90 protein-coding genes and 1 pseudogene (2 of these 91 cut by a window edge) are annotated in these 115,343 nt (G+C 73.2%); 36 read left to right on the top strand and 55 right to left on the bottom strand.

Annotated elements, in window-relative coordinates; all coding sequences use genetic code 11:
* The 3 genes from JQX11_RS04620 to JQX11_RS04610 all read right to left on the bottom strand — a co-directional run.
* Positions 1-261, bottom strand: the beginning of a protein-coding gene (locus JQX11_RS04620; protein WP_204923755.1) for a DUF58 domain-containing protein. The gene continues 732 nt to the left of window position 1, outside the view; only the first 261 of its 993 coding nucleotides appear in the window; its start codon is at positions 259-261; its stop codon lies off the left edge, out of view.
* Positions 258-1,307, bottom strand: a complete 1,050-nt coding sequence (locus tag JQX11_RS04615; RefSeq protein ID WP_204923754.1) for an AAA family ATPase — start codon at positions 1,305-1,307, stop codon at positions 258-260. Before JQX11_RS04615 ends, JQX11_RS04620 begins: the two co-directional genes overlap by 4 nt.
* Before the next feature lie 237 nt (positions 1,308-1,544).
* A complete protein-coding gene (locus JQX11_RS04610; RefSeq protein WP_204923753.1) occupies positions 1,545-2,066 on the bottom strand; it encodes a copper resistance CopC family protein in 522 nt (173 codons plus the stop codon).
* Between the two features lie 395 nt (positions 2,067-2,461).
* On the opposite strand from JQX11_RS04610, the gene JQX11_RS04605 reads away from it, so the two are divergent.
* Positions 2,462-3,397 carry an endonuclease/exonuclease/phosphatase family protein gene (locus JQX11_RS04605; RefSeq protein WP_232377305.1) on the top strand — a complete coding sequence of 312 codons (936 nt, stop codon included), beginning with the start codon at positions 2,462-2,464 and terminating at the stop codon, positions 3,395-3,397.
* A gap of 15 nt (positions 3,398-3,412) precedes the next feature.
* Here JQX11_RS04605 and cimA read toward each other — a convergent pair whose 3' ends face one another.
* The gene (gene cimA / locus JQX11_RS04600) at positions 3,413-4,996 is read right to left on the bottom strand and encodes a citramalate synthase (protein ID WP_204923751.1); all 1,584 of its coding nucleotides are present in this window, start codon (positions 4,994-4,996) and stop codon (positions 3,413-3,415) included.
* Between the two features lie 252 nt (positions 4,997-5,248).
* On the opposite strand from cimA, the gene JQX11_RS04595 reads away from it, so the two are divergent.
* Entirely contained in the window at positions 5,249-5,707 is a 459-nt protein-coding gene (locus JQX11_RS04595; protein ID WP_204923750.1) for a PRC-barrel domain-containing protein, read from the top strand.
* Between the two features lie 71 nt (positions 5,708-5,778).
* Positions 5,779-6,534 (top strand): tyrosine-protein phosphatase, encoded by a 756-nt coding sequence (locus tag JQX11_RS04590; protein WP_204923749.1) that lies wholly within the window; start codon positions 5,779-5,781, stop codon positions 6,532-6,534.
* A gap of 69 nt (positions 6,535-6,603) precedes the next feature.
* On the opposite strand, the gene JQX11_RS04585 is transcribed toward JQX11_RS04590, so the two are convergent.
* Together JQX11_RS04585 and JQX11_RS04580 are read right to left on the bottom strand one after the other, a co-directional pair.
* Complete coding sequence (locus JQX11_RS04585; protein WP_204923748.1) at positions 6,604-7,701, bottom strand: branched-chain amino acid aminotransferase; 1,098 nt, start codon at positions 7,699-7,701, stop codon at positions 6,604-6,606.
* A 111-nt stretch (positions 7,702-7,812) separates the two neighbouring features.
* A complete protein-coding gene (locus JQX11_RS04580) occupies positions 7,813-8,844 on the bottom strand; it encodes a 3-isopropylmalate dehydrogenase (protein ID WP_204923747.1) in 1,032 nt (343 codons plus the stop codon).
* A 221-nt stretch (positions 8,845-9,065) separates the two neighbouring features.
* Between JQX11_RS04580 and JQX11_RS04575 the strand changes: the two genes are divergently transcribed.
* Together JQX11_RS04575 and JQX11_RS04570 are read left to right on the top strand one after the other, a co-directional pair.
* Complete coding sequence (locus JQX11_RS04575; RefSeq protein WP_204923746.1) at positions 9,066-9,941, top strand: FAD:protein FMN transferase; 876 nt, start codon at positions 9,066-9,068, stop codon at positions 9,939-9,941.
* Between the two features lie 358 nt (positions 9,942-10,299).
* Complete coding sequence (locus tag JQX11_RS04570) at positions 10,300-10,656, top strand: hypothetical protein (RefSeq protein ID WP_204923745.1); 357 nt, start codon at positions 10,300-10,302, stop codon at positions 10,654-10,656.
* 85 nt (positions 10,657-10,741) lie between these two features.
* Here the strand turns inward: JQX11_RS04570 and serA are convergent, their stop codons facing one another.
* The 5 genes from serA to JQX11_RS04545 all read right to left on the bottom strand — a co-directional run bounded on the left by serA (position 10,742) and on the right by JQX11_RS04545 (position 19,038).
* Positions 10,742-12,340, bottom strand: coding sequence for a phosphoglycerate dehydrogenase (serA, locus tag JQX11_RS04565; protein ID WP_204923744.1), 1,599 nt, complete (start codon positions 12,338-12,340; stop codon positions 10,742-10,744).
* Positions 12,341-12,835: 495 nt separating this feature from the next.
* Complete coding sequence (gene ilvC, locus JQX11_RS04560; RefSeq protein ID WP_204923743.1) at positions 12,836-13,849, bottom strand: ketol-acid reductoisomerase; 1,014 nt, start codon at positions 13,847-13,849, stop codon at positions 12,836-12,838.
* A gap of 69 nt (positions 13,850-13,918) precedes the next feature.
* Positions 13,919-14,434, bottom strand: a complete 516-nt coding sequence (gene ilvN / locus JQX11_RS04555; protein ID WP_204923742.1) for an acetolactate synthase small subunit — start codon at positions 14,432-14,434, stop codon at positions 13,919-13,921.
* A gap of 66 nt (positions 14,435-14,500) precedes the next feature.
* Complete coding sequence (locus JQX11_RS04550) at positions 14,501-16,384, bottom strand: acetolactate synthase large subunit (RefSeq protein WP_204923741.1); 1,884 nt, start codon at positions 16,382-16,384, stop codon at positions 14,501-14,503.
* A 239-nt stretch (positions 16,385-16,623) separates the two neighbouring features.
* The gene (locus tag JQX11_RS04545; protein ID WP_204923740.1) at positions 16,624-19,038 is read right to left on the bottom strand and encodes a putative bifunctional diguanylate cyclase/phosphodiesterase; all 2,415 of its coding nucleotides are present in this window, start codon (positions 19,036-19,038) and stop codon (positions 16,624-16,626) included.
* A gap of 110 nt (positions 19,039-19,148) precedes the next feature.
* Here JQX11_RS04545 and ilvD point away from each other — a divergent pair, with 110 nt between their 5' ends.
* Positions 19,149-20,996, top strand: a complete 1,848-nt coding sequence (gene ilvD / locus JQX11_RS04540) for a dihydroxy-acid dehydratase (RefSeq protein ID WP_204923739.1) — start codon at positions 19,149-19,151, stop codon at positions 20,994-20,996.
* 125 nt (positions 20,997-21,121) lie between these two features.
* Here the strand turns inward: ilvD and JQX11_RS04535 are convergent, their stop codons facing one another.
* The 3 genes from JQX11_RS04535 to JQX11_RS04525 all read right to left on the bottom strand — a co-directional run bounded on the left by JQX11_RS04535 (position 21,122) and on the right by JQX11_RS04525 (position 24,247).
* The gene (locus JQX11_RS04535; protein WP_204923738.1) at positions 21,122-22,786 is read right to left on the bottom strand and encodes a SulP family inorganic anion transporter; all 1,665 of its coding nucleotides are present in this window, start codon (positions 22,784-22,786) and stop codon (positions 21,122-21,124) included.
* Entirely contained in the window at positions 22,783-23,202 is a 420-nt protein-coding gene (locus tag JQX11_RS04530; protein WP_307826061.1) for an ArsR/SmtB family transcription factor, read from the bottom strand. Before JQX11_RS04530 ends, JQX11_RS04535 begins: the two co-directional genes overlap by 4 nt.
* Positions 23,203-23,347: 145 nt before the next feature.
* Positions 23,348-24,247, bottom strand: coding sequence for an acetyltransferase (locus JQX11_RS04525; protein ID WP_204923737.1), 900 nt, complete (start codon positions 24,245-24,247; stop codon positions 23,348-23,350).
* Positions 24,248-24,520: 273 nt separating this feature from the next.
* Between JQX11_RS04525 and JQX11_RS04520 the strand changes: the two genes are divergently transcribed.
* Positions 24,521-25,432, top strand: a complete 912-nt coding sequence (locus JQX11_RS04520; RefSeq protein WP_204923736.1) for a hypothetical protein — start codon at positions 24,521-24,523, stop codon at positions 25,430-25,432.
* A gap of 7 nt (positions 25,433-25,439) precedes the next feature.
* On the opposite strand, the gene JQX11_RS04515 is transcribed toward JQX11_RS04520, so the two are convergent.
* The 5 genes from JQX11_RS04515 to JQX11_RS04495 all read right to left on the bottom strand — a co-directional run bounded on the left by JQX11_RS04515 (position 25,440) and on the right by JQX11_RS04495 (position 33,307).
* Positions 25,440-27,449, bottom strand: a complete 2,010-nt coding sequence (locus JQX11_RS04515) for an FAD-dependent oxidoreductase (protein WP_204923735.1) — start codon at positions 27,447-27,449, stop codon at positions 25,440-25,442.
* A 148-nt stretch (positions 27,450-27,597) separates the two neighbouring features.
* Positions 27,598-30,069 (bottom strand): glycoside hydrolase family 2 protein, encoded by a 2,472-nt coding sequence (locus JQX11_RS04510; RefSeq protein ID WP_204923734.1) that lies wholly within the window; start codon positions 30,067-30,069, stop codon positions 27,598-27,600.
* On the bottom strand, positions 30,066-30,911 hold the full coding sequence (locus JQX11_RS04505) for a carbohydrate ABC transporter permease (protein WP_204924131.1): 846 nt from the start codon (positions 30,909-30,911) through the stop codon (positions 30,066-30,068). Before JQX11_RS04505 ends, JQX11_RS04510 begins: the two co-directional genes overlap by 4 nt.
* A gap of 56 nt (positions 30,912-30,967) precedes the next feature.
* Positions 30,968-31,981 carry a carbohydrate ABC transporter permease gene (locus JQX11_RS04500; RefSeq protein WP_372444546.1) on the bottom strand — a complete coding sequence of 338 codons (1,014 nt, stop codon included), beginning with the start codon at positions 31,979-31,981 and terminating at the stop codon, positions 30,968-30,970.
* Positions 31,982-32,029: 48 nt separating this feature from the next.
* The gene (locus JQX11_RS04495; protein ID WP_204923733.1) at positions 32,030-33,307 is read right to left on the bottom strand and encodes an ABC transporter substrate-binding protein; all 1,278 of its coding nucleotides are present in this window, start codon (positions 33,305-33,307) and stop codon (positions 32,030-32,032) included.
* A 373-nt stretch (positions 33,308-33,680) separates the two neighbouring features.
* Between JQX11_RS04495 and JQX11_RS04490 the strand changes: the two genes are divergently transcribed.
* Positions 33,681-34,700 (top strand): LacI family DNA-binding transcriptional regulator, encoded by a 1,020-nt coding sequence (locus JQX11_RS04490; protein ID WP_204923732.1) that lies wholly within the window; start codon positions 33,681-33,683, stop codon positions 34,698-34,700.
* Positions 34,701-34,728: 28 nt separating this feature from the next.
* On the opposite strand, the gene JQX11_RS04485 is transcribed toward JQX11_RS04490, so the two are convergent.
* Entirely contained in the window at positions 34,729-37,317 is a 2,589-nt protein-coding gene (locus tag JQX11_RS04485) for a putative bifunctional diguanylate cyclase/phosphodiesterase (protein ID WP_307826059.1), read from the bottom strand.
* Positions 37,318-37,494: 177 nt separating this feature from the next.
* On the opposite strand from JQX11_RS04485, the gene JQX11_RS04480 reads away from it, so the two are divergent.
* Positions 37,495-37,869: a PH domain-containing protein gene (locus tag JQX11_RS04480; RefSeq protein WP_204923731.1), complete on the top strand. Its 375-nt coding sequence runs from the start codon at positions 37,495-37,497 to the stop codon at positions 37,867-37,869.
* Positions 37,870-37,902: 33 nt separating this feature from the next.
* Here JQX11_RS04480 and JQX11_RS04475 read toward each other — a convergent pair whose 3' ends face one another.
* Positions 37,903-38,829: a 2-hydroxyacid dehydrogenase gene (locus JQX11_RS04475; RefSeq protein WP_204923730.1), complete on the bottom strand. Its 927-nt coding sequence runs from the start codon at positions 38,827-38,829 to the stop codon at positions 37,903-37,905.
* A gap of 168 nt (positions 38,830-38,997) precedes the next feature.
* On the opposite strand from JQX11_RS04475, the gene JQX11_RS04470 reads away from it, so the two are divergent.
* The 3 genes from JQX11_RS04470 (at position 38,998) to JQX11_RS04460 (ending at position 43,774) form a co-directional block, all read left to right on the top strand.
* Positions 38,998-40,803 carry a GAF domain-containing SpoIIE family protein phosphatase gene (locus tag JQX11_RS04470; RefSeq protein ID WP_204923729.1) on the top strand — a complete coding sequence of 602 codons (1,806 nt, stop codon included), beginning with the start codon at positions 38,998-39,000 and terminating at the stop codon, positions 40,801-40,803.
* Positions 40,804-40,873: 70 nt separating this feature from the next.
* Positions 40,874-42,037, top strand: coding sequence for a PQQ-dependent sugar dehydrogenase (locus JQX11_RS04465; protein WP_204923728.1), 1,164 nt, complete (start codon positions 40,874-40,876; stop codon positions 42,035-42,037).
* Between the two features lie 102 nt (positions 42,038-42,139).
* Positions 42,140-43,774 (top strand): metallophosphoesterase, encoded by a 1,635-nt coding sequence (locus JQX11_RS04460; RefSeq protein ID WP_204923727.1) that lies wholly within the window; start codon positions 42,140-42,142, stop codon positions 43,772-43,774.
* A 545-nt stretch (positions 43,775-44,319) separates the two neighbouring features.
* On the opposite strand, the gene JQX11_RS04455 is transcribed toward JQX11_RS04460, so the two are convergent.
* From JQX11_RS04455 to ligA, 6 genes are all read right to left on the bottom strand, one after another.
* Positions 44,320-46,677, bottom strand: coding sequence for a thiamine pyrophosphate-binding protein (locus tag JQX11_RS04455; protein ID WP_204923726.1), 2,358 nt, complete (start codon positions 46,675-46,677; stop codon positions 44,320-44,322).
* A 154-nt stretch (positions 46,678-46,831) separates the two neighbouring features.
* Complete coding sequence (gatB, locus tag JQX11_RS04450) at positions 46,832-48,331, bottom strand: Asp-tRNA(Asn)/Glu-tRNA(Gln) amidotransferase subunit GatB (RefSeq protein WP_204923725.1); 1,500 nt, start codon at positions 48,329-48,331, stop codon at positions 46,832-46,834.
* A gap of 13 nt (positions 48,332-48,344) precedes the next feature.
* Entirely contained in the window at positions 48,345-49,820 is a 1,476-nt protein-coding gene (gatA, locus tag JQX11_RS04445; RefSeq protein WP_204923724.1) for an Asp-tRNA(Asn)/Glu-tRNA(Gln) amidotransferase subunit GatA, read from the bottom strand.
* Positions 49,821-49,914: 94 nt separating this feature from the next.
* Positions 49,915-50,220 carry an Asp-tRNA(Asn)/Glu-tRNA(Gln) amidotransferase subunit GatC gene (gatC, locus tag JQX11_RS04440; protein ID WP_088641698.1) on the bottom strand — a complete coding sequence of 102 codons (306 nt, stop codon included), beginning with the start codon at positions 50,218-50,220 and terminating at the stop codon, positions 49,915-49,917.
* A 188-nt stretch (positions 50,221-50,408) separates the two neighbouring features.
* Positions 50,409-52,847 (bottom strand): putative bifunctional diguanylate cyclase/phosphodiesterase, encoded by a 2,439-nt coding sequence (locus tag JQX11_RS04435; protein ID WP_204923723.1) that lies wholly within the window; start codon positions 52,845-52,847, stop codon positions 50,409-50,411.
* 180 nt (positions 52,848-53,027) lie between these two features.
* A complete protein-coding gene (ligA, locus tag JQX11_RS04430) occupies positions 53,028-55,166 on the bottom strand; it encodes an NAD-dependent DNA ligase LigA (RefSeq protein ID WP_204923722.1) in 2,139 nt (712 codons plus the stop codon).
* A gap of 182 nt (positions 55,167-55,348) precedes the next feature.
* Between ligA and JQX11_RS04425 the strand changes: the two genes are divergently transcribed.
* A complete protein-coding gene (locus tag JQX11_RS04425; RefSeq protein ID WP_204923721.1) occupies positions 55,349-55,861 on the top strand; it encodes a type II toxin-antitoxin system PemK/MazF family toxin in 513 nt (170 codons plus the stop codon).
* Between the two features lie 130 nt (positions 55,862-55,991).
* Here JQX11_RS04425 and JQX11_RS04420 read toward each other — a convergent pair whose 3' ends face one another.
* From JQX11_RS04420 to JQX11_RS04390, 7 genes are all read right to left on the bottom strand, one after another.
* Positions 55,992-57,005 carry an ADP-ribosylglycohydrolase family protein gene (locus tag JQX11_RS04420; protein ID WP_204923720.1) on the bottom strand — a complete coding sequence of 338 codons (1,014 nt, stop codon included), beginning with the start codon at positions 57,003-57,005 and terminating at the stop codon, positions 55,992-55,994.
* 88 nt (positions 57,006-57,093) lie between these two features.
* Positions 57,094-57,462: a VOC family protein gene (locus JQX11_RS04415; RefSeq protein WP_204923719.1), complete on the bottom strand. Its 369-nt coding sequence runs from the start codon at positions 57,460-57,462 to the stop codon at positions 57,094-57,096.
* A gap of 36 nt (positions 57,463-57,498) precedes the next feature.
* Positions 57,499-58,506: a methionine synthase gene (locus JQX11_RS04410; RefSeq protein ID WP_204923718.1), complete on the bottom strand. Its 1,008-nt coding sequence runs from the start codon at positions 58,504-58,506 to the stop codon at positions 57,499-57,501.
* A gap of 44 nt (positions 58,507-58,550) precedes the next feature.
* Entirely contained in the window at positions 58,551-59,624 is a 1,074-nt protein-coding gene (mnmA, locus tag JQX11_RS04405) for a tRNA 2-thiouridine(34) synthase MnmA (RefSeq protein WP_204923717.1), read from the bottom strand.
* A 417-nt stretch (positions 59,625-60,041) separates the two neighbouring features.
* Complete coding sequence (locus JQX11_RS04400) at positions 60,042-61,217, bottom strand: cysteine desulfurase family protein (RefSeq protein ID WP_204923716.1); 1,176 nt, start codon at positions 61,215-61,217, stop codon at positions 60,042-60,044.
* 105 nt (positions 61,218-61,322) lie between these two features.
* The gene (locus JQX11_RS04395; protein WP_204923715.1) at positions 61,323-61,991 is read right to left on the bottom strand and encodes a class F sortase; all 669 of its coding nucleotides are present in this window, start codon (positions 61,989-61,991) and stop codon (positions 61,323-61,325) included.
* Positions 61,988-62,818: a DUF4397 domain-containing protein gene (locus JQX11_RS04390; RefSeq protein ID WP_204923714.1), complete on the bottom strand. Its 831-nt coding sequence runs from the start codon at positions 62,816-62,818 to the stop codon at positions 61,988-61,990. Before JQX11_RS04390 ends, JQX11_RS04395 begins: the two co-directional genes overlap by 4 nt.
* Before the next feature lie 250 nt (positions 62,819-63,068).
* Between JQX11_RS04390 and JQX11_RS04385 the strand changes: the two genes are divergently transcribed.
* Together JQX11_RS04385 and JQX11_RS04380 are read left to right on the top strand one after the other, a co-directional pair.
* Positions 63,069-63,671 (top strand): RNA polymerase sigma factor, encoded by a 603-nt coding sequence (locus JQX11_RS04385; RefSeq protein ID WP_204923713.1) that lies wholly within the window; start codon positions 63,069-63,071, stop codon positions 63,669-63,671.
* Positions 63,625-64,566 (top strand): anti-sigma factor, encoded by a 942-nt coding sequence (locus JQX11_RS04380; protein ID WP_204923712.1) that lies wholly within the window; start codon positions 63,625-63,627, stop codon positions 64,564-64,566. The genes JQX11_RS04385 and JQX11_RS04380 overlap by 47 nt, the downstream gene beginning before the upstream one ends.
* 163 nt (positions 64,567-64,729) lie before the next feature.
* Here the strand turns inward: JQX11_RS04380 and JQX11_RS04375 are convergent, their stop codons facing one another.
* From JQX11_RS04375 to JQX11_RS04360, 4 genes are all read right to left on the bottom strand, one after another.
* Positions 64,730-65,689, bottom strand: a complete 960-nt coding sequence (locus tag JQX11_RS04375; protein ID WP_204923711.1) for an electron transfer flavoprotein subunit alpha/FixB family protein — start codon at positions 65,687-65,689, stop codon at positions 64,730-64,732.
* An 11-nt stretch (positions 65,690-65,700) separates the two neighbouring features.
* Positions 65,701-66,480 (bottom strand): electron transfer flavoprotein subunit beta/FixA family protein, encoded by a 780-nt coding sequence (locus JQX11_RS04370; RefSeq protein ID WP_204923710.1) that lies wholly within the window; start codon positions 66,478-66,480, stop codon positions 65,701-65,703.
* A gap of 201 nt (positions 66,481-66,681) precedes the next feature.
* Complete coding sequence (locus JQX11_RS04365) at positions 66,682-67,104, bottom strand: hypothetical protein (RefSeq protein ID WP_204923709.1); 423 nt, start codon at positions 67,102-67,104, stop codon at positions 66,682-66,684.
* A complete protein-coding gene (locus JQX11_RS04360) occupies positions 67,101-67,898 on the bottom strand; it encodes a GNAT family N-acetyltransferase (RefSeq protein WP_204923708.1) in 798 nt (265 codons plus the stop codon). Before JQX11_RS04360 ends, JQX11_RS04365 begins: the two co-directional genes overlap by 4 nt.
* Before the next feature lie 11 nt (positions 67,899-67,909).
* Between JQX11_RS04360 and JQX11_RS04355 the strand changes: the two genes are divergently transcribed.
* The 3 genes and pseudogenes from JQX11_RS04355 to JQX11_RS04345 all read left to right on the top strand — a co-directional run.
* Complete coding sequence (locus JQX11_RS04355; RefSeq protein WP_232377242.1) at positions 67,910-68,332, top strand: YidH family protein; 423 nt, start codon at positions 67,910-67,912, stop codon at positions 68,330-68,332.
* The gene (locus tag JQX11_RS04350) at positions 68,329-68,649 is read left to right on the top strand and encodes a DUF202 domain-containing protein (RefSeq protein WP_204923706.1); all 321 of its coding nucleotides are present in this window, start codon (positions 68,329-68,331) and stop codon (positions 68,647-68,649) included. Before JQX11_RS04355 ends, JQX11_RS04350 begins: the two co-directional genes overlap by 4 nt.
* Positions 68,650-68,676: 27 nt before the next feature.
* Positions 68,677-69,051, top strand: a pseudogene (locus JQX11_RS04345) (PLD nuclease N-terminal domain-containing protein); the annotation flags it as partial.
* 123 nt (positions 69,052-69,174) lie between these two features.
* Here the strand turns inward: JQX11_RS04345 and JQX11_RS04340 are convergent.
* The 4 genes from JQX11_RS04340 to JQX11_RS04325 form a co-directional block, all read right to left on the bottom strand.
* Positions 69,175-69,993 carry an ABC transporter permease gene (locus JQX11_RS04340; RefSeq protein WP_204923704.1) on the bottom strand — a complete coding sequence of 273 codons (819 nt, stop codon included), beginning with the start codon at positions 69,991-69,993 and terminating at the stop codon, positions 69,175-69,177.
* The gene (locus JQX11_RS04335) at positions 69,990-70,958 is read right to left on the bottom strand and encodes an ATP-binding cassette domain-containing protein (protein WP_204923703.1); all 969 of its coding nucleotides are present in this window, start codon (positions 70,956-70,958) and stop codon (positions 69,990-69,992) included. The genes JQX11_RS04340 and JQX11_RS04335 overlap by 4 nt, the downstream gene beginning before the upstream one ends.
* Before the next feature lie 144 nt (positions 70,959-71,102).
* Positions 71,103-72,725, bottom strand: coding sequence for an acetolactate synthase (locus tag JQX11_RS04330; protein ID WP_204923702.1), 1,623 nt, complete (start codon positions 72,723-72,725; stop codon positions 71,103-71,105).
* A gap of 153 nt (positions 72,726-72,878) precedes the next feature.
* A complete protein-coding gene (locus tag JQX11_RS04325) occupies positions 72,879-73,652 on the bottom strand; it encodes an enoyl-CoA hydratase-related protein (RefSeq protein WP_204923701.1) in 774 nt (257 codons plus the stop codon).
* A 100-nt stretch (positions 73,653-73,752) separates the two neighbouring features.
* Here JQX11_RS04325 and JQX11_RS04320 point away from each other — a divergent pair, with 100 nt between their 5' ends.
* Together JQX11_RS04320 and JQX11_RS04315 are read left to right on the top strand one after the other, a co-directional pair.
* Positions 73,753-74,301: a DUF6232 family protein gene (locus tag JQX11_RS04320; protein ID WP_232377241.1), complete on the top strand. Its 549-nt coding sequence runs from the start codon at positions 73,753-73,755 to the stop codon at positions 74,299-74,301.
* Between the two features lie 128 nt (positions 74,302-74,429).
* Positions 74,430-74,912 (top strand): DUF6232 family protein, encoded by a 483-nt coding sequence (locus JQX11_RS04315; protein WP_204923700.1) that lies wholly within the window; start codon positions 74,430-74,432, stop codon positions 74,910-74,912.
* Positions 74,913-74,952: 40 nt separating this feature from the next.
* Here JQX11_RS04315 and JQX11_RS04310 read toward each other — a convergent pair whose 3' ends face one another.
* Positions 74,953-76,512 (bottom strand): dienelactone hydrolase family protein, encoded by a 1,560-nt coding sequence (locus JQX11_RS04310; RefSeq protein WP_204923699.1) that lies wholly within the window; start codon positions 76,510-76,512, stop codon positions 74,953-74,955.
* Positions 76,513-76,717: 205 nt separating this feature from the next.
* On the opposite strand from JQX11_RS04310, the gene JQX11_RS04305 reads away from it, so the two are divergent.
* A complete protein-coding gene (locus tag JQX11_RS04305; RefSeq protein WP_204923698.1) occupies positions 76,718-77,446 on the top strand; it encodes a hypothetical protein in 729 nt (242 codons plus the stop codon).
* Between the two features lie 8 nt (positions 77,447-77,454).
* Here JQX11_RS04305 and JQX11_RS04300 read toward each other — a convergent pair whose 3' ends face one another.
* Both JQX11_RS04300 and JQX11_RS04295 read right to left on the bottom strand, forming a co-directional pair.
* Positions 77,455-78,360: a ribokinase gene (locus tag JQX11_RS04300; protein ID WP_204923697.1), complete on the bottom strand. Its 906-nt coding sequence runs from the start codon at positions 78,358-78,360 to the stop codon at positions 77,455-77,457.
* An 85-nt stretch (positions 78,361-78,445) separates the two neighbouring features.
* Entirely contained in the window at positions 78,446-79,276 is an 831-nt protein-coding gene (locus JQX11_RS04295) for an ABC transporter ATP-binding protein (RefSeq protein WP_307826058.1), read from the bottom strand.
* Positions 79,277-79,404: 128 nt separating this feature from the next.
* On the opposite strand from JQX11_RS04295, the gene JQX11_RS04290 reads away from it, so the two are divergent.
* Positions 79,405-80,412: an ABC transporter ATP-binding protein gene (locus JQX11_RS04290; protein WP_204923695.1), complete on the top strand. Its 1,008-nt coding sequence runs from the start codon at positions 79,405-79,407 to the stop codon at positions 80,410-80,412.
* Positions 80,409-81,422, top strand: a complete 1,014-nt coding sequence (locus tag JQX11_RS04285) for an ABC transporter permease subunit (protein WP_204923694.1) — start codon at positions 80,409-80,411, stop codon at positions 81,420-81,422. The genes JQX11_RS04290 and JQX11_RS04285 overlap by 4 nt, the downstream gene beginning before the upstream one ends.
* 95 nt (positions 81,423-81,517) lie before the next feature.
* Here JQX11_RS04285 and JQX11_RS04280 read toward each other — a convergent pair whose 3' ends face one another.
* Positions 81,518-82,693, bottom strand: coding sequence for an ROK family transcriptional regulator (locus JQX11_RS04280; RefSeq protein ID WP_204923693.1), 1,176 nt, complete (start codon positions 82,691-82,693; stop codon positions 81,518-81,520).
* Positions 82,694-82,893: 200 nt separating this feature from the next.
* Here JQX11_RS04280 and JQX11_RS04275 point away from each other — a divergent pair, with 200 nt between their 5' ends.
* Positions 82,894-84,354, top strand: coding sequence for a glycoside hydrolase family 3 N-terminal domain-containing protein (locus JQX11_RS04275; RefSeq protein WP_204923692.1), 1,461 nt, complete (start codon positions 82,894-82,896; stop codon positions 84,352-84,354).
* A gap of 49 nt (positions 84,355-84,403) precedes the next feature.
* Here JQX11_RS04275 and JQX11_RS04270 read toward each other — a convergent pair whose 3' ends face one another.
* Positions 84,404-84,745: an STAS domain-containing protein gene (locus tag JQX11_RS04270; protein ID WP_204923691.1), complete on the bottom strand. Its 342-nt coding sequence runs from the start codon at positions 84,743-84,745 to the stop codon at positions 84,404-84,406.
* Between the two features lie 351 nt (positions 84,746-85,096).
* Positions 85,097-85,759: a GNAT family N-acetyltransferase gene (locus JQX11_RS04265; protein ID WP_204923690.1), complete on the bottom strand. Its 663-nt coding sequence runs from the start codon at positions 85,757-85,759 to the stop codon at positions 85,097-85,099.
* A gap of 196 nt (positions 85,760-85,955) precedes the next feature.
* On the opposite strand from JQX11_RS04265, the gene JQX11_RS04260 reads away from it, so the two are divergent.
* A complete protein-coding gene (locus JQX11_RS04260; RefSeq protein ID WP_204923689.1) occupies positions 85,956-86,156 on the top strand; it encodes a DNA repair protein in 201 nt (66 codons plus the stop codon).
* A 232-nt stretch (positions 86,157-86,388) separates the two neighbouring features.
* A complete protein-coding gene (locus JQX11_RS04255; protein WP_204923688.1) occupies positions 86,389-86,907 on the top strand; it encodes a hypothetical protein in 519 nt (172 codons plus the stop codon).
* A 123-nt stretch (positions 86,908-87,030) separates the two neighbouring features.
* Here the strand turns inward: JQX11_RS04255 and JQX11_RS04250 are convergent, their stop codons facing one another.
* Entirely contained in the window at positions 87,031-87,759 is a 729-nt protein-coding gene (locus JQX11_RS04250) for a Clp protease N-terminal domain-containing protein (protein WP_204923687.1), read from the bottom strand.
* 185 nt (positions 87,760-87,944) lie between these two features.
* Here JQX11_RS04250 and JQX11_RS04245 point away from each other — a divergent pair, with 185 nt between their 5' ends.
* The 4 genes from JQX11_RS04245 to JQX11_RS32940 all read left to right on the top strand — a co-directional run bounded on the left by JQX11_RS04245 (position 87,945) and on the right by JQX11_RS32940 (position 92,685).
* On the top strand, positions 87,945-88,796 hold the full coding sequence (locus JQX11_RS04245) for a DUF72 domain-containing protein (RefSeq protein WP_504739410.1): 852 nt from the start codon (positions 87,945-87,947) through the stop codon (positions 88,794-88,796).
* Between the two features lie 318 nt (positions 88,797-89,114).
* Complete coding sequence (locus JQX11_RS04240; protein ID WP_204923686.1) at positions 89,115-89,717, top strand: DUF4956 domain-containing protein; 603 nt, start codon at positions 89,115-89,117, stop codon at positions 89,715-89,717.
* Entirely contained in the window at positions 89,714-90,553 is an 840-nt protein-coding gene (locus JQX11_RS04235) for a polyphosphate polymerase domain-containing protein (RefSeq protein ID WP_204923685.1), read from the top strand. Before JQX11_RS04240 ends, JQX11_RS04235 begins: the two co-directional genes overlap by 4 nt.
* A complete protein-coding gene (locus tag JQX11_RS32940) occupies positions 90,544-92,685 on the top strand; it encodes a CotH kinase family protein (protein ID WP_204923684.1) in 2,142 nt (713 codons plus the stop codon). Before JQX11_RS04235 ends, JQX11_RS32940 begins: the two co-directional genes overlap by 10 nt.
* Before the next feature lie 58 nt (positions 92,686-92,743).
* Here the strand turns inward: JQX11_RS32940 and JQX11_RS04225 are convergent, their stop codons facing one another.
* Positions 92,744-95,143: an ATP-binding protein gene (locus JQX11_RS04225; protein ID WP_232377240.1), complete on the bottom strand. Its 2,400-nt coding sequence runs from the start codon at positions 95,141-95,143 to the stop codon at positions 92,744-92,746.
* 369 nt (positions 95,144-95,512) lie between these two features.
* On the opposite strand from JQX11_RS04225, the gene JQX11_RS04220 reads away from it, so the two are divergent.
* From JQX11_RS04220 to JQX11_RS04195, 6 genes are all read left to right on the top strand, one after another.
* The gene (locus tag JQX11_RS04220) at positions 95,513-96,805 is read left to right on the top strand and encodes a chymotrypsin family serine protease (RefSeq protein ID WP_204923682.1); all 1,293 of its coding nucleotides are present in this window, start codon (positions 95,513-95,515) and stop codon (positions 96,803-96,805) included.
* Between the two features lie 498 nt (positions 96,806-97,303).
* Positions 97,304-98,608, top strand: coding sequence for an MFS transporter (locus JQX11_RS04215; protein WP_204923681.1), 1,305 nt, complete (start codon positions 97,304-97,306; stop codon positions 98,606-98,608).
* Entirely contained in the window at positions 98,605-100,422 is a 1,818-nt protein-coding gene (locus JQX11_RS32935; RefSeq protein ID WP_204923680.1) for a prolyl oligopeptidase family serine peptidase, read from the top strand. The genes JQX11_RS04215 and JQX11_RS32935 overlap by 4 nt, the downstream gene beginning before the upstream one ends.
* Before the next feature lie 246 nt (positions 100,423-100,668).
* Complete coding sequence (locus JQX11_RS04205; protein ID WP_204923679.1) at positions 100,669-102,648, top strand: RiPP maturation radical SAM C-methyltransferase; 1,980 nt, start codon at positions 100,669-100,671, stop codon at positions 102,646-102,648.
* Positions 102,649-102,659: 11 nt separating this feature from the next.
* Positions 102,660-103,343 (top strand): DUF5825 family protein, encoded by a 684-nt coding sequence (locus JQX11_RS04200; RefSeq protein ID WP_204923678.1) that lies wholly within the window; start codon positions 102,660-102,662, stop codon positions 103,341-103,343.
* Positions 103,344-103,809: 466 nt separating this feature from the next.
* The gene (locus JQX11_RS04195; protein ID WP_204923677.1) at positions 103,810-104,841 is read left to right on the top strand and encodes a glycoside hydrolase family 11 protein; all 1,032 of its coding nucleotides are present in this window, start codon (positions 103,810-103,812) and stop codon (positions 104,839-104,841) included.
* An 84-nt stretch (positions 104,842-104,925) separates the two neighbouring features.
* Here JQX11_RS04195 and JQX11_RS04190 read toward each other — a convergent pair whose 3' ends face one another.
* From JQX11_RS04190 to JQX11_RS04170, 5 genes are all read right to left on the bottom strand, one after another.
* A complete protein-coding gene (locus JQX11_RS04190) occupies positions 104,926-107,376 on the bottom strand; it encodes a ricin-type beta-trefoil lectin domain protein (RefSeq protein ID WP_204923676.1) in 2,451 nt (816 codons plus the stop codon).
* A 326-nt stretch (positions 107,377-107,702) separates the two neighbouring features.
* Positions 107,703-108,938, bottom strand: a complete 1,236-nt coding sequence (locus JQX11_RS04185; RefSeq protein ID WP_204923675.1) for an RCC1 domain-containing protein — start codon at positions 108,936-108,938, stop codon at positions 107,703-107,705.
* 176 nt (positions 108,939-109,114) lie between these two features.
* Positions 109,115-110,500 (bottom strand): lectin, encoded by a 1,386-nt coding sequence (locus JQX11_RS04180; RefSeq protein ID WP_204923674.1) that lies wholly within the window; start codon positions 110,498-110,500, stop codon positions 109,115-109,117.
* Between the two features lie 431 nt (positions 110,501-110,931).
* Positions 110,932-113,625, bottom strand: a complete 2,694-nt coding sequence (locus JQX11_RS04175) for an RICIN domain-containing protein (RefSeq protein WP_307826057.1) — start codon at positions 113,623-113,625, stop codon at positions 110,932-110,934.
* A 377-nt stretch (positions 113,626-114,002) separates the two neighbouring features.
* On the bottom strand, positions 114,003-115,343 hold the 3' portion of the coding sequence (locus tag JQX11_RS04170; protein ID WP_204923673.1) for a glycoside hydrolase family 44 protein. It continues 318 nt past the right edge of the window; the window shows 1,341 of its 1,659 coding nt (coding positions 319-1,659); the start codon falls outside the window, past its right edge; its stop codon occupies positions 114,003-114,005.

Genomic DNA, 115,343 nt, shown 5'->3' with positions numbered 1-115,343 from the left:
CCGGTCGGCGTCGACCTCGCGGACGTGCGGGACGGTGGTGCGGGCGGTGACCGCCCAGTCCATCCGGCGTACCTCGTCCTCGCCGGGGCGGTACTCGCGGCTGCCGGCGATCTCGCTGCCGGGGCCGGGTAGCAGGCCACGCAGTTGACCGTGGAGCAGCCCGTCGAGGCGGCGGGTGACGGTCAGTTCGAGACGGCGCAGCCGCCGTTCGGGGGCGAGGTCGGCAAGCGTCGGGCCGGCCGGGGCGGCCGGGGCGCTCACGCCGCCGCCAGGTCGGGCGTGTACTCGGGGTGGCCGGTGGCGAGCACCGGGGGCGGCACCGCCTGCACCAGCCGGTGCACCACCGCCTCGGCGCTGACCCCGTCGGCGACCGCGTCGAACGAGAGCACCAGCCGGTGGGCGAGCACGTCGACCGCGAGTTCGCGGACGTCGTCGGGGAGCACGTACTCGCGGCCGCGCAGCAGCGCCTGGGCGCGGGCGGCGGCGACCAGGCCGAGGGTGGCCCGGGGGCTCGCCCCGTACGCCAACAGCGGGGCGATCTCCGGCAGCCCGAAGCGGCCCGGGTCACGGGTGGCGAGGATCAGCCGGACCACGTACTCGGCGAGTGCGTGGTGCACGAAGACCTGGGCGGCCCGGCGCTGGTGGTCGCGCAGCCGGACCGGGTCGAGCACCTGGCGGGGGCGGGGCCGGTCGCTGCTCATCCGGTAGAGGATGGCCAGTTCGTCGGCATCGCCCGGGTAGTCGACGACGATCTTCATGAGGAACCGGTCGCGTTGTGCCTCGGGGAGCTGGTAGACCCCCTCGGACTCGATCGGGTTCTGGGTGGCCAGCACCAGGAACGGCTCCGGCACCGGCCAGCTCCGCCCGCCGATGGTGACCTGCCGTTCGGCCATCGCCTCCAGCAGCGCGGACTGCACCTTGGCGGGGGCCCGGTTGATCTCGTCGGCGAGCACCAGGTTGGCCATGATCGGGCCCAGCTCGACGTCGAAGTTCTCGGTCGAGGCCCGGTAGATCCGGGTGCCGACGATGTCGGAGGGGACCAGGTCGGGGGTGAACTGGATGCGGGTGAAGGTGCCGCCGACGACGGTGGCGAGGGTCTGCGCGGCAAGCGTCTTGGCGACGCCGGGCACCCCCTCCAGGAGGCAGTGGCCGTCGGCGATCAGCGCGGTGAGCAGCCGTTCGACGAGCCGGTCCTGCCCGACGATCACGCGTTTGACCTCGAAGAGGGTCTGTTCCAACTCGGCGCCCGCCGCGTCGGCATCGACCGGGCGGGGCAGGCTGGCCAGGGTGTCCGAGATGTCCGTCACGGTGCTTGCTTCCCGGGGTCACCCGCCGGCAAACGTCGGAATTTCGGGCTCTGGCGGGCCGATTCGCCCCGGATCGGGACGACCGGCCCGGCGGGGCGGCAACGCCGTGCGGCGACGCAATGCGTGCGTCACCGGGTGATCCGCGCCCTGCCGGGCGGGCCGGGCCACGGGCGTCGGGGTCCACAGCAGACGGTGCCGACCCCCTGCCGGGGCCGGCACCGCCGACGGGTCCGCGCCTCAGTTGGCGACGAACAGGTGGAACGGCTTGCTCGACACCGATCCGCTGGAGCTGTACGTCTGGATGAAGACGCCGTTCGGTGTCTGGTTGCGTGGGGCGACCGCGATCTCGCCGGCCGGCGGCACGTTGAACTGGTCGTTGGTACCGATGGTGGCCTGGAACGCCTTCCCGACCACGCTGTAGTCGAGCAGCACCTGGTACTGGCCGGTGCCGTACCGGGTCGACGAGACGACGTTCGCCGAGTGCTGGAGCAGGGTGCCGTCGCTGGCGACGACCGCCCAGGCGACCGAACCCGAGGCCGGCGGGGCGAGCGAGGCCTTGAGCGCCGCGCGGGCCTGCTTGGCTTCGGCCGGAGTCACCGGCGGCTGACCGGTGGCACCGGACAGCCGCGCCCCGGGCTGGGCCACCTCGGCCGGAGCCTTGGTCGCCGGTTGCGCGACGGCGATCCCGCCGCCGGCCAGGGTGAGCGCCAGGACGCCGAGCGTCACCGCCGCCGCCTTACGCCTGAAGAATGTGGCCATGACAGGTCTCCCTTTTGTGACCGTGGCAATACGGCCGACCCACCGTACGGCGAGCCGGATACAGGTGGTGCGCTCGAGCCGGAATTAACGTGGGCAGAAAGCCTTCCACCCGCCGGAAATAGTGAAGAAGAAACACTTCCAACCGGCCTGAGCTGGGAAAACTACGCTCTGTTGCGGCACCTCAACGAGGAGGAACGTAGCACCGCCAAAAGCGGAGCGTCAATAGCGCACCAACCCGTTTTGCCATCCCGAAAACGATGTTGGAAATTGCGAAACATGAACTCTCGACCATTCACGGGACGGCTCCACGGCCGGCGGGAACGACCTCGGCCGCTAGGCTGACCGCCGTGCTGACGACCCCGGTGCCGACCCCCACCCGCCGTCGGGCCGCTCCGCTGATCTGCTGGCTCGCGGTGGCACCCGGCCTCGCCTGGGCCGTGGTCCGCCTCGTCGGGTTCGACCGGGGCCCGCTCGTGCAGGCGCTCGCCTTCACCCCGTACGTGGCGGCGTGGAGCCTGCCGGCCCTGATGCTGGCCCTCGCCCTGCGGTGCCGGTGGCCGGCGGTGGCCGCGGCGGTGGCGGCGCTGGCCCTCCTCGGCGCGGTGGCACCCCGCGCGCTACCCGACCGGCAGCCGGCGGCCCGGGGGCCGCAACTGCGGGTGCTCACCGCCAACCTGCTCGCGGGCAACGCCGACGCGGCCACCCTGGTCGAGCTGGTCCGCCGGAACGAGGTGGACGTGCTCACCGTGCAGGAGTTCACCCCGGCGGCGCGGGACGCCCTCGACCGGGCCGGCCTCGCCGACCTGCTCCCCCACCGCCAGCTCAACCCCGAGGTGGGCACGACCGGCTCCGGGCTCTACGCCCGGTTCCCCCTCTCCGACGGCGGTTTCCGGCGCAACGCCGGGTTCGCGTTCACCCAGGCGTACGCGACGGTGGCGGTGCCCGGCGCACCACCGTTACGGGTGGAGTCGGCCCACCCGGCGGCACCCTGGTCGGTCGGGGTGGTCGGCGAGTGGCGCACCGACCTGGCCGGCCAGCCGCGCGCCACCCCCGACGGTCAGCTCGGCATCCTCGCCGGGGACTTCAACGCCACCCTCGACCACTCCCCGCTGCGTGCCCTCCTGGCCAGCGGCTACGTCGACGCCGCCGACGCCGCCGGGGCCGGGCTGGTGGGCACGTGGGGCCCGTACGACGGCGACCCGATCCCGCCGGTCACCATCGACCACGTCCTGGTCGACCGCCGGATCGCCGTCCGTGCGGTCACCGTCCACCGGGTGCCCGGCACCGACCACCGCGCCGTGCTGGCCACCCTGCGCCTGCCCGCCCCCTGACGCCGGGGGTTCAGCTCACACCGCCGCGCGGTCGAGGCCGTAGGTGAGGGCGTCGACGAGGGCGTGCCAGGACGCCTCGACCACGTTGGGGTGCACGCCCACGGTGGTCCAGTCCCGGCCGGTGCCGTCGGCGGTCTCCACCAGCACCCGGGTCACCGCGCCGGTGCCGTGGGTGCCCTCCAGGATGCGCACCTTGTAGTCGGCCAGCTCGAAGTCGCGCAGCTCCGGGTAGTGCCGGGACAGGCCGACCCGCAGCGCCTCGTCCAGGGCGTTGACCGGGCCGTTGCCCTCGGCGGTGGCGATCACCCGCTCGCCGCGTACCCGGATCTTCACGGTCGCCTCGGAGATCACCTCGCCGTCCTCCCGGTGCTCCACCAGCACCCGGTACGACTCCAGCGCGAACGGCCGCACCGGGGCGGCGTCCGGCAGCTCGGAGCGGACCAGCAGCTCGAAGGAGGCGTCGGCGGCCTCGAACGACCAGCCGCCCGCCTCCAGCTCCTTGACCCGGGCGGTCACCTTCGACACGGCGTCCGGATGGCCGGCCAGGTCAAGACCCAGCTCGCGGCTCTTCAGCTCGATGCTGGCCCGGCCGGCCATCTCGGTCACCAGGATCCGCATGTCGTTGCCCACCACCGACGGGTCCACGTGGTTGTAGAGCAACGGGTCGACCTTGATCGCGCTCGCGTGCAGCCCCGCCTTGTGGGCGAAGGCGGCGGCCCCGGCGTACGCCTGGTGGGTGTCGGGGGCGATGTTGGCGATCTCGGCGATGGCGTGCGAGACCCGCACCATCTGTTCCAGGCAGCCGTCGGGTAGGACGGGCAGCCCGAGCTTGAGCTGGAGGTTCGCCACGACGGCGAAGAGGTCGGCGTTGCCGGGGCGCTCGCCGTACCCGTTGGCGGTGCCCTGCACGTGCCGCACCCCGGCCTCGACGGCGGCGATCGTGTTGGCCACCGCGCAGGCGGTGTCGTTCTGGGCGTGCATGCCGAGCAGTTCCGGGGCGATCCCGGTCCGGGCGGTCAGGTCGGCGATCGCGGCGGTCACCCGGGACGGCAGCATCCCCCCGTTGGTGTCGCAGAGCACGAACCGTTCGGCCCCGGCGGCGAGCGCGGTCTCGACCACCGAGGCGGTGTACGCCGGGTCGTGCCGGAACCCGTCGAAGAAGTGCTCGCCGTCGACGAAGACCCGTCGCCCCTGCGCGACCAGGTGGGCGACCGTGTCCCGGACCATCGCCAGGTTCTCCGCGCCGGTGGTGCGCAGCGCGCGTTCGACGTGTCGGATGTCGGCCTTGGCGACCAACGCGACGGCCGGGGTCTGCGCGTCGAGCAACGCGCGCACCTGCGGGTCGTCGGCGACGGCGACCCCGGCCTTGCGGGTGGCCCCGAACGCGACCAGCAGGGCGTGCCGCAGGTCCAGCTCGGTGCGGGCCCGGCGGAAGAACTCGGTGTCCTTCGGCACGGCGCCCGGCCACCCGCCCTCGATGAAACCGACGCCGAACTCGTCGAGCAGGCGGGCCACCGCCAGCTTGTCGATCACCGAGTAGCTGAGCCCCTCGCGCTGGGCGCCGTCGCGCAGCGTGGTGTCGTAGACCTGGAACGTCATCGAGAGTCCCTTCATCGGATCTTGGGGGAGCAACAAAAAGACCCCCCGCGGATGCGGGAGGTCTGCGCGCTCGGCAGAGGGGAGGCCGGCGCGCTAGCTGCCAATAATGCGGGCGGAGCTGGTCACGGTCGCCACTCTGCCACTCGATCCGGGTTCTGGGAGACAGAATCCACATCCCGGGACACGGTGTGTGCGAGGTCTCCCCGGGGGTAGCCCGGTTGACGGACACGACACTTCGAGGCAGGGGTTCCGATGGACAGGCTCGACCCGCACAGCGCGCACGCCACCACCGACCCGATGGTCGACGACGGTCAGGGCGCGATCGCCGGCGGCGCTCCCGGCGGGGCGTTCGACCCGTGGACCTACCGGGACGAGGCCGGGGTGGCCGACGCCGACCTGGTCGGCTACCGGGTCGAGGCGACCGACGGTGGGATCGGCAGGATCGACGAGGCGAGTCACGAGGTCGGCGGCAGCTACCTGGTCGTGGACACCGGGCCGTGGATCTTCGGCAGGAAGGTGATGCTGCCGGCCGGCACCGTCAACCAGGTCGACCACGACGACCGCAGGGTCCACGTCGACCGCACCAGGGACCAGATCAAGGCCGCTCCCGGGTACGACGAGAACAGCCACAGCGACACCGCCTTCCGCGACAATCTGGGCGGCTACTACGACGACACCTACGGCAACCTGCCGCCCGGCACCGCCCGGTAGCGGGCCGGCCCGCGTCGGCGGTCGACTCGGCGGGGCGGACCGCCGCCCCCGCCGGCCGTTACCGTGTCCGGGTGAACCCCACCGAGAACAGCCGCCGTATCCCGTTCTCCGCGATGTTCAACTTCCGGGACGTCGGCGGCTACCCCGGCCACGACGCCCGCGCCGTCCGCTGGGGCCGGCTCTACCGGTCGGACTCCCCGCACCGCATCGACGGCACCGACCGGGAGGCGTTCGCCGCGCTCGGCATCCGTACGGTGATCGACCTGCGCCGCCCGACCGAGGTGGAGCGGGACGGTCGGGTGCCCGACCTCGACGGCCTCGCCTACCGGCACATCCACCCCGAGCACGCCGACTGGGCGCTGAGCCGCCACGAGCCGGACTCCAGCCTGGCCCGCTACCTCGCCGACAGGTACGCCGACCTCGCCGAGACCGGCACCGCCGGGCTGGCCGAGGCGGTCGGGCTGATCGCCGACAGCGCCAACGCGCCCGTCCTGGTGCACTGCGTCGCTGGCAAGGACCGCACCGGCATCGTCTGCGCGCTGACCCTGTCGGTGCTGGGCGTCGACGACGAGCAGATCGCCGAGGACTACGCGCTGAGCACCGAGGCGTCCCAGCGGTTCAGTGCCTGGCTGGCGGAGGCCATGCCGGAGGCCGAGGCGCTGCCCGCACCCTTCCTGGGGTCCCCCGCCGAGGCGATGGCGCTCTTCCTCGCCGAGCTGCGCGAGCGGCACGGCTCGATCGAGGACTACCTGCGGCACACCGGCGTCACCGACGCCCAGCTCGCCGCCCTGCGCGACCACCTGCTGGAGCCGCCCGCGCCGCGGTGACCGCACCGCCGACCCGCCCTGCCGACCCCGGACGTCGGCGCTGGCAGGGCGGGTCGAAAGCCGGGGTGGTCAGCGGATGTGCGTGACCCAGCCGTGCGGGTCGGGGGCGTCACCCCGCTGGACCGCCACCAACTGCTCCCGCAGCGCCGAGGTGGACCGGCCCGGCTCACCGCCGCCGATCACGAACTCGCCGCCGGGGTGCCGCACCCGGGCGATCGGGGTGATCACCGCGGCGGTGCCGCAGGCGAAGACCTCGCGTAGCCGGCCGCTCTCGGCGTCGGCCTGCCACTCGGCGAAGCTGACCGGACGCTCGACGACCCGGTGCCCGGAGGCGGCGGCCAGGGCGAGCAGCGCGTCCCGGGTGATGCCGGGCAGGATGGTGCCGGTCAGCGGCGGGGTGACCAGGGTGTCGTCGTCGTAGACGAAGAACACGTTCATGCCGCCCAGTTCCTCGACGTAGCGGCGCTCGACCGCGTCGAGGAAGACCACCTGGTCGCAGCCGGCCTCGATCGCCTCGGCCTGGGCCGACAGCGACGCCGCGTAGTTGCCGCCGCACTTGGCCGCGCCGGTGCCGCCGGGTGCGGCCCGGGTGTAGTCCGGGGACACCCAGACGGTGACCGGCTTCACCCCGCCGGCGAAGTAGGAACCGGCCGGGGAGGCGATGACGCAGTAGAGGTACTCGCGGGACGGTCGGACGCCGAGGAAGACCTCGCTGGCGAACATGAACGGCCGCAGGTAGAGGCTGGCGTCGGCGGCGTCGGGGATCCAGTCCCGGTCGATCTCGACCAGCTTGCGCAACGACTCGACGAACAGTTCCGCCGGCAGCTCCGGCATGGCCAGCCGCCGGGCGGAGGCGATGAACCGGGCGGCGTTGGCCTCGGGCCGGAACATGGTGATCGAGCCGTCGGCCCTGCGGTACGCCTTCAGCCCCTCGAAGATCTCCTGCGCGTAGTGCAGGACGGCGCTGGCCGGGTCCATCGGGATCGGCGCGCGGGCCTCGACCCGGGGGTCGTACCAGCCCTTGCCGTCGGCGTACCGGATGGTCACCATGTGGTCGGTGAAGACCCGGCCGAAGCCGGGGTCGACCAGCAGGGCGGCCCGCTCGGCGGCGGATACCGGCGCGGGATTCGGACGGATCTCGAAATCGAGCATGTCACCACCGCTCATCGCGCTGACCTCCCTGCGGGTTTGACGGCGCGCGGGAACCACGCACCGGGCTGACGTCCCAGAAACCTACCCCGAACGGTCGTTCAGTGGATAGCTCCACCTCCCGAGGGGTCAGGCCACCGCCTGCGCGGCGAGCCGGTCCCCCACCTCGTCGGTGCGCAACGCCACGCCCGGCGTCCGGGCGGCCAGCTCGGCGGCGACCGCGCCGGTCACCCGGGCGGCGGCGTCGGCGTGGCCGAGCTGGTCGAGCAGGAGCGCGGCGGAGAGCACCGCGGCCACCGGGTCGGCGACCCCCTTGCCGGCGATGTCCGGCGCGGAGCCGTGCACCGGTTCGAACATCGACGGGTACGCCCCGGTGGGGTTGATGCAGCCGCTGGCGGCCAGCCCGATCCCCCCGGTGACCGCGGCGGCGATATCGGTGAGGATGTCACCGAACAGGTTGTCGGTGACCACCACGTCGTACCGCTGGGGCTGGGTGACCAGGAACATGGCGGCGGCGTCGACGTGCTGGTACTCGGTGGCGACGTCGGGGTGCTCGGCGGCGACGGCCGCGAAGGCACGGGCCCACAGCGAGCCGGCGTGGGTCAGCACGTTGGTCTTGTGCACCAGGGTGACCTTGCGCCGCTCACGGCGACCGGCGCGGGCGAAGGCGTCCCGGATGACCCGTTCCACCCCGTGCCGGGTGTTCAGGCTCTCCTCGGTGGCCACCTCGGCCGGGGTGTCCCGGTGCAGGCTGCCGCCGGCCCCGGCGTAGAGCCCCTCGGTGCCCTCCCGGACGACCACCAGGTCGACCTCGCCCGGCTTGACGGTGGCCAGCGGACCGGGAACCCCCGGCCAGAGCCGGGACGGGCGCAGGTTGACGTACTGGTCGAAGGCGAAGCGCAGCTTCAGCAGCAGGCCGCGCTCCAGCACGCCGGGCGGCACGGTGGGGTCGCCCACCGCACCGAGCAGGATGGCGTCGTGGCCGGCCAGCTCGGTCAGCACCGAGTCGGGCAGCACCTCGCCGGTGCGGTGGTACCGCGCCGCGCCGAGGTCGTACTGCGTGGCCTCGACGCCGGGAAGCACGGCGTCGAGGACCTTGAGGGCCTGCGCGACCACCTCGGGTCCGATCCCGTCCCCGGCCACCACCGCGATCCGTGCCACCTGCTGCTCCTCACCTCGTCCGCTGTGCGCAACGGTACGTCCCTGTCCCGCCTCCCGGTACGCGCCTTCCACCATCTGGGAGGGCGAAATGCTCAGCAGGCTCCCAGCCAGCATTCATGGTGCGGTCATCTCCACTGCCTAGGGTCGGTGCAGGACGGGTCGTGGGGGCCCGGGACGGACCGGCCGCGACGCCGCGGCACCGTCGGTGAAGGAGCAGCGAGATGCGGACCGAGCAGCAGCGGGGGCCAGGCCGACTGGACGAGCAACCACGCACCCGCTGGGTGGACCAGAAGGCGTTCTCCCGTCGCCGTCCCGACCTGCGCCTGGGCACCCGAAGCCACCGCCTCGACTCCGCCGGTGACCCGTCCGGCGGCCGGATCACCGTGCAGCACTCCGTCCGGACCGGCACCGCCGGATACTCGCTCCTGCTCAACGCCCCCGAGGAACTGGGCCGCCGGGCGGTCGGCGACGCGCTGCGCGACGCCGTCGCCGAACTACGGGCGATCGACCTCACCTACGGGCCGAACCGGCCGCAGAGCCTGGTCTCCCGGCTGCGGCGCGGCGAGATCAGCCCCGAGTCGTACCCGCCGCTGACCGACCTGGTCGACCGCTGCGCCGCCATGCGGGCCGCCACCGACGGCTGGTTCGACGCCTGGGCCGTCCCCGGCGGCTTCGACCCCGGCGGCCTGCTCAACGGCTGGGCGGTGGAGCGGGCCGCGGCCCGGTTGCGCGCCGCCGGCATCCACGACTACGCGGTGCTCTCCGGCGCCGACCTGACGGTACGCGGGCACGCCGCGCACGGCGGACCGTGGCGGGTGGCGGTGCACCACCCGACCGACAGCCGGCGGGCCCCGCTGGTGCTGGAGATGACGGCCGGCGCGGTGGGCACCTCCGGGGTCAGCGGCCGGCAGGGGCATGTAGTCGACCCGCACACCGGCGAACCGGCCGGACAGCTGGTCGCCGCGACCGTCGTCGGCCCGGACCTGGCGGTGGCCGACGCCTACGCGACCGCGTTGTACGCGGCCGGGCCGGTGGGACTCTCGTGGTTCCGCGCCGACTCGGCCTATCAGGCTCTCTTCGCCCACCGACGCCGCTGAGCGGTGTCGCGGCGCGTCGGCCGACCTGTGGAGGGGGTCCACGGGGTGGCGCGGTCGACGGGCCGGCGATCGGCCCCCACGGTCTCGGCAACGACCGTGGGGGCCGGTCAGCGACGAGTGCGCGTGGCTCGCGCATTCGAGGGGTGCGGACCGGCCGGCCGGATGCTCGGCCCCGTCACCCGAAGACGGGCCGACTTCCGACTTTCCCGATGACCGCTCCGGTACGCTAGCGAATCGACGCAACTCGACGCAAGAGTCTCCACAGCGGACCGTGTTCCTCCGTACACTCTCGACCACTCGCGGCGATCACGGCGGGTCAGTGTCGCTCGGGCGTCCGGGTGATGGCACGCTGTCCGCCGTGAGTTTCGATCTGAGCGTGTGGGCCATGCACGACGGGGCCACGCCCGAGGACGTCCGGGCGGCGGTGCGGCAGTGCCACGAGGGGCGGCACGGCGAGCGGTATCCGGACCCGCGGGTGGTCGCCTTCTACCGCGCCATCACCGCCTCGTACCCCGACCGGCCCGCCCACCAGGGCACCCCGTGGGAGGTGTCGCCGCTGCACGCGGCGGCCGACCACGTGGCGCTGAACCTCGTACCGACGTGTGAGGACCAGGTGCTGCTCGACATCGAGCGGCTGGCCGGCGAGTACGACCTGATGCTCTTCGACCCGCAGGACGGTTCGGTCTACCCGCCGCCGTCGCGCCTCGCCCGCTGAGGCCACCGCCCGCGACGCTCGGGCGTGGACGACGGAGGGCCCGGCCGTGCGGCCGGGCCCTCCGTGGTGAACCGTGCGGGTGCGACTACTCGTCGCGCAGGTCGGCCGCGCTCGCGGCGGTCGCCCCGATCGAGTCGGCGGCCGAGGTGAGCAGGTCCGCCCCGAGCGCCTGGTCGACGGTGAGCGTCATCAGGGTCTCGCCGCCGGCCTCCCGACGGGCCACCTGCATCGCGGCGATGTTGATGCCGGCCTCGCCGAGCAGCGTGCCGACGGTGCCGACCACGCCCGGCCGGTCGGCGTACCGCAGGAAGAGCAGGATGCCCTCCGCGCCGATCTCCACGTCGAACCCGTCCACCTCGGTCAGCTTGATGACGTCGCGGGTGCCGGTGTGGGCGACCGTGCCGGAGACGCTGACCGTACGACCGTCGGGCAGCGCGCCCCGCACGGTGACCAGGTTCGGGTGGTCGACCGTCTCGGCCTGGGTGGCGAGGGTCACCTCGACGCCCCGCTCGGCGGCCAGGTGCGGCGCGTTGACGTAGGTGACCTGATCCTCGACCACCGAGCTGAACAGACCCTTGGTGGCGGCGAGCTTGAGCACCGACACGTCGTGGTTGACGATCTCGCCGCGCACCTCGACGGTGACGCTGGCGGCCACCCCGCCGGCCACGGCGGTGAACGCCCGACCCAGCTTCTCGGCCAGCGGCAGCAGCGGCCGGACGTCCTCGGCGACGACGCCGCCGGCCTGCACGTTCACCGCGTCCGGCACGAACTCGCCCTGCAACGCCAGCTTGACGCTCTTGGCCACGGCCAGGCCGGCCTTGTCCTGCGCCTCGTGGGTGGACGCGCCCAGGTGCGGGGTGGCCACCACGTTGTCGAAGGCGAACAGCGGCGAGGAGGTGCACGGCTCCTTGGCGTACACGTCGACGCCGGCACCGGCGACCCGACCCTCGGCGATCGCGTCGGCGAGGGCCTGCTCGTCGACCAGGCCACCCCGGGCGGCGTTGACGATCCGGACGCCCGGCTTGACGATCGCCAGCTCCTTCTCGCCGATCAGGCCGACCGTCTCCGGGGTCTTCGGCAGGTGGATCGAGATGAAGTCGGCCTCCCGCAGCAGCTCCTCCAGCCCCACCAGGCGGACGCCGAGCTGGGCGGCGCGGGCCGGCTGGATGTAGGGGTCGTACGCGATCAGCCGGGTGCCGAAGGCGGCGATCCGCTGGGCGAACAGCACCCCGATACGGCCGAGGCCGACCACGCCGACGGTCTTGCCCTGCAACTCGACGCCCGTGTACTTGGACCGCTTCCACTCGCCGGCCTTGAGCGCGGCGCTGGCGCTGGCGGTGTTGCGCGCGACGGCGAGCAGCAGCGCGACGGCCTGCTCGGCGGCGGAGACGATGTTGGAGGTGGGGGCGTTGACGACCATGACGCCCCGCGCGGTGGCGGCCGGGACCTCGACGTTGTCCAGCCCGACGCCGGCCCGGGCGACCACCTTCAGGCGCGGCGCGGCGGAGATCGCCTCGGCGTCGATCTGCGTGGCACTGCGCACGATGACCGCGTCGGCCTCCGCCAGCGCGGAGAGCAGGGCCGGGCGGTCGGTGCCGTCGACGTGGCGCACGTCGAAGTCGTGCGCGAGCACCTCGATGGCGGCGGGGGCGAGTTCTTCGGCGATCAGTACGACAGGATTCATCGGTCCTCGTAGACGTCGTATTAGGTTGGCCGGGGCGTCCGGGCGCCGCGATGCGCCCTTCGCCGATCCGTGCCGTGGCCGTCAGGTGCCGGTCACGCACCTCACCAAGGATGGTAGGGGGCGCTCCGGCCGGCATGTCCCGGTCTGTGGGGTGAGGGCCCTCACACAGGGTTGTCGCACGCCTGTCATCCCCCGTTCATCCGGCCCGGGAGCGCGCAGCAGGGGCCGATCGGGGCCGATGAGGCATCGATCACCCCATCCCGCCTGGTGAACCGGCCACCGCGGACCGCGACGGCGACCGGCGGGACGGGTGACGGCGCGGCGGGGTCCGGCGGCGACAGCGGCCCGGCCCCGGCCGCTGAGGGACGTGCTCACGCAGAAAGCGGTATGACTGGCAGGCATGTTCATGCCTGCCAGTCATACCGCTTCACGTCACCAGGTCGACCGGTCCGCCACCCGCCCGAGGGCGCCGGCGGCCCGGTCAGGACCGACGGGTCAGGCGGTCTCGGTGAGCGGGCGGTCCACCCAGCTCATCATCGAGCGCAGCTTCTGCCCGGTCTCCTCGATCGGGTGCGCCGCGCCCTCGGCCCGCCACTTGGCGAAGTTCGGCCGGCCGGCCTCGTCCTCGGCCACCCACTCGCGGGCGAACTCGCCGGACTGGATCTCGCCGAGGATCTTGCGCATCTCCTCCTTGACCCGCGAGTCGACCACGCGCGGGCCCCGGGACAGGTCGCCGTACTCGGCGGTGTCGGAGATGCTGTACCGCATCCGGGCGATGCCGCCCTCGTACATCAGGTCGACGATGAGCTTCAGCTCGTGCAGGCACTCGAAGTAGGCCACCTCGGGGGCGTAGCCGGCCTCGGTGAGCACCTCGAACCCGGTCTGCACCAGGGCCGCCGCGCCACCGCAGAGCACCGCCTGCTCGCCGAAGAGGTCGGTCTCGGTCTCCTCGGTGAAGGTGGTCTTGATGGCGCCGGCCCGGGTGCCGCCGATGCCCTTGGCGTACGCCAGGGCGAGCGGGAAGGCGTTGCCGCTGGCGTCCTGCTCGACGGCGACCAGGCAGGGCACACCCTTGCCGTCGACGTACTGGCGGCGGACCAGGTGGCCGGGGCCCTTCGGGGCGACCATCGCCACGTCCACGTCGGCCGGCGGGGTGATCAGGCCGTACCGGATGTTGAAGCCGTGCCCGAAGAAGAGCGCCTTGCCGGGGGCGAGGTTGGGGGCGATCGACTCGGCGTAGATGGTCCGCTGGGCGGTGTCCGGCGCCAGGATCATGATCACGTCGGCCTCGGCCGCCGCCTCGGCCGGGGTGAGCACCCGCAGGCCCTGCTCCTCGGCCTTCGGCCGGCTCTTGGAGCCCGCCGGCAGGCCGATCACCACGTCGACACCGGAGTCGCGCAGCGACAGCGCGTGGGCGTGGCCCTGGCTGCCGTACCCGATCACGGCGACCTTGCGGCCCTGGATCAGGCCCAGGTCGGCGTCGTCGTCGTAGTACACCTCAACGCTCATTGACTTCCCTTTCGTACGGCGGTCTCGTCGACCGTCGTGGACTGTGTGCGGTGGCGGGTGGGCGCGCGGTCAGGCGGCGCGCAGCGCCGGGCCGGCGGTGATCGACCGCGAGCCGCGCCCGATCGCCACCGTGCCGGACTGGACCATCTCCTTGATCCCGAACGGCTCCAGGTCGCGCAGCAGCGCGTCGAGCTTGTCGGGGGTGCCGGTCGCCTCGACGGTGAGGGTGTCTGGCGCGACGTCGACCACCCGGGCCCGGAACAGGGCGACCGTCTCCAGCACCTGCGCGCGGGCGGCGCGGTCGGCGCGGACCTTGACCAGCAGCAGCTCCCGCGCCACCGAGACCTGCGGGTCCAACTCGACGATCTTCAGTACGTTGACCAGCTTGTTGAGCTGCTTGGTGACCTGCTCCAGCGGCGACGAGTCGGCGTTGACCACGATGGTGATCCGGGAGACGTCGGGGTTCTCGGTCTCACCGACGGCCAGGCTGTCGATGTTGAAGCCGCGCCGGGAGAACAGACCGGAGACCCGGGCCAGGACACCCGGCTTGTTCTCCACCAGCACGGACAGGGTGTGCAGGGTCATGCCACCGTCTCGCTTCGCTCGGTCGGGCCGTGCCCGCGCACGGTCCCGGGGAATCGGTCACTCATCTCAGATGTCGTCCTCGTCGAACGTCGGGCGGACGCCCCGGGCGAACATGATCTCGTCGTTACTGGTGCCGGCGGCCACCATCGGCCAGACCATCGCGTCCTTGCCGACCGTGAAGTCGATCACGACAGGTGCGTCGGTGATCGCCATCGCCGCCTCGATCGTCTTGTCGACATCCTCGGCGTTCTCGCAGCGTAGGCCGACACAGCCGAGCGCCTCGGCCAGCTTGACGAAGTCCGGGATGCGGTGCTTGTGGGTGCCCAGCTCGGTGTTGGAGTAGCGCCCCTCGTAGAACAGGGTCTGCCACTGCCGCACCATGCCCAGGTTGCCGTTGTTGATCACCGCGATCTTGACCGGGATGCCCTCCAGCGCGCAGGTGGCCAACTCCTGGTTGGTCATCTGGAAGCAGCCGTCGCCGTCCACCGCCCACACCACCGTGTCCGGCCGGCCGGCCTTCGCGCCCATCGCCGCCGGGACGGCGTACCCCATGGTGCCGAGGCCGCCGGAGTTGAGCCAGGTGCCCGGCTTCTCGTACGAGATGAACTGGCTGGCCCACATCTGGTGCTGGCCGACCCCGGCCACGTAGATCGCGTCCGGGCCGACGATCTCGCCCAGCCGCTTGATCACGTACTGCGGGGAGAGGGTGCCGTCGGCCGGCTCGTCGTAACCCAGCGGGTACCGCTCGCGCAGGTCGTCGAGCTGGTGCCACCAGTCGTGCAGGTCGGTCCGACGGCCGGCCTTCTGCTCGGTGGTCACCGCCGCGATCAGCTCGTCGATGACGTGCTTGGCGTCACCGACGATCGGGACGTCCGCGTGCCGGTTCTTGCCGATCTCGGCCGGGTCGATGTCGGCGTGCACCACCGTGGCGTCCGGGGCGAACGAGTCGAGCTTGCCGGTCACCCGGTCGTCGAACCGGGCCCCCAGCGCCACGATCAGGTCAGCCTTCTGCAGGCCGTAGACGGCGGCGACGGTGCCGTGCATGCCGGGCATGCCCAGGTGCTGACGGTGCGAGTCGGGGAACGCGCCCAGCGCCATCAGCGTGGTCACCACCGGGATGCCGGTCAGCTCGGCGAGCTGGCGCAGCGACTCGGTCGCACCGGCCTTGAGCACCCCGCCGCCGACGTAGAGCACCGGCCGGCGGGCGCCGCTCATCAGCCGCGCCGCCTCCCGGATCTGCTTGCCGTGCGGGTGCAGGGTCGGCCGGTAGCCGGGCAGGTCCAGGGTGGGCGGCCAGGAGAAGGTGGTCGCCGCCTGGAGGACGTCCTTGGGGATGTCGACCAGGACCGGGCCGGGACGCCCCGTCGCCGCCAGGTGGAACGCCTCGGCGAGCACCTGCGGGATCTCCTCGGCGTTCTGCACCAGGAAGTTGTGCTTGGTGATCGGCAGGGTGATGCCCTGGATGTCCGCCTCCTGGAAGGCGTCCGTGCCGATCATCGGTCGGGCCACCTGACCGGTGATCGCGACGATCGGCACCGAGTCCATGTACGCGTCGGCGATCGGGGTGACCAGGTTCGTCGCGCCCGGCCCGGAGGTGGCGATGCAGACGCCCACCCGGCCGGTGGCCTGCGCGTATCCGGTGGCGGCGTGTCCCGCGCCCTGCTCGTGCCGGACCAGGATGTGCCGCACCGAGGAGTCGTAGAGCGGGTCGTAGGCGGGCAGGATCGCCCCGCCGGGGATGCCGAAGACGACGTCGACGCCGAGCGCCTCCAACGACCGCACCAGGGAGCCGGCACCGGAGACCGGGACCGGCCCGGACGGCCGTACGGCCGGGGTGGCCGGCGCGGCGGCGCGCGGCGGGGTGGTGTGGTCGGCGTCGCCGGCCGGCTCGGTGACCGTACGGGCCCGCCGGGCGGAGTGGGCGAGGGTCTCTGGCGTGGGTCTCGTCATGGCGGTTCAGGCCTTCGGCTGGAGTTGGGTGGAGCTGCTACGACAGGTGCGACGGGGGCGGTGGCCCGCCCCGGTGGTTCCGACGGCAATAAAAACGGCCCTCGTGCAGATGCACGGGGCCAGCGCACTCTCGACAGCGGGAGAGTGCGCTCAGGTGAGTACTCGCAGCGACCGGTTCGACGACATGGGCCAAGCCTGACGCATCTCACGCGATGAGTCAACTGATCCCACATGTTGGTTCACGAACGGGGGACGCCATCCCCGTTGGGGGTCTCGTCAACCGGCCCGGCCTGCGCGGACTCGTCGTACGCCGGGCGCGGGGCGGGCGTCGCCGGGGATGCCGGTGGGTGGGATCGCAGCCGGGGCAGCAGCGGCGACGGGGCGGGTCGCCGCGGCGGGGGCGGCGGGGCCGGTGGCGCCGACGCGGGGCGGGCGCCCGGCGAGGTGGCCGCCTCCAGCATCGCCTCCAGGTGCTCGGCCGGCACCCCCCAGCCGAAGAGCGCACCCTGGCCGAACCGGCAGCCGGCGGCGACCACCGCGGCCAGCTCGGCCGGGTTGGTGACCCCCTCGGCGATCACCTCCAGGCCGAGCTGGTGACCCAGCCGCATGACGATGTCGACCATCGGGGCGAACGCGGGCCCGTCCCGGCCCACCGGGCGGACCGGCTCGTGCTCGGCGACCAGGCTGTGGTCGATCTTGAGGATGTCGATCGGCAGCCGGCGCAACTGCCCCAGCGACGAGTACCCCGCGCCGAAGTCGTCGAGCGCGATCCGTACCCCGGTGCGCCGCAGCGCGGTCAGCCGGCGGATCAGCTCGTCCAGGTCGGTGGCGACGGCGTGCTCGGTGACCTCCAGCACCAGCCGCTGCGGCGGCACGTGGTGGGCGCGCAGCGCCTCGGCCACCTGCACCACGTACTCCGGGGCGTGCAGCTCGCGCGGGGAGACGTTGACCGACACCCACACGTCGTGGCCGTCGGCGAGCCAGCGGGACAGCTGCCAGCACGCCTGGTGCAGCACCCAGGCCCCCAGCTTGGCGATCATCCCGCACTCCTCGGCCAGCGGGATGAACTCGTCCGGCCGGACGTTGCCCAGCTCGGGGTGGTGCCAGCGCAGCAGCGCCTCGGCACCCACCGGCCGCACCGAGGGCAGCGACGCCACCGGCTGGAAGGCCAGCCGCAGCTCGTCGCGCTCGATCGCGCCGCGCATCTCGTGCTCCAGCCGGGTACGCCGGGTCAGCAGTTGGTCGTAGCTGCCGTCGTACCGCTCGATCCGGTTCTTACCGCGCTGCTTGGCGTAGCGCAGGGCCAGGTCGGCGTGGCGCAGCAGGCCGACCACGTCCGGATCGTCGCCGCCCTGGCCGGCCACCCCGATGCTGACCGAGAGGAAGACCGCCCCGCCCTCCTGCTCGTACGGCCGGCCGAGCACCCCCAGCAGCCGCTCGGCCACCACGTCCGCGTCGGTCGGCCGGCCCCGCATCAGCACCGCGAACTCGTCGCCACCGAGCCGGGCGGCCAGGTCACCGGGGCGCAGGTTGCTCCGCAGCCGCCGCCCCACCTCGGCGAGCACCATGTCACCGACGTCGTGACCACGCATGTCGTTGACGTTCTTGAAGCCGTCCAGGTCGAGGCCGAGCAGCACGCAGCCACCCCCCTCGGTGGCGCAGCGCTGCATCTCCCGCAGCAGGCCACGCCGGTTGGCGAGGGTGGTCAGCGGGTCGGTGTGCGCCAGTTCCCGGAAGTGCGCCTCCCGGTCGGCCAGCCGGTGGGCGTAGCTGCGGACGTCGTTGAGGGTGAGGTACTGCCGGGTGACCAGGGCGAAGCCCTCCAGGCTGCCGGCGATGATGCCCAGCGCGTCGAACCGGCCGCCCTGGACGAGGTGGTACATCGCCGAACCGGCCATCGCCACCATCGGGATGAAGGCGTACTCGCCGTCGCGGCGGATCAGGTCGATGTCGACCTGGCCGGGGGCGTCCACCCGGTGCACGGCGAGCGCCCCGGCGAGCATGCCCACGGCGAGCAGTGCGGCACCGGTCAGCGCCATCGTCGAGCCGCCCTGGCAGACCCCGGCGGCCAGGCCGAGACCGCCGGTCGCGGTCGCGGTGATGCCGACGCCGAGCACGGCCAGCCGGGTCCGCGGGCCGTCGGCGCGGGCCACCACCATCGCGGTGAGCCCGGCGGTGAGCGCCACGGTCACCGACGCGAGCAGGATGGCCGGACAGGCGCTCGGCGTCGCCGGCCCGAGCAGCCGGGTCGGCTCCGAGAAGAGCACCCAGCCGACGAACCAGATCGCGGCGGCCACGGTCAGCCCGTCGAGCAGCAGCCGCGCGGCGGCGGCCCGGGCCACCATCGCGCCGGGCAGCCGGAGCAGACCCGCGCAGTAGCCGAGCCCGCTCAGCGCGGTGCCGACCGCGATCAGTGACGCCCATCCCATTCCCTGACCGCGTTGGTGCGCCCCGTGCTCGGTCGCGCCGAGCACCGCGACGGTGCCGGCGGCCAGGGTGGTCAGGGCGATCGTGGCGGCCACGGCGAACAGCAGGTGCGCCTGGCGGTGCGGGCCGCCGCGCCGCCGGGCCGAGTCGGCCAGCAGGGCGGTGGCGGCGACGGCGAGCAGGCCGCTCAACACCGCCACGGCGACCATGCCCGGGGGTAAACGCACGACCTCAACTGTGCCGGATCAGCGCCCGCCACGGGGTACCGGGTGTGCAACTGTTGGGACACGGCGCGAGCGGTGGGAGCCGTCCGCCGGGCGGTGTAAGACTGGTACCCATGCCTGAGCTGCGGTCGAGGACCTCCACCCACGGTCGGACGATGGCCGGTGCCCGGGCCCTCTGGCGGGCCACCGGGATGACCGACGACGACTTCGGCAAGCCGATCGTCGCCATCGCGAACAGTTTCACCCAGTTCGTCCCCGGTCACGTCCATCTGAAGGACATGGGTGGCCTGGTCGCGGACGCGGTGGCCGAGGCCGGCGGGGTGGGGCGCGAGTTCAACACCATCGCCGTGGACGACGGCATCGCCATGGGCCACGGCGGGATGCTCTACTCGCTGCCCAGCCGGGAGCTGATCGCCGACGCGGTGGAATACATGGTCAACGCGCACTGCGCGGACGCGCTGGTCTGCATCTCGAACTGCGACAAGATCACCCCCGGGATGCTGCTGGCCGCGCTGCGGCTCAACATCCCGACCGTCTTCGTCTCCGGCGGCCCGATGGAGGCCGGCAAGACGGTGGCGATCGAGGGCGTCGTGCACTCCAAGCTCGACCTGATCGACGCGATGGTCGCCTCCTCCAACGAGGCGGTCACCGACGACCAGCTCGGCGAGATCGAACGTTCCGCCTGCCCCACCTGCGGCTCCTGCTCCGGCATGTTCACCGCCAACTCGATGAACTGCCTCACCGAGGCGATCGGTCTGGCCCTGCCCGGAAACGGCTCGACGCTGGCCACCCACGCCGCGCGCCGCTCGCTGTTTGTGGAGGCCGGCCGGACCGCGGTCGAGATCGCCAAGCGCTGGTACGACCACGACGACGCGTCCGTGCTGCCCCGCGCCGTCGCCAACCGCAAGGCGTTCGACAACGCGGTCGCCCTCGACGTGGCGATGGGCGGGTCGACCAACACGATCCTGCACCTGCTCGCCGCCGCCCGCGAGGCCGAACTCGACTTCAGCGTCGCCGACATCGACGCCGTCTCCCGGCGGGTGCCCTGCCTGGCCAAGGTCGCCCCGAACTCGCCGAACTACCACATGGAGGACGTGCACCGCGCCGGTGGCATCCCGGCCATCCTCGGTGAACTCGACCGCGCCGGCCTGCTGCACCGCGACGTGCACGCCGTGCACTCCCCCTCGCTAGCCCAGTGGCTCACCGACTGGGACGTCCGGAGCGGCTCACCCCTCCCCGAGGCGGTCGAGCTGTTCCACGCCGCGCCCGGCGGGGTGCGCACCATCGAGCCGTTCTCCACCACCAACCGCTGGTCCACCCTGGACACCGACGCCGCGCAGGGGTGCGTGCGGGACCGGGAGCACGCCTACACCGCCGACGGCGGGCTGGCCATCCTGCACGGCAACCTCGCGCCGGAGGGCTGCGTGGTGAAGACCGCCGGGGTGCCCGAGGAGTGCCTGACCTTCCGGGGCCCGGCCAAGGTCTACGAGTCGCAGGACGACGCGGTCGCGGCCATCCTCGCCAAGGAGGTCGTCGCCGGGGACGTCGTGGTGATCCGCTACGAGGGCCCCAAGGGTGGCCCCGGCATGCAGGAGATGCTCTACCCCACCTCGTTCCTCAAGGGGCGCGGGCTGGGCCGGTCGTGCGCGCTGCTCACCGACGGCCGGTTCTCCGGCGGCACGTCCGGGCTGTCCATCGGGCACGCCTCCCCCGAGGCGGCCTCCGGTGGGCTGATCGCCCTGGTCGAGCCCGGCGACGAGATCGTCATCGACATCCCGGCCCGGTCCATCGAGCTGAACGTGCCCGACGACGTGCTGGAGGCCCGCCGGGTGGCGCAGGAGAAGCGGGACCGGCCGTACACCCCGCTCGACCGGCAGCGCCCGGTGTCCGCCGCCCTGCGCGCGTACGCCTCGATGGCGACGTCGGCCAGCGACGGCGCGTACCGCCGCGTCCCGGAGTAGTCCGGATCCGCGTCGCCAGCGCCCGCGACGCCATATCGGCGATGTAGCGGTATCCCCGTGCGGGGACACCGCTACATCGCCCCCGATAAGTCGATCAACCGCCAGCCGGGCGCACGCCGGCTGGGTCAGGTGGGGACGGGGCCGCGGAGCAGGTCGCGGGCGTGGGCGATGGCGGCCGGGGTGTCGGGGAAGACCAGTCCGTCGCGGCGCAGTTCGTCGGCCACGCCGAGGGTCGAAAGCACCTGGTCGTGGTCGGGGGTGATGCCGGAGAGCAGCACGGTGATCCCCCGTCCGCGCAGCCGCCCGATGGCGTCGCCGAGCACGTGCGCGCCGGTGGCGTCCAGCGCCGACACCCGGGACATCCGCAGGATGACCACCCGTACGTCGGCCACCTCGGACAGTTCCAGCAGGAAGGTGTGCGCGGCGGCGAAGAACAGCGGCCCGTCCAGCCGGTACGCCACGATGTGCTCGGCCAGCAGGGCGTGTTCCTCGGCGCTGTGCTCGCCCCGGTCGAGCGGGACCTGTTCCAGCCGGGCGCTGCGGGCCACCGCGCGCAGCGCGATCACCACCGCCACGGCGACCCCGACGGCGACAGCGGTGACCAGGTCCCAGGCGACAGTGACGGCGAAGGTGAGCACCAGCACCAGGGCGTCGCCCCGGGTGGCGCGGGCCAGCGCCCACAGCGATCCGGCCTCGATCATGCGTACCGTGGTGGCGAGCAGCACCCCGGCGAGCGCGGCGAGCGGGATCCGGCCGACCAGCGGGGCGGCGGCCAGCACGATCGCGGCGAGCGCCACCGCGTGGGTGAGCGCGGCCAGCTTCGAGGCTGCCCCGGCGCGGACGTTGACGGCCGTGCGGGCGATGGCGGCGGTGGCCGGGATGCCGCCGAACACGGGTGCGGCGAGGTTGGCCAGGCCCTGACCGAACAGTTCCCGGTCCGGGTCGTGCCGTTGCCCGACGGTCATCCCGTCGGCGACGGTGGCCGACAGCAGGCTCTCCAGCGCGGCGAGCGCGGCCACCGCCAGTGCCGACGGCAGCAGCACGCCGACCGCGCCGGGGTCGAGGAAGCCCAGCGACGGCGCGGGCAGCCCCTGCGGCAGGGCGCCGATCCGCACCAGGTCGAGCGGGAAGGTCTCGGCGAGGACGGTGGCGGCGGCCACCCCGAGCAGCGAGAACGGTACGCCGGGCCGGAAGCGTGCGCCGAGCAGCATCAGCGCCGCCACCCCGAGCGCGACCGCCAGCGCCACCGGCCGGGGGTGTACGACGAACCGGGCGACGGCGTCGGCGGCGACGGCCCACACCCGGTCGCCGTGCGCGTCGGTGACGCCGAGCGCGGCGGGCACCTGTTGCAGGGCGATGACCACGGCGATACCCGCGGTGAAACCCTCGATGACAGGGGTGGGCAGGTAGCGGACGTAGCGGCCGAGGCGGGCCAGGGCGAGGGCGATCAGCAGCAGGCCGGCCAGTGCGCCGACCATCAGCACCCCGGTGGGGCCGAACTGCTGCACCACCGGCACCAGCACCACGGTCATCGCCCCGGTGGGGCCGGAGACCTGGAGGTGGGAGCCGCCGAAGACGGCCGCCACCGCACCGGCGACGACGGCGGTGACCAGCCCGGCCTGCGCGCCCAGCCCGGAGGTGACGCCGAAGGCGAGGGCGAGCGGCAGGGCCACCACGGCCACGGTCAGCCCGGCGACCAGGTCCCGCCGGGGTGAGCGGCGTACCGCCTGCCAGTCGGCGCGGTCGGGCAGCAGGCCGAGGACCCGGTCGGCGACGGCGTTGGCGCTCACCGGCCCGGCCGGGTCGGCGGGCCGGTGGTGACGGGGGCGCGCGGCCCGTCGCCGGCTCCGGCGGGGCCGGGTGGGCCGGTGGCCGCGTCGGGGGCGGCGCGGAGTTCGTCGAGGAGGGCGTCGCGGTCGGTGAGGACGGTGCCGAGGATGCGTCGGCCGGCGGCCAGCAGGTCGGCCACGTCGGGGGTGCTCAGCGAGTACATCACCAGCGGGCCGTCCCGGTAGGAGGTGACCATGCCGGCCCGGCGCAGCACGGCGAGCTGCTGGGAGAGGTTGGACGGCTCGACCTCGATGACGGCGAGCAGGTCGCGGACCGGCTTCGGGCCGTCCTGGAGCAGTTCGAGCACCCGGATCCGCACCGGGTGCCCGAGGGTGCGGAACAGCTCCGCCTTGGCCTGGTACAGCGGGACCGACACCCGGGACCTTCTTCCGTCGACGACGTGAACACTTTAGCACTTGCGAAATTCTTCAAGTGACCTGTCGCGTGGTTCGTGACTCCCGGTTCGTGGCCGCGCCGGGCGGCGTGCCCCCGGCAGGTCCGCCGGGGGCACGCCGCGCCTGTCAGTCGGTGCCGGGAGCCGTCGGGGCCGGCTCGAAGAACAGCCGGGTGCGCAACTGCCGGAACCCGGTGCGTTCCAGCTCGGCGACCACCGCGACCCGGTGGGCGTCCACGTCGGCCACCACCTCCCGGGCCCCCTCGGCCACCAACGCCGCGACCGAGTCGGCAAGCAACTCGCCCCGCGCCGCCCCGTCCAGCAGGCCGAGGTAGCCGAGCTGTGGAGAACAGGCGTCCCCGGTCGTCCCGGCGAGCCCGACCGGCTCCCCGTCGACCAGGGCGACCCGCCAGGTCGCGCCGGTCAGCCAGGCCCGTGGATCGGTGGCCAGATCCACCCCGGCCACCGCCCGGGCGACCTCCCGGCCGGTCAGCACGTCCGGCTCGGGGATCCGGGCGACGAGGGCGTCGACCTCGCTGCCGTCGACGGCCGGGCGGACGGCGTAGCGGCCGGCGGACGCCGGCAGTGGGGTGCCCGCCCACGAGCAGCGAAGTCGCTCGCCCCGCTCGACCAGCCCGGCGAGTCGGGCCGCCGCCAGCGGTGCCCGGACCACGGCGAGCACCTCCGGCCGCCGCCGCCAGTGCGCGGGCAGCCCGGCGTGATAGGGGTACGGGCCACCGAGCGCATCGTGGGCCGCCCGCAGCAGCGCGGCACCCACCTCAGGTTCGGCGGTCAGGTCGAAGCGGTCCAGCCATGGTGCACCGACGGCCCCGGGCGGCAGGAGCCACGCGGCCCGACCGACCACCCGGCCGCCCCGCAGGGCGATCCAGGTGCGCTCGGGCCGGTAGCCACCCCCGGCGACACCGTCGGCGTAACCGACCTTGCGCAGTTGGGGCAGCGGGTCGGGCATGGACTCGAACAGATCTTCCTCGCCCGCGACGAGCGGGCGGATGACCAGGTCGGTCATGGGGAATCCTCCGGAAGGCGAACGCCCCGGTCAGATCCGCGTGGACGCCGGGACGCGGAGGGGGCGCAGAACATCGGACATCGTTCTGACCTCCTTCCGGCTCGACGGCGTGCCGCAGAACGTACCCAACGTGCCGGCACGGTCGCAACACCGCTGTCACGCTGATCGCCTGTCGGGAGCCATCCAGGGCTGACGCCGTGTTCTACGGTGGACGGTGCCGCAGGGCCGCGAGGACCGGAGGCGGTACGGATCGCCGAGCATCGTTGGGGAGAGATGAGCGCTCATCCGCACCCGGACGCAGAACCGGAACTCCCGTTCTCCTGGCTTGCCGACGCCCCGCTGTTCATCGACCGGGACCAGGTGTCAGCGTTCTACGACGCGGTGGTCATGCCCGAACACGAGACCGGCAAGATCACTCTGTCGACCAGGGACATCCGGGTGTCGAGGAGCAGCACCAGCGGAAAGCTGGGAGCCCGCATCGGAACCAGGGACCTGTTGGCCTCCCTCTTCCCGTTCCTCGATGCTCACGTCGCCTTGGAGGGGACGCACGGTCGCGAGAAGTCGACGCAGGCCGAGCAGGGAGACTCGATCGAGCTTCACCCGATCAGGAACCCGCACCGGCAACTCCTCCAACTCGCCCTGCACTATGCGGCCCATCTACCCGACAGGGTGACATTCGCCCAGGACGAGAGCTGGCTGGACGACCTCGACCGGAGCTTCATCAGAGACAGCCCCCGGGCACTCGTCTTCGTCGATCTTCCCGCCGGGCAGGCGATCATTCCGCTGGCCGCCGAACTGGCGACCGGAAGAGTGGTTGCGATCTTCGACGACCTGGTGGCCGAGATCTCCCGCACCGTCCGTACGCTGCCGCCGCACTACCCGGCGACCGAGGAACCTGCGACGAAGCGCGAGTACTGGCGCTGGTTCTCGGACAACTACAGCGCCATCGCCGCGATGAACGTGCTCGAACGGGGCATCGGCGACGGCGGCCCGGCCCAGTGGGTGGATTACCGGGTCCACCTCAACGACAGGTCGCTCCAACTCTCCCTGCGGGGTCGGCGCAACTTCGAGACAGGAATCTACGCGTACTCGATGATCCGCCGTGGCAACCAGCACGGGCTGCGGATCGTGGGCACTCTGAAGTCCGGCCCCGGGCTCAACGTCCTCGCCGTCTTCGAGAAGTGAGGAAGGGTCAGGCCGGGACGAAGCGGGCCGCGTCGGCGACCACGTACCCGTCGGTGCCCTCGGTGCGGATCAGCACGCTGCCGGCCGTACCCGCCGGGAACTGGTACGTCCCCAGCGACACCCACTGCCCGCCCGACGTGCGCTGGTCGACCACCCGGGTGGTCACCCCACCGCCGTGCACCACGTCGACCGGGACGGTGCCGGCCCGGTTCGGGTCAGCCGTCCAGCGCAGGTGGACCGCCCAACTCCCGGCCGTCGGCAGGGCCGGGGTGAACCGCAGCCGGTTGACGCCCTTGCCGGTGTTGCCGTCGTGCTCGTAGTCCGACCCCCAGTAGCCGCCGATCGCGGTGCTGCCCACCCAGACGCCGGCCCGGGTGACCCCGGCCGACCGGTTGTCCACCACGACCTCGCCGTCGACGGTGGGCGGCCAGGCGAGGATCTGCCCGTCGGCGCGCAGCCGGGCCTGGAGGGCCGCCACGTCCACCTGCTGCACCGGCACGCCCGCGTCGAGCGCCAGCTTCGCCGCCGTGGCCGCCGACTGGGCGAGGATCATGAAGACCGGTTCCATCCGGATCGACCCGTACGCGATGTGGGTGGCCGACAGGCAGACCGGCACGAACAGGTTGGCGCACTGCCCGGCGGCGGGCACGACCGACCGGTAGCTGACCGGGTACGGGCCGGGCACCCCGACCTGCACGTCGCCCTCGTTCTTCACGAACCCGTCGACCACCACCCGCTGGCAGTTGTGCGAGTCCATGGTGTAGCTGGCCAACCCGACCGAGTCGGCGGCCCGCACGGTGCCCCGGCAGTCCCGCTCGGTCATCACGTACGCCGAGACCATCCGGCGGGCCTCGCGGACGTAGAGCTGCGGGGGCCAGTTGCCGGTGGCGGTGAACTCGTCGGCGGCCAGGCCCCAGCCGGCGACCCCGGACCGTACCGACGCCGGCAGCCGGGGGTCGTTGGCCAGGAACCACATCAGCCCTTGCTGGTACGTCAGGTGGTCGGCGGTCAGGCTGTCCCGCTGCGCCCGGGTCGCCGTCGGGTAGGTGTGGTTCGCGGCGATGAAGTCGGTGGAGAACGCCCCGGTGTTGTTCGAGTCGGTCTTGCCGCCGCCGACGCTCTGGGTGGTGAAGAACGGCCCGGTGTAGCCGGCCTGCACGTACCGCAGCAGCAGTTCGTAGTCGGCCGGGTCGTAGCCGGCCGGCCGCGGGAACGGGACCCGGTCGGCGGCCCGGGTCAGACACATCCGGAAGTTGTACGCCTGGATCCGCTCGTCGCCGGTGCCGTTGCGCGCGACCGGGGCGGCGGAGATGCCGGGAAGCAGCCCGCTGGCCGGGTCACCCGGCACCACGTACGGGTCGACCGGCCTGGTGAACTGGTGTTCCCCGCGCAACTGCACCCCGTTGATGGTCTCGCCGTACGCGGTGTTGGCCTCCCGGCCGACGGTGTACGACACCCCGGCGGCGGCCATCAGGTCACCCTCGTACGTCGCGTCGACGAACATCGGGCCGGTGAAGAGCTGCCCGTGTTCGGTGACCAGCCCGGTGATCCGGTCGCCGGCCCGCGTGACCGTGGCCAGCGGGGCGTCCAGGTAGACCGGGACCGCGTGCTCGGTGAGCAGGTCGTCGAGGACCCCGGCGGCCACGTGCGGCTCGAATACCAGCCGCATCGGCGAGTCGGGGGTGACCGGGGTGCCGTGGTAGCGGGCGTACACCCGGCGGTAGAACTCCCCGGCGAGACCACCGATGGCGGCGCTGGTCCCGCTGTCGGTGTAGCCGAGCCCGCCGGTGGTGAGCCCGCCGACGTGGCGGCCCGGTTCGACGATCACGGCGGTGCCGCCGAGCCGGCGCATCTGCACGGCGGCCATGATGCCGGCCGAGGTCGCGCCGTAGACCACCAGGTCGACGGTGACGGTGCCGGCGGCCAGGGCGGGCAGGCCGAGACCGGTGCCGGCGGCGACGACGAGGGTGGCCCCGCCGAGGCGGAACAGGTGCCGGCGGGTGAACGCGGACGACATCACGGCTGCCCTTCGAACGAGGGGAAGGAGCGCGCCGCCGCACCCGGAACGCATCGACCCTCGCTGATCGCGTCGGGGACTGTCAAGGGGTGACCCGCCCCGCGCCGGCCGGGAGGTCGCCGGCCGGCGCGCAGGGGCGACCCGTCGGTCAGCCCGCCGGGGCCCCGGTCGCGTCGTCGACCAGGTCGTTGACGCAGCGCAGCACCGGCCGGGTGGTCAACGCCGCCGGGTCCAGCGGCGTACCGGAACGCACCGTGAACGTGACCGACTCCCCCGGCAGCAGGGTGACCAGCGCGGTGTCCACCTCGGCGGCCGGATCGAGCCGGTCCGGGAAGAGCGTCAGGTCGCGCAGCACGGTCCGCGCGGTGACCCGGACCCGCTGACCGCCGTCGACCGCCTCCACCGTCGCGTCGAAGCGGGCCGTCGGCCAGTGCGCGTCCCGGTCCTCGGCGAAGAACCACAGGGCCCGTTCGGCGGTGTCCCCGGCCTCGGCGACCAGCAGCTCCCGGCGTTCCTCCTCGGCCACGGCCAAATCCGCCGGCAGCGGCACCGTCACCGCCGCGTACGCGGGCACGTCGAGCGGGTACGACGTCTTCGCCCTCGGCTCGCCGGTCAACGTCGACCGGGTCACCGTCAGCGGGGTCCGCCACGGGGTGCCGGTCTCGTTCACCGCGACCAGCACCAGCCCGCCGTCTCGGGGTTGGACGGTGAGCAGCCGGTCGGCGTACGCCCGGCGCAGCGCGTACCACAGGGGTTTGCGGCGGCCGTCGCCGTCGACGGCCGACCAGGAGGTGACCGGCCAGCAGTCGTTGAGCTGCCAGACGATGGTGCCGGAGCAGACGTCCCGGTGCGACCGGAAGTGTTCCACCCCCAGCTGGATGGCCCGCGCCTGGTTGAGCTGGGTCAGGTAGTGCCAGTCGTCGAAATCCGCCGGGGCGGGCAGGTGCGCGTCGAGCCCGCGTCGCAGCTTGGCGTCCCCGTCGGCGGCCTTCTGGTGGTGGGCCATCCCCGGCGAGTCGGGCGCGAGCGGATCGTCGGACAACGCCCGGCGCAGCGTCGCGTACGCCGGGGGCGCCTGGTAGCCGAACTCGGCGACGAACCGGGGGACGTACTCGCGGTACCTCGTGTAGTCGTCGGTGTTCCAGACGTCCCAGATGTGTGTGGTGCCGTGCGCCGGGTCGTTGGGGTGGATGTCCTCGACACCCGACCACGGGCTGCCCGGCCAGTACGGGCGGGTCGGGTCCAGCTCGTCGACCACCCGGGGCAGCAGGTCGAGGTAGAAGCCCCGGCCCCAGGTACGCCCGGCCAGCGGCTCCTGCCAGTCCCAGTCGTGCCAGCCCCAGATGTTCTCGTTGTTGCCGGTCCACAGCACCAGCGACGGGTGCCCGGCCAGCCGGGTCACCTGCTCCCGCGCCTCCGCCTCGACCTCGCCGCCGAACGGCTCCTCCTCCGGGTACGCCGCACAGGCGAACAGGAAGTCCTGCTGGACCAGCAGGCCGTGCTCGTCGGCGAGGGAGTAGAAGTCGGTCGACTCGTACCGGCCACCGCCCCAGACCCGCAGCAGGTTGACGTTGGCGTCGGCGGCCTGGGCGAACCGGTGGGCCAGCCGGTCGCGGGTGATCCGGGTGGGGAACGCGTCGTCGGGGATCCAGTTGACCCCCCGGACCAGCACCGGCACGTCGTTGACGTGCAGGGTGAACGGGGTGCCGTGGGCGTCGGGGGTGGTGTCCAGGCGTACCGAGCGGAACCCGATCCGCTGTGACCAGGTGTCCAGCGGTCGGCCGTCGGCCGTCGCCAGGGTCACCGTCAGCGGGTGCAGCGGCTGTGCACCGTACCCCCGGGGCCACCACAACTCGGGGTCGACGACGGTGAGGGTCAGCACGGCCGTGCGCTGCCCGGCGGCGACGGTCGCCTCGCCGGTCACCCCGGCGACCTCGGCGCGGACGGTCAGCGGCACGTCGGCCACCCGCTCGACCTCGACGTGCAGCTCGACCCGGCCCTGCCCGTCGACGACCGTCACCAGTGGACGGACGGTGCCGAGCCGGGCGGTGGACCAGGCGTGCAACCCGATCTCCTGCCAGATCCCGGCGGTGACCAGCGTCGGCCCCCAGTCCCAGCCGAAGTTGCAGGCCATCTTGCGGATGAACGGGAACGGCTCCGGGTAGGCGTTGGGCCGGTCACCGAGCCGGTCCCGCTGCGCCTCGGCGTACCGGTACGCCGAGGCGAACCGGACGGCGAGGGTGTTCTCCCCCGGCCGCAGCGCCGGGGCCACGTCGAACCGGTACGACCGGTGCATGTTCGCGGTGCGGCCGACCTCGACGCCGTTGAGCGTGATCGTGGCGACCGTGTCCAGCCCGGCGCAGACCAGCTCGACCCGGTCGTCGTCGCCGGGCCGGTGCACGAACGTGGTCGCGTACTCCCAGTCGGTGTGGCCGATCCAGGCAAGCGTCGTCTCGTTGGCGTCGAGGTAGGGGTCGTCGATCAGGCCGGCGGCGAGCAGGTCGGTGTGCACGCAACCCGGCACGGTGGCCGGCACCGACCGGCCGGCGACGGCGTCGGGCACCTGCGGCCCGGACACCGCACGCAACTGCCATCCCTCGTGCAACGCCTGACGGTTCACGACTTCACCGCGCCTTCCATGATTCCCCGGACGATCTGCCGGCCGCCGATGAAGAGCATCACCAGCAGCGGGACCGTGGCGATGAACGCCCCCGCGAGCACCCGACGGTAGATGACGTAGTTGCCGCTCGCCAGATCGGAGACGGCCACCATCGAGGTCGGATAGTCGGTGCCGCTGAGCGTGATCAGCGGCCACTGGAAGTCGTTCCAGGTGGCCACGAAGGTGAGCAGGCCCAGCACCGCCAGGGCCGGGCGGATCGCCGGCAGCGCGATGCTGCGGTAGATCCGCATGGTGGTCGCCCCGTCGACCCGGGCCGACTCGACCAGCTCGTCGGGGACGCTGTTGACGATGAACTGCCGCATGTAGAACACCCCGAACGCGGTGACCAGGCCCGGCGCGATCACCGCCAGCAGGGTGCCGTTCCAGCCGAGCCGGCCCATCACGATGTAGAGCGCGACGATGCCGAGCTGGTTGGGCACGGTGAGGGTGAGCACGACGAGCAGCATCAGCGCGTTGCTGCCCCGGAACCGCAGCTTGGCGAAGGCGAACCCGGCCAGCGAGCAGAAGAACAGCACCGAGGCGGTCACCACGGTCGACACGATGACGCTGTTGACCAGGGAGGCGGCGAAGTAGACGTCCTGGAGGGAGAAGACCTCCTCCAGGTTGGCCAGGAACCGGTCGCCGGGCACTACCGCCGGGGGCAGCTTCGCCAGCGCCTCGTCGTCGCTGGTGGCGATGACGAACATCCAGTACAGCGGGAACGCGGCGAACAGGAAGGTCAACGACAGCAGCAGGTACGTGCCGAGGCCGGCGGGGGTGTCCTGCGGCGCGCGACCCAGCAGGGCGGGCCGGTGCCGTCTGCGGACCGGCGCGGTGGGTCGCGGCGGGGCGACGGCGCTCACCGGCGACCACCCGACAGGCGGTTGGTGAGCAGGGTGTTGAGGCCGGTGACCAGCAGGATGATCAGGAACAGCGCCCAGGACATGGCGGCGGCGTAGCCGAGGTTGAGGTCCTTCCAGCCGACCTTGTAGATGAGCTGGGCGATGGTCTGCCACTCGCCGTTCGGCCCGCCGGTGGCTGCCTGCGCGTTGAGGTCGAACAGCATCGGCTCGGTGAACAGTTGCAGCCCGCCGATGGTGGACAGCACCACCGTGAACACGATCACCGGCTGGATCATCGGCACGGTGATCCGCCAGAGCTGCCGCCACGGGCCGGCCCCGTCGATCGCCGACGCCTCGTAGACGTCGCGCGGGATGGACTGCATGGCGGCCAGGTAGAGCAGGGCGTTGTAGCCGATCCACTTCCAGTTGACCATCGTGGCGATGGCGATCCAGGCGTGCGGCTTGTCGGCCCGCCAGTCGATCGCCGCGTCCCCCGTCCCGCCGATGCCCACCTCGGCGAGCAGCCAGTTCGCCATCCCGAAACTGCGGGAGAAGAAGACGCTGAACACCATCGTCGAGGCCACGATCGGGGTGACGTACGGCAGCAGCACCCCGACCCGCCACCAGGTCTGCGCCCGCAGTTTGCGGTTGAGCAGCGAGGCGACCACCAGCGCCAGCAGCAGTTGCGGCACCGAGGAGAGCAGGAAGATGCCGAACGTGTTGTAGAGCGCGTTCCAGAAATCCTCGTCGCCGAACAGCCGGGTGAAGTTCGCGAACCCGGCCCAGTAGGGCAGGGTGGGGTCGTCGAGCCGGTAGTTGCGCAGCGCGACGACCCCGTTGAACAGCAGCGGGAAGAGCCCGAAGACGCCGAACAGCAGGAAGAACGGCGCGACCATCAGGTAGGGCAGGTAGCGCAGGTCGAACCGGTACAGCCGGTCACGCCAGCCGGGCGACCGGTCGCCGGCCCCGGAGGCGGCACGCTCCGGACCGGTGCGGTGACTCGACGGCGGCACGGCACGGGTGGTGGACACGGGGCACCCTCCAGGGCCGGGGACGGTACGGGGGCGGGCGGCGTACGGTCAGGAGGTGCGGGCCTTCTCCGCCTCCTTGACCGCCTCGGCCCAGGCGGCATCCGGCTTCAGCGTCCCGTTCTGCACCCGGTTGATGACGTTCTCCACGGCCACCCGGGTCGGGCCGTTCCGCTTGCCCAGGTACTGCGGGGTCAGCCCCTGCGCCATCTTCGGGAAGATCTGCCCGACCGGCGCGTCGTGGAAGAACGGGTTCTTGAACTCGGCGATCGCCGGGTCGGCGTAGAGCGCCGGCTGCGAGGGCAGGTTGCCGACCTTCTTGAAGATCTCGATCTGCTGCTCCGGCTGGACCAGCCACTCCAGCAGCTCGTACGCCTCGTCGACGTGCCTGCCCTGCTTGGGGATGGTGAGGAACGAGCCGCCCCAGTTGCCGCCGCCACCGGGCACCGCGGCGATGTCCCACTTACCCTGGGTGCCGGGCGCGGTGTCCTTGATGTGGCCGAGCATCCACGCCGGGCAGGCGAGGACGGCGAACGAGCCGGCGGTGAAGCCCTTGTCCCAGTCGGCCTGGAAGCTGGCCAGGTTGGCCGAGAGACCGGCCTGGACCGCCCTGATCGTGTAGTCGAAGGCGACCTTGGGACCCTGCTCCATCTGGAGCTGTTCCTGTTCGTCGTAGAAGCCGACGGGCTGCTGGCCCAGGATCGGGTTGAACAGGTTGGTGCCGGAGTCGAGGAACTTCTTCTTCGTCCGGCCGGTGTAGTCCTGGCCGACCTGGATGAACCTGTCCCAGGTGGGCCAGAGGGCGGAGACCTGGTCGCGGTCGGTGGGCAGCCCGGCGGCGGCGAACAGGTCGGTGCGGTAGCACATGGCGAGGCCGCCGACGTCCGTGCCGAGGCCGATCTGGGTCTTGCCGTCGGCCGACAGCGACTGCTTCCACTTCCACGGCAGGTACTTGCTCTCGTACGAGCCGGCGCCCTTGTCGAGCAGGTTGACGAACTTGTCGGACTGGCTGCGGAACTGGACCATGAAGCCTTCGTCGATGGCGGCGATGTCGGCCGCTCCGGAGCCGGCGACGAGTTTCTTCTGGAGATCCTCGTGTTGGGCGTTGTACTCGCCCGAGTTGAGTTGGATCTTGATGTTGGGGTGGTCGGCCTCGTAGCGGGTCTTGAGGTCCTGGAGACCGAAGTCGCCCCAGAAATTGATCTTCAGGGTGACCTGGCCGCCGCCGTCCGAGCCGGTGGTGCTCCTACCGCTGCACGCCGCGACCAGCGTCAGGCTGACGGCACCGACCGCCGCCGCGCGGGCCCAGCGGGTCCAGGACCGTGTCATCTCATCCTCCGCGCACGCTTGTGGAACGCTCCACACATCGAGGAACGTCGACTGAACCGGATAAGTCAGGCCACCGTACGACCCACCCCGGGCACTGTCAACGGCCGGTTAACAGCGCCCTTGGCCGGTAACGGGATCCGCCCTCAACGCCCTGCCGACGCGCTCAGCGGGCCCTTCCAGCAGGCGGAAGGGACGCACCCCGCCCGGCGCGAACGGCACACTTAACCGAGCAAGCGAACCAGCCGCCCACGTCGATCGGGACCGGCCACGGCCGGGGACGACCGCCCGACCGGGCACCGGTAGCGTGAGGACCGCCGGCGACCCCGGCCCGAGAACGGCCTGCCCAGGCCGCGAGAAGTGGAGGAAACCGCCGGTGAAGCGGCCGACCATCGCCGACGTCGCCCGACGCGCCGGAGTGTCCAAGGGCGCGGTGTCGTACGCGCTCAACGGGCAGCCGGGCGTCTCGGAAGCCACCCGGCAACGCATCCTGGCGATCGCCACCGAGATCGGATTCAGCCCGAGCAGCGCCGCCCGCGCGCTCTCCGGCGCCACCGCCAACGCCGTCGGCCTGGCCCTGTGCCGACCGGCCCGGATACTCGGCATCGAACCGTTCTTCATGGAGCTGATCAGCGGCGTCGAAGCCGAACTCTCCGCCCGGTCGTACGCGCTGACCCTGCAGGTGGTGGCCGACCAGGAGGCGGAGATCGCGGTCTACCGCCGGTGGTGGGCCGAACGGCGGGTCGACGGGGTCCTCGTCTGCGACCTGCGGACCGACGACATCCGGGTGCCCGCCCTGGAGGAGCTGCAACTGCCCGCCGTGGTGATCGGCGGGCCGAGGCACACCGGCACGCTGGCCCACGTCTGGTCGGACGACGCGGCGGCGCTCGCCGAGGCGGTGGAGTACCTGGTCGCCCTCGGCCACCGCAAGATCGCCCGGATCGGCGGGCTGCCGTCGCTGCTGCACACCGAGATCCGTACCGACGCCTTCGCCGAGGTGTGCGGCCGGCTCGGGCTCACCGACGCGGCGACCGTGTGGTCGGACTACACCGGCGAGGAGGGGGCGCGCGCCACCCGGCGGCTGCTCAGCTCCGCCCGACGCCCCACCGCGGTGATCTACGACAACGACGTGATGGCGATCGCCGGGCTCGCCGTGGCCCAGGAGATGGGCCTCGGCGTCCCCACCGACCTGTCCATCGTGGCCTGGGACGACTCCCCGCTCTGCCAACTGGTGCACCCGCCGCTGACCGCGCTCGGCCGGGACATCCCCGCCTACGGCGCGCACGCCGCCCGGCAGTTGCTCGCCGTCATCGCCGGTGAACCGGTGAGCGGGCTCCAGGACGAGACGGCGCACCTGACCCCGCGGGGCAGCACCGCACCGCCCCGGGTGAGGTGAACCGGTTCATCCCGACCCGACCTGACCGTCAGCGGGACGTCGTCGGAAACTCCGCGAAGTACGCCTCGACCCGCTCGGCGGTGGCCGGACGCGCCAACGCGAACCCCTGCCCGTACCGGCAGCCGGCCCGGGTGGCCCGCGCCACGTCCGGCTCCGACTCCAGCTCGGCCATCACCACGGTCACCCCCAACCGCTCCCCCAACCCCACCACCACGTCGATCAACGGGCGGGCATCCTCGTCCGGGTCGACCGGTCGGGGCTGCACCTTCAACAGGTCGATCGGCAGCCGACGCAGCTGGGCCAGGGAGGCGTGCTCCGCCCGGAAGCTGTCCAACGCGGTGCGTACCCCCAGCGACCGCAGGCCGGCCAGCCGGGCGACCACCGTGGGCAGGTCGGCCCCGAGCCGCGACTCGGCGATCTCCAGGACCAGCCGCTCCGCCGGGACGCCGTGCCCGGCCAGCACCGCCGCCACCCGGGGCACCAGATCCGGCGCCAACAGCTCGGCGAGGGTGACGTTGACCGCCAGCCACAGCTCCCGACCGCCGACCGACCAGTCGGCGAGCTGCCGGCAGGCCCGGTCGAGCACCCACCGGCCCAGCTCCCCCAGCAGACCGAGATCCTCGGCGACCGGCAGGAACTCGGCCGGCAGCACGGTGCCCAGCACCGGGCTGCGCCAGCGCAGCAACGCCTCGATGCCGGCCGGTCGGCGGTCGGCCAGCGCCAGCACCGGCTGGTAGACCAGGTCCAGCTCGCCCCGGTCCGCCGCCCCGGGCAGCTCCCGTTCCAGGTCCAGCCGGCGGACCAGCTCCTCCTCCAGGCAGGCGTCGTACCACTCGACCCGGTTGCGGCCGAGCTGGACGGCCCGGCGACGCGCCAGGTCGGCCTGGCGCACCGCGTCCTGCGGCGACGTCGCCGCCAGCTCGGTCAGGCCCACACCGACCCGGAGCCGGGCCATCCCGGTCGGCACCGGGCACGGCTCGGTCAACGCGGCCAGCAGCCGCTCGCCCAACGCGTACGCCGGGACCGGGCCGGCGTCGGTGACCACCGCGAACTCCTCCCCGGACAACCGGGCGACCAGGTCCCGGGGGCCGACCACGTCGCGCAGCCGGCGGGCGGTGGCGGCCAGGAGCGGGTCCGGGCCGGCGGCGTCCCGGGCCGGGCCGAGCCCGTGCACGTCGAGCAGGAGCAGCGCGCCGGGGGTGCCGCCCCGTTCGTCGAGCACCCGCAGCAGCTCCCGCCGGGTGGACAGACCGGTGAGCGGGTCGGTGGCCGCGCCCCGGGGCCGCCCACGCTCCGGCCGGCGACGGTCACCGACGTCGCGGACGTGCAGCACCACCGCGGCCACCTCCGGCACGGTCCGCTGGTCGCTCACCGTCGACTCGGTCTCCCGCCAGCCGCCGTCACCGGTCCGCATCCGGGCCACCAGCAGCGGCGCGACGGCATCGCCAGGCAGCGGCGCGGCGGCGTTGCCCGGCCGCCCGGCCAGCCGGGTCAGGACGCCCGGCGCATCGTCCGGATGCAGCAGGTCGGCCAGCGGCCGCCCGCACACCGCCTCCTGACGCAGCCCGAACCAGCGTTCCCCGGCCGCCGAGAGCCAGCGCACCCGCAACTCGTCGTCGAGGACGAGGACCAGGTCACGACCGCCGGCGACCAGCGTGCGGAAGTACGCCTCGCGGGCGGCCAGCCGCCCGGCCCACCGCCGCTGGTCGGTGATGGAGATGAACTCCCGGGCCACCAGCGGCGGGATCACCGCCAGCCCCAGCAGGACGGCGGTCGGGGTGAAGCCGCCGACGAACGCCAGATGGCCGGCCGCCGCCACGGTCGCCACCGCCGCCGGTGCGGTCACCCGGGGCCAGGCCGGCGACGGGCCGGTCGGCACCGCCGGGTCGCCCGCCGCGGCCCGGGTCATCCCGGCAGCCGTCAGCAGCGCCCCGCCGACCAGCAGCGGCACCGCGGTCAGCAGGGCCACCGCGGGGGCCCGGTAGGCCAGCAGCACCACCAGGTCGGCCAGGCCGAGCAGGACGGCTGCCACGCCGAGCCGGCACCGGGCCGTGCCGGGGTAGTGCCGGTCCAGCGCGCCCACCAGCAGCCCGGCCAGGACAACCGCGCCCGCGACGGTGACCGCCCGGACCACCGGGGGCACCGGGCCGGGCGGGACCAGCACCCAGCCGGCGAAGAGCAGGGCGGCGCCGAGACCGAGGATGTCGACGCCACGCCGCCACCGGGTCCGGGGCGTCAGCCGGGAGTGGCCGGGCAGCAGGAGCAGGCCGAGCGCGTAGCCGAGCGTGGCCGCGCCGAGCCCGACCGCCGCGACCTCGGCCCGGTGGAACGCCGGTGCCAGCGGTAGCACCGCCACGGTCGCCCCGACCACGGCCGCCGCGACGGTGAGCAGGACGGCGGCCCGGCGACGCCGGACGCGACGGTCCCGCCCGTCGCCGGCGGTGAGGCGGAGCAGCCGGGCGGCGGCCACGGCACAGCCGCCCGCGCCGGCCATCGTGGTGGCGGCCAGCGGCGCGACGGCGTCGACCAGGGCGGCGACGACGAGGAGGAACGCGACCAGCAGGGTCAGCACCACGGGTGCGGACGGTGGGCGGCGGAGGGGGCGGGTGACGGTCACGGCGGTCACCTTCGTGAGGGGGACACGGCGCGGTGCGGCGGAGGGTTAGCGGTTCAACGAGGCACCACCCTCCCGGTTATGCCCTCCGGTCGTGACCTACATCACCGGATAGCACCGGTCGCGGCCGGTCCGCCGCCCGCCCGGTGCCGCCCCGGCCCCGGGTGGAATCATCGGGGGGTGAGTCGCGCCGACACCATCCGCTTCCGGCACAACCAGGCCATCCTGGTCGCGGCCGTCATCGCCACCATCGGCGCGCTGCCCCTGGCCGCCGCCCGGTGGTACCTGCTGCCGGTGCTGCTGGTCCCGCTGACCGTCGCGGTCTGGGCCTGGCGCTCCGGCACCGACGCCGACCCGCGCGGGCTGCGGCTGCGGGCGCTCGCCGGGGGCCGGCGCATCCCCTGGGAGCAGGTCGTCGAGCTGGCCACCGACCCGCGCGGCCGGGCCGTCGTCCGGCTCACCGACGGACACCAGCTGCCACTGCCCGCCGTCCGGGGCATCGACCTGCCCCGGCTGGTCGCGGTCACCGGGCAGGCCCTACCGGAAGCGCGCTGAGCCGGGGCACCCCACCGGTCGCCCCCGCCCGGGTCAGTAGCCGTCGACCACCGTGTTGACCAGCGATGATCCGGTGACGAACCGGCGCACCTGCTCCCCCACCAGCCGGTACGCCCGGGGCAGCAGCCCGCGTACCGAACCGGCCACGTGCGGGGTGAGCAGCACGTTCGGCAGCTCCCAGAGCGGATGGTCGGCCGGCAGCGGCTCCGGGTCGGTCACGTCCAACGCCGCCCGCAGCCGCCCCGACGCCAGCTCCTCGACCAGCGCCGCCGTGTCCGCCACCGGGCCCCGGGCGGCGTTGACCAGCAGCGCCCCGTCCGGCATGGCAGCCAGGAACGCGGCGTCGACCAGCCCCCGGGTGGCATCGGTCAGCGGCACCAGCAGCACCACCACGTCGGCCTCCGGCAGCAGGCGCGGCAGCTCGGTCACCGCGTGCACCCCCTCGTCCGGCCGGGCGGTCCGGGCGACCAGGGTGAAGGTGACGTCGAACGGGGCAAGCCGGGCCCGGACCGCCGCGCCGATCGACCCGGCCCCCACGATCAGCACCCGCTTACCGGTCAGCTCGTCGGTCGGCGCGACCCGGTCGTACGCCCACTCCCGGCGGACCTGGGCGCGGGCCAGCTCGGGAAAACCGCGTAGCTGGGCGAGGATCGCGGTGACCACCCACTCGGCGGTACCGGCGTCGTGCACCCCCCGGGCGTCGCAGAGGGTGACCCCGGCGGGCACCCGGCCCGTCCAGGCGTCCGCCCCGGCGGAGAGCAGCTGCACCACCGCCACGTCGGGCAGCCGGTCCAGCATCGCCGTGGTGTCCACCCCCGCCAGGAACGGCGGCACCCAGAACCGGACGTCGGCCGGGTCGCCTGGCGGATTCGCGGGGTCGGTCCACGGCTGTACCGTGACACCGGCCGGGACGGCACCGAGCAGCTCGACCCCTTCGGGGTGCGGAATCCATACCTTCACGCGTGCCGACGATAGCCCTCCGGCGGGCGGGGGCTGCCGACGGGCCGGGGGACGACGCCGTACCGGGCGACGACGCCCACGGCCACGGGTGACGGTCGGGCGGGACGGGTATAACCGGGGATCGGAACGCCGAACGGTGTCCTCCCCATCACGGCAGACAGGTGGTCGATGACCGAGCGCACCGCAGGGCCGGACCCGGACATCGCCGCGCTGGCCGATCCGGCCCGACTGCGGTCGCTGACCGAGACCGGCCTGGACGCCACACCGGACGAGGCGTTCGACCGGTTCGCCCGGCTGGTCAGCGACCTGCTCGACGTGCCGGTGGCGCTGGTCTCGCTGGTCACCGAGACCCGGCAGTTCTTCCCCGGCGCGGTCGGGCTGCCCGAGCCGTGGGCCGCCCGCCGGCAGACCCCGCTGAGCCACTCGTTCTGCCAGCACGTGATCGACACCGAGATCCCGCTGGTGCTGCCGGACGCCCGGCTCTACCCCCGGGTGCGGGACAACCTGGCCGTGCCGGAGCTGGGCGTCGTCGCGTACGCCGGGATGCCGCTGACCGACCTGGACGGCCGGGTGCTCGGCTCGCTGTGCGCGATCGACAGCAAGCCCCGGGCCTGGACGAAGGCGCAGCTACGGACGCTTGCCGACCTGGCGGCGGCCTGCTCCTCGGAGCTGCGGCTGCGGATCGCGCTGGACGCGGCCGAGGCGGCCCGCCGGCTGGTCGAGCAGGCACACGAGCGGCTGAACCTGCTCGCCTCGCTCAGCGAGGAGCTGACCGGCACGCTCGACGTGGAGACGGCGGTGGGGCGGCTGGCCGACGCGGTGGTGCCCCGGCTGGCCGACTGGGCGATGGTGACCCTGATCGACCAGGGCGGCGCGCCCCGCTGGGTGACCGCCGTGCACCGCGACCCGGCCCGCGCCGCCGACATCACCCGGTTCGGCGAGGTCGCGCTGCGCCGGCTCGGCCCCGCCTCGGTCACCCGGACGGTGCTGCGGACGGGCCAGCCGGTGCTGCGCGGTGTGGCCGACCTGGACGAGGTCCGGCGGGCCAGCGACGCCCCGGAACTGGTGGACCTCGCCGAACGGCTGGGTTTCGCCTCGCACCTGACCGTCCCGGTGCCGGCCCCGGGCCGGGGGACGGTGATGGGCGCGGTGACCCTGGTCAACGGGCCCGGCCGGCGGGCCTTCGACGACGACGACCTGGGCACCGCGCTGGAGATCGGCCGCCGCGCCGGGCAGGCGGTCGGTAACGGCTGGATCCACGGCGAGCAGCGGCACGTCGCCGAGGTGCTGCAGCACAGCATGTTGCCGCAGTTGCCGCAGAGCCCGTGGGTGGAGCTGGCGGCCCGCTACCAGCCGGCCGCCGACCGGGTGGAGGTGGGCGGCGACTGGTACGACGCCTTCGTCCAGCCCGACGGCGACCTGGTGGCGGCGATCGGCGACGTCGCCGGCCACGACATCGAGGCCGCCGCGACCATGGGGCAGCTGCGCAACCTGGTGCGGGGCAACGCGTTCGGCCGGGACGACCCGGTCGAGGAGCTGATGCGGCGGTTGGACGCCACCATCTCGGGCCTGCGCATCCCGACCGCCGCCACGGCGGTGCTGGCCCGGCTGCGGCCGGTCCCGGGCGGGGTGGCGGTCACCTGGTGCAACGCCGGTCATCCCGCGCCGCTGCTGGTCACCGCCGACGGCACGGTACGGCTGCTCGACGGCCGGTGGGAGCCGCTGCTGGGGCTGACCCGGCCGACCCCGCGCACCGGGGCACGGGTGCTGCTCGCCCCCGGGGACACCCTGCTGCTCTACACCGACGGGCTGGTGGAGCGGCGGGACCAGTCGATCGACGAGGGGATGGCCCAGTTGTGCGCCCGGGTCGCCGCCGCCGGCACCCGCCCCGCCGCCGACCTGTGTGACCTGCTGCTCAGCACCGGTCACCGGCGCGAGGACGACGTGGCGCTGCTGGCCCTGCGGGCCCGCTGAGGCGGTCAGCGGCCGGTGCGCCGTCCCCGGTGGCCCGGCCGACCGGGATTCGCGGGCTAGGCTGGGGCGGGTGAGCGCCCGTCTCCCGTACCCCCGCACCGTCCGGGTCCGCGCGGCCCTGGCGGCCTCCGGTGCCGCGCTGCTGCTGAGCGGGTGCAGTTTCGGCCCGCCGGAGCCCGATCCGGCCGGTGAACCCCCCAACCTGCCGACCCCGTCGGCGTCGGCGAACACCCCCGAGCAGCAGGTGGTGGCCACGGTGCTGGCGAAGGGCCTGCGGGTGCCGTGGGGCATCGCCTTCCTGCCCGACGGGGCGGCGCTGGTCACCGAGCGGGACAGCGGCAGGATCCTCAAGGTCGGGCCCGGGTCGGGGCCACAGGGGTTGACCGTCACCCCGGCGCAGACCGTGCCGGGGGTGGCCGCGTCCGGCGAGGCGGGCCTGCTCGGCATCGCCGTCTCCCCGGCGTACGCGCAGGACCGGACGGTCTTCGTCTACTACACCACCGAGCAGGACAACCGGGTGGCCCGGTTGACGCTGGGCGGCACCCCCACGCCGGTCCTGACGGGCATCCCGAAGTCCGGCAACCACAACGGCGGCGGGTTGGCGTTCGGCCCGGACGGGCAGCTCTACGTCAGCACCGGCGACGCCGGTGACCGGGGCGCCGCCCAGGACAAGGCCAGCCTGGCCGGCAAGATCCTGCGGATCACCCCGGACGGCAAGCCGGCGGCGGGTAACCCGTTCCCCGGCTCGCCGGTCTGGTCGCTGGGGCACCGTAACGTGCAGGGTCTGGCCTGGGACGCCGGGAAACGGATGTACGCCACCGAGTTCGGGCAGAACACCTGGGACGAGATCAACAAGATCGACAAGGGCGCGAACTACGGCTGGCCGACGGTGGAGGGGCAGGCCGGCGACGGCAGGTTCGTCGATCCGGTCGTGCAGTGGGGCACCGACGAGGCGTCCTGCTCGGGTCTGGCGGCCACGGGTCGGCTGCTGGCCGCCGCCTGCCTGCGCGGCGAGCGGATCTGGCTGGTGGAGCTGACCGACGCCGGCACGGTGCTCGGCGCGCCCCGGGAACTGCTCACCGAGAAGTACGGTCGGTTGCGGGCGGTAGCCGCCGCCCCGGACGGTTCGCTCTGGGTCTCCACCTCCAACCACGACGGGCGGGGTCAGCCGACCCCGGAGGACGACCGGCTGCTGCGACTGGTCTTCGCCGACGGCGGGGCCGGCCGGAGCTGACGACACGCCGACGGGCCGGACAGCCGGGCAGGTACCGGGCGGATCGGCCACCCGTCTGTCGGGTTTGCCAAGATCTTTCACGGGGCAGGTCAGAATCTCATCATGGGCGGTCAGGAGAACGAGCAACGCGGAGCCGGGGAGAGGGATCTCCCCGCCCGGCGTGAGCGACGCTGGCGGACCTGGTGGTCGGCCCTGCGGTCGACCCGGGCCCGACGGGCCGGCGTGGTGCTGGCGGTGCTGCTGGTCGCCCTGACCGGGACGGTCATCGGCGTATTCGCCGGTGGCCGGGTCAGTACCGACATCGGCCCGTTCCGCGCCGACCTGACCCTCGCCCCGGCGGTGCGGGGCGGCACCACCGTCGACATCCCCCCGCTGGGCGCGCTCCAGCTCGACAGCCACCAGGGCCCCACCCACCTGACGGTCGGGCTCGGCGCGCTGGACCAACGCAAGACCGAGGCGTTGATCGACGACCCGGCCAGCATCAGCCGGGCCAGCCAGTCGGCGGTGACCGACGTCCGCAACGGGGTGCTACGGCTCGGTCTGCGTACCCTCGGGGCGGCCGTGCTGGTCACCCTGCTGCTGGCCGCGCTGGTCTTCCGGGACACCCGGCGGACCGCCTGGGCCGGCGGGGTGGCCCTGGTGGTCACCGCCGGCAGCCTCGGCCTGGCGGCCGGCACCGTCCGCCCGCAGGCCATCGAGGAGCCCCGCTACGAGGGCCTGCTGGTCAACGCCCCGGCGATCGTCGGTGACGCGCGGCGGATCGCCAACGACTACAGCCGCTACGCCGAGCAGTTGCAGCGGCTGGTCGGCAACGTCAGCCAGCTCTACACCACCGTCTCGGCGCTGCCGGTGTACGAACCGGCGCCGGGCACCACCCGGGTGCTGCACGTGTCCGACATGCACCTCAACCCGACGGGCTGGCAGCTCATCCGCACCGTGGTCGAGCAGTTCGGCATCGACGTGGTGATCGACACCGGCGACCTGACCGACTGGGGCAGCGAACCCGAGGCGTCGTACGTCGGCTCGATCGGGCTGCTCAAGAAGCCGTACGTCTACATCCGGGGCAACCACGACTCACCCCGGACGGCGGCGGCGGTGGCCCGGCAACCGAACGCGGTCGTGCTGAACAACTCGACCACCACCGTCGCCGGCCTGACCATCGCCGGCATCGGCGACCCCCGGTTCACCCCGGACAAGGAGACCTCCCCGGCCGGCAGCGGGCTCACCGCGCAGGTCGCCAACCAGGTGATCGGGGCCGGCGAGACGCTCGCCACCACGGTCCGCGACTCGCCGCGACCGGTGAACATCGCGCTGGTGCACGATCCGGCCTCGGCCGGTCCGCTCTCGGGCACCTGCCCGCTGGTGCTGGCCGGGCACACCCACGCCCGGCAGATCTCGAAGCTGCCGCAGGTGGACGGCCAGCAGCCGACCCAGCTGATGGTGGAGGGCTCGACCGGTGGCGCCGGGCTGCGTGGCCTGGAGGGTGAGAAGCCGACTCCGCTGTCGATGTCGGTGCTCTACTTCGACCAGCAGAAGCTGCTCCAGGCCTACGACGACATCACCGTCGGCGGCACCGGGCAGGCCCAGGTGAACCTGGAACGGCACGTGATCCGCGATCCGGCGAAGGGCGCCGACGTCCCGGTCACCCCCACCCCGACCCGGGGCGGCTCGGAGTCCCCGTCACCCTCCGGGACCGGCCCGACCCCGACCTCGCCGACCCCCAGCCCGACCGGCTGATCCGCCTGCGGTCAGCGCAACGGCAGGACGGCCAGGGCGGCGGCGGGCAGGCGGCCCATGCGTGGCCGGCAGCGCAGAGCCGGCGGCCGTGGCTGCGCCTCGACCGTCGGGCCGGGACTCGCGGCTGCGCCCGCGTCACCCGGGCCAACCCTCCGCCCGACGTCACCGAAGGTGACCACCGCGCCGCACCCGCCTACCCACACTCGGAGACTTTGCTCTGCTGCCCTGACGGCGACAGTCACCTTGCGTTATGACACCGAAGCTCGACGCCACCGACAGTCATCGACATTTCCCCTGGCCAGCACCTTGTCGCCGCCATGGCAGCAGAGCAAAGGATACGTACCTGAGTCATGGGACCTGCCGCGTCGGACAACTGAGGGTGACCACAACCAGCATCAATCACGGAACTAACGGAGAGTGATCAGATCAGCGACGCGTTCCGCCGGTGGATGGCGGGGCACGACACCCGCCGGCACCGGGCAGAGCGTCACGCCCGCGCCAGCTCCGCGCATGGATGCGACAGGGAGGGAGAGGCGGCGCAGCGGTCAGCGCAACGACAGGGCGGCCAGGGCGGCGTTGACGATGCTGCCGGGAAGCAGGTCGTGCAGCTCGTACAGCTCGCGGACGCTGCCGGACTGGCCGAACTCGTCCACCCCCAGCGGCACCGCCGGCACCCCGAGCGCCGAGCCGAGCCAGGCCATCGCGTGCGAGGCGGCGTCGTGCACGGTCACCAGCGGGGCACGGTCCCCGAACGCCGCCCGCAACGCCCCCGGCACGCTCGGCACGGTCGCCGTACGCACGCCCTGGCGCAGGGTGCGCTGCCAGGCCCGGTAGAGCCGGTCCAGGCTGGTCACGTCGACCACGTGCGCGGCGATGCCCTCCTCGGCCAGCTCGGCGGCGGCGGCCAGCGTCTCCGGCAGCACCGCCCCGGAGGCGGCCAGGGTCACCACCGGCGCGTCGGCCAGCTGCGGGTACGCCTGGTGCGCGTCCACCAGCCGGTACGCCCCGGCGACCACCTGCCGGCGCAGCACCGCGTCGCCGAGGCGGGCCCGGGCCGCCTCGAACGGCGTCTGGTCCAGCGGGCGGGTGCTCAACCGGAAGTAGTACGCCCCGTCCTCGGTGGGCGCCGCGGTGGCGGCCGGCGCCGAGCCCTGCGCGATCTGCCCGAGCGCGTCGCAGAGCAGCCAGTCGAGGCTGGTGGCGTAGGCCGGTTCGCAGAAGGTGACGCCGGGCAGTTCCAGGCCGACGGAGGCGGTGATGGTGGACTGGTGGGCACCGCCCTCGGGGGCCAGGGTGACCCCCGACGGGGTGCCGGCCACCACGAACCGGGAACCCGAGTAGGTGCCGTAGAGGAACGCGTCCAGCCCGCGCAGCACGAACGGGTCGTAGACCGTGCCGACCGGCAGCAGCGGCTGCCCGGACAGGTCCCAGGACAGGCCGAGCTGGCCCAGCAGCAGGAACAGGTTCATCTCGGAGATGCCCAGCTCGATGTGCTGCCCGGCGGGGCTCTCCGTCCAGCGCAGCATCCGGTCCTGCGACCAGGACCGCCGCTCCGTCGGGGCGAACACCCCGGTCTTGTTGATGAACCCGGCCAGGTTGGTGGAGGTCGCCACGTCCGGCGCCGTGGTGACCAGGTAGGGCGCCACCTGCGGGTCCCGGGCCAGCTCCACCAGCACCCGGCCGAAGACCTCCTGGGTGGAGACCGGCTTGTGGGTGCGTACCCCGGTGGTCTCCGGGACGGTGACCCCCAGCGACCGGTGCCGGGGCGCGCGGGCCAGCGCCTCCCGGCGCGCGCCGGCCCGGATGCCGGCCGGGCTCGCCGGGTCGAGCCGGTCCCACTCCGTCGCGGCGGTCAGGCCGTGCTCCGCCCGCAGCGCGTCGACCTGCGCGGTGGACAGCAACGCCGAATGGTTGCGCGGGTTACCGGCGATCGGCAACCCCCACCCCTTGACGGTGTACGCGAAGACGACGCTGGGCCGGTCGGTCACCGCGTCGCACTGGGCGTACGCGTCGAGCATCGCCGCCAGGTCGTGCCCGCCCAGATCGGTGACGAGCGGGGCCAACTCCTCGTCGGTCAGGTCGGCGATGAACCCGGCGATGCCGTCGGGCGCGCCGTCCAGGAACTGTTGCCGCAGCGCCGGCCCGGTCAGCCCGAACAGCGACTGGTACTGCTCGTTGGGCATCCGGTCGATCCAGTCACGCAGCGCCGCCCCACCCGGCCGGGCGTACGCCTGCGCGAGCCGGCGACCGTACTTGACCTCGACGACGTGCCAGCCGGCGGCCTCGAACTGCCCGCGCCACTGGTCGATCCGGATGCCGGGCACCACCCGGTCCAGCGACTGCCGGTTGAAGTCGACGAGCCACATCACGTTGCCCAGGCCGGTGGTGGCCGGGTCGGCGACCGCCTCCCAGATGTTGCCCTCGTCCAGTTCGGCGTCACCGATCAACGCGACGAACCGGGAGTGCGGGCGGGCCCCGAAGTGGGCGTCGACGTAGCGGCGGGTCACCGCGGCGAACAGCGGGGCCGCCGCGCCCAACCCGACGGAGCCGGTGGAGAAGTCCACCGCGTCCGGGTCCTTGGTCCGCGACGGGTACGACTGCAACCCACCCCGCGCCCGCAGCCTCGTCAGATATGACCGGTCCAGGTTGCCCAGCAGGTACTGGATCGCGTGGAACACCGGGGAGGCGTGCGGCTTGACCGCCACCCGGTCCTCGGCGTCCAGGTGGGCGAACCACAGTGCGGTCATCGCGGTGACCAGGGAGGCACTCGACGCCTGGTGCCCGCCGACCTTCACCCCGTCGCCGGTGTCCCGGTCGTGGTTGGCCGCGTCCACGATCCGGGTGGCGAGCCACAGCACCCGCCGCTGGATCTCGTCGAGGACGTCGAGGTCGTGCTCGTTCACGGCAACTCCATCCGGGCGTCGCCGTTGACGCCCTCGGTGGGGGGTCGCGCGGGTCGCGCGCGTACCCCGGGGGAAGGGGTGAGGGCCACCGTCGGGTCACGACGGCGGCCCTCGCCGGTCGCGGGCGGGAAGCCTCGGCTCCGGCCCGCTCGGGTCAGCCCTGGACGCCGAGGCGCTCCAGGATCAGGTCACGGAGGGTCTTGGCGTCGGCCTGGCCACGGGTGGCCTTCATCACCGCGCCGACCAGCGCGCCGGCCGCCGCGACCTTGCCGCTGCGGATCTTGTCGGCGATGCCCGGGTTGGCGGCGATCGCCTCGTCGACGGCGGCGGTGAGCGCGCCGGTGTCGGAGACCACCTCCAGACCCCGGTTGGTCATGATCTCGGTCGGCGATCCCTCGCCGTCGACCACGCCCTCCAGCACCGTCCGGGCCAGCTTGTCGTTGAGCTTGCCCGCGTCGACCAGCCCCTGCAGCTCGGCGACCTGCGCCGGGGTGGCCCCGATGTCGGCCAGCTCCACACCCGTCTCGTTGGCCCGGCGGGACAGCTCACCCAGCCACCACTTGCGGGCCGCCGCCGGGGTGGTGCCGGCCGCCACGGTCGCCTCGATCAGCTCGACCGCACCGGCGTTGAGCACCGACTGCATGTCGAGGTCGGACAGGCCCCACTGCTCCTGGAGGCGGCGACGGTGCAGCCGGGGCAGCTCCGGCAGGGCCGCCTTCAGCTCGGCCACCCAGGCGGTGTCCGGGGCGAGCGGCACCAGATCCGGCTCCGGGAAGTACCGGTAGTCGGTGGCGGTCTCCTTGGACCGGCCCGGCGTGGTGTCCCCGGTGTCCTCGTGGAAGTGCCGGGTCTCCTGGGTGATCCGGCCACCCGCGTCGAGCACCGACGCCTGGCGCAGGATCTCCGAGCGGACCGCCCGCTCCACCGACCGCAACGAGTTGACGTTCTTGGTCTCGGTGCGGGTGCCCCACTCCTGCCCCGGCAGGTTGAGGGAGGTGTTGACGTCGCAGCGCAGCGACCCCTCCTCCATCCGGACGTCGGAGACGCCCAGCGAGCGCAGCACGTCCCGCAGCTCGGTCACGTACGCCTTGGCGACCTCGGGGGCGAGCGCACCGGTGCCGGGGACCGGCTTGGTGACGATCTCCACCAGCGGGATGCCGGCCCGGTTGTAGTCGACGAGCGACTCGGTCGCGCCGTGGATGCGGCCGGTGGCCCCGCCGACGTGCAGCGTCTTGCCGGTGTCCTCCTCCAGGTGCACCCGCTCGATGCCGATGCGCACCAGCTCGCCGTCGACCTCGACGTCCAGGTAGCCGTCGGAGCACAGCGGCTCGTCGTACTGGCTGATCTGGAAGTCCTTCGGCATGTCCGGGTAGAAGTAGTTCTTCCGGGCGAACCGGCACCACTGCGCGATGGAGCAGTTCAGCGCCAGGCCGATCCGGATCGTCGCCTCGATCGCCGCCTTGTTGGCCACCGGCAGCGAGCCGGGCAGGCCCAGGCAGACCGGGCAGACCCGGGTGTTGGGCTCGCCGCCGAAGTCGGTCGGGCAACCGCAGAACATCTTGGTGTTCGTGCCCAGCTCGACGTGGGTCTCCAGGCCGATCACCGGCTCGTAACGCGCAACGACCTCGTCGTACGCGGGCAGTGTCGTCGTCATCTGAACTCCAGCCTCACAGTGCCGGTGGGGTGAACGTGCCGACCACGGACTCCAGCGCGGCGGCGACCCGGTACATCCGGTCGTCGGCCATCGTCGGGGCCATCACCTGCAGACCGACGGGCAGCCCCTCGGACAGGCCGCACGGCACCGAGATGCCCGGCCCGCCGTACAGGTTCGTCGGGATGGTGAACAGGTCCGCCAGGTACATCTGGTACGGGTCGGCGGTGCGCGCCCCGATCGGGAACGCCACGAACGGCGTGGTGGGTGAGATCAGCGCGTCGACCTGCTCGAACGCCGTGGTGAAGTCGCGGGTGATCAGGGTACGGACCTTCTGCGCCTGCCCGTAGTAGGCGTCGTAGTAGCCCGACGACAGCGCGTAGGTGCCGACCATGATCCGGCGCTTGACCTCGGCGCCGAAACCGGCCTCCCGGGTCAGCGACATGACCTCCTCCAGCGACCGGTTGCCGTCGTCACCGACCCGCAGACCGAACCGGACCCCGTCGAACCGGGCCAGGTTGGAGGAGCACTCGCTCGGCGCGATCAGGTAGTACGCCGGCAGCGCGTACCGGAAGTGCGGGCAGGACACCTCGACGATCTCGGCACCCAGCTTGGCCAGGGTGTCCACCGACTCGCGGAACGCGGCCATCACACCCGGCTCCGCGCCCTCACCGGTGAACTCCTTGACGATGCCGAGCTTCACCCCGGTCAGGTCGCCCGTCGCACCGAGCTTCGCGGCGGCCACCACGTCCGGCACCGGCTGCGGGATGGAGGTGGAGTCGCGCGGGTCGTGCCCGCCGATGACCTGGTGCAGCAGCGCCGCGTCGAGCACGGTCCGGGCGCATGGGCCGGGGGTGTCCAGCGAGGAGGAGAACGCGACCAGGCCGTACCGGGAGGTGCCGCCGTAGGTGGGCTTCGCGCCGACGGTGCCGGTGACCGCGCCGGGCTGGCGGATCGAGCCGCCGGTGTCGGAGCCGATGGCCAGCGGGGCCTCGTACGCGGCCAGCGCGGCGGCGCTGCCCCCACCCGAGCCGCCCGGGATCCGGTCGGTGTCCCACGGGTTGTGGGTCGGGCCGTACGCCGAGTATTCGGTGGAGGAGCCCATCGCGAACTCGTCCATGTTGGTCTTGCCGAGCATCACCGTGCCGGCCGCCTGCAGCCGCTGCACGATCGTCGCGTCGTACGGCGGACGCCACCCTTCGAGGATCTTCGAGCCGACGGTGGTCGGCACGCCCTTGGTGGTGAGCACGTCCTTCACCGCCACCGGCACCCCGGCCAGCGGCCCGAGCTGCTCACCGGCGGCCCGGCGCTCGTCGACGGCGCGGGCGGCGGCCAGCGCCCCCTCGGTGTCGACGTGCAGGAACGCGTGCACCCGGTCGTCGACGGCGGCGATCCGGTCCAGGTGGGCCCGGGTCACCTCGACGGCGGAGGTCTCCCCCGAGGCCACCAGCCCGGCCAGGTCGGTCGCGGTCATTCTGGTCAGGTCGGTCATGCCGTCGCCTCGCTCCGCTCACCGGTGCCCCGGGCAGCCGGCGCACTGGGCTCGATGGTTCGCCTGTCATGCCCGGTGTCAACTACACATCCGCTCACGACGCCACGTCCTCGTCCAGGATGCGCGGGACGCGGAACCGCTGCTCGGCGACGTCGGGGGCACCCGACAGCGCCTCCTGCGGGGTCAGTCCGGGCACCACCACGTCGTCGCGGAGCACGTTGGTCAGCGGCACCGAGTGGGAGGTCGGCGGGATGTCCGCCGCCGTGACCTCGCCGACCTGCGCGACCGACTGGAGGATCACGTCCAGTTGACCGGCGAAGGTGTCCAGCTCCTCCTCGGTGACGGCGAGCCGCGACAGTCGCGCGAGGTGCGCGACCTCCTCGCGGGAGATGGCGGCCATCGGTGCCCCCTTCGTGGCTGTGCTGCTGCGGGCGGGTGGGCCGGCCGCGACGTCGACGGGATGACGCGCGGTGACCGGAGCGAGTCTATTGTCCTGCGCCGGACCCGACGCCTCCGACTCCCCCCGCGTCCGGGCCGCCGGCCGGTCCGGGGCCGCCCACCCACCCCCCGGGGGTGTGCCGGCGACCGTCAGCGGGCGTGCCGGCGGGGGATCTCGGCGTCCGGGCTGGGGACGGGGCTCAGCGGCCGGTAACGGGCCAGCCAGGCGGTCAACTCCTCGGCGGGCATCGGGCGGGCGTAGAACCAGCCCTGTGCGGCGTCGCAACCGGCCGCGTACAGCAGCCGCCAGGTCCGCTCGTCCTCCACCCCCTCGGCCACCACCCGCAGGCCGAGCGCGCCGGCCAGCTCGATGGTCGACCTGACGATCGCCGCGTCGTCGGCGTCCTCGGCCATCCCGAGCACGAACGACCGGTCCACCTTCACCTCGGACAGCGGCAGCCGGCGCAGGTGCTGCAACGACGAGTAGCCGGTGCCGAAGTCGTCGAGTGAGATGGCCACCCCGAGCTGGTGCAGCCGGGTGATGGTGGCGAGCACCCGCCGGGGGTCGGCCATCAGCGCCCCCTCGGTGATCTCCAGTTGCAGCCGGTCCGGGCGTACCCCGTAGCTGGCGAGCCGGTCGGCGATCCGGTCGACGATCTCCCCGGTGTGCAGGTCGCGGACGCTGACGTTGAGCGCCGCCCGCAGCGTGGTGCCGGCGGCGGACCACTTCGCCAACTGCGCCACCACGTCGTCGATCACCCGGTAGGTGAGCAGGCGCATCACGGCGCTCTGCTCGGCGACCCGGATCAGCTCCTCCGGGTCGACCATTCCCCGGCGCGGGTGCCGCCAGCGCAGCAGCGCCTCCACCCCGACCACCTCGCCGGTGGCGATGGCGACCTGCGGTTGGTAGTACATGGTGATCTCGCCGACCTCGGCCGCCGGGGCGGGGGGCGTCGGCGGGGCGGGGGGCGTCGCCGCCGGCCCGGTGTCCGGGGTCGGCGTGGGCGGCAGGTGCTCCGGGGCGGTGCTGTGGCGGCGGACCGGGTCGGCGCCGGTGAGGATGCGGTTCAGCAGCTCGTCGGGGTGCGCCGGGGCCGGCCGGGAGCGTCGCCGGGGCAGCCACCACCGGCCGGTGCCGCCGACGCCCATGCCGGTGCGCATGCCGCTGCCGGGCCCGGGTCCCGGTCCGGCGTCGGGGCGCGGGGCACGGTCGGGTCCGTCGTCGGGGGCCAGCCGGGGTGGCAGCGCCGCGCCGTCACCGCCCCGCACGCTCTGCCCGGCCACCGGCCGGTTCTCCAGTACGCGCCGCAGGTCGGCCAGGAGCCCCAACCGCTCGGCGGAGTTGTGGTCGGACTCGGCCGTGTACACGGCGACGGTGTCGTTGCGGTGCTTCGCGTCGTACATGGCGACGTCGGCGTGGCGCATCAGGGTGGCGTAGTCCTCGCCGTGGTCGGGGAAGAGCGCGATGCCGATCGAGCCGCCGACGTCCAGCGGCAGACCGTCCAGCGACACCGGCTCGGTCAGCGCGGCGACCACCCGGCCGGCCAGCTCACGCGCCTCGTCGACACCGTCGAGCCCGCCGGCCACGATGGCGAACTCGTCCCCGCCGAGCCGGGCCAGCAGGTCCCGGTCGCCGACCACCCCGGCGAGTCGGGCACCCACCTCCACCAGCAGCCGGTCGCCGACGGCGTGGCCGAGCGCGTCGTTGACGTTCTTGAACCGGTCCAGGTCGATCAGCAGGAGCGCCACCCGCGCCCCCGGTTCACCCCGGGCGACCCGCTCGGCGTGCCGGTGCACCTGCTCGGCCACCTCGGCGAGCAGCGCCTTGCGGTTGGGCAGGCCGGTCAGCGGGTCGAGGGCGGCGAGCTGGACCTGTTCGTCGGAGAGGTGGGCCATCCGGTAGACCGCGAACAGCGGCACCAGCACCAGCGGGATCAGCGCGGCGCTGGCCCGCGCGGCGGTGACCAGGACGGGGGCGAGCAGCAGCAGCGATCCGGTGGAGAGCAGCTCGAACGGCAGCCCCTGCCGGACGGCCGGCCACCACCGGCCGCCGAAGCGCAGCCGCAGCGCGGTGCTGACCAGGCCGTAGTTGACGACGAACCAGGTGACCGTCGCGCCGCCGACGGCGAGCACGTCGGTCCAGCCCAACCGGTCGCCGTCGAACAGGCCGCCCGGCCCGAGCCGGAGCACGAGGTGGGCGGCGGCGAGCGCGCAGGCGTACTGGGCGGCGTTGAAGGTGGTCCGCCAGGGGGCGTGTCCCAGCCGGACGCCGGACACGGTGACCGCGACGGCCTGCACGAGCACTGCGGGGCCGAGGCCCCAGCCGAGCAGGATGGCGAAGGTGAAGCAGGTGGACGGGAAGACCGCGGAGGTCTGCCGGCGGCCGGAGGGCACGAAGGGGCGGGCGTCGCAGCCCACCGCGAGCACCGCCATCGTCCAGAACGCCGCCGGCAGCCCCGGCCGGTCGACGAGGTCGACCAGTGACGCGACGGAGACCAGGGCGGCCAGGCCGATCACCCCGGCGACGAGACCCAGGAACGGCTCCTCCCGCCCACCCGGGAACGAGTTGCGGGGGTCGGCGGTCTCCATGGCACCTCCCGGGCACGCCCATCAGGGTGTACGCCGGCCGTACACCTGCCACCATGAAACGCCCTGGGCGCCGGTGGACCCGCACGACAGCCGCGAATCGGTCGTAGTCGTGACTAAGTTGGTATACGGGCCAAGAGTCACCTATGGGTGCAGCGGGACAGGTGGCCGGGGGCCGGGCGGTCAGCTCTCGTCGACCCGGGCCACCTCGCGGGCCGCGTCCGGGCCGGCGTCGAGCAGCACCCGGAAACCGTCCTCGTCGAGCACCGGCACCTTGAGCCCGGCCGCCTTGTCGGCCTTGGAACCGGGGTTGTCGCCCACCACCACGAAGCCGGTCTTCTTGGAGACCGAGCCGGTGACCTTGCCGCCCCGGGTCTGGATCGCCTCGGCCGCCTGGTCCCGGCTGAAACCGGCGAGCGTGCCGGTCACCACCACGGTGACGCCCTCCAGCGGGCGGGGCCCCTCGTCGACCGCCTCCTCGGCCATCCGGACGCCCGCCTCGGCCCACTTACGGACCACGTCGCGGTGCCAGTCGACGGCGAACCACTCAGTGATGCTGGCGGCGATGGTCGGGCCGACCCCGTCGACCGAGGACAGTTCCTCCTCGGCGGCCGCCTCGATCGCCTCGACGGAGCGGAAGTGCCGGGCCAGGGCCTGTGCGGCGGTCGGCCCGACGTGCCGGATGGAGAGCGCCACCAGCACCCGCCACAGGTCGCGTTCCCGGGCCACGGCGAGGTTGTCGAGCAGCTTGGTGGCGTTGGTGCCGAGGCTGCCGTCCTTGTTGACGAAGAACGGCGAACGGGCGAGCTGCGCGGCGTCGAGGGCGAACAGGTCCCCCTCGTCGCTGATGATCGCGGCGTCCAGCAGCGCGGCGGCCCCCTTGTAGCCGAGCACCTCGATGTCGAACGCGCCCCGCCCGGCGAGGTGGAAGACCCGTTCCCGCAACTGCGCCGGGCAGCTGCGGGTGTTCGGGCAGCGGATGTCGACGTCGCTCTCCTTGGCCGGGGCGAGCGCCGTGCCGCAGGACGGGCAGTGGGTGGGCATGACGAACGGGCGGGCGTCGGCGGGACGCAGCTCGACCACCGGGCCGAGCACCTCGGGGATCACGTCGCCGGCCTTGCGCAGCACCACCGTGTCGCCGATCAGCACCCCCTTGCGCTCCACCTCGCGGGCGTTGTGCAGGGTGGCCTGGGCGACCGTCGAACCGGCCACGTGCACCGGCTCCAGCACCGCGTACGGGGTGATCCGGCCGGTCCGCCCGACGCCGACCTCGATGTCGAGCAGCCGGGTGTTGACCTCCTCCGGCGGGTACTTGAAGGCGATCGCCCAGCGGGGCGCCCGGCTGGTCGAGCCGAGCCGACCCTGGATGGGCACCGGGTCGACCTTGACCACCACCCCGTCGATCTCGTGCTCGACGTCGTGCCGGTGCTCGGCGTAGTACGCGATGTACTCCGCCACGCCGGTCAGGTCGGGCACCACCCGCCAGCGGTCGCTGGTCGGCAGCCCCCACGCCTTCAGCGCCGCGTACGACTCGGACTGGGTGGTCGGCCGGAACCCGGTGCGGGCGCCGGTGCCGTGCACCACCAGCCGCAGCGGCCGGGACGCGGTGATCCGGGGGTCCTTCTGGCGCAGGCTGCCGGCGGCGGCGTTGCGCGGGTTGGCGAACGGGGCCTTGCCCTGCTCGACCAGGCTGGCGTTGAGGTCGGCGAACCCGGCGACCGGGAAGTAGATCTCGCCGCGTACCTCCAGCAGCTCCGGGATGTCGGGGAACTCGTCGGACGGGGTGAGCCGGGCCGGCACGCTGCGGATGCTGCGGACGTTGGCGGTGACGTCCTCGCCGGTGCGCCCGTCGCCCCGGGTGGCGGCGCGGACCAGCCGGCCCCTCTCGTAGGTCAGGTTGATGGCCAGGCCGTCGACCTTCAGCTCGCACAGGTAGGAAACCGGGCCACCGGCGTCGCGCTCGACGCGCTCGGCCCAGGCGGCGAGTTCCTCGTCGGCGAACGCGTTGTCCAGCGAGAGCATCCGCTCGGCGTGGGTGACCGGGGTGAAGTCGGTGGAGAAGGTGCCGCCGACCCGCTGCGTCGGCGAGTCGGGGGTGCGCAGCGCCGGGTACTCCGCCTCCAGCGCCTCCAGCTCCCGCAACTGCCTGTCGAACTCGGCGTCGGTGATGGTCGGCGCGTCGAGGACGTAGTAGCGGTACTGGTGTTCGGTCAGCTCCTGGCTCAACGTGGCGTGCCGCTCCCGGGCCTCGGGGGTGGGCTCACCACCGGCCGCCGCCTCCTGGGCCGCGCTGACCTGCTGGGGAATCTCTTCTTCCGACACCCTGTCGCCTCCGGACACCGTGTGAACCTCCCCCGTGATCACGCTACGGGAGCACGGTAACCGGCCGGTAGGACATTCCCCGGCCTCCCCCCACCCCGCCCGGCGGGCGGGCGGCCCCGCAGCGTGCGACGATCGCCGCACGTCGGCGGCGGTGGCCGCCCGGGAGGGAGGCGGGGGTACCGATGCCGCGGTGGTTGCTGTGGGGGTTGCTGATCGTCCTGGCGGTCGCCGCCGGGTGGATGTGGAACGAGTGGCGACGCCGGGGTGGCCGCCCGTCCAGCGGTGGCGGGCGCACCCGGCCGGGGCGCGGCACCCCGCCCCGGGACCGGGCCCGACCGACCGCGCCGCCCCGCCCCCGCACCCCCACCGGGACGCCCCGGGCGGGTGACATCTGGTGGGCGGACGTGCCGTTCCACGACGGCACCGGCTCGAAGGTCCGGCCCTGCCTGGTGGTACGCGCCGACGACCGGGGCGCGGAGGTCCTGAAGATCACCAGCCAGGACAAGAGCGACCGGGACGACCACGTGCCGATCCCCACCCGGGACTGGGACCCGGACGCCGAACACGACAGCTGGCTGGATCTCGCCGAGCCGCTGCGTATCCCGGCCGACGCCTTCTCCCGCCGGGCCGGTAGCTGCGACCCGGCCCTGTGGCGGCGGGTGAAGCGCCTGCACGGGCGACGCAGCCCGGCCTGAGCAGCGCACCGGCCCGGCCGTCCCGGCACCCCCGTTCGTGCCGGCCGGCATCGCGACGGCGCGGCATCCGGCCGGCTGGTCGGGCGGCATCCGCGCAGGCGGTCGGGCGGCATCCGGCATGGCGGGCGGGTCAGTCCCAGGTCGCGCCGAGGGTGGCGAGCTGGTCGGCGTACTCGATGCGGGTGGACCAGTCCGCGGGCCAGCCGGACATCCCGTGGGCCGCACCGAGGAACGCGCCGGCCAGCGCGGCGATCGAGTCGGAGTCGCCGGCGGTGCTCGCGCCCCGGCCGATCGCGGCCACCGGGTCGTCCGGGTGCCGCAGCACGCACAGCAGCGCGGTCGCCAGCGCCTCCTCGGCGATCCAGCCCTCACCGGTGTGCCGGCAGGGGTCGTCGCCGTCGTCGGGCCGGCGCAGCGCGGCGGCCAACCGGTCCAGCGCCGACAGGCACTCGTCCCAGCCGACGGCGCTGAACTGCGCCGGGGAGCCCGCACCGGCATGCCGCCACAGGTCGCCCAGCCATTCGTCCCGGTAGGTGCCCCGCTGGCTGCGGGCCCGGTCGGCCAGCAGGCCGGGCAGTCGCGCCGGCGTCGCCCCGTCACGCAGCAGCCGCACCGCGTACGCGGTCAGTTCGCTGGCGGCCAGCCCGGTCGGGTGACCGTGGGTGAGGCCGGCCTGGAGCTGGGACAACCCGGCCAGGATGTCCGGGTCGACGTCGAGCAGCCCGACCGGGGTGACCCGCATGTTCGCCCCGCAGCCCTTCGAGTCGACCACCGTCGCCTGCTGCCAGGGCAGCCCCCGGCCCAGCTCGCCGCAGGCCCGAAGGCAGGTCATCCCCGGTGCCCGGTTGTTGTCAGGGCTGGCCGCCCACTCCAGGAAGCGCCGCCGCAACAGCGGCTCGACCGCCCCGGCGGTGTGCTCCGGCGCGTCGTGCAGCGCCCAGGCGACCGCGAGCGCCATCTGGGTGTCGTCGGTGACCAGTACCGGATCACCGACCAGTTCCCGCGGACCGGCCGGGCCGTAGCGACGGTGGATCTCGGTGACGGAGAGGAATTCGGTCGGCTTGCCGAGCGCGTCGCCGTAGGCGAGCCCGAACAGCGAACCGGAGGCACGGCGCAGCGAGGAGTCGATCACGGACCCGATCATGCCCCGCCGGCACCACCCCGGCACGTCGGGCAGGCCGGGCCGACCGGTGGCCCGACCCGCCCGACGCGGGGACGTGCTCCCCGGAGGGTCAGTCCCAGCAGAGGCAGAACGGGTGGCCCACCGGGTCGGCGTACACCCGGAAGCCGTCGCCCTCGCCGGGCAGCCGCCGGGCGCCCAGGGCGAGCGCCGCCTTCTCGGCCACCTCGATGTCGTCGACCGTGACGTCGAGGTGGAGCTGCTGCGGACGCGCCGGATCAGGCCAGGCCGGGGGGACCAGGTCGGGCGCCTGCTGGAAGGCGAGCCGGGGCTGGTGCCCGACCGGACCGCCGAGCACCACCCACTCGTTACCGTCGGAGTCCTCCTCGGCCAGGGGCAGACCGAGCAGCTCCGCGTAGAAGCCGGCCAGCGCCCGGGGGTCGGGGCAGTCGATGGCCACGGTACGCAGTTGTCCAATCATGGCCGTCATCCTGCCCACCGGGTACGACGGGAAACCTCACCCCTCGTGCAGCCGCCGCCCCGCGTCCCGGCAGGCGGTGAGCACCGCGCGGGCGTACCCGGGGGTGGCGCCGGCCAGCCCGCAGGCGGGGGTGACCACCACCTGCTCGGCGAGTTGGCGGCGCGGAAAGCCGAGCCGGTCCCAGAGTCCGCGTACCCGGTCGGCGAGCTGCGCCGAGGTCGGTGCGACGCCGGCCGACGGCGGCAGGGTCGGTGCCACCCCGGCCAGCAGGCCGAGGCCGGCGTCGATCGCCTCGCCCAGCGGGTCCAGGTCGGTGAGCAGGGCGAGGTCCAGCGCCGCCCCGACCGCCCCGGCGGTACGGATCAGCTCCAGCGGCACGTCCGGGGCGCAGCAGTGCACCACCGTCGGCACCCCGACCGCCGTGATCACCTCGCCGAGCAGGGTACGCGCGACGGCGGTGTCGACCGGCCGGTACGTGCCCAGGCCGCTCTCGGTGCGGACCCGACCGGCGAGCGCCGCCGGCAGCGACGGCTCGTCGAGTTGGAGCAGCACCGACGCCCGGGGCAGCCGCCGGGTCACCGCCTCGACGTGCAGCCGCAACCCCTCGGCCAGGGACGCGGTCAGCTCACGCACCGCGCCCGGGTCACGCAGCAGCCGCCCGCCGATCGGCAACTCCACCGCCGTGGCCATGGTGAACGGCCCGGCCGCCTGCACCTTCACCGGCCCGGCGTACGACTCGGCCTGCTCGGCGAGCTGGTCGAGGTCACGTTCCATCAGGTCCCGGGCGCGGCGCAGGTCCCGACCGGGACGGGGGGCGATCCGCCAGCGCGCGGCGTACAGCTCGACCGGCAGCTCCACGAGCAGCCCGCCGGTACGCCCGATCAGGTCGGCGCCCGGCCCCCGGGCGGGCAGCTCCGGCAGGTGGGGCAGGGCGGGCAGTTCACCCAGGACGATCCGTTGCGCCTCGGCGATGTCGGTGCCGGGCAGCGAACCGATGCCGGTCGCCGCGCCCGCCGGCCAGGGCCAGAGCTGCTGTTGGGTCACGGCCGAAGGGTAACCGGCGACGGTCGACACACCCGGCCGGTGGGTCAGCCGGAGATGGTGGCGGAGCCGAGCACCACGTCCCCCGCCGGGTCCGGCCGGTACGCCACCACGGCCTGGCCGGCGGCCACCCCGCGTACGGGACGGCGCAGCTCGGCGGTGAGGCGGTCGCCGTCCACGGTCACAGTGGCCGGTACGACGTCGCCGTGCGCCCGCAACTGCACCTCGCAGGCGATCGGCGCGTCCGGCAGGTCGTCCCCGGTCCAGACCGGACGGGTGGCGCGGACCAGCGAGACCTCCAGCGCCTCGGCGGGGCCGACGGTGACCGTGTTGGTCTTCGGGGTGATGGACAGCACGTACCGGGGTCGCCCGTCCGGGGCCGGCCGGTCCAGGTGCAGGCCGCGTCGCTGGCCCACCGTGTAGGCGTACGCGCCGGTGTGACTGCCGACGACCGCGCCGGTCAGCGCGTCGACCACCGCGCCGGGCGTCTCGCCGAGCCGGCCCGCGAGGAACCCCCGGGTGTCGCCGTCGGCGATGAAGCAGATGTCGTGCGAGTCGGGCTTCTCGGCCACCGCCAGGTCACGCCGGGCCGCCTCGGCCCGCACCTCGGCCTTGGTGGCGTCGCCGAGCGGGAACAGCGCCCGGTCGAGCTGCGCGCGGGTGAGCACCGCCAGCACGTACGACTGGTCCTTGGCGAGGTCGACGCTGCGACGCAGCAGCCCGTCGGGGCCGAGCCGGGCGTGGTGGCCGGTGACCACGGCGTCGAAGCCGAGGGCCACGGCCCGGTCCAGCACCGCCGCGAACTTGATCTTCTCGTTGCAGCGCAGGCACGGATTCGGGGTACGCCCGGCCGCGTACTCGGCGACGAAGTCGTCAACCACGTCGGCGTGGAAGCGCTCGGCCATGTCCCACACGTAGAAGGGGATGCCGATGACGTCGGCGGCCCGGCGCGCGTCCCGGGAATCCTCCAGGGTGCAGCACCCCCGGGCCCCGGTGCGGAAGGTCTGCGGGTTGCGGGACAGCGCCAGGTGCACCCCGGTCACGTCGTGCCCGGCATCCACCGCCCGCGCCGCCGCGACGGCGGAGTCCACCCCGCCCGACATCGCCGCCAGAACCTTCACCAGCCCACGCTCCCTTCCCCCATCGAGCCTACCCACCCCGCCCGCCTCCCCTCCCTCCCCGGCCCGCCCCCACTCCGCCCCGGCCCTGCCCCCGCCGCTGCCCCGGCGCTACCCCCGGTGATCAAGAGGTTTGCGTCACCCGCCCGCCCGTTCCTGACCTCAACCTCTTGATCACCGAGCACCACCACCGCTCAGCAGCCCGAATGGGCTGGACGGCGTGCGCGGTCGGGTGGGGATGGGTGCAGGCAGGCAGGGGCGGGTGATCAAGAGGTTTGCGTCAGAATCCGGCGGGCGGGTGACGCAAACCTCTTGATCACCGGGGGCAGAGCCGGGGCGGGGCCGAGGCGGAGCGGGGGTGGAGGCGGGGCGGGGCCGCTGACCGGGGCCGGTCAGGGCGAAGAGGGCAGGCGGGGGCGGTCAGCGGGGGGTGCGGAGGGCGGCGGCTCGGCGGGCGCGGTCGACGGCGGCGGGGAGGGCCGCGATCAGGGCGTCGACGTCGGCGGGGGTGCTGGTGTGGCCGAGGGTGAAGCGCAGCGAGGAGCGGGCCCGGTCGTGGTCGGCGCCCATCGCCAGCAGCACGTGGCTGGGCTGGGCCACCCCGGCCGAGCAGGCCGAGCCGGTGGAGCAGGCGATGCCCTGGGCGTCGAGCAGGAGCAGCAGGGCGTCCCCCTCGCAGCCCGGGAAGGAGAAGTGCGCGTTGCCGGGCAGCCGGTCGTCGGGGTGGCCGTTGAACACCACCTCGGGCACCGCCTCCCGGACCCGCCGCACCAGGTCGTCGCGGAGCGCCGCCACCCGGGCGGCGTACTCCTGCTGGCCCTTGACCGCCGTCTCGACGGCGACCGCGAAGGCGACGATGCCGGCGGTGTCCAGGGTGCCGGAGCGGACGTCGCGTTCCTGCCCACCGCCGTGCAGCAGCGGGGTGGCGGCGACGTCCCGGGCGAGCAGCAGCGCGCCCACCCCGGTCGGGCCGCCGAGCTTGTGCCCGGTCACGGTGAGCGCGGAGACCCCGCTGGCCGCGAAGTCGACGGGCACCTGGCCGACCGCCTGCACCGCGTCGGTGTGGAACGGCACGCCGTGCTCGGCGGCGACGGCGGCCAGCTCGGCCACCGGCTGCACGGTGCCGACCTCGTTGTTGGCCCACATCGCGGTCACCACGGCGACCCGGTCGGCGTGCGCGGACAGCTCGGCGCGCAGCAGCGCCGGGTCGAGCCTGCCGGCGGCGTCCGTGGGCAGCCAGGCGACCTCGGCGTCCTCGTGGTCGGCCAGCCAGTCGACCGCGTCGAGGACGGCATGGTGCTCGACGGCGCTGGAGACCACCCGGACCCGGTCGGGCCGGGCGGCCCGTCGGGCCCAGAAGACGCCCTTGACGGCGAGGTTGTCGCTCTCGGTGCCGCCGCCGGTGAAGATGACCTCGGAGGGGCGGGCGCCCAGCACGGCGGCCACCCGCTCGCGGGACTCCTCCACCCGACGCCGGGCACGCCGGCCCGTCGCGTGCAGCGACGACGCGTTGCCGACCTCGCGGGCGGTGGCGACGTACGCCGCCAACGCCTCGTCGAGCATCGGGGTGGTCGCCGCGTGATCAAGGTATGCCATCACCGTTCAGCGTAACGGCCAGCGCACGGCGCGTTGGATGCCGGACCACCCGTACCGAAGCGTGGATGGGACCGGGCCGGGACCGGATCGGCCCCGACCCGGTCCTCAGGCCGGTACGGCGGTGACAACGATGTTGTCCCGGTAGTGCCGGGTCTTCGGGTCGAACGGCCCCCCGCAGGTGATCAGGGTCAGCCGCGGCTTGCCGTCCCGGGCGAAGTACCGGTCCAGCGGGATCTTCGTCTTGGCGTACTCCTCGCGGGAGACGACCCGGTAGGCGCGCTGCTCGCCGTCCGCGCCGGTGGCGGTGACGGTGTCCCCCCGGTCGAGTTCGCGGAGCCGGAAGAACGCCCCCTTGCCCTGCTCCGAGCTGTCGACGTGACCGGCGATCACCACCGAGCCGGCGTCGGTCTCCAGCCCGGGGCCGAACCGGTACCAGCCGATCTGGTCCACGCTCGGCGGGACGTCGAACTCGTCGGTGCGGGTGTCGATGCCCACCGGGTTGACCGTGGCGGTGACGTCGATCGCCGGGATGCGCAGCTTCACCGGCGGCACGGTCCGTTCGGCCGTGGGCAGGTCCCCTGCGGTCACCGGCACCGACGGGCCGCCACCGGTTCCGGCGGTCGGGCCCGGCGGACTGCTGCTGGCCAGCGCCGCCGCCTCGTCCGCGCCGACGTCCTCGGCCGGCTGCGAGCCGCAGGCCACGACGGTGGCGATGGTGAGCGCGGCGACGCCGGCGGCCATCGCCGCCAGCGCCCCGCGGTGTCGCACCGTCACCGGCGACCGGTCCGGGTGGCGGCCACCCGCGCCCCGCCGCCGACCAGCAGCAGTACGCCGGCACCGGCCAGCACGTACCACCAGGTGTCCACGCCGGTGCCGGCCTGCCCACCGGTGCCGCTGGGGACGCCGCCCGGGGCCGAGTGCAGACCGGTGATGGTCTGGGCGACCAGGTCGAGGTTCTTGGCCTCGGCCGAGCCGATCGCGTAGACGATGGTGGCGGTGCCCTCCTTGAGGTTCAGGTCCGCCGGGCCGATCGCCACGGTGTCGGTGCCGGCCAGCACCACGTCGGCCTTGACCGTGCCCGCGTCGACGTCGGCCTTGGCCTCCTTCGGGTTGGTGAGGTCCTCGAAGACCGGCTTGCCACCGGCCCGGACGTCGACCGCCGGGGCGGCGGCGGTGTGCCGGACGATCAGCCGGGCCTTGCCGGCGGCCAGCTTGGCGGTGTCATTGACGAACGGGGTGATCTGCGGCTTGCCGTCCGCGCCGAGGTGCGCGGCGAGGCTGATGTTGGCGCCGCCGGGAACCTCGGCGTCGTCGACCTTGAGGATGGCGCTGCCGACCGGCTCTCCCGGCTTGGTCAGGGCGATGTCGTACTCGCCCTCGGGCAGGGTCAGCGGGCCGGCGACGTCACCGGGCTTGAAGTTGTCGAGGGTCTTCTTGCCGTTGACGTAGACGTCCACCGGGGTGTCCGGGATGCCGTGCACGACGGAGACCTTGGACGAGGCGGCGTACGCCGGGCCCGTGGTCGCGGCGCCGACGCCGGCGAAGGCCAGAGCGGCCACCGCGCCGCCTGCGGCGACCCGACGGAAGATAGCGAGCTGCATGTCTGCCTCCTGGTGATTGGTGCTGGTTCGTCAGGTCTGGCTTGCAGAACGGGTTACGCCACCCGTCGCACCGCCGGATGCAGCCCGACACCACTTTCTTTTTCTTCGCCCGGGGTGCATCCGGGGCCGACTGCGGCGACGAATAGCTGGTGAGACGAGTGGAGGCGGACCGGACCAGGAGAGTGGGGCGGAGGCTGTGGGCGTTACAGTCGGGCATGCCCCAGGGAAGGCGACCCGCCCGGTGACAGCGGTGGGAACAGCAGGACACGAACCCGAACCACCCCCCGACGAGTTGGCCGCGCGCTTCCGGGCGGGCGACGAGACCGCGCTGCGGGAGGCGTACGACCGGTTCGGCCGGGCCGTGCTCCACCTGGCCACCAGCACGTTGGCCAACCGCAGCGACGCGGAGGACGTGACCCAGGCGACGTTCGTCGCCGCCTGGCTGGGGCGGGAGACCTTCGACCCGACCAAGGGCTCGTTGATCGGGTGGCTGCTCGGCATCGGCCGGCGCAAGGTGATCGACCGGCTGCGCGCCTCGGCCCGGGAGGCCCGGGTGGTGGAGACGGTACGGCAGCTACCCGAACCGGTCGGCACCGGCGCAGACCCGGACACGGTGGTCGACCGGCTGGTGGTCGCCGACGAGCTGGCCCGGCTCCCCGACGACCAACGACGGATGTTGGAACTGGCCTTCTACGACGACCTGACACACCAACAGATCGCGACGGTGACCGGGGTGCCGCTGGGCACGGTCAAGAGCCACATCAGGCGGGGCATGGCGAGCTTGAAACGCAGATGGGAGGTGGACGGTGCAGCACCTGGACCACGACCGGCTGGTCTTTCTGGCGCTCGGTGAGAGCGAGGCGGACCACGGCGAGACCGACCACCTCGGCGGCTGCGTGACCTGCCGGCGCGAGCTGGAGTCCCTGCGGCACGTCGCCGGGCTGGGCGCGGGCACCCAGGGCCTGCACGACCTGCCCGACCCGCCGGCCCACCTCTGGGCGGGCATCCTGGCCGAACTCGACGCCGTCGCGCAGGTGCCGTCGCCGGCCGAGGCCCACCGGCAGTATCTCGGGCCGGACCCGACGCAGGCCCCTCCGGCGGCCAGGAACGGCGTCGACCCGGCCTACCGGCATCCGCCGGCGGTGACCGGCGATCCGCAACCGTCGGTGAGGGCAGGTGACCGGCAACCGTCGGTGCGGGCCGGCGACCCGCAACCGTCGGTGGTGACCGGTGACCGGCCGGAGTCCCGGCGGCCGTCGTCGTCCCCCGGCGGCGGGCATGCCGTCCGACCGGCGGGCCGGTCACGGCGTTGGCCACGCTGGGCGACCACCGTCGTCTCGGCGACCGCCGCCGCCGCGATCGCGGTGCTCGGCACCGTCTTCGTGCTCGGCGACCGGGGGGCCACGCCCCGGCAGGACGTGCTGGCCAGCGCGCCGCTGGCCGCGTACGGGAGCACGCCGGCCGACGCCCGGGGCGACGCCCGGGTCTTCGCCGACGGACGACTGCACCTGCACGTCGCGAATCTCCCGGACGTTACGGGGTACTACGAGGTCTGGCTGATCAATCCGACGACCATGGAGATGTTCTCGGTGGGTGTGCTGCGGGGCAGCTCCGGCGACGCCCTGCTGCCCCTGCCCCCGAATGTTGATCTTCAGGCATACTCGGTGGTCGACGTCTCCGCCGAGCAGTACGACAACAAACCCGCCCACTCCGGCGACAGCCTGCTGAGGGGCACCCTGACGGGCTGATCGGCGGGCCGGCTCAGCTCCCCGGCCCGCCGATCAGCTCCCATCGGCGCATCATCCACGCGCGGACCCGGCCGCCGGGCCGGGGACGATCGCAAAGGCGGCGAGGACGACCGAGCCGCCGCCCGGCGGACCGGACGGCGGCTCGGTGCGGACCCGCGACGGGTCACTTGCGCTTGCGGATCTCCTCGGCGGCCTGCGGTACGACCTTGAACAGGTCGCCCACCACGCCGTAGTCGGCCAGCTCGAAGATCGGGGCCTCGCCGTCCTTGTTCACGGCGACGATCGTCTTCGAGGTCTGCATGCCGGCCCGGTGCTGGATCGCGCCGGAGATGCCCAGCGCGACGTAGAGCTGCGGGGAGACGGTCTTGCCGGTCTGCCCAACCTGGAACTGGTGCGGGTAGTAGCCGGAGTCGACCGCCGCCCGGGACGCCCCGACGGCGCCGCCGAGCAGGTCGGCCAACTCTTCGACCAGCTTGAAGTTGTCGGCGTTGCCGACCCCGCGACCGCCGGAGACGACGATGCCGGCCTCGGTCAGCTCCGGGCGGGAGCCCTTCTGCTCGGCGACCCGCTCGACGACCTTCGCCAGCCTGTCGGTGTCGGTGACCGACACGGTGAGCTGCTCGACGATCGGGGTGGCCGCCGCCGGGGCCGGGGTGACCGAGTTCGGCCGCACGGTGACCAGCGGCAGCCCCTTGGTGACCTTGGACTTGACGATGGTGGAGCCGGCGAAGGCGACCTGGGTGGCGGTGCCGTCGGCGTCGAGGCCGACCACGTCGGTCAGGATGCCGTTGTCCAGCTTGACGGCCAGTCGGGCGGCGATCTCCTTGCCCTCCTGGGCGGAGGCCAGCAGGACGGCGGCCGGCTGCACCCGGTTGACCAGTTCGGCGAGCACGGTCGCCTTGGGGGCCACCAGGTAGCCGTCGATCTCCTCGCTCTCGGCGGCGTAGATCTTCTCCGCGCCGTACTCGCCGAGCTTGGCGCCGAGCGCCTCGGCGGCACCGGGGCCGCCGAGCACCACGGCGCTCGGGGTGCCCAGCTCGCGGGCGAGGGTGAGCATTTCCAGGGTGACCTTCTTGACGCCGAATTCCCTGGTGGCTTCGACGACGACGAGTACCTCAGCCATGTTCAGACCCCTCACACGAACTTCTCGGTGGCGAGGAACTCGACGAGCTGGACGCCGCCGGAGCCCTCATCGGTGATCTTGGCGCCGCCGGAGCGCGGTGGACGCCTGGTGTGCTCGACGACGGCGCTGGTCGCGCCCTCGAAACCCACCTCGGTGGGCGCGACGCCCAGGTCCGCCAGGGACAGCGTCTTCACCGGCTTCTTCTTGGCGGCCATGATGCCCTTGAAGGAGGGGTAGCGCGGCTCGTTGATGGTGTCCCAGACGGAGACCACGGCCGGGGTCGAGGCGGTGACCACCTCGTAGCCCTCCTCGGTCTGCCGTTCCACGGTCAGCGTGCCGCCGTCGACGGTGAGCTTGCGCGCGCCGGTCAGCGCGGCGACTCCCAACCGTTCGGCCAGCATGTGCGGCATGACCTGGACCCGACCGTCGGTCGACTCGGCACCGCAGAGCACCAGGTCGGCGCCCAGCTGCCCGAGGGCGGCGGCGAGCACCTTCGAGGTGGCCACGGCGCAGGACCCGTGCAGGGCGTCGTCGAGGACGTGCACGGCGGCGTCGGGGCCCATCGACAGCGCCTTGCGGATCGACTCGGTGGCCCGGTCCGGTCCCATGGTCAGGACGGTGACCTCGCCACCGTGCGCCTCCTTGATCTTCAGCGCCTCCTCGATGGCGTACTCGTCCATCTCGTTGATCACGTTGTTCGCCGAACCGCGGTCGACGGTGTTGTCGTCAGCACGCAGGTTGCGGTCCGCGCCCGAATCAGGCACCTGCTTGACGAGTACGACGATGTTCATCGCGATTCGACAACCCTCCTGTTGGTGGTGTGCGATCTGCTCGCCCGGTTAAGGGCGGAGCTTTGCGCGTCGTTGACACCCGGTCAACCGCAGGCTGTTGTGCAGTTGCCCACGAACGCAATGTTACCTGCCAGTAGGTTACCCCTCCCGGGCACCCACGGTGACACACCTCACCACGCTGCGGTCGACCCGGACCGGCTGTCAGGCCGGACCGGCGGGGTCGGCCAGCGCGGTCCTGATCCGGGTGATCGCGTCCTGTTCGGCCGGCGTCACCCCCCGGTGCGCGCGGGCCACCTCCGCCGCGGCGGTCAACACCAGCTCGCGGTATACCGACACGTCGGCCGGGGACTTCTCCCGCAGGATGTCCACCGCCCGCGCCAGCGCCGGCAGCACCACCGACTCGACGTCCAGGGCCGAGTCCCGGGGCAGCCGGGGCAGCCCACCGGCACCGAGCGCCTCCTTCACCAGCCCGCTCGCCCCGGCGAACGCCCCGGACGCGGCGAAACTCTCCCGGATCATCGCGAACACCCCCGGGTCCGCGTTCGACACCAGGAAGACCGCGCCGAACGCGCCCGTCTTGAGAACCTGCTGCTCGTCGTCCGTCAGCCGCTGCTCCATGATCACGGAGTGTAGACGTACGGGGTGGTCGTGGTGACCGGGACGAAGCCGAGTCGCTCCAGGATGGGCCGGCTGTCCTCCGAGGCGTCCACCTGCAACAACGTCTTGCCGCGCTGGTCGGCCAGCCGGGCCCGGTAGACCACCAGCGCCCGGTAGACGCCCCGGCGTCGCCACTGCGCCAGCGTCGAACCGCCCCACAGACTGGCGAAGCCGGTGCCGTTGAGGTAGCGCACCCAACCGGCGCTGACCACCGTCTCCCCCGCCTCGGCCACCACCACGGTGATCGACTGCGGGTCCGCCTCGATCTCCCGCAGCAGGCCGGTGACGAGGTGGGAACGGTCGTCGCCCCAGACCTCCTCCTCCATCGCGGCGATCCGGTCCAGGTCGTCACGGCCGGTGACCTCGCGCAGGCGTACCCCGTCGGGTGGCACCGGCACGGCGGCGGCCAGGGGCGCGACCGGCCCGATCAGGACGGTCTCCCGGTCCTGCGGGACGAAGCCTGCGGCGCACAGCCGGTCCGGCAGGTCGGCGGGCTCGTCGTGGGTGTTGTGCTTCCACTCCACCGACTCGCCGCGCTGCCGGAACAGCTCGACCTGGCGGGCGATCAGCGCGTCCAGCTCCGGCCCGGCCAGCCCGTCCAGGGTGCGGTAGGTGAGGAAACCGCCCTGGTCCAGACCCAGGATGCGCACCAGCGGGCCGTCGTGTTCGACCGTCACGCCGGCCGGGACCGGGTCGGGGATCTCCGGCCGGAGCTGCCGGTCGTAGCTGTCGCGCAGGGTGGAGGCATCAAGATCGGTCATCGGTCCAGGCTATGTCGGCGGTAAAGCGGATAATCGGCGTCGTGTGGCAGGCGATCAGACGGTGGTTCGACCCGTCGGACCTCGACTCCGTGGGCACCACCCCCGACTACCGCTTCTCCCTGGCCAACGAACGGACCTTCCTGGCCTGGCTGCGCACCGGGCTGGCGCTGATCGCCGGTGGGCTGGCCGCCGCCCAGTTCCTGCCGCCGTTGCCGCTGCGGCACCTGCGGGAGGCGATCGCGGTGACGCTGCTGCTGCTCGGCGGCACCGTCGCCGTCCGGGCGGTGGATCACTGGTCCCGCACCGAGCAGGCCATCCGGCTCGGGCAACGCCTGCCGGCGTCCCGGTTCCCGGCCGTGCTCGCCCTGATCGTGGCGGTCGGCGCACTGCTGCTGGTGGTGGCCGTCCTGGCCCGTGGGGTGAGCGGCAGGTGACCGGGGCGCCGTCGGACGGGACCCGCGACCCCGGCCTGCAACCCGAGCGCACCCGGCTGGCCTGGCGTCGCCTCGGGCTGGCGTACACGGTGGTGGCGGTGCTGGCGGTCCGGCTGGCGCTCACCGGCGACGTCGCCGGGGCGCTGCTCGCCGGGGCCATCGTGCTGGCCTGGTGGTCGACGCTGGTGGTGGGCTGGGGACGGGCCACCGGCCGCCGGCAGTCCCGCCTCGACGCACGGGCCGTCCCGCTGGTGGCCCTCGGCACCGCCGGCTTGGCGCTGCTGTGCGTGTCGCTCGTGCTGCGCGGGGTGTGGTGACGCGCACGGCTGAGCAATGATAGGTGCATGGCCCGGCTCTATGTGCTGTTGTTCCTGCTCCAGGTGGTGCTCGCCGCCTGCGCGCTGATCAGTTGCCTCTCCGCCGAGGACGGGACGGTCCGCGGGCTGCCCCGGTTCGCCTGGGTGGTAGTCATCCTGTTCTTCCCGCTGGTCGGCTCGATCGCCTGGTTCCTCGCCGGCCGCCCGGTCACCGAGGGTGACCGCCGCCGGGGCTGGCCGGCGGCCGACCGACGCCCCGTCGCGCCCGACGACGATCCCGAGTTCCTCAAGTCGATCGACGAACGCGTCCGCCGCGACGACAACGTCCTCTTCCAGCGGTGGGAGGAGGACCTGCGGGGCCGGGAGGAGGACCTGCGCCGGGGCGGCCAGCCGTCCCCCGACGGCACCGCACCCCCGGCCGGCCCGGCGTCGGCCGACCGCTCGCCGCCCCGGGAGGACGCCGCTCCCCGGGACGGTGAGCGGCCCCGCGACGGCGAGCGACCCGAACTCTGACGGCGGCCGGGGTCACACCCGCCGGCGCAGGCCCCGCACCGCGAGCGGGGCGAAGACAGCGGCGATGGCCGCCGCCCAGAGCAGCGACTGGAGCACCGGCGCGGCCACCGGCCCGCCGACCAGCAGCCCCCGCAGCGCGTTCGCCAGGATGGTCACCGGGTTCACCTCGACCCAGTGCTGCAGCCAGGACGGCATGGTCTCGGTCGGCACGAAGGCGTTGCTGGTGAAGCTCAGCGGGAAGATCACCGTGAAGCCGAAGATCTGCACCTTGTCCGGTTCGCTGACCAGCACCCCGACCAGCACCGACATCCAGGCGGCGGCGAGCGAGAAGACCAGCAGCAGGGCGAACGCGCCGAGCAGGCCGAACACCCCGTTGCCGAGCCGGAAGCCGAGGATCATCCCGACGCCGAGCAGCAGGGTCAACGACCATGCCTGTTTGACCGTGTCGGCGACGATCCGGCCGGCGAGCGGGGACCAGCGGGCCACCGGCAGCGACCGGAGCCTGTCGAACACGCCCTTGGTCAGATCCTGGTTGAGCCCGAAACCGGTGGTCATCGTGGCGAAGAAGGCGTTCTGCACGATGATGCCCGGTAACGCGAAGGTCAGGTACTCCCCCGGGCTGCCGGAGATCGCCCCACCGAAGACGTACGTGAAGAGCAGCACGAACATCACCGGTTGGATGCTCAGGTCGAGCAGCTCCATCGGGTTGTGCTTGATCTGCACCAGGCTGCGCCAGGCCAGCGTGCCGGTGTGCCGCAGCCCGGCGGTCGGGCCGAGCCGGCGGGCCGGCGTGGCGGGGGCCGCCGGAGCGGCGACGGTCGCGGCGGTCATGCCGGGCTCCCTTCCAGGGTCGGGGTGGTCTCGTCCTCGGCCCGGTGGCCGGTGAGGGAGAGGAACACCTCGTCGAGGCTGGACCCGCGCAGGGCCAGCTCGCCGACGTGCACCCCGGCGTCGTCGAGCCGGCGGACCACGGCGGGCAGCGCGTCCGGACCGGTGACCGGCGCGCTGACCGTCGTCTGGGCGACCTCCGGGTCGACCCCGGTCACCTCGCCGACGACGGCGAGCACGGTGGGCAGGTCGGCGGCCTCCACCGGCCGGACGGTCAGCACCTGGCCGCCGGTCTTGGCCTTCAGCTCCTCCGGGGTGCCCTGGGCGATGACCCGCCCGTGGTCGACCACGGCGATCTCGTCGGCCAACTGGTCGGCCTCCTCCAGGTACTGCGTGGTCAGCAGCACGGTCACCCCCTCGGCGACCAGGCCCCGGACGATGTCCCACAGGTCGTTGCGGCTGCGCGGGTCGAGGCCGGTGGTGGGCTCGTCGAGGAAGAGCACCTGCGGCCGGCCGACGAGACTGGCCGCCAGGTCGAGCCGGCGGCGCATGCCCCCCGAGTAGGTCTTGGCGGCCCGCCCGGCGGCGTCGGTGAGCTGGAACCCGGCCAGCAGCTCGGCCGCCCGGTCCCGGGCACCCCGCCGGGACAGGCCCAGCAGTCGGCCGATGAGCAGCAGATTCTCGGTGCCGGTCAGGTTCTCGTCGACCGAGGCGTACTGGCCGGTGAGGCCGATCAGCTGGCGGACCCGGTGGGCGTCGCGGCGGACGTCGTACCCGCCGACGGTGGCGTGCCCCTCGTCGGCGGTGAGCAGGGTGGCGAGCACCCGTACCGCGGTGGTCTTGCCGGCGCCGTTGGGGCCGAGCAGACCGAAGACCGTGCCGGCCGGGACCGCAAGGTCGACCCCGGCCAGGGCGGTGGTGTCGCCGAACCGGCGCACCAGCCCCTCGGCGCGGATGGCGTATGTCATCAGAACTCCCGTCGTTATCGCTGGATCGTCCAACGATGGGCGAGGGGTCTGACGTTACGTGCGTCGCCGCTGACATTCCGCCGATTTATCCGCGCGGCAGAACACGGCCGCCGCCGGGTCCGGCGGCGGCCGTGGGCCGGGTGGTCAGGCCAGGTTGGACGAGCGAGGGTACGCGTCGGCCGGGTCGGTGAGCACGTTGACCAGGTACGGCACCCCGGCGTCGAACGCACGCACCAGGGCCGGGCCGAGGTCGGCGGCCTTCGCCACCGTCTCCCCGGCACCGCCGAGCGCCTCCACCACCTTGTCGTAGCGCAGTTCGGGCTGCAGGTCGGCGGCGACGTCGTAGCCGTACATGGCCCGCATCGGGTGCTTCTCCAGCCCCCAGATGCCGTTGTTGCCGACCACGATCACCACCGGCAGCCGCTGCCGCACCAGCGACTCCACGTCCATCAGCGAGAACCCGGCCGCGCCGTCGCCCATCAGCACGCAGACCTGCCGGTCGGGGTGGCTGACCCGGGCGCCCATCGCGTAGCCCATCCCGGTGCCCAGGCAGCCGTACGGGCCGGGGTCGAGCCAGGTGCCGGGCTGCGACGGCTCCAGGTAGCGCCCGGCGTACGAGACGAAGTCGCCGCCGTCGCCGATGGTGATCGCGTCCGGGGCGAGAGCCCGGCGCAGCTCGCCGTAGACCCGGGCGGGGCGGATCGGGTCGGTGTCGGCGGCCATCTCGGCGGCGTCGCGTGCCCGCGCCGCGTCCTCGGCGGTGCGCAGCCGCTCGATCCAGTCGGCGTGGTCGGCCCGGTCGCCGGTGTGGTCGGCGAACGCGGACAGGATCAGCCGCAGGTCACCGGCGGGGCTGGCGGCGGGCTGGACGTGCCCGGCCCGCTGGGTGGGGGCGTCGACGACGTGCACCACCGCCGCGTCGCCGAAGTCGCCGAAGCTGAGCCGGAAGTCCAGCGGGGTGCCGACGACGACCACCACGTCGGCGTCGCCGAGCGCGACCCGGCGGGCCTTGGCGAAGGCGAGCGGGTGCTGCGGCGGGAGCGCGCCGCGACCCATGCCGTTGGTGAAGACCGGCACCTGCAACGCCTCGGCGGCCTCACGGAGCGCGGCGACGGCGTCCCCGGCGTACACGTCGGAACCGGCGATGATCACCGGACGGGCGGCGGCGGCGATCAACCGGGCGGCCCTGGTCACCTCGTCCGGGTCGGGTTCGACCGGCGCGACGGGCGTCGGGGCGGGCAGGTCCGCGTCGCCGACGGAGAAGATCGCCTCCAGCGGGAAGTCGAGGAAGACCGGGCCCCGGTGCGGGGTGAGCGCGGTGGTCAGCGCGGCGGAGACCGCGCGGGGGATGTCGTCGGCGGTGAACACCGTCTCGGCGTGCTTGGTGACCGGGGCGACCAGCGGCAGGTGGTCCATCTCCTGGAGGCTGCCGGAACCCCAGCGGAACTGCGGGGCCCGCCCGCCCAGCACCAGCACCGGCGAGGCGTTGAAGAAGGCGCTGGTCAGGCCGGAGATGCCGTTGGTGACGCCGGGGCCGGCGGTGAGCACGGCGAGGCCGGGGCGACGCTGGAGCTTGGCCACCGCCTCGGCGGCGAAGACGGCGGACTGTTCGTGCCGGACGTCGTAGATCGGGAAGCCGGTGGTGTGCGCGGCGTCGTAGAGCGGGAAGACGTGCCCGCCGGAGAGGGTGAACATCTCCCGTACGCCGTACGCCCGCAGTGCCGCCAGCGCCAGCGCTCCGCCGTGACCCTCGACCCGTTCCGTCATCGCCGCTCCCCTCGTCCATGACCGGAGTCACACGCTACTGGCCGGTATCCGGGATGTGAACAGTTCTCGGCACGGTGCCGGCGCCGGGACCACCGTCGCCGCGACGCGGGTCCGCCCCGGGGCCGACGGTGCGCGGCCCCGGGGCGGGACGGGTCAGCGGCCCGTGAAGTCGGGCTTGCGCTTCTCGACGAAGGCGGCCATCCCCTCGCGCCGGTCGTCGGTGGCGAAGAGCCCGGCGAAGAGCTGGCTCTCCCAGGCCAACCCGGAGCCGAGGTCCATGTCCAGCCCGACGTCGACCGCCAGCTTCGCCGCCCGCAACGCCTGCACCGGCCCGGTCAGGTACGGACGCACCAGCGCCACGGCGGTGTCGTAGACCTCGGCGGCCGGGGCGACCCGGTCGGCCAGCCCGATCCGCAGCGCCTCCGCCGCGTCCACCATCCGGCCGGACATGATCAGATCCTTCGCGCGGGCCGGACCGACCAGCCGGGCCAGCCGCTGGGTGCCGCCCGCACCGGGGATGACACCGAGCTTGATCTCCGGCTGGCCGAGCTTGGCGTCCTCGGCCACCACCCGCCAGTCACAGGCCAGCGCCAGCTCGCAGCCGCCGCCGAGGGCGTACCCGGTGATCGCGGCGACCACCGGCTTGGGGATCCGGGCGAGCGCGCCGACGGCGCTGGACAGGTCGGCGGCCCGCTCGGCCATGTCCACGTAGGACATGTCGGCCATCTCCTTGATGTCCGCGCCGGCGGCGAAGACCTTCTCCCCGCCGTACACGATGACGGCGCGGACGCCCGGGTCGGCGGTGGCGGCCGAGGCGGCGGCCCGCAGTTCCTCCTGGACCTGCTTGTTGAGCGCGTTCATCGGTGGCCGCTCCAGCCGGATGGTGCCGATGCCGTCCCTGGTGGTAAGCCGCACGAACTCGCTCACGCTGCCCTCACTTCCTCGTCGAAGTCGCGTGCCAACCTTACGACCCGGGTCGTTGGGGTACGTAGTCTGGTGTTCGCCACCCGCGCTCGGGAGTCCAGCGATGATCACGTACTACGACGACCGGTCGGTGCAGGTCACCTCCACCGCCATCCGGGTCGACGGCCGGGCCTTCCCGCTGGCCGAGATCGGCCTGGTCTGGCACCGCCGGGGCGACCGCTCCTGGCGGGTGCTGGCCGGGCGGGGTGCGATCGGGGCCGCCCTGGCGGGCCCGCTGGTGGCTGCGGCGATCGGCATCGCGGTGGCGGTCTGGCTGCACCGCTCCCCCACCGTCACGCTCGCCATCGTGGGAGCGTCGGTACTGGTCGGGCTGGCCGTCGGGCCGGTCGCCGACTTCCTCTTCGACCGCCTGGACCGCTCCTACGACCGGGGCAGCCGGCAGCGTGAGCTGTGGGTCCGCTGGCAGGGGCGGCCGGTGCTGCTGCTGAGCACCGGCGACGCGCTGCGCTTCGGACAGATCTACCGGGCGGTACAGCGCGCGATGGAGCACTCCACTGCGCCCCGCCGGCACGGCGGGTCACCGGTGCGGGCGACGGGGCCGACCGCGACCGACCCGGCCGGGCAGGGACCGGCGACGGGCCGCAGGCGGTGACCGCCGGGGGCGGACGCTGAGTCGGGACACAGGACGGACGGCCGCCCCGACCGCCGCTCGGCGCGTCGGGCGCGCGATCCGTCGGCCACACAGCGGCACCGGTCGCCTGCGAACGGTTAGGGTTAGTGATGACCCTCTATTACCGGGACGACACGGTGCAGGTGACCTCCGAGTCGATCCGGGCCGGTGGGCAGGTCGTACGGATCGCCGACGTCGCGTACGTCTGGCACGCACGCGGGGCCACCACCATGGCCGTCCGGTCCCGCATCCTCGGGCGCGGGGTGCTGGTCCTGCTGCTCTCGCTGCCCCCACTGGTCGCGCTGATCTGTGTGGTCTCGCTGGTCTGGTCGGCACAGGACCGGGGCGAGTGGAAACCGGCCCTGATCGTGCTGGCCGTCTGCGGCGTCGGGGTGCTCGCCCTGCTGCCCTTCCTGGAGCTGCCGCTCGGCTGGCTGGACCGGTCCTACGAACGCGGCAACAAGGTCAACGAGCTGTGGGTGCAGCACCTGGGGCAGGAGGTGATGCTGCTGCGTACCCCCGACGCGTTGCGGTTCGGGCAGATCTACCGCGCCGTCCAACGCGCCGTCGAACAGCAGGGCGAACCCCGGTGACACCGTCCCGGGCGGTCGGCCCCGCCCGCGCGGCTACGGGTCAGCTCAGCGGCAGCGCGGTGGCCAGCGGCCAGGCCACCAGGACCGCGCCCACCACCGCCGGTGCCCAGCGGGGCGCACCGGCCCGCCGCAGCACCGCCGCCCAGGCGGCCTGCCACCCGAGCAGCACCACGAACAGCGGCACCACCAGCAGCACGAAACCGGGGGCCAACCCCACCACGGCCGCCCCGCCCAGCGCCGGTACGGCGAGCGCGCCGACCGTCGCGTACCGCCAGCTCCGCCCCTGTGTGAGCAGCTCCGCGCCGGCCAGGAACACCAGACAGCCGACCGTCACCACCGGCAGCAGCCACCATCGGGCGCCCACCGGCAGCGCCCAGGTGAGGCCGAGGTGGATCGGCACGGCGACGGCGGCCACGGCGTACCCGGTCAGCAGCAGGGCCGCGACCACCGGCCGCAGCGGCGTACGCCCGCCGGTGGCCGGAACGGGCCCACCTGCCGCAGCCGGCGCGCCGGGGGTGGGACCGGCGGTGAACAGGCGCAGCGGCCAGTACCGGGCGGCGGCCAGCAGGACGCCGGTGACCAGCAGGAAGCCGGTGAGGTAGCCGCCGACCGCGAGCGGCAGCCGGGTGGTCGGCAGCACCGGGGCGAGCAGCAACCCCACCCCGGTGACGGCCGTCGCCACCGCCAGCACGGCGGGTGCCGGCGCGACGGGTACAGGTGCGACGGGTACGGGTGCGACGGGCCGCCCGCGACGGCCGGTCAGCAGGGCCGCCAGCGGCACGAAGCCGAGACCGAGACCGAGCAGCAGCAGACCCGCCGGGACCAGGCGGGCGGCCGGGCGCGGTACCGCACCGTCGCCGCCGACCCAGGCGGCGACCTCGCGGTGGGTACGGCCGGCGAAGAGCACCGAGATGTGCTCGACGCCGGGGACGACCACCACCCGTCGCCCGTCGCCCCGGCGGGCGGTCGCCTCGGCGGTGGCCCGGAAGGCGGGGAACTCCAGGCCGCCGACGATCAGCAGCAGCCGCCGCGGCCGGGCGTCGGGCAGGTCACCGCCGTCGGGCAGCGAGATCGCGACGGTGCCGGCGATGTCGGGGTGGCCGGCGGCGTACCGGGTCACCGCCCCCGCACCCATCGAGTGTCCGACCAGGACGATCCGCATCGGGTCGACGTCGGGCCGGCCCCGCAGGTGGGCGACGGCGACCGCCAGGTCGTGTTCCAGGGTGCCGCGGGACGCGGTGTCGTCGCGGCCCGCCCCGGGCAGGCCGGCCGGGTTGCCGCCGTGCCCGGCGAAGTCGAGCAGCAGCGCGACCGCGCCCTGCCGGGCGACCGTGTCGGCGAGCGGGCGCATCAACCGGGCCGAGCCGGCGAAGCCGTGCGCGATCACCACCCCCGGCCGGCGCACCGCGCCCGCCCTGTCGTCGTCGGCGGCCCGTACCAGGGTCAGCGGTACTCCGTCGGCGGTGACCTGCCGGGTGGTCAGGCCGGCGTCCGCCCGCAGCAGCCCGTAGCCACCGAGGAGCAGGGCGAGCACGGCGAGGACCGTCAGCGCCGCGCGACCCCGACCGGCCGGCGTCACGCCGGGGGGACGGAGCGACATGCGGGCACCCTACCGTCCGTCCGGCCACCCCCGTCCGCCCCGATTCCCGTACTCCCCGGGGCACCGTCCCCGCGCTCCTCCCGGGCGTACGGCCGGGTCCGTTCTCCCGGCCCGGCCCGCGACCGCCGCGCCCGGGTCGGTTCCGGCCCACGCCCGGGACCGTCCCGGCGGGCGGCGCTGGCCGACCCGACGCACACTGGGTGACATGGCCATCCCCCTGCCCCGACCGGCCGACGTCGTCGGTCTCACCCGCTCCGCCCTCGACCAGGCGTTCGGTTCGGCCGCCTCGTTCGCCGCCGTGCCGGCCCGCGCCTTCGCCGTGCTCGACGGGGTGGAGGCGCTGCTGACCCGGATCAACGGGGTGGTGGACCGGATCGAGGGCACCCTGGACCGCACGGACCGGGTGCTCACCGACGCCGAAGTGGCGGTACGCGAGGTGGCGGTGATCAGCGCGGCGGCGACCACGACCGTCACCCGGGCCACCGAGGTCGCCGACGCGGCGGCCGGGGTGGTGGCCGGGGCCGGTCAGGTGTCCCGGGCGGCCGGCGAGGTGGTCGCCGAGGCCGGGGCGGTGGCCGACCGGGCCGCCGGCACGGTGGCGACCGCCGAGGGCGCGGCCACCGTCGCAGCCGAGCTGATGGGTGCGTACGAGCCGGCGTTGCGGCGGGGCGCGCCGATGGCGAACCGGTTCGTGGCCGAGCTGAGCCACGAGGAGCTGGCCGCGGCGATCCGGCTCGTCGACGAGCTGCCGAAGCTCAAGGAGCACCTGACCTCGGACGTGCTGCCGATCCTGGCCACGCTCGACCGGGTCGGCCCGGACCTGCACGACCTGCTCGACGTGACCCGTGACCTCAAGCTCGCCGTCGCCGGCATTCCCGGCCTGGGCATGCTGCGTCGCCGGGGTGAACGGCTCAGCGACGACCCGGCCGGCTGAGCTGCCGGTCAGGTGCCGGCGGTCGGGGTGTAGAGGGCGTCGATCTCGGCACGCTCGGGCAGCGCCACCGACGCGCCGAGCCGCCGGACGCACGCCGCACCGGCCGCCGCCGCCCAGCGCACCGCGTCGACCACCGGCCGCCCCTCACCCCAGGCCACGGCCAGGGCACCGGTGAACGCGTCCCCGGCGGCGGTCGTGTCGACCACGTCCACGACGACGGCGGGCACGTGCACGGCGGGGGCGTCCCGCTCGACGTACCAGGCGCCCCCGCCGCCGAGGGTGAGTACCGCCCGGGGCACCAGCGCCAGCAGCGCCCCCGGGTCGTCCCGCCCCCGGCCGGTGAGCAGGTGCGCCTCGGTCTCGTTGACCACCAGCAGGTCCACCGCCGCCAGCAGCTCGGCGGGCACCTGCCGGGCCGGCGCGGCGTTGAGGATCACCCGGGTGCCGGCGGCGCGGGCGGCCACCGCCGCCTCGGTCACCGTCTCGACCGGGATCTCCAGCTGGGCGACCAGCACGTCCGCCCCGCGTACGGCGGACAGCTCGGCGTCGGTGAGGGCGGTGAAGGCGGCGTTCGCGCCGGGGGTGACCAGGATGGCGTTCTCCCCGGCGGCGTTGACCATCACCAGGGCGACCCCGGAGGCCCCGTAGACCACCCGCAGGTGGGTGGCGTCCACCTGGGCGGCGGTGATCCTGGCCCGCAGGGTGACGCCGAACGAGTCGGAGCCGAGCGCGCCGAGGAAGGTGCAGGCGGCACCGGCGCGGGCGGCGGCGATCGCCTGGTTGGCGCCCTTGCCGCCGGGCACCATCACGAAGTGGCTGCCGAGCACGGTCTCCCCCGGCCGGGGCAGCGTCGGGCCGGCTCCGACCACGTCCATGTTGGCGCTGCCCACCACGACGATCCGGCTCTGCCGCACCACGACCTCCCGCCGACCGGACGCTCCGCGGCGAGTCTAGGGCCTCGGCCGCCCGCCCCGGGTCCCGTGCCCGCCGCGCGGTCCGTCAGGCGGCGCGGGCGGTCCAGCGGTCGCCGCGGCGTTCGACCAGCAGGGGTAGGCCGAAGGTCTTGCTGAGGTTGTCGCCGGTCAGCGTGTCGGCGAGCAGCCCCTGGGCGACCACCGCGCCGTCGCGCAGCAGCAGCGCATGGGTGAACCCGGGCGGGATCTCCTCGACATGGTGGGTGACCAGCACCAGGGCCGGGGCGTCCGGGTCGTGGGCCAGCTCGGCGAGCCGGCCGACGAGGTCCTCGCGCCCGCCCAGGTCGAGCCCGGCCGCCGGCTCGTCGAGCAGCAGCAGCTCCGGGTCGGTCATCAGGGCGCGGGCGACCTGCACCCGCTTGCGTTCGCCCTCGGAGAGGGTGCCGTACGTGCGGTCCGCCAGGTGGCCGACGCCGAGCTGCCCGAGCAGGGCGTGGGCACGGGCCTCGTCGGCCTGGTCGTAGCTCTCCCGCCAACGGCCGACCACCGACCAGGCGGCGGTGAGCACAACGTCACCGACCCGTTCCTCGGCGGGGATGCGCTCGGCCACGGCGGCGGTGGTGAGGCCGATCCGGGTCCGCAGCTCGGTGAGGTCGGTGCGACCGATCCGCTCGCCGAGCACGTGCACGACGCCCGTGCTCGGGTGCAGTTGACCGCAGGCGAGGTTGAGCAGGGTGGTCTTGCCGGCACCGTTGGGGCCGAGTACCACCCAGCGTTCGTCCAGCTCGACCCGCCAGTCGACGTCGTGCAGCAGGGCGGTGCCGGATCGCCGGACGGCGACGCCGTCCAGGCTGACCACCAGATCCGCGTCCACGGTCGAGGGGACGGCTGCGGCGGGGAACGGGTCACCAGTCACCGCCCCATCCAACCACGCAGCCCGAGGCCGCCCCCACGGGCGGGTGGCCCGGCCTTAGGGTGCACCGTGTCGTTGGTCACCATCCCGGGAGGACGACCCATGCCCGTACGAGACGAGGGGCGGTGCGGATGAGCGCGGTCATCGAGATCGCCGGATTGCGCAAGACGTTCCGCACCATGCGCCGGGGCAGGCGGGTGGCGGTGGACGGCTTCGACATGGTCGTCGAGGCGGGCCAGGTGCACGGCTTCCTCGGCCCCAACGGCTCCGGTAAGACCACCACGCTGCGCGCCCTGCTGGGGCTGGTCAACGCCGACGCCGGGGAGTTGCGGGTGCTGGGTGCGCCGACCCCGGAGCAGTTGGGTCGGGTCACCGGGCGGGTGGGCGCGATCGTGGAGAGTCCGCAGTTCTTCGGCAACTTCACCGGGCACCGGACGCTGCGGTTGCTGGCGGTGGCCGGCGGCGTGCCGACGTCCCGGGTGGACGAGGTGCTCGACCAGGTCGGCCTGCGGGAGCGGGGCGAGGACCGGGTGAGGAGCTACTCGCTGGGCATGAAGCAGCGTCTCGCCGTCGCGTCGGCGCTGTTGAAGAGCCCGGAGCTGCTGATCCTGGACGAGCCGGCGAACGGGCTGGACCCGGCCGGTATCCGGGAGATGCGGGACCTGATGCGTACGCTCGCCGGGTCCGGGGTGACCGTGCTGGTGTCGAGCCACATCCTGGCCGAGATCCAGCTGATCTGCGACCACGTCACGATCATCGCGCGGGGCCGTCGGGTGGCGGCCGGCCGGGTGGACGACGTGCTGGCCGGGCACGACCCGCACGAGTGGCGGGTCCGGGTGGCCGAGTCGGAGCGGGGCGCGCAGCTGCTGCGGGAGGCCGGGCTGACGGTCGCCGTCGACCCCGACGACGTGCTGGTGGTCGGGGGCGCCCCGGAGCCGGAGCTGATCAGCAGCACCCTCGGTGGGCAGGGCCTGTGGGTCCGCGAGCTGACCCCGGTCCGGCCGGACCTGGAGAGCGTCTTCCTCGACCTCACCGCCGGCACGACCCCGCCGGGGCAGCCGGACGACGTCGACGCGGGTGACGCCGACGAATCGCTGATCGAACTGGACCGGACCGACGGTCGGAGGGTGGACGCGTGAACCTGGTCCGTGCCGAGGTGGAGCGGTTGACCGCCCGCCGCTTCGTCCAACTGATGGTGCTGCTGCTCGCGGTGGCGTTCGCGGTGACCACCACGACCACCCTGATCGGGTCGCACCGGCCGACGGCGCAGGAGATGTCCGCAGCCCAGGAGCAGGCCGCGCAGGCGGTGGCGGTGCTGGAGGCGGAGCACACCCGCTGCCTGCGGGTCCGGGCCGGCGAGATCCCGATCACCGAGGACGCCGGGTACGTACCGGCCGACTGCGCCGAGGTGGACCCGGCGCGGATGGAGCGGCTGCCGGTGGCCACCGACTACCTCACGTCGGTCTTCATCTTCTCCCAGGAGGCGCGCGGGCTGCTGTACTTCCTGATCGCGTTCCTGGTGCTGTTCGGTTTCCTGGTGGGCGCGTCGTACATCGGTGCCGACCTGAACTCCGGCGGGGTGGTCAACCTGCTGTTGTGGCGGCCGGGCCGGGTGACCGTGCTCGGTACGAAGCTGGGCACCCTGGTCGGGCTGGTGGCCGCGCTGGCGGTGCTGGCGTCGGCGCTCTACCTGGGCACGTTCTGGGTGATCGGGCAGACGGCGGGGGTGCCGGGCCCGCTGGACGGGCAGTTCTGGGGCGGGCTCGGGGTGATCTACGGGCGGGGTCTGGTGCTGGTGCTGCTGTCGACCGTGCTCGGCTTCGGGATCGCCACGCTGGGCCGGCACACCTCGGCGGCGCTCGGCGCGGTCGCCGCGTACGCGGTGGTGTGGGAGATGGGCGCGCGGCTGGTGTTGCAGATCCTCGACGTGGCGCGGGCGGACCTGCTGATGCTCTCCAACTATCTGGGCGCCTGGCTGTCCGGCCGGTTGGAGTTCTGGGACGACCGGGGTTGCCCGCCGGGCAGCGGCGTCTGCGACGGCGGCATCTACGCGATCACCTGGGGGCCGGCGCTGCTGGTGCTGTTGGCGCTGACCGGTGCGGTCACCGGGTCCGCGTTCGTCGCGTTCCGCCGCCGCGACCTGGTCTAGGGCGACCCGACCTGTGCCGACCACGGCAACATCTTGCCGTGGTCGGCGCAGTGGTGAAGTATTCCTTCATGACGAGGGACGGGCGGGGTGGTCGGTCAGCCGACGGTCGACCCGAACACCTCGTCCCGCACGGCGTCCAGCGCGGTCCGCAGCGCCCCCCGCAGGATCGGCTCCTCGGTGAGCCCGGTGGGCACCACCCGGGGCCGGACCAGGGTGATCGCGGCCACCTCGTGCTGCACCCGTTCGGCCAGCGCCGCCCCGCCGGCCTGCCCCACCTCACCGGCGAGCACCACCAGCGGCGGGTCCAGCACCACGCAGGTGCTGGCCACCCCGAGGGCGAGCCGTCGGGCCAGCTCGTCGAGCAGCGGGCCACCGGCGGTGCCGGCGGCGATGGCGGCCCGCACCGCGCCGGCCGCGTCGGGTGCGTCGATGCCGTGTTCCCGGGCCACCGCCTGGACCGCGTCCGCGCCGGCGAGCTGCTGGAACGCGGGCTTCGCCCGGCGCGAGACGTCCCGGGGGATCGGCACCCCCGGCACCGGCAGGTAGCCGATCTCGCCGGCCGCGCCGCTGCTGCCGTGGTGCAGCCGGCCACCCAGCATGATCGCCAGACCCACCCCGGCACCCACCCAGACCAGGACGAAATCCGACAGCCCCTGCGCGGCCCCGGACTGCGCCTCGGCGACGGCGGCCAGGTTGACGTCGTTCTCGAAGACGACCGGGGTGTGCAGGTCCTCGCGCAGCGCGGCGAGCAGGCCCCGGTGCCAGCGGGGCAGGTTGAACGCGAAGGTGATGTCGCCGGTGGCCGGGTCGACCAGACCCGGGGTGCCGAGCACCACCCGCCGTACGCTGTCCAGCTCCGCGCCGGCCCGGCTGGCCGCCTGCACCACCGCCGTGTGCACCACGCCGACCGGGTCGTCGGTGTCCCGGGTGGACTGCTCGACCTGACTGACGACCGCGCCCGTGATGTCCGCGCAGGCGGCCACCACCCGTTCCGCGCCCACGTCCACCCCGACCACGTACGCGCTGCCCGGCCGTACGGCGTAGAGCTGCGCGTTCGGACCCCGCCCACCGGCCTGTTCACCGACCCGGGCGACCAGCCCGCGCTCCTCCAGCCGCTCGACCAGCTGCGAGGCGGTGACCTTGGACAGGCCGGTCAGCTCGCCGAGCCGGGCGCGGGTGAGCGGGCCGCGTTCGAGCAGGAGCTCCAGCGCCGCACGGTCGTTGAGCGCCCGCAACAGTCGGGGGGTTCCGGGCAGCCGGGTCGCACTCATGCCATGTCCTCTGGTTTTCGTAAACTCTGCTTACCGAATCGCGTTGATCAGGGATGTCCGTAGCGTATCGGCCGCCCCGTGGCGGGGAACTCGGACGACCCGGCCGCCCGTGCCGACACACGTGCCGTCCACCGGCACACGCCGACCGCCGGCCGGTCCGCCGTCGGCGCGGGTTGCGGGCGGCGGGAGAGGGGGTTCAGGTGGGGATCGATCCAGGACTGCGCCGGCTGGCGCTGGGCACGCTGCTGGCCGCGTACCCGGGGCCGGTGCCGCCGGACTGGGCGGTCGCGCTGGTCGCCGAGGGGCTGGCCGGGCACACCCTGTTCGGCGGCAACGTGCACGACCCGGGTCAGCTCGCGGCGGGCACCGCCGCGCTGCGCGCCGCCCGGACCGACGTGCTGCTCGCCATCGACGAGGAGGGTGGCGACGTGACCCGGCTGGCGCACGCCACCGGCAGCCCGTACCCGGGCAACGCGGCGCTCGGCGAGGTCGACGACACCGCGCTCACCCGGGAGGTCTATGCGGCGATCGGCGGTGAACTGGCCGCCGTCGGCGTCACCGTCGACCTGGCCCCGACGGTCGACGTGAACACCGCCGACGAGAACCCGGTGATCGGCACCCGCGCGTTCGGGGCCGACCCGGGCCGGGTGGCCGCCCACACGGCCGCCGCCGTGGCGGGGCTCCAGTCGGTGGGGGTGGCGGCCTGCGCCAAGCACTTCCCCGGCCACGGCGCGACCGTCGCCGACTCACACCACGAGCTGCCCACCGTGGACGCCGACGCGGCGCTGCTGCGGGCCCGCGACCTGCCGCCCTTCGCGGCGGCGGTCGACGCGGGCGTGCGGGCGGTCATGACGGCGCACATCCGGGTGCCGGCACTGACCGGGGACGGGCCGGCCACCTTCAGCCGGGCCGTCCTGGTCGACCTGCTGCGCGGCGAGTACGGCTTCACCGGCGCGGTGGTCACCGACGCGTTGGAGATGAAGGGCGCGACCGTCGCCGCCGGTGGGGTCGGGCCGGCCGCCGTGCGGGCCCTGGCCGCCGGGGCGGACCTGCTCTGCCTGGGCGCGAAGGTCGACGCTGCGCTGGTCGAGCGGGTGGTGGCCGAGATCGTCGGGGCGCTCGGGGACGGCCGGCTGGACCGGGCCCGGGTGGAGCAGGCCGCCGGTCGCGCCGCCGCGCTCGCCGCCTGGACCGGTGCCGCCCGCCCGCCCGGTCCCACCGGCGGTGTCGAGGTCGGCCTCGGGTACCGGGCCGCCCGCCGGGCGGTGCGGGTGGAGGGCGACCCGACCGGGCCGGCACGCCCGCTCGTGGTGCAGGTGTACGCCGCCGCCACCGTCGCCGAGGGCCGGGTGCCGTGGGGGCTGGGCCCGCACCTGGCCGACGTCGAACAGCTCCGGGTCGTCGCCACCGAGGTCGACCCGGCGACGGTACGCCGGCTCGCCGGGGACCGGCCGGTCGTGCTGGTCGGACGGCACCTGCACCGGCTGCCCGGCGGTCCCGCGCTGGTCGAGGCGCTGGCCGCGACGCATCAGGTGACGGTGGTGGAGATGGGCTGGCCGGGGCGGTGGCGGCCGGCCGGGGTACGGGCCTTCGTCACCACCTTCGGCGCGAGCCACGCCAACGGTCGCGCAGCGGCGGAGGTGCTCGGCCTGACCTGCTGAGTGGCCGTCCCCGACGGGCGGGGCACCTGCGCGGGACGGGACGGACCGGTCAGCGACGCCAGGGTGCCGGGTCGCCGTGGTCGTCGGGAAGGCCGAGCAGCCGGCCGACCGCGGTGATCCGCAGGACCCGGGACACCACCGGTTGCGGGTCGACCAGCCGCAGGGTCGCCCCCCGGCCGACCGCCTCGGCCGCCCCGCGCAGCAACGCGGCCACCCCCGTCGAGTCGAGGAAGGTGACGGCCGTCAGGTCGACGACGATCTCCGACAGACCGGGGTGGCACAGCGCCTCGTCGAGGTCGCGTTGCAGCCCGGGGACGGTGGCGATGTCCAGGTCACCCACGGGTGCCAGGACCACCCGCCCGTGCCCCTCGCACGGCGTCGGCAGCTGCATGTCCGTCCACTCCTGGCCATCCGGCCGTCCCCGACCGCGCGCCGGTTCTCGCCGCGACGCCCGACCCTACCGGGGCCTCCTGACACCACCCTGCCGGGCAGCCGCCGGAGCAAACGACGAGCACGTTGCGTCACCGGGCTTCAACGGCGAATGCTTCCTTAAGCCCAGCTCAAGTCCATTACTGGACAGAGAGAACCCGCCGATCACCCTTGCCGAGCGGGCATCCGAGTACGTAGCGTGACCGACACCGAGGTCGACCGGTGGACACCGGTCACGGCGGGGCCTGGGGCAGGCAGCGGACCGTGGATCCGGCCCGGGATCCACGGTCCGCGCCGCGGCCGGACCGCTCCCTCACGGCGGGTAGACGCCGTAGGTCGACCAGCCCCGGTCGACGAACCCGGCGGCCTCGGCGACCCGGGCGGAACCGGTGTTCGCCGGATCGTGCCGGTAGGTGGGGACGGCGCCCTCGTCGAGCACCCGACGGGCGGCCTGCGCGACGAGCCGTCGGGCCAGCCCCCGGCCGCGCGCCGCGGGCACCGTGCCGACGGCCAGCTCGTGCCCGTACGCGTCGTGCCGTTTGATGCCGACACCGGCCAGGTAGCCGCCGTCGGCGTCCCGCACGACGAGCACCTCGCGGTCGAACAGGTGCAGCCAGGGTGGCAGGGCGGGGTCGGTGGGGGCGGTCCAGGTGCCGACGTCGGGCAGCGCGGCCGGCGCGAGGCACCACCGGAACACGTCGTCGTTGACCACCCACCCGGGTTGCCCGACCTGCGCCGGCAGCGCCCCGTACAGGGCGGACCGGGGCCCGTCGGCCAGCTCCCGGACGGCCGCGACCAGCCCGGACGGCACGGAGAGCACGGTGCTGCCGGCGGCCCGGACCGCAACGGCCGGGCGGACCCGGCCGTCCCAGGCCGGACGTGTCCGCCGCCACGAGCCGACCACGTGCAGGCCCGGCGGTGCCGGCCACTGCCCGAGCCAGGTCGCCAGGTGCAGGTACAGCCGCCGGTCCAGCACCGCCCGCCCCTCTCACCCGGTGGATCGCTTCATGATCCACGGTACGCCGGACCGCCACGGCCGACGCCCGGTTGCCGGGAGCGCGTCGTGGGTAGAGGGAACCGGACCGTGAGCTGCCTCACCGGAACCCGGTCCATCGACCGTGCGTCATATCTATTTCCATACATGGACACCTTTCTTTGGGACGGTAATGGCCATGCCTATGCAGCCGAACGAGCGGTACCAGCAGGACAGCGCACGAGTGTGGAACACGGCGGGGGGTGCCGGGCGGTTCCCGGCCCAGCCGCGCTACCGGGAGGCCCGGTGCGGTCGCGGCGTCAACGCCCGTCTGTCCTGGGGCGAGCTGAACACCCTCCCCGCCGGCATCTCCTCCCGACGCGGCCTCACCGCCCGCTGACCCGGCACGGCGCGCCCGCGACGACGGCCCCGGTCCGTCCCCCGTGGCCCCCGGCGGACGCGCCCCGCAGCGGCGACGGACGACCGCACCGACCCGTCGGTGCCACCGCGCCGCCCCCGGCGGCTCCGCCACGCGCAGGCAGTCCCACCGGGGTGTCCGGCCGGGGCGTTCGCACACCTGTCGGGTAGCGTCTTGTGGTCGATTCCGGCCAGCGACAGGAGAACCGCAGCGCATGGGCAAGAAGACGATCCACGTCTCCGACTTCAGCGGCACGGTGCTGCGTCCCGACGACGAGGTGGTCCGGGTCGTCGTGCTGGAGCATCCCGACCTGGTGGCCGGGCCCGTGCAGTTGGACGCCACCGTGACCGAGGTGGAGGGCATCGACGACGCCTCGCTCGACGTGGCGGTGGTCGAGATCCACGACCGGCACGCCGGCGGGGAACCGCGTCGGGTGGTGCTGACCGCCAGCGAGTTCGACGCGATGGCGACCGACACCCCGATGGCCCAGTTGCTGCGTACCGCCGAGCGGGTCCGTCCGCCGAAGGCCCGCAAGAGCGCCGAGAAGATCGACTACGGCACCCTCGACCACGCCGGGAAGCCGCACCGGGGGCGGGTCACCGAGGAGGAGGCCCGGCTGGTGCGCGAGCAGCTCGACGAGGTCAACAAGCGCCTCGCCGACGCCGGCATCCGGCAGATCGACCCGGCCGACCCGGAGCACGCGCTGCGGTACGGCTTCCCCACCGGGGACTGACCGGCCGGCCGGGCGCGCCCCCGGTGCCGCGCCCGACCCCGGCCCGCCGCGCCGCACGGCCGGGCGATCCCGCCGGGCGCGGCCCGGTGGCCGCGTCGGTCGGTCCGGTGACCGACGCGGCTTCTACTCGCCCCCGGCGAAGCCGGCGAGGGCGGCGGCCACGTTGGCCTCGGCCCGGCCCTTGGTCAGACCGAGGCCGGACAGCACGCCCGTGCCGTCCTCCAGTTCGAGCAGGGCCAGCAGGATGTGCTCGGTGCCGACGTAGTTGTGCCCGAGCCGCAGCGCCTCCCGGAAGGTGAGTTCGAGGGCCTTCTTGCCCTGTGCGTCGTACGGGATCAGGTCGGGGACCTGGTCGGACGCGGCGGGCAGGGTCGCGGTGACCGCTTCCCGGACGGCGTCCGGGCCCAGTCCCTCGGCGACCATGGCCTTGGCGGCGAGGCCGTCGGGTTCGGCGAGCAGGCCGAGCACCAGGTGTTCCGGGCGGATCTCCGCGTTGCCGGCGCTGCGGGCCTCCTCCTGCGAGGCGATCACCACGTTGCGGGCGCGTGGGGTGAACCGGCTGAAGCCGGCGTTGGGGTCCAGCGTCGCGGCCGCGTCGGCCTTCGCGGCGGAGCGCTTCTGGGCGGCCTGCTTGCTCACCCCCATGCTCGTGCCGATCTCGGTCCAGGAGGCTCCGGAGCGGCGGGCCTGGTCGACGAAGTGGCCGATCAGGTGGTCGGCGAGGTCGCCGAGGTGGTCGGCGACGAGCACCGCGTCACTGAGTTGGTCGAGCGCGTCCGGCCGGGCCTTCTTGATGGCCTGGATCAAGTCGTCGAGGCGGACAGGATGCGGGAGCTGGGCGGATTCCGTCATGCGTCAACCATAGGTTGACGCACCCCCGATCGTCAACCGGAAGTTGACGATCGGGGGTGCCGGGTGCGGACCGGCACCCCGGTCGTCCGTCGACCCCCGCCGCACCCGACCCGGGTGGGCCGCCGGCGCTCCGATAGCGTGCGGCGACGAACCGGGTCGGGTGACGTTACGGGAGGATCGGGATCATGCGGTTGCACGTCGGCTGCGCGATGTGGACCCACCGGTCCTGGCAGGGGCGGCTGATCGCCCACCCGCTGCCGGCGCACGAGCGACTGCGGCACTACGCCGGCTGGTGCGACGCGGTCGAGGGGAACACCACGTTCTACGCCACCCCGACCCGGGAGACCGTGGAGTCCTGGGCCCGGCAGACCGGCCCCGACTTCCGGTTCGTCCTCAAACTGCCGAAGGTGGTGACCCACGAACGGCGGCTCGTCGACGCCGACGCGCCGCTACGCGACTACTTCGACGCGATCGCCCCGCTCGGCGACCGGGCGCACGCCCTGTGGATCCAACTGCCGGGGTCGTTCACCCCGACGGACGTCCCCGCGCTCGCCGACCTGCTGCGCCGGCTGCCCGCCACCCACCGGTACGCCGTGGAGGTCCGGCACCCCGCGTTCTTCCTGGAGCCCGGCGCGACCCGCCTGCTGGAGGGGGTGCTCGCCGAGGCGTCCGCCGAGTGGGTCCCCTTCGACACCACCGCGTTCTTCCGCACCCCGCCGACCAGCGACGCGGAGCGGGAGGCGTGGACGAAGAAGCCCCGCCTGCCGTTGCGGACGGCGGCGCTGACCGACCGGCCGATCGTCCGCTACCTCGGCCGGGACGCCGAGTCGGAGACGGTCGAGGGCTGGCAGCGCTGGGTCGAGATCACCGTCGACTGGTTGCGGGAGGGCCGTTCGCCCACCGTGTTCGTGCACACCCCGGACAACGCCGACGCACCCCTGCTGGCCCGCCGGTTCCACGACGAGGTACGGGCCCGGGTGCCCGCCCTGGCCCCGCTGCCCGAGCCGATCCCGACCGGGCCGCTCACCCTGTTCTGACGCTCCGCGCCCTCCGCTGGCGCGGGTCCGGGACGGCGCGCGTCGGTCGGTACCGAAAGTTTCGATCTTCCGATCCGGATATCCCGTCGAGCGCACTTCCCACCGAAGACCCCCATGCAGCGTCCCACCAGCGTCTCACCACGTCACCCGCACAGGACATTTAATTGACGTTTCTCAATGTTATGCCTACAGTTCCGAAAGAGTAACCGAAAGTTTACCGAAAAGATGATCGGCTCCGGCTGACCGCCGTGGCTTCTCCCCGAGCTGACGCAGGCGGTGCCGGACCGGCACGCCGACGAGCCAGGAGGAACCAGAGACATGACGCAGGTCGTCCTGTTCGCGATCGACATCTGCGCGGTGGCGCTGCTCGTGTTCGGGCTCTACTTCCCCCGACATCGACGCCGCGACCTCGTCGTCGCCTACCTGGGGGTCAACATCGGCGTCCTCGCGGTGGCCAGCGCCCTGAGCGCCAGCAACGTCGGTGCCGGGGTCGGGCTGGGGATGGCCCTGTTCGGCGTGCTGTCCATCATCCGGCTCCGCTCGACCGAACTCGACCAGCACGAGGTGGCGTACTACTTCTCGGCGCTCGCCCTGGGCCTGCTCGGCGCGCTGGGCACCCGCTCGGTCTGGCTCAACGGCGGGCTGATGGCGCTCATCGTCGCGGTGATGTTCCTCGGCGACCACCGCCGCGTGTTCCGGCACTACCGGCACCAGGTCCTGGTGCTCGACTCGGCCCTCACCGACCACGTCGCCCTCGTCGCCCACCTGGAACAGCTGCTCAACGCCCGGGTGCACGTCGCCACCGCCCAGCGGGTCGACCTGGTCAACGAGACCACCGTGGTCGACGTGCGCTACTCGGTGGCCCGTCGTACCCCGGCGTCCACCCCCGGTTCATCGGCGCCGGCGGGAGCACGTCGATGACCGCGCCGCCGTTCACGTCATTGCTGGCCGACCTGCCCTGCGTCGAACTCGCCGAGCTGATCGACCGGGCCGCACTGCAGAGCCGGGTGGACCGCAAGTACGTCGTTCCGCTGGACGAGTTGCCGGGCCTGCTCGACCGGATCGCCCCGTACGCCCGGGTGCTGGACATCGGCGGCACCCGCACCTTCCGCTACGAGTCGGTGTACTTCGACACCCCGTGCCTGGCCAGCTACCACGGCGCGGCGTACCGGCGGCGGCGGCGCTTCAAGGTGCGCACCCGCACCTATCTCGACTCGGCGGAGTGCTGGCTGGAAGTCAAGATCAGCGGAGCCCGGGGGCTGGTCACCAAACACCGGCTGCCCTACCGGACGGAAGACCGTCGTACCGTCCGGTCGGGGCGGGACTTCGTCGACGAGGCACTCGACCGCGAGTCGATCCGGTCCGCCCCCGCCGGTGGTCACCTCGAACCGGTGCTGGTGACCGGCTACCGGCGCACCACGCTGCTGCTGCCGGCGACCGCGAGCCGGGTCACCATCGACACCGACCTGCACTGGCAGGACGACCGCCGGACCCTGGGTCTGCCCGGGGTCGCCGTGGTCGAGACCAAGACCCGGTCGGCGGCCGGCCCGGTCGACCGGCTGCTGTGGCAGCGCGGCACCCGACCCGCCCGCATCTCGAAGTACGCCACCGGCCTGGCCGCCCTGCGACCGGACCTGCCGGACGTGCCGTGGCGGCGCACGCTGCGCCGCCACTTCCGCGACGCCACCGGCTCGGCGGCACCGGCCCCGGCCCCCACCACCACCCCCCGAGTCACCCAGGAGACATCGTGCGTCTGACCGTTCGCCCGCCCACCCGGCGTGCCGTCGGGATCGCGGCCGTGGCCGTGCTCCTCACCGGACTCCTCGTGCCGCACACGGCACAGGCCGGACCATCCGCCGCGACCGCCGGCCCGCCCGCCGCCCGCGCCGGGGTCACCACCGGCCTGGACACCTCCGCCGCCGACGCCGTCGCCGCCGCCGGGGCGGCGGACGAGCTGGTCGGCGACATCGTCTTCTCCCGGCCGAGCGGCACCTTCCAGGGGGAGGTGACGGTCTCGCTGAGCACCGCGATCGGCGGCGCGCAGTTGCGGTACACCACCGACGGCCGGCTGCCCACCGCCCAGTCGCCGCTGTACGCGGGCACGCCGCTGCGGTTCACCCGCACCACCCAGCTACGCGTGCAGGCCTTCGTCGGCCAGACCGCCTCCGGTGCACCGGGGACCGCCATGTACGTCGCCCAGAACGTCGCCACCGCCCACGACCTGCCGGTGGTCCTGCTCGACTCGTACGGTGCCGGCAAGCCCGGTCGCGAGTACCTCGACGCCACCGCCATGGTCTTCGAGCCGGGCGGCGGTGGCACCACCTCGCTGGCCGCGACCCCGACGGTCGCCACCCGCGCCGGGTTCCACCTGCGCGGCCAGTCGTCGGCGTCGTTCGAGAAGACGCCGTACCGCGTCGAACTGCGGGGCAACGACAACGACGACGCCGACTACCCGGTGCTGGGCATGCCGGCCGACTCCGACTGGGTGCTGCGCGGCCCGTTCAGCGACAAGGCGTTGATCCGGGAGGCGCTCGTCTACGATCTCGGGCGCGAGATGGGCATGCCGGCACCGCGGTACCGGTTCGTGGAGTTCTATCTCAACACCGACGCCGCCCCGGTGGCCGCCGGTGACTACATGGGCGTCTACATGCTGGTCGAGACGATCAAGAACGCCAAGAACCGGCTCGACCTCAAGCAGCTCGACGAGGACGACCTGACCCTGCCCAAGATCCAGGGCGGGTACATCTGGAGCTTCGAGTGGCTGGCCGCCGAGGAACCGACGCTGACCTGCACCGGTGCGGCGGCGACCTGCTGGAACTACCTGGAGGTGCGGGACCCGTCACCGTTGCAGGCGCCCCAGCGGGACTGGCTGCGGGGCTACGTGCAGGAATTCCACGACGTGCTGCGGGCACCGAACTCCGCCGACCCGGTCACCGGCTACCGGAAGTACATCGACGTCGACTCGTTCGTGGACCAGATGGTCCTCAACGAACTCAGCCGGGAGATGGACTCCTACATCCGCAGCGCGTACTTCTACAAGGACCGGGACACCAAGATCTTCGCCGGCCCGCTGTGGGACTACGACCTCACCTTCGGCGTCGGCGGCTACTTCGGCAACGACCAGATCGCCGGCTGGCAGTACCAACAGACCCGGCAACCGCTGGCCAACGACTGGTTCCCGCAACTCGTACGCGATCCGGCCTTCGTCAACCAGCTCCGGTCCCGCTGGCAGACGCTGCGCCGGGGCCCGCTCGCCGACACCGCCCTGCAGACCCGGATCACCGCGTTGGCCGCGCCGTTGACCAACGCCGCGCAGCGCAACTTCCAGCGCTGGCCGAACCTGACCGCGCCGATGGTCGGCCCCTTCTACACCCCGACCGCGTCCACCTGGCAGGGTCAGGTCCAGGCCATGCGGGACTGGATGCTGCGCCGGGCGGCCTGGTTGGACTCCACCGCCGGCTGGGGCGGCCCGGTCACCACCCCGCCCCCGTCGCCCACGTCACCCGCCCCGACCACCCCGCCGCCCACCACCACCCCACCGCCGACGACGACCCCGCCGCCGCCCACCACCACCCCACCCCCGGGCACCGCCCGCTGCACCGCGACGTACACCGTGACCGGCCAGTGGACCGGCGGGTTCCAGGGCGAGGTACGGGTCACCGCCGGCACCTCGGCGATCAGCAACTGGACCGTGACCTGGGCGTACGCCAACGGCGAGCGGGTCACCCAGGCCTGGAACGCGACCGTGACCAGCCAGGGCGCGACGGTGACCGCCCGTAACGTCGCCTACAACGGCACACTCGCCGCCGGCGCCAGCACCTCGTTCGGGTTCCTCGGCTCGTCCACCGGCGGCCCCGGCGTCCCGGTGCCGAGCTGCACGACGGGTTGACCCCGGGCCACCTGGCACCGGCCGGTCCCCGCCGCCGGTGCCGGGTGGCGTCGGGTCGTCAGTCCCCGGCCGCGCTCCCGGTCATCGCCCGGGCCAGCCGCTCCCGGACCCGGGCGGCGTCCGGGTGACCGAGGTCGTCGAAGATGTCCAGCGCCCGCCGCCAGGTCCGCAGGGCACCGTGGACGTCCCCCGCCGCCTGCCGGGTCTCACCGAGCCGGGTCAGGGTGTCGGCCTCGTCGTACCGGTCACCGATGCGCCGGTACAGCGCCAGCGCCCGACCGTAGCAGCGGATCGCCCGCCGGTGCTGGCCCAGCCGGTCGTGGATGAAGCCCAGGCTGTCCCAGGTGTTCGCCTCGCCGTGCCGGTCGCCGGTCGGGCGCAGCAGCGTCAGCGCCTGGGAGCAGTGCTCCAGCGCCGGCCCGTACTGGCCGAGTTGGGCGTGCGCCCAGCCGACCCCGTTGCGGGCGCTGGCCTCCCCGGCCAGGTGTCCGGCGGCCCGGTAGAGCGCCAGCGCCCGCTGCCCGTGCTCCAGCGCCTCGGCGTACCGGCCGAGCCCGTCGAACATCGCCCCGAACGCCCGGTGGGTGCGCGCCTGCCCGGTGTGGTCGCCCAACGCGCCGAACAGGATCAGCGCCTCCCGGTAGTGCGCGACCGCCTCGTCCAGCCGACCCAAGCGGCAGAGCACCCGGGCCAGGTCACGGTGGGCGTTCGCCTGCCCCACCCGGTCCCCCGCCTGCTGCGCCCCGGCCAGGGCGGCCTGCTGGGCGGCGGCCAGGTCCAGCCAGTTCCCCCGGCGCTGGAGGAAATCCACCAGGGTCCAGGCCAGTTGCCAGGCATGGCCGTCGAACCCGGCACGCCTCGCGTGCGAGACCGCCGCCAACAGCACCGGATACTCGGTGGTGAACCAGGCCAGGGCCGGACCGTGGGCGGTCAGCTCCTCGGGCGTCACCCCGGGCGGGACGGCGGCCAGCGTCACCGGGTCCCGACCGGGTTGCAACAGCAGCGCCGCCGTGTGCGCGGTGTGCAGGTAGTGGTCGAGTCCACGCCGGACCGCCGACTGCCGCTCCTCGGCGGGGTCGAGGCTCTCGGCCAGCTCGCCCGCGTACGCCCGCAGCAGGTCGTGCGCGGTGAACCGGCCGGGCGCGTGTTCGGTGACCAGGTGGGCGTGGGCCAGTTCGGCCAGCAGCCGGGTCACCTGGCTGCGGGGCAGGCCGGCCAGGCTGGCCGCCGCGGCGATCCCGATGTCCGGCCCCGGGTGCGAGCCGAACAGCCGGAACAGTCGCGCCGCCGCCGGGGTCAGGTTCCGGTACGACCAGGAGAAGACCGACTGCACGTCCGTCCCGGTGTCCCCACCGTCGAAGGAGTCGAGCAGGCGCGGCGACTCGCGTAGCTCGTCGACGATGGTGGCCAGCGGGAACGTGGGGTGCGCCGCCCCGCGCGCGGCGAGCACGGCCAGCGCCAGCGGCAGCCGTACGCAGCGTTCGATCATCTCGTCGACCGCTTGCGGTTCGACGGTCAACCGGTCCGGGCCGAGCCGCCGGGCCAGCAGCTGCCACGCCTCGGCGGTGCTGAGCAGGTCGACGGCGATCTGCCGGGCCCCCTCGGCGGTGATCAGCCCGGCCAGCCGGTTGCGGCTGGTGACCAGGAACAGGCAGCCGGGACTGCCGGCCAGCAGCGGCCGTACCTGCTCGACGTCGCGGGCGTTGTCCAGCAGCACCAGCATCCGCCGGCCGGCGAGCAGGCTGCGGTAGAGCCCCACCTGGGCGGGCAGGTGGGTGGGGATCCGCTCGGGCGGCACCTCCAGGGCCTCCAGGAAGCCCCGTACCGCCTCGGCGGGTGTGACCACCGCGCCGGTGGCGTCGAATCCGCGCAGGTCGACGTAGAGCTGCCCGTCGGGGAAGCGGTCGGCGACCCGGTGGGCCCAGTACACCGCCAGGGTCGTCTTGCCGACACCGGCCGTACCCGACAGCGTCATCGTGGTGGTCGACTGGCCACCGCCGGGCGTGCCGTGGTCGGCGCAGCCCGCGTCGAGCTGGGCGAGCTGCGCGGCGCGCCCGACGAACCCGGGCAGCGCCGGGGGCAGTTGGCGGGGCACCGGTAGCCGGGCCGGCGCGCCCCCGGCCCGGCTACCGGTGCCCCGGGGGCGGACGACCGCGCGACCGGCCCGGCCGGTGGACGGGTGTTCCGGGCTGGCGAGCCGGCGACGCTCCTCGACCCGGTCCCGCGCGGTGGCCAGTGCCCCCTGCTCGGCGGGGCTGGCCCCGAGCAACCGGATCAGGGTGTCGAAACGCTCCGGCGGGGGCAGGATGTTCCCGGCGAAGTACTCCCCGATCACCCCCCGCGACCAGCCGGTCTTCGCCGCGAGCTGGCGGTAGGTCAGCGGGGTCTCGCCCTGTTGCCGGGCCTCCCGGCGGCGGAGCTGCCGCAGCAGGGCGGCCAGTTCCGCAACGGTGTTCATCCCGGTGTCCAGTGGGGACATCGGGGACGCCGAACGGACTGTCCCGGCCATCGGCTGCCGAGCGCCCGAAGGGACCCGTTGGTCGGTCATACGGCCTCCACCCCCCGGCCATCCGTCGCCCCGGATTGCCGACAGGGGGAGGGTATGACCGGCGGCACAGCGTCGGGTAGGCGACCGCCGATGTATGACAGTTCCATGTCGGTCCGGTTTCGCCTGCCGCTGCCGCCCGGCGTCCGTCCCCCTTCCGTCCGGCGCTGTCCGGGGGTGTCCGGTGGTGTCCAGGATGCACTGCCGGACACCACCGGCACCTGCCAATGTCCCCAGGGCGGGTCGAGGCCCGCACCAAGAAACCCTGGGGAAGGGGTACGTATGTCTCGTCCACAACCGACCGTGCTGCGGTCGACCGGGCTGCTGCGTCGGGCCGCCGCCGCGGCGTTCGGCGTCACCATGCTCGTCGCGGGGGTGGCCACCGCACCGGCCACCGCCGCGCCCGCTCCCGCCGCCGGGGGCAAGGCGACCGCCGCCGGCTCGTTCATCGACAGCACGCCGGTGCCGGGCGGCTTCGCCTCCTGGAAGGAGCTGCTCGAACTCCAGCAGCGGATGAACAACGCCGCCGCCCGGATCACGAAGATCGCGCAGCGCGACGCGAAGTCCGGTTTCGCCGGTGTGATCGCCGATCCCACCGCCCGGAAGCTGCAGGTCTTCTGGAAGGGCGAGGCACCGGCCGGCCTGGTGGCGACCAGCCGGGCCACCGTGCCGACCGAGGTGCTGCCCGCCGCGTACACCCGACGGGAGCTGGACGTCGCGGCGGCCAAGCTGCGCCGCTCGGCCGGTGACAAGATCACCACGGTCGGGCCGCGGGCCGACGGCGCCGGCCTGCTCGTCGGCACCCAGAGCGGCCTGCTCGGCGCGGCCAGCATGGCCGGCGTCCCGGTGACCGTGCAGACCGGGGTCTCCGCCTCCCCCGCCACCCGGTGGGACGACACCGCGCCGTGGTGGGGCGGTGGCGCGTGGCGCAACGCCACCACCGGTGGCGGCTGCTCGACCGGCTTCGGGGTCTTCCAGGGCGGGTCGGCGCGGATGCTCTCCGCCGCCCACTGCGGCAACATCAACAACGCCGCGACCGACCCGACCGGGCAGTCGATGGGCATCGTCGGCACCCGCAACGCCGGCACCGACACCCTGCTGCTGTCGGGCGCCTCGGGCGGTCGGGTCTTCAACAACAGCACCGACGCCAACGGCGCGGTGGTCAGCGAGTTCAGCAACCAGGTGATCGGCGCGCAGGCCAGCCAGGTCGGCAACTTCGTCTGCACCTCCGGGGCGTACTCCGGGACCCGGTGCTCGATCCAGGTCAAGGCCCGGAACCTGTGCATCAACGTGCGTGACTTCGGCACGGTCTGCGGCCAGGTCCAGGCGGAGAGCACCACCCGCACCAACGCGGTCGGCCAGGGCGACAGCGGCGGCCCGGTGGAGATCGTCAACCCGGCGAACACCCTCCAGGTCTGGGCCACCGGCACCAACACCGCCATCGACGACGGCGGCGCGGCGACCGCCTGCACCGGCTACCGGCCCACCGGCCGGGTCTGCGCGTGGCGGATGTACTACGAGGACATCATCTCCGGGATGGCCGGCGTCGGCGCCTCGGGTGTGATCCTCGGCTGACGGGTCCGGTCCCCGGTGAAACGGGGGCTGGCGGAGGAGGGTGGACCGGCGCGACCCCGTGCGCCGGTCCACCCGACGGCCGGGTCGGTACGCGTGCCTCGCGTACCGACCCGGCCGTTCGCCGTCGACAGGCCGGAGCGGGATTCACGGAATCGTCAACCGGCACGGCGGCATCATCTTGTGACATCGTCGTACGTCACTAATTCACGACAAATGCCGGCGGGGGTGAAAACAACCGACGCCATCCGCCGACCGCAGGCTCGACGGGTAGTGCAGATACTTTGACAGAGGCGCACAAGCTGCCCATCATCCGCACAACCGAATAACTGCCATAACTGGCCGTATTTGAATCCTTGCTTTCCGCACACGACATTGTTAGCCTCGTACGCACCCCACTCCCCATTGGGGGCCGAAATTGTCACCCGGATCACGCGAACTCGTACCGGAAGATCTCGCACACGGATTTGGGAAAAACATGGAAACTGTGCGGCCGATGCCATGACAGCCACTCCCACCGCAGCGGTGCAGCCGGGCGAGAGTTCCCACCGGGGCGGCGATTTCCACCGCTACTGGATCGCCGGGGCGATCGACCAGATCGGATCGCAGGCCACCGGCATCGTGCTCCCGCTGCTCACCCTGGCCGTGACCCGGTCACCGGCGGCGGCCGGGCTGGTGGGCGCGCTGGCCCTCACCGGTCGCCTCGTCGCCGCGCCGGTGGCGGGGGTGCTGGCCGACCGGCTGCCGCGCAAACGCATGATGGTCGTCTCGCTGCTGGTCGCGGCCGGCGCGATGACCGCGATCCTCGTCTCCGTCGCGGCCGGCGTGCCGACCCTCGGGCTGCTGGCCGCCGCCGCGTTCGTCGAGGGGGTCGCGCAGAGCGGTTACGAGGCCGCCGGTTCCGGCGCGATCCGGCGGCTGCTGCCCGCCGACGACCAGAAGGCGCTGGCCCGGCTGGAGGCCCGCAACAACGCCGCCCGGATCGTCGGCCCACTGCTCGGCGGCGCGCTCTACCAGCTCGCCCGCTGGCTGCCGTTCCTGGCGGACGTGGTGTCCTACCTGGTCGCGGCGGGTCTGGTGGCCACCATCCGCACCGACCTCACCCCCGAACGCAGGGAGCGCACCTCGTTCCGCACCGACCTGCGGGAGGGGTTGCGGTTCGTCTGGCGGCAGCCGTTCCTGCGGTTCGTGACGATCTGGGCGGCCGGCATCAACGTCACCTTCGGCGCGCTGGTCTACTACGCCATCCTGACGGCCGGCCGGCAGGGCGCACCCGCCGCGTCGATCGGCCTGATTCTCACCATCGCCAGCGTCGGCGGCCTCGCCGGCGCGCTGGCCGCCCCGATGGTCTTCAGCCGGGTCCGGCCGGTCACCGTCATCGTGTTCGCCTCGTGGGCCATGGTCGGGCTGGTCGTCGCGATGTCCCAGGCCCGGCAGACCTGGAGCTACGGCCTGCTGTTCGGGCTGGTCTTCCTGCTCAGCCCGCTGCTCGGGGTGATCTTCCAGTCCCGGGTGATCGCGTTGACTCCCGACGGGCTCCAGGGTCGGGTGGCCACCGTGATGGGCACCGTCGGCGAGGTGCTCCAGACGCCCGCACCGCTGCTGGCCGGGGTGCTGGTCGCCTGGTACAGCCCCGCCACGGTCGCCCTGGTGTTCGCCGCCGCGCTGGCGCTGCTGGCCACGTACACCACCCTCGTCGTGCGCCAGCTCCGCACCGGCTCCGGCGCGACGGCCGGCACCGACGGCAGCGCCGCCGCCGATGGCGAAGCCGGGGCCAGCTCCGACCCCGAGGAGGCCCACCGATGAGTCGCGGCCACCGGCTGTTCTACCCGGCGCTGCCGGTCGTCGCCGAACACGCGCCGCACCGGGCCGTCTACGTCGGCGACGCCGACGGCCGCTGCGAGATCCTGGCCTGGGACCGGGCCGCCGGCACCGCCCGGCAGGTGACCGACCGGCCGGCCGGCACGGTCCGGGCGGCGCTCGACCCGGCGGGGGCCACCATCTGGTGGTTCGACGACGATCTCGGCGGCGTGGGCACCTGGCGGACCTGCGATTTCGACCGGCCCGACCGGTCGGTCGAGGCGCTGCAGTCGGTGCTGCCCGGCCGGCACGCCGGCATCGCGATGGCCGCCGACGGCACCACCGCCGTCGGCCTCTCCGACGACGGCGGGATGACCATCTTCCTGCGTACCGGCGACGGTCGGGTCGACGAACGCGTCCACGTCGGCGGCTACGCCTACCTGGTCGACCTCGACCCGGCCGGGCGGCTGCTGGTGGTCGGCGGCGACGCCGCCACCGATCCGGCGGTCACGGTGTTCACCGTCGACGGCACCCGGGTGGCGGGCATCCCCGGTGGGCCGGACCGTCGGGTGTGGGCGCTCGGCTTCGCACCGGGCGTCGACCCGGCCCGGCTGCTGCTGGTGGTGGAGGACGAGGGGGGTTACCTCCCGGCCACGTGGACCGCCGCTGAGGGGGTGGTGCGGCACGAGTGGTGCCGCTTCGACACCGAGATCACCGCCGGCTGGTTCCCCGACGGGCAGCGGCTGCTCGTCCGGCAGGACCGGCACGCCCGTAGCCTGCTGCACGAGGTGGACCTCGCCGCCCGCACCCGGGCGGTGGTCGACACCCCGGCGGGCAGCGTCCTGGACGCCGCGGTCTGGCCCGACGGTGACGTCGCGTACGTGTGGACCGACTCGGTGACCCCGCCGCAACTGCGCTCCGTGCGGGGGGTGGAGCTGCCCGAACCCCCCGGCGGCCGGCCCGATCCGGGCGGACCGGACGCGGTCGCGGCACCGGCGGACTACCGCCGCGAGGAGATCCGGGTGCCCGGACCGGGCGGCGCGATCCCCGCCCTGGTGGCCCTCCCGGCCGACCGGGAGGGCCCCCGGCCGGCCGTCTTCCTGGTCCACGGCGGGCCGTTCCAGCACGCCCGCGACGCCTACGACCCGCTGGTCGAGATCCTGGTCAGCACCGGCTGCGCGGTGGTCCGGGTCAACTACCGGGGCTCCAGCGGGTACGGCGCGGCCTGGCGCAACGACTTCTCCGCCGGGGTCGGCCTCACCCAGTTGGAGGACCTCGCCGCGGTCCGCGCCCACCTGGTCGCCGAGGGGGTCGTCGAGGACCGGCGCACCGCCCTGTGGGGCACCTCGTGGGGTGGCTACCTGACCCTGCTCGCGCTCGGTCGGCAACCGGAACTGTGGCGGCTCGGGATCGCGATCAGCCCGGTCGCCGACTACGTCGCCGCGTTCGAGGCGGCCACCCCGGCGCTGCGGGCGCTGGACGTGCTGCTGTTCGGCGGCACCCCGGACGAGGTGCCGCAGCGCTACGCCCGCTCCTCGCCGGTCACCTACGTCGACCGGGTCCGGGCACCGGTGCTGCTGGCCGTCTCCACAGGTGACGTGCGCTGCCCGCCGGCGCCGGTGGAGCGCTACGCGCGGCTGCTGGCCGAGCGTCGCGTCCCGCACCAGGTGGTCCGGCGGCGGGCCGGACACGAGGACTTCGACGCGCAGAGCCACCTGGCTCTGATGCAGACCGTGCTGCTGTTCATGCAGCGGCACTTCGACGGCGTGCAGGACGAAGGCACCCCGGTCGCGCTCGCGATGGCGCGACCGGTGGGCTGACCCCGGCACGTGACCTGTCCCCGCGATACGGAGAGGAGGTGAACGACATGCGCAAGAACGTTGTCGAGAACGACCCGATCAACGGCAACCGCGACCAGCTTCGGGCCTCGAACGTCACGGTCACGGTCACGGTCAAGGTCAGCTTCTAGCGGCCGTACGGGGTGTGGGCCATCCGCCCAGGCAGGTGGCCCGCGCCCCGTATCCCCGTCATCCGGTGCCCGGACATCACGAGAAAGGAGAGTTCACGTGCGGGTTCTGCTGGTCAATACGCCCTGGACTTCCATAGACGTCCCCTCGTTGGCGGTTGGAATCCTCACCAACAGTGTCCGCCAGAAATTGCCGGATGCCGAGGTGGAGGCCGTCCACGCGAATCTCGACTTCGTCGACTGGGTGGTCGACCGGACGGAGTTCGGACTGAGCGACTATTACTACTACTCGTTGTTCACCTATTTCGCCGGCTGCGGCGACTGGGTCTTCTCCTCCGCGCTGTACGACGATCCGCAATGGCGGGTGAAAGAGTTCACCGACCGGGTCCGGACCCAGATGACGGAGCGGGAACTCGCGCTCAACCTGGAGCTGCACCGGTTGGCGCCGGAGTTCGTCGCCGAGCTGGCCGACCGGATCGTCGCCCGGGAACCCGACGTGGTCGGCTTCACCTCCACGTTCCAGCAGAACGCCGCCGCGCTCGCCACGGCCCGGGCGGTCAAGAAGCGGGCGCCCGGCATCCGTACGGTGATGGGCGGCGCGAACTGCGACGGCGAGCAGGGCGCCGCGATCCACCGCAACTTCGCGTTCGTCGACTACGTGGTCCGTGGCGAGGGCGAGGCGGTGTTCCCCCGGCTGCTCGCCGCGATCGGCGCGACCCTGCCGGCAGCCGACGCGACGCCGCCGGCGCTGTCCACGCCGCTGGCGGCCGGTGCGGTGCCGGCGGACGCGCTGACCGGCATCGAGGGCCTGTGCTGGGCCGACGCCGACGGTCGTTCGGTGGCGAACCCGATGAGCAGCAAGCCGCTGCCGCCGGCCGAGATCGTCGCCCCGGACTACGGGGGCTACTTCGAGCGGCTGGCCGCCTCCCGGGCCCGCAACTGGGTCGAGCCCCGGCTGGTCGTCGAGGGCGCGCGGGGCTGCTGGTGGGGCGAGAAGCACCACTGCACGTTCTGCGGCCTCAACGGTTCGTTCATGCAGTTCCGCAGCAAGCACCCGGGCCGGTTCTACGACGAGATCATCGAGCTGGTCGAGCGGCACCAGGTGCTGGACATGTTCGTCGTGGACAACATCCTCGACATGAGCTACGTGACCTCGCTGCTGCCCCGGCTCACCGAATCCGGCTACGACCTGCGCCTGCAGTACGAGATCAAGTCGAACATGAAGGGCCCGCAGGTGCAGGCGTTGGCCGACGCCGGCCTGGTCAGCGTGCAGCCCGGTATCGAGAGCCTGAGCAGCCGGGTGCTCAAGCTGATGGACAAGGGGGTCAGCGGCTGCCTCAACATCCGGATGCTGCGCGACGCCGAGACCAGCGGGATCACCATCGCCTGGAACTACCTGTACGGGTTCCCGGGCGAGACCGACGCCGACTATCTGCCGGTCATCGAGCAGATGCCGGCCCTGCACCACCTGTGCCCGGCCGACGGCAGCACCCGGATCGCCATCGAGCGGTTCAGCCCGTTCTTCGTCCGCCCCGAACTCGGCTTCACCGACCTGCGGCCGGCGGCGCAGTACCGGCTGATCTACGACCTGCCCGAGTCGGAGCTGATGGACCTGGCGTACCTGTTCGACGTCCCGCCGCAGGGCATCGACGGCGAGACGGCCGACCGGCTGGACCGGGCGGTCACGCAGTGGCAGCACGAGTACGCCCGCAGCCGGCTCACCCACCACGACCTCGGCGACGAGATCGTGCTGGTCAGCCGGCGCAAGCACTTCGACTGGCACGTGCTGCGGCTGACCGACCCGGTCGAGGTGGCCGTCTTCCGGCAGCTCGACCAGCCGCACGGCATCGCCGCGTTGAGCCGGCGGCTGTCGGTCGACGAGCCGGTCCTTACGGCGTTGCTGCGGCGCTGGCGCGATCTCGGCCTGGTCTACGAGGACGCGGGGCAGTTCATCCAGATCGCCCCCCAGGCGATGAACCAGGATCTGCTGCGCATCGACCACCTGCACCTGGAACGTGCAGCCGCGGAGACCAGGGCCGCCGCCGAGGCGGGCGAGCCGGCCGTGCTCACCGCGGTCTGAGGGGAGGAAACGTGTCCACCACCGACACCGGTCCGCGGCCCATCCTGGTCGGTCTCGCCCGGGACCACGATCCGGCCGTCCTGTCCATTCCCGGTATGACCATCGGTCCGGCCGAGCTGCGCGAGCCGGCCGCGGACGCGGTCGCCCGCTGGCGTGCCGAGGGGGTGCGCCGGGTCGACCTTCCCGACGCGGTGGACCTGACGGTCACCGGGGACGACGCGACGGCCGTCGACACGGTCCGCCGGCTGGTGCTGGTCCGGGAGCTGACCAGCCACGGCATCGCCGTGGACTGGCGGCTGCGGCTGCCCGGCGTCGAGGCCGACGAGTGGCTCCCGTACAGCCACCTGCGGGCACCGGTCGAGCTGCTCCCCGCGCCCGGCGGCGAGGGTGAACCGGTCGCGCAGCTCGACGCCTGGGCCAGGGGTTTCTACTTCGACAAGTGCACCTACCGTCGGGGTCCCGGGTTCGTCCAGGTGCGGGACCGCCGCTCCGGTCGGTTGAACCTGCTGACCATCGACGATCCGGCCTACCTGGCGGTGCTCGACCAGTTGTTGGACGGTGCCGCCGTCACGCAGGTCGACCTCGCCATCGCCCGGGACTTCGGCGCGGAGGGTCTGGTCACGAAGATCGGCGAGCTGCTGGTGTGGCTGCCGCACCGGCTGCGCCGCTGGCCCCTGCCGTCGATGGTGATCTGAGCGTCCGACGCCCCACCCGCCCGTCCACCGCCCGCACCCCCGGGCCGGTGGGCGGGCGGTCTCGCGTTCTGCCCGGCTGGTGGTTCCCGAAAGTTTCGGGTATACAGGGGAGGCGGCCCGTTCGCGGCCGAATTAACACATGCCCTTCGCGGGCCCATCTCGGTGACAGCCGACGTCAAACCGTCGAAATCCGCCTTGCGTCCGACCGCTGCTCAGGACGATGTTTCGGGAAGATTTCCGAAACTTGTTGACAGGTGGAGTACCGACACCCTACCGTCGCCATCGACGGCACTCGATGCTGTCGACACCACCCACCGCGACCCGTCCCCCCGGTTCTGCTGGACGACCGGCCCACCACCGCGTGGTGGCACACCGTATGACCGGCTGCCGCACCTGGCCACGGACAGTCCACCGGGTCGTACCGCGTCGCTGGCGTCCGCCAGCTGTCACGAGGAGGAACACGTACATGAGCGACACCTCGACCCGACCGCGAAGGAGCGGTCGCCTGCGGCTGCTGCTCAGCGCCGCGTGCGCCGCGGCGCTCGCCGTCACCGGCACGTTCATCGCCTCGCCCAACGCGTACGCGGAGAACGACCGGACCCTCACCTCCAACCTCACCGGCACGCACAACGGCTACTTCTTCTCGTTCTGGAAGGACAGCGGCAACGCCAGCATGACGCTGCGCGCCGACGGCCGCTACAGCAGCAGCTGGGACCGGAGCACCAACAACTGGGTCGGCGGCAAGGGCTGGGCCACCGGCAACCGGCGGACGGTCAGCTACTCGGGCAGCTACAACCCGGGTAACAACAACACCTACCTCGCCCTGTACGGCTGGACCCGCAACCCGCTCATCGAGTACTACGTGGTCGAGAACTTCGGCAGCTACAACCCGAGCAGCGGCGCCACCCGGATGGGCACGGTGACCACCGACGGCGGCACCTACGACATCCTGCGCAGCCTGCGGGTCAACGCCCCGTCGATCGACGGCAACCAGACGTTCTACCAGTACTGGAGCGTCCGGCAGCAGAAGCGCAGCAGCGGCACCATCACCACCGCCAACCACTTCGACGCCTGGGCACGCGCCGGCCTGAACCTCGGCACCAACCACAGCTACCAGATCATGGCGACCGAGGGTTACCAGAGCCAGGGCAGCTCCGACATCACCGTCCGCGAGGGTGGCAGCGGCAACCCGACCAGCGGGCCGACCGGCAACCCGACCACCCCGCCGGCCGGCGGCAACTGCACCGCGGTGCTCTCGGCCGCCGAGCAGTGGGGTGACCGGTTCAACCTGAACGTCGCGGTCAGCGGCACCAGCAACTGGGTGGTCAGTCTCGGGCTGAACGGCGGCCAGAGCATCCAGAACAGCTGGAACGCCTCGGTCAGCGGCACGAGCGGCACCGTCACCGCCAGGCCGAACGGCAACGGCAACAACTTCGGCATCACCATCATGGCGAACGGAAACTGGACCTGGCCCACGGTCAGCTGTCGAACGGCCTGACCCCGACCAGTTCCTGAGCGCACGCGACGGCGGGCGGTCCCGGTGACACCGGGACCGCCCGCTTGCTGCGTCAGGTGGGGCTGCTCAGCCGCGTATCCACTGCTGGTTGCTGCCGCCGTTGCAGGTCCAGAGCTGGACGGCGGACCCGTTGGCGGTGGCCCCGCCGTTGATGTCCAGGCACAGCCCCGAGGCGACCCCGACGATCGTGCCGTCGGCGTTGAGCCGCCACTGCTGGTTGGTGCCGCCGGTGCAGCTCCAGATCCGGGCCCGGGTCCCCGACGCGGCGCTCGCCACGTCCAGGCACTTGTTGCCGTAGACGGTGAGCTGGTTGGTCGAGGTGAGCGACCAGCGCTGGTTGGCGCCGCCGTTGCAGTCCCAGATCTGCACCACCGCGCCGTCGGTCTGGCTGGCCCCGTTGACGTCGAGGCACCGGTTCGAGCCCGCGCCCCGGATCTCACCGGTCGGGGTGCCCGGGGAGCCGACGGCGGTCACCGAGAGGTTGTCGAACTGGGCGGTGACGCCCTGGCCGGTGCCGTACCCGATCTGGCCGGCGACCCAGGTGGAGTCGGTGGCCGTGCCGACGGTGGTGCCGTCGATGGCGGCGGTCAGGGTGCTGCCGTTGAGCGTGAACGACAGGTTGTGCCACCGCCCGGTGCCCAGCGCCGAGGTGTTGCCGCTGGCCAGGGTGCGCCAGTTGCCGCTGGTGTTGTTGCTGCGGATCGACCAGGCCCCGCCGTCGGTGACCCGGAAGTAGTACCCGTTCATGTTCTGCGGGCCCTGGTGGTTGTAGGTGTTGCCGCGCCCGATGAGCTGCGCGTAGCCGGACTTCTCCAGCAGCACGTCGGAGGAGACCGTGTAGTTGCGCCAGGTCAGGTCGCCCAGCAGGGTGTACGGCTCGGCCTGGCCGGAGGTCCAGTAGATCGGCGCCTGCTCGGACATCTGCCGCACGCACTGCCCGCTGCGACCGGCGGCGCACCCGGCGATCTCGAACGAGCCCTGCTGGTCCATCAGGTACCGCGCCTCGCGGCCGGTGGCGTACGAATCGAAGGTGTCGGTGTACGGCAGCTTCAGGTTGCCCTGCGCCGGGCTGGCCGCCGTGCCCTTGCCCTGCCCGCTGGTGGTGGTGATGCTGTAGACGTAGCCGGGCTGGACGGTGAGCGAGAAGCGCCCGCCGCTCGGGGTGATGTCGCTGCCCCGCACGAAGTGGTCGGCGGTGTTGTTGGAGCGTACGTTCGTCGACCAGACCCGCACCGTGCCGGTGGACAGGCCGCCGGTGACGGTGAAGTCGAGGGTCTGCGCGCCACCGGCGTCCATCGTCTCGATGATGGTGCTGTAGTCGCTGTTGTTGGTGGACTTCAGCGAGACGTAGCTGCCGTTGTTACGGTTGCCGCCGATGTACCCGCTCGACGCGTCGAGGTAGCGCCAGCCCGGTGCGGTGAACTGGGTGGTCTGCGCCATCACCCAGGCGTTCTTGCCGATCGAGTAGGCGCCGGACCACGGCTGCTGGGCCACCGCCACGCCCGTGGTCGCCCACGGGATGTTCGGGGTGATGGCGGCGATGACCGGCCAGTTGATGTACGCGGTCATCTTACCGTCGAGGTAGCCCCGGTTGATGCCCCGGGCGAGCGCCTGCGCGCCCGCGTTGTAGTCGTCGGAGCCGTTCTCGCTGGCCCACAGCGACTTGCCGGTGGACACCGCGTTGTTGGAGCTGGGGCAGCTGGTCTGGGCGCTGCGGTAGCCACAGACGTAGTGGCTGCCGAAGACCTGCACGGCGTTGCCGAAGGCCGGGTCGCGCAGCGACTCGTCGGCCGCGCCCCAACCGAAGTCGTCCGAGGCGACGATCTTGACGTTGCTGTAGCCGCGGGCGTTGAGGGTCGAGCGCAGGTTCTTGTACCAGGTGGCGTTGTACCCCTTCTCGTTCCACCCGCCCAGGTAGTTGATGGTCAACCCGTGGGTGCCCGCGCAGTCCAGCCAGGCCACCAGGTAGTCGATCGAGTCGGTGGACCAGAAGTTGCCGTTGCCGATCCAGCCGGGCGCGCCCCAGGCCAGGCCGACCAGGGCGATGTTGGGGTTGCGGGCCCGGGCCTGCTCCATCATCCACCACTCGTAGCCCCGGTTGCAGTTGATGCTGCCCCGGGTGTGCTCGTGGCTGGGCTCGGCGCCGGAGGTGGAGTTGGTGTCGCCGCCGATCTCCACCTTCATCAGCTGCATCGCCGCGCCGTAGCCCGGCTTGAACAGGTAGTCCAGGATGTCGCTGCGCTGCGGCTCGGGGTAGTCGACGAGCAGCCGGCTGTTGCCGCCGCCACCGCTGACCGCGCCGATGCCGTCCAGCGCCCGGCCGCCGGACCCGCCGTTGATCGTGATCGCGGTCGCCGCCTGGGCGGGCGAGGCGAACCCGGTGAGCACGGCCGCCGCCGCGACCGTCGCCCCGAGCAACGATGCGGCCCACCGCCGGGGACGCCATCCGCTGTGCCATGGTCCGCGCGGTGCCCCGCCGCCACCCACACTCCATCGACGACTTGTTGAACTGAACATCTGACTCGCCTCCCCAGCCGGTCTCCGGCCCCGAAGCTCTCCGGCGCGGGACGGGACACTGCCCGTGACCCACGCGGCCCTGACATCGTTGATCATCGATGATCAGACGTCACATGTTAGGCACCGTAACGCGCGCCGGTCAACGTCGCCAGTGGAGTGAAACCGCCGATCAAGCCGCCTTTCGGCAACCACCACCGGCGGGGGACTTTTGTAATGATCAGACGAATGTGCCGGCGGAGCACCGCACCGGCAGGAGGCGGGCACACCGCCGACCCGGCCGTCGCCGGATCGGCGGCGGCGCGGGTCGGCGGCGTGGCGCGTCCGGGTCAGCCCGGCAGGACCAGCTGCGCCGGGGTCGAGCGGTGGGTGGTGGTGCCGTCACCCAACTGCCCGGACATGTTGTTGCCCCAGCACCACAGGCTCCCGTCGGTACGCACGCCGCAGCTGTGGTAGCTGACGGACAGGTTCTGCGTCCACGTGGTCAGGGTGCCGACGCGCAGCGGTGCGGACCGGTGGGTGGTGGTGCCGTCACCCAACTGTCCGAACCCGTTGTTGCCCCAGCACCACAGGCTCCCGTCGGTACGCAGCGCGCACGACGAGTCCACGCTGGCGTCCACCTTCGTCCAGGTGGTCGCGGTGCCGACCTGGATCGGGCTGGTCTGCACGCCGGTGCCGGCGCCGACCTGGCCGTACCCGTTCTCGCCCCAGCACCACAGCGTCCCGTCGGTACGGTTCGCGCAGGTGTGCGCGTGCCCGGCCGTCACGCCCGCCCACGAGGTCGCGGTGCCGACCTGCGCCGGGGTGGCCCGGTAGCCGAGGATGCCGACGCCGAGCTGCCCGTCGGTGCTGTCGCCCCAGCACCACAGGGTGCCACCGGTTCGCACGCCGCAGCTGTGCGCGTACCCGGTGGTGACGCTCGCCCAGGTGGTCTCCGTGCCCACCTGCACCGGGCTGGTCGCCCGGGAGGGGGACGTGCCGACGCCGAGCTGCGCGTTGCGGTTCAGGCCCCAGCACCACAGGGTGCCCGTGGTCTGGACGCCACAGGTGTGGTTGGCACCCGCGCTGACGCTGGCCCAGGTGGTGGCGGTGCCGACCTGCACCGGGGTGCTCCGGCTGGTGGTGGTGCCGTCACCGAGCTGCCCGCTGTAGTTGCCGCCCCAGCACCACAGCGTGCCGTCGGTGCGGATCGCGCAGGTGTTGCTGGTGCCGGCGTCGACCTTCGACCAGGTGGTGGCGGTGCCGACCTGCACCGGGGTGGTGCGGTTGGTGGTGGTGCCGTCACCGAGCTTGCCGCCGAAGTTGTCCCCCCAGCACCAGAGCGTCCCGTCGGTGCGGATCGCGCAGGAGTGCAGGTCACCGGTGGCGACCTGGGAGACCGTGGCGGCGGCGAGGGCGGCGTTGGACGCGCCCCGCTCCGCGACGGCCGTACCCGCGACCGCCGCACCGGCCGAGAAGCCCACCGCGAGCGCGGCGACCCCGAGCGAGACCGCTGCCGCGGCGCCGGCGGTGCGGGCCGCCCGTCGCCAGCGGGCCCACAGCCGACTGTCCTGTTGTCCGATCATGTTCTGTTCTCTCCCCAGACGAACGTCGATTTCTGCACGGCGGAGGCAGCGTCGCCCCGGCGGGTCACCTCGACCCACCTCGTACAGCAGTGAGCCTATGCATTGAATCGCATCAATGCGAGGTCCCGCCGGGGCGACCTGGTACTACCGTTGTCCGTAGCTGACGTCCGAACGGCTCAGGTCCGGCTCCACCGTTGGCCTGCGCTGCCGTTGCAGTCCCAGATCTGGGTACGCGTGCCGTTGGCCGTACCACTGCCGACCACGTCCAGGCAGCGGCCCGAGCCGACGGCGGTGATCGTGCCGTCGGCGTTGAACCGCCACCGCTGGTTGGCCTGGCCGTTGCAGTCCCAGATGATCACCGAGCTGCCGTTGGCGGTCGCCGCGCCGTTGACGTCCAGGCACTTGCCGCCGAAGACCCGCAGCTCCTGGGCGGCCGTCGAGGTCCAGCTCTGGTTGGTCTGCCCGTGGCAGTCCCAGATGATCGCCGCCGAGCCGTTGGTCTGCGCGCCGCCGTTGACGTCCAAGCAGCGCCCGGAGGACGAGTTGCGCAGCGCGCCCGTGCCGCCCGGCGGCGGGGTGGTCGGGGGCGGGGTGGTCGGGTTGCCGGTCGGCGTCACCGTCGGGGTCGGCGTCGGAGTGGTGCCGCCGAACTGGGTGAAGAACCGCCACACCTCACCCTTGGTCCAGGTCCGCACGCCACTGTCGCCACCACCGTCGACCGGGCCCGGGGTGTGCCCGCCGTCGAACGCGGCCCACACGACCGGGTAGCCGGAGCGGCAGCCGGAGTAGGTGGTGGTGATGTGGGTCAGGCTGCCGGCGCGCGGCTCGGGCGGGCTCTGCGCCGTACACCCGTTGTTGCGCACGAAGGTGTCCCGCAGGGACCGGCCGGCCGAGACGTTGAGCACCGGGTCCCCGATGCCGTGGATGCCCATGTAGGCGATCGGCTGACCGCCGCCGCTGCACCCGCTGAGCTGTCCGCCGGAGTAGACCGCGACGGCCCGGAAGACGTTCGCCCGGGAGCAGGCCAGCGAGTAGCTCATCCCGCCGCCGTAGCTGAAGCCCAGCGCGAACAGCTGCGTCGTGTCGACGCACAGGTCGTTCTCGATCAGCCGGACCATGTCGTCGACGAAGGTGACGTCCTGGCCGCCGGGGTTGGCCCAGCCGTTGCCGTTGCCCTGGGGAGCCACGAAGATCGTGCTGTTGTTCGCCTGCTGGCGCAGCCCGTAGTAGGACCAGGCGGCCCCGTCCGACCCACCCCCGTCGACGTCGTTGGCGGTGCCGCCGTTCCAGTGGAAGCCGAAGATCAGCCGGTACTGGTGGTTGCGGTCGTAGTTGTCGGGGATCCGGAGGATGAAGCTGCGGTTCTGGCCGCTGCTCTGGATGGACCGCTGGCCGCTGGTCAACGTGGGTGCCTTGCCGCACCCGGCGGTCGCGGCGGCCGCCGAGACACCGGCCGCCGCGGCGGTGGTGCCCGGGCCGCCGGCGAGGGCCGTCGCACCCACGGTCACGACGAGGGCCGCCGCCGCCGCGAGGGAACCAAGGATGGGTCTGCGCCTTGTCATGAGGGGGCTCCTGCCACTCGTCATGGACTGGTTCGGGGGTACGGGGTCCACGCCGATCCCGACGTGTCGCGCCCGACGCGCTCCCGCTGACCGCACCCGCCAAGGACGGAACACCAGGAGACGCACGATGCGCCCACGACGCCGGCCGGCTCGTCGCCGCGGCTGCCAGCCGATGGTCCCGCTGCCCGGCGGGACCGACTGGTCGTCGAACCGATCGGTGGTCCATGTCGCGCCCGGACGCCACCGGCCGAGGCCCGGAGCAGTGACACCGGACGTCGAATCGATTCGGCAAGACCCTAGGTCGAACAGTGAAATATGTCAATGCCGTGTCGGGTCGGTTGCGACCCGGGGTCGGCCGCCCGACGGCAGCGAACCGCAGGTCACGGCGCGGTTCCCCCGGGGCCGGGTCGACCCGGCCCCGGGGACGCCGGTCAGTTGCGCAGGCTCCACTGCTGGTTGGTCCCGCCGTTGCAGGACCACAGGATGATCTTCGTGCCGTTGGCGGTCGCCGCGCCGTTCGCGTCGAGACAGAGCCCCGACTGGGCGTTGGTCAGGGTGCCGTTGGCGTTGAGGTTCCACTGCTGGTTGGTGCCGCCGTGGCAGTCCCAGATGATGACCGTGGTGCCGTTGGTCGTACCCGCGCCGTTCGCGTCCAGGCACTTGTTGCCGTTCGTGGTCAACTGCTTGCCGCTGGTGTACGTCCACTGCTGCCCGGTGCCGCCCGTGCAGTCCCACAACTGCACCTGGGTGCCGTTGGTGGTGCTGGCGTTGGGCACGTCGACGCAGCGGCCGGACTGCCCGCCCACCAGCCGGCCACCCTGCTGGCCGCTGCCGGTGCCCTGCTGGCGGACCAGCGAGCTGGACTCGGCCGACCGGTTGCCCTGGGCGTCCACCACGAACAGCCGGTACTCACCCTGGTTCGTCGGCACCGCGATGGAGGTGGCGGTGCCCGCCGCCCGGGTCATCGTCGGGCCGGCGGTGAAGGTGGTCGTGCCGGCCGGGGCCAGCCAGACCGTCTTTCCCGCGTCGCCGGTGCTGCGGATCGGGATGGTCGCCGAGGCGCTGGTGACGAAGGTGCTGGCGGGCAGCACGTAGTTCGGCAGGGAGAGGTTGGCCGCCGGGACGATGTCCCGGTACGCGTCCTCCAGCCCGGAGTTGGCCGCGATGCCGTACGCCGCAGCCGGCCAGACGTAGTCGGACGAAACCAGGATGTCGTTGACCGTGCTGTTCGGCAGGTTCTTGTTCGACACCTTGTTGATCGGGCCGTAGATCTGGGTGATGCTCAGGTCGTGCTTGCGCCCGAAGTCGTCGGAGTTGATCATCCAGGTGATGTTCTTGTCCACGCTCAGCACGTTGTCCCGGAACGTGATGTACGCCGAACCCTCGTCCGGGTGCAGGCCGTACTTGTGCCCGGACGGCACACCCTGCAGGTAGTTGTTGGTGATCGTCGTCCCCGGCTGGGCACCGAGGGTGTAGATGGGTGCGGTGTCGCTGAGCCGCTGCACGGTGTCGATGATGTGGTTGTAGCTGATGGTGTTGTTCCGGGCCGTCGTGGTGGGCCGGTTCGGCGCGATCGAGCCCGATGACCCGTCGAAGTTCCACCAGCCCCAGCCGAGCGTGATGCCCGACCACGGCGACTTCTCGATCCGGTTGCGCTGGATCGTCAGGGTGTCCACGAAGTACGCCGAGATGGGGCTGTGCCCGTTGAACAGCACCGCGCTGTCGTACAGGTAGTTGTTCTTGATCTCGATGTTCTTCGGCAGCCCCTCGACCTGCGGCAGCCACTTCTCCCGGTTGGTCGACGTGCCGTCGCCGATGTAGACGTGCTGGGGGTGGCCGACGGTGATCGCGGAACCCGCGATGTCGTTGGTGAAGTTCCCGGTCAACTGGCTGTTCTGCACGTCGTTGACCATGTTGACCCCGTCGGCGCCGCTGTGCTGGAAGCGGTTGCGGCTGAACAGGATGCCGTCGGCGTTCTCCACCTGGATCATGCCCGGGGTGACGTCGACGTTGCGGTAGTAGTAGTCGTGGAAGTTCCGCTTCGCGTACGCCTGCGCCCCGAGGTTGCCCTGCTGCGCCTGCTTGAACGACGAACCGGCGACGGTGAACAGGTTCCAGTCGGAGTGCTGCACGGTGAGCCCGGCGAACGTGATGTTGCGGGCGTGGTTGTTCGTCGAGGTGCCGGCGACCCGCACCAGGGTGGTCACGTTGTTCGGCGCGAACACCGACGCGGTCGTCATGTTCTCGGCGTTGCTCTTGTAGTAGTAGAGCGTCCTGCTGCCCTTGTCGAAGAAGAACTCGCCGGGCGCGTCCAGGAACTCGTAGGCGTTCATCAGCTTGTGGCTGCCGCCGCTCTGGGCGTTGCCGTTGAACGCGCCCTGGGCGATCGCGGCACCCGGCTGCTGGAACAGCGCCACCCGGTTCGCGCCGTCGGAGGTGACCTGGCGTACCCCGACGATGGCGGTGGTCCAGGTGGTCGCCGTCTCGATCTCGATGTCCTCGGCGTTGCGGGCGACGGCCGGGAAGTCGTTCAGGTTGTACTTCGCGCCGTCGCACTGCGAGCCCGACTCCCAGGCCCACGCGGCCTGCCCGGCCGTGACGTTGTACGTCCCGTAGCAGCCCGCCGAGCCGACCGTCTTCGTCGCCATGACGGCCCGCTTGTCGTTGACGTACAGCGCGCGCAGCTTGTTGGCCCGGTCCAGCGGGGCCTTCCAGATGTTCCCGCTGTGCTGGGTCCACCCGGTGACCGGAACACCCCCGTCGAGCACCGGGGTCTCGCCGGGGTAGGCGGAATAGCTGACCCGGTAGCCGTTGCTGCCGGAGTCGGCCGCACCGAACTCGATGGTGCTGCTCACCGGATACCGGCCGCCCCGCAGGTAGACCTGGATGTCGCCGGCCATGTTCGCGTTAACAGTACGCACCACGTCCCGCGCGCGTTGCATCGTCCGGAACGGGGACTCGAGGGTGCCCGGGTTGCTGTCACTGCCGTCCGGCGCGACATAGTACGTTGCCTGGACGGCGGCCGAGGCCGACAGCGGGTGCGCGATAACGGCCGGCACGGCGGCCGCGACGAGCAGCGCGCCTGCCAGCAGCGACCTTCGCACGGCGGAGAGGGCTGGGTTCACGTACCTGTCCTTTCGCATGCCGCCCACAGCCATGTCCGCTGGACAATCGTCCCGGGGGTGCGACAGTGAACCCGCCGTACGAACATGGAACGACCCGGCGGGAGGGCGTGCGCGCTCCCGGCGGTTCGACCGTTGGCGGGTTCCTGGGGAAGATGCCGTGACCGACGGCGGCAGGGTCCACGTGCGAGGCGAGCGGGGTCACTCCCTGCCACCGGGAACTCCCGCCGCCCGCGCACACGCTCCTGCCCGTGGTCACGGAATGCTGCCTGAAGCGTAGGCGTCGGAATCGGCGGAGGCAACCACCAATTGTCAACCGCCTATGCGTAATCGTGATCGACGGCACCCACCGTCGGTGCTGTCCGGGTCGCCGCACGGCCTCAGTGCCGACGTTGCGGCACAACGAGCAGCGTCACCGAGTTCGCCGGGTAGGTCGCGCTGACGCCGCCCCGGTGCACCCGGAGGTCCTCGCCCCGGACGATCGAGGTGAGGTCGGCCGGGCCGTAGCTGAACCGCTGCACCCGGTCCCCGCCGCGGAAGCCGGCGAGCGCGGTCCGGGAGGTCAGGTCCCGGTCCGTCTTGTTGACCACCATGACGGTGAGCGCCCGGTCGGACGAGCGTTGCGCGGCGTAGACCGCGAGCTGCCCCTGGTCGCCGCTGGCCGCCGACACGCTCACGTCGCCGAACCTGCCGCCGGCGCCGTCGTAGTTGCGGTACATCCGGAACGCGTACGCACCGGGGTCGGTCGGTTTCGGCTCGCCCCAGATGGTGGCCAGGTCCAGACCCTCACGCCCGAAGATGCCGAGCACGTCGGCCTGGGCGAGCGCGCCGTTGATGTCGTCCAGCGCACCCCAGTTGTATTCGGTGATGGCGACCTTCGTGCCGGGGTAGTGCTGGGCGACCCACGCCTTCATCTGGCGGATGAACTGCAACGGCGGCGCGTTCACCCCGCCGGGGCCGATCCACGACTCGTCGACGTACGTCGGGTCCCACAGGGACCGGGTGGACCGCAGCCGCAGCGCGTTGGAATCCGGGTCCTTGCCGCCGCTGATCTGCGGGTAGTAGTGCTGGTCGAAGTAGTCGAGGAAGCGCCTGCCGCCGTGGGCGTCGCTGAAGTCCTTCATGTTCTTCAGGTACCACTGGGAGAGGTTGAGCCCGCCGTGCGCCGCCGCGTCCGCGCCGGGCGCGCAGCCGTCCAGCCCGGACGCCACCCACTCGCAGTAGCCCCAGCCGGACGGGCCGAGCACCGCCGCACGCGGGTCGGCGGCCTTGATGGCCGCGGCGGTCGCCGTGCCCTTGCCGCCCAGTTCGTCGTAGCTCACCGGCTCGGGGTGCACGTCGCGGTGGGTGGAGTTCCACAGGACCGGCTCGTTGTCGAGTTCGTAGATCGACACGCCGCCCCGGGCCGCCGGGCCGAACTGGTTCACGAGATGCGACACCATCTCGCCCGCGAACGCCGGGCCGGCCGGGATCGAGGTGTCCGTGGGGACCGCGCCGGTCAGGTTCGCGTCGGCGTGCCGGCCGTTGCCGCAGTTGGGGTCCCACTGGTCGAACGAGTCCTGCTCCGGGAAGCGGGTGGCGGGAAAACCGCAGGCGAACGGGTGCGACGAGGGCGAGTCCTTCGCCACCCAGCCGATCAACGGCACGGCGACCACCTGTTTCGTGCCGTGCTCCCGGTTGCGCCGCACGAACGCCTCGACCGTGTTGTCCGGCCCGGCGAC

Source organism: Micromonospora humida (assembly GCF_016901255.1).
GTDB classification, from domain to species: domain Bacteria; phylum Actinomycetota; class Actinomycetes; order Mycobacteriales; family Micromonosporaceae; genus Micromonospora; species Micromonospora wenchangensis.
This window is presented reverse-complemented; position numbering and strand designations above follow the sequence as displayed.

Excerpts from the sequence above, each read along its gene's own strand:
- JQX11_RS04610 (WP_204923753.1), bottom strand. The coding sequence starts at position 2,066 with ATGGCCACATTCTTCAGGCGTAAGGCGGCGGCGGTGACGCTCGGCGTC.
- cimA (WP_204923751.1), bottom strand. The coding sequence starts at position 4,996 with ATGACGTTCCAGGTCTACGACACCACGCTGCGCGACGGCGCCCAGCGC.
- JQX11_RS04595 (WP_204923750.1), top strand. The coding sequence starts at position 5,249 with ATGGACAGGCTCGACCCGCACAGCGCGCACGCCACCACCGACCCGATG.
- JQX11_RS04585 (WP_204923748.1), bottom strand. The coding sequence starts at position 7,701 with ATGAGCGGTGGTGACATGCTCGATTTCGAGATCCGTCCGAATCCCGCG.
- JQX11_RS04575 (WP_204923746.1), top strand. The coding sequence starts at position 9,066 with ATGCGGACCGAGCAGCAGCGGGGGCCAGGCCGACTGGACGAGCAACCA.
- serA (WP_204923744.1), bottom strand. The coding sequence starts at position 12,340 with ATGAATCCTGTCGTACTGATCGCCGAAGAACTCGCCCCCGCCGCCATC.
- ilvC (WP_204923743.1), bottom strand. The coding sequence starts at position 13,849 with ATGAGCGTTGAGGTGTACTACGACGACGACGCCGACCTGGGCCTGATC.
- ilvN (WP_204923742.1), bottom strand. The coding sequence starts at position 14,434 with ATGACCCTGCACACCCTGTCCGTGCTGGTGGAGAACAAGCCGGGTGTC.
- JQX11_RS04550 (WP_204923741.1), bottom strand. The coding sequence starts at position 16,384 with ATGACGAGACCCACGCCAGAGACCCTCGCCCACTCCGCCCGGCGGGCC.
- ilvD (WP_204923739.1), top strand. The coding sequence starts at position 19,149 with ATGCCTGAGCTGCGGTCGAGGACCTCCACCCACGGTCGGACGATGGCC.
- JQX11_RS04525 (WP_204923737.1), bottom strand. The coding sequence starts at position 24,247 with ATGACCGACCTGGTCATCCGCCCGCTCGTCGCGGGCGAGGAAGATCTG.
- JQX11_RS04520 (WP_204923736.1), top strand. The coding sequence starts at position 24,521 with ATGAGCGCTCATCCGCACCCGGACGCAGAACCGGAACTCCCGTTCTCC.
- JQX11_RS04515 (WP_204923735.1), bottom strand. The coding sequence starts at position 27,449 with ATGTCGTCCGCGTTCACCCGCCGGCACCTGTTCCGCCTCGGCGGGGCC.
- JQX11_RS04495 (WP_204923733.1), bottom strand. The coding sequence starts at position 33,307 with ATGACACGGTCCTGGACCCGCTGGGCCCGCGCGGCGGCGGTCGGTGCC.
- JQX11_RS04470 (WP_204923729.1), top strand. The coding sequence starts at position 38,998 with ATGACCGAGCGCACCGCAGGGCCGGACCCGGACATCGCCGCGCTGGCC.
- JQX11_RS04460 (WP_204923727.1), top strand. The coding sequence starts at position 42,140 with ATGGGCGGTCAGGAGAACGAGCAACGCGGAGCCGGGGAGAGGGATCTC.
- gatB (WP_204923725.1), bottom strand. The coding sequence starts at position 48,331 with ATGACGACGACACTGCCCGCGTACGACGAGGTCGTTGCGCGTTACGAG.
- gatA (WP_204923724.1), bottom strand. The coding sequence starts at position 49,820 with ATGACCGACCTGACCAGAATGACCGCGACCGACCTGGCCGGGCTGGTG.
- gatC (WP_088641698.1), bottom strand. The coding sequence starts at position 50,220 with ATGGCCGCCATCTCCCGCGAGGAGGTCGCGCACCTCGCGCGACTGTCG.
- JQX11_RS04435 (WP_204923723.1), bottom strand. The coding sequence starts at position 52,847 with ATGGAGACCGCCGACCCCCGCAACTCGTTCCCGGGTGGGCGGGAGGAG.
- JQX11_RS04425 (WP_204923721.1), top strand. The coding sequence starts at position 55,349 with ATGCCGCGGTGGTTGCTGTGGGGGTTGCTGATCGTCCTGGCGGTCGCC.
- JQX11_RS04420 (WP_204923720.1), bottom strand. The coding sequence starts at position 57,005 with ATGATCGGGTCCGTGATCGACTCCTCGCTGCGCCGTGCCTCCGGTTCG.
- JQX11_RS04415 (WP_204923719.1), bottom strand. The coding sequence starts at position 57,462 with ATGATTGGACAACTGCGTACCGTGGCCATCGACTGCCCCGACCCCCGG.
- JQX11_RS04400 (WP_204923716.1), bottom strand. The coding sequence starts at position 61,217 with ATGGCATACCTTGATCACGCGGCGACCACCCCGATGCTCGACGAGGCG.
- JQX11_RS04390 (WP_204923714.1), bottom strand. The coding sequence starts at position 62,818 with ATGCAGCTCGCTATCTTCCGTCGGGTCGCCGCAGGCGGCGCGGTGGCC.
- JQX11_RS04375 (WP_204923711.1), bottom strand. The coding sequence starts at position 65,689 with ATGGCTGAGGTACTCGTCGTCGTCGAAGCCACCAGGGAATTCGGCGTC.
- JQX11_RS04370 (WP_204923710.1), bottom strand. The coding sequence starts at position 66,480 with ATGAACATCGTCGTACTCGTCAAGCAGGTGCCTGATTCGGGCGCGGAC.
- JQX11_RS04360 (WP_204923708.1), bottom strand. The coding sequence starts at position 67,898 with ATGACCGATCTTGATGCCTCCACCCTGCGCGACAGCTACGACCGGCAG.
- JQX11_RS04355 (WP_232377242.1), top strand. The coding sequence starts at position 67,910 with ATGTCGGCGGTAAAGCGGATAATCGGCGTCGTGTGGCAGGCGATCAGA.
- JQX11_RS04340 (WP_204923704.1), bottom strand. The coding sequence starts at position 69,993 with ATGACCGCCGCGACCGTCGCCGCTCCGGCGGCCCCCGCCACGCCGGCC.
- JQX11_RS04335 (WP_204923703.1), bottom strand. The coding sequence starts at position 70,958 with ATGACATACGCCATCCGCGCCGAGGGGCTGGTGCGCCGGTTCGGCGAC.
- JQX11_RS04330 (WP_204923702.1), bottom strand. The coding sequence starts at position 72,725 with ATGACGGAACGGGTCGAGGGTCACGGCGGAGCGCTGGCGCTGGCGGCA.
- JQX11_RS04320 (WP_232377241.1), top strand. The coding sequence starts at position 73,753 with ATGATCACGTACTACGACGACCGGTCGGTGCAGGTCACCTCCACCGCC.
- JQX11_RS04315 (WP_204923700.1), top strand. The coding sequence starts at position 74,430 with ATGACCCTCTATTACCGGGACGACACGGTGCAGGTGACCTCCGAGTCG.
- JQX11_RS04310 (WP_204923699.1), bottom strand. The coding sequence starts at position 76,512 with ATGTCGCTCCGTCCCCCCGGCGTGACGCCGGCCGGTCGGGGTCGCGCG.
- JQX11_RS04305 (WP_204923698.1), top strand. The coding sequence starts at position 76,718 with ATGGCCATCCCCCTGCCCCGACCGGCCGACGTCGTCGGTCTCACCCGC.
- JQX11_RS04290 (WP_204923695.1), top strand. The coding sequence starts at position 79,405 with ATGAGCGCGGTCATCGAGATCGCCGGATTGCGCAAGACGTTCCGCACC.
- JQX11_RS04280 (WP_204923693.1), bottom strand. The coding sequence starts at position 82,693 with ATGAGTGCGACCCGGCTGCCCGGAACCCCCCGACTGTTGCGGGCGCTC.
- JQX11_RS04270 (WP_204923691.1), bottom strand. The coding sequence starts at position 84,745 with ATGCAGCTGCCGACGCCGTGCGAGGGGCACGGGCGGGTGGTCCTGGCA.
- JQX11_RS04260 (WP_204923689.1), top strand. The coding sequence starts at position 85,956 with ATGCCTATGCAGCCGAACGAGCGGTACCAGCAGGACAGCGCACGAGTG.
- JQX11_RS04255 (WP_204923688.1), top strand. The coding sequence starts at position 86,389 with ATGGGCAAGAAGACGATCCACGTCTCCGACTTCAGCGGCACGGTGCTG.
- JQX11_RS04250 (WP_204923687.1), bottom strand. The coding sequence starts at position 87,759 with ATGACGGAATCCGCCCAGCTCCCGCATCCTGTCCGCCTCGACGACTTG.
- JQX11_RS04245 (WP_504739410.1), top strand. The coding sequence starts at position 87,945 with ATGCGGTTGCACGTCGGCTGCGCGATGTGGACCCACCGGTCCTGGCAG.
- JQX11_RS04240 (WP_204923686.1), top strand. The coding sequence starts at position 89,115 with ATGACGCAGGTCGTCCTGTTCGCGATCGACATCTGCGCGGTGGCGCTG.
- JQX11_RS04235 (WP_204923685.1), top strand. The coding sequence starts at position 89,714 with ATGACCGCGCCGCCGTTCACGTCATTGCTGGCCGACCTGCCCTGCGTC.
- JQX11_RS04225 (WP_232377240.1), bottom strand. The coding sequence starts at position 95,143 with ATGAACACCGTTGCGGAACTGGCCGCCCTGCTGCGGCAGCTCCGCCGC.
- JQX11_RS04220 (WP_204923682.1), top strand. The coding sequence starts at position 95,513 with ATGTCTCGTCCACAACCGACCGTGCTGCGGTCGACCGGGCTGCTGCGT.
- JQX11_RS04215 (WP_204923681.1), top strand. The coding sequence starts at position 97,304 with ATGACAGCCACTCCCACCGCAGCGGTGCAGCCGGGCGAGAGTTCCCAC.
- JQX11_RS32935 (WP_204923680.1), top strand. The coding sequence starts at position 98,605 with ATGAGTCGCGGCCACCGGCTGTTCTACCCGGCGCTGCCGGTCGTCGCC.
- JQX11_RS04195 (WP_204923677.1), top strand. The coding sequence starts at position 103,810 with ATGAGCGACACCTCGACCCGACCGCGAAGGAGCGGTCGCCTGCGGCTG.
- JQX11_RS04190 (WP_204923676.1), bottom strand. The coding sequence starts at position 107,376 with ATGTTCAGTTCAACAAGTCGTCGATGGAGTGTGGGTGGCGGCGGGGCA.
- JQX11_RS04185 (WP_204923675.1), bottom strand. The coding sequence starts at position 108,938 with ATGATCGGACAACAGGACAGTCGGCTGTGGGCCCGCTGGCGACGGGCG.
- JQX11_RS04180 (WP_204923674.1), bottom strand. The coding sequence starts at position 110,500 with ATGACAAGGCGCAGACCCATCCTTGGTTCCCTCGCGGCGGCGGCGGCC.